General features: G+C 32.0%; 106 protein-coding genes and 1 tRNA gene (1 of these 107 running past the window's edge). 24 read left to right on the forward strand and 83 right to left on the reverse strand.

Annotated features, from left to right (window positions below):
- On the reverse strand, positions 1-2,693 hold a 2,693-nt coding region (locus tag WNY78_RS17135; RefSeq protein ID WP_342874448.1), incomplete at its 3' end, for a VWA domain-containing protein.
- 308 nt (positions 2,694-3,001) lie between these two features.
- Here WNY78_RS17135 and WNY78_RS17140 point away from each other — a divergent pair.
- Positions 3,002-3,568, forward strand: a complete 567-nt coding sequence (locus WNY78_RS17140) for a GNAT family protein (RefSeq protein WP_342874449.1) — start codon at positions 3,002-3,004, stop codon at positions 3,566-3,568.
- Here WNY78_RS17140 and WNY78_RS17145 read toward each other — a convergent pair.
- The 9 genes from WNY78_RS17145 to dnaK form a co-directional block, all read right to left on the reverse strand.
- Entirely contained in the window at positions 3,565-3,885 is a 321-nt protein-coding gene (locus WNY78_RS17145) for a YtxH domain-containing protein (RefSeq protein WP_342874450.1), read from the reverse strand. The genes WNY78_RS17140 and WNY78_RS17145 overlap by 4 nt on opposite strands.
- Positions 3,886-3,986: 101 nt before the next feature.
- Positions 3,987-5,258 (reverse strand): hypothetical protein, encoded by a 1,272-nt coding sequence (locus WNY78_RS17150; RefSeq protein WP_342874451.1) that lies wholly within the window; start codon positions 5,256-5,258, stop codon positions 3,987-3,989.
- Positions 5,259-5,337: 79 nt separating this feature from the next.
- Positions 5,338-5,778 carry a hypothetical protein gene (locus WNY78_RS17155; protein ID WP_342874452.1) on the reverse strand — a complete coding sequence of 147 codons (441 nt, stop codon included), beginning with the start codon at positions 5,776-5,778 and terminating at the stop codon, positions 5,338-5,340.
- Entirely contained in the window at positions 5,778-6,725 is a 948-nt protein-coding gene (locus tag WNY78_RS17160; protein ID WP_342874453.1) for a nitronate monooxygenase, read from the reverse strand. The genes WNY78_RS17155 and WNY78_RS17160 overlap by 1 nt, the downstream gene beginning before the upstream one ends.
- A gap of 56 nt (positions 6,726-6,781) precedes the next feature.
- Positions 6,782-8,011 (reverse strand): class I SAM-dependent rRNA methyltransferase, encoded by a 1,230-nt coding sequence (locus tag WNY78_RS17165; RefSeq protein WP_342874454.1) that lies wholly within the window; start codon positions 8,009-8,011, stop codon positions 6,782-6,784.
- Between the two features lie 98 nt (positions 8,012-8,109).
- A complete protein-coding gene (locus WNY78_RS17170; RefSeq protein ID WP_342874455.1) occupies positions 8,110-8,631 on the reverse strand; it encodes a lipocalin family protein in 522 nt (173 codons plus the stop codon).
- Positions 8,632-8,920: 289 nt separating this feature from the next.
- Positions 8,921-9,352 (reverse strand): hypothetical protein, encoded by a 432-nt coding sequence (locus tag WNY78_RS17175; RefSeq protein ID WP_342874456.1) that lies wholly within the window; start codon positions 9,350-9,352, stop codon positions 8,921-8,923.
- 28 nt (positions 9,353-9,380) lie between these two features.
- Positions 9,381-10,835, reverse strand: coding sequence for a hypothetical protein (locus tag WNY78_RS17180; RefSeq protein ID WP_342874457.1), 1,455 nt, complete (start codon positions 10,833-10,835; stop codon positions 9,381-9,383).
- A gap of 169 nt (positions 10,836-11,004) precedes the next feature.
- Positions 11,005-12,909: a molecular chaperone DnaK gene (gene dnaK / locus WNY78_RS17185; RefSeq protein WP_342874458.1), complete on the reverse strand. Its 1,905-nt coding sequence runs from the start codon at positions 12,907-12,909 to the stop codon at positions 11,005-11,007.
- Between the two features lie 193 nt (positions 12,910-13,102).
- Between dnaK and WNY78_RS17190 the strand changes: the two genes are divergently transcribed.
- Together WNY78_RS17190 and WNY78_RS17195 are read left to right on the forward strand one after the other, a co-directional pair.
- The gene (locus WNY78_RS17190) at positions 13,103-13,597 is read left to right on the forward strand and encodes a dihydrolipoamide dehydrogenase (RefSeq protein WP_342874459.1); all 495 of its coding nucleotides are present in this window, start codon (positions 13,103-13,105) and stop codon (positions 13,595-13,597) included.
- Between the two features lie 118 nt (positions 13,598-13,715).
- Positions 13,716-15,140, forward strand: a complete 1,425-nt coding sequence (locus tag WNY78_RS17195) for an L-serine ammonia-lyase (RefSeq protein ID WP_342874460.1) — start codon at positions 13,716-13,718, stop codon at positions 15,138-15,140.
- Positions 15,141-15,171: 31 nt separating this feature from the next.
- Here WNY78_RS17195 and WNY78_RS17200 read toward each other — a convergent pair whose 3' ends face one another.
- Positions 15,172-15,630, reverse strand: coding sequence for a nuclear transport factor 2 family protein (locus WNY78_RS17200; RefSeq protein ID WP_342874461.1), 459 nt, complete (start codon positions 15,628-15,630; stop codon positions 15,172-15,174).
- A 105-nt stretch (positions 15,631-15,735) separates the two neighbouring features.
- Between WNY78_RS17200 and panB the strand changes: the two genes are divergently transcribed.
- Both panB and WNY78_RS17210 read left to right on the forward strand, forming a co-directional pair.
- A complete protein-coding gene (gene panB / locus WNY78_RS17205) occupies positions 15,736-16,554 on the forward strand; it encodes a 3-methyl-2-oxobutanoate hydroxymethyltransferase (RefSeq protein WP_342874462.1) in 819 nt (272 codons plus the stop codon).
- 51 nt (positions 16,555-16,605) lie between these two features.
- Positions 16,606-17,304, forward strand: coding sequence for an RluA family pseudouridine synthase (locus WNY78_RS17210; RefSeq protein ID WP_342874463.1), 699 nt, complete (start codon positions 16,606-16,608; stop codon positions 17,302-17,304).
- Between the two features lie 15 nt (positions 17,305-17,319).
- Here the strand turns inward: WNY78_RS17210 and WNY78_RS17215 are convergent, their stop codons facing one another.
- The 24 genes from WNY78_RS17215 to pabB all read right to left on the reverse strand — a co-directional run bounded on the left by WNY78_RS17215 (position 17,320) and on the right by pabB (position 48,026).
- Positions 17,320-18,138, reverse strand: a complete 819-nt coding sequence (locus WNY78_RS17215) for a sensor histidine kinase (protein WP_342874464.1) — start codon at positions 18,136-18,138, stop codon at positions 17,320-17,322.
- 673 nt (positions 18,139-18,811) lie between these two features.
- A complete protein-coding gene (locus WNY78_RS17220) occupies positions 18,812-19,333 on the reverse strand; it encodes a hypothetical protein (protein WP_342874465.1) in 522 nt (173 codons plus the stop codon).
- An 88-nt stretch (positions 19,334-19,421) separates the two neighbouring features.
- Positions 19,422-20,273, reverse strand: coding sequence for a biotin-dependent carboxyltransferase family protein (locus tag WNY78_RS17225; protein ID WP_342874466.1), 852 nt, complete (start codon positions 20,271-20,273; stop codon positions 19,422-19,424).
- On the reverse strand, positions 20,266-20,997 hold the full coding sequence (gene pxpB / locus WNY78_RS17230; RefSeq protein ID WP_342874467.1) for a 5-oxoprolinase subunit PxpB: 732 nt from the start codon (positions 20,995-20,997) through the stop codon (positions 20,266-20,268). The genes WNY78_RS17225 and pxpB overlap by 8 nt, the downstream gene beginning before the upstream one ends.
- Before the next feature lie 7 nt (positions 20,998-21,004).
- Positions 21,005-21,739 carry a 5-oxoprolinase subunit PxpA gene (gene pxpA, locus WNY78_RS17235; protein WP_342874468.1) on the reverse strand — a complete coding sequence of 245 codons (735 nt, stop codon included), beginning with the start codon at positions 21,737-21,739 and terminating at the stop codon, positions 21,005-21,007.
- A gap of 9 nt (positions 21,740-21,748) precedes the next feature.
- On the reverse strand, positions 21,749-22,960 hold the full coding sequence (locus WNY78_RS17240) for an Nramp family divalent metal transporter (protein WP_342874469.1): 1,212 nt from the start codon (positions 22,958-22,960) through the stop codon (positions 21,749-21,751).
- Positions 22,953-24,071, reverse strand: a complete 1,119-nt coding sequence (locus WNY78_RS17245; protein WP_342874470.1) for a DUF2891 domain-containing protein — start codon at positions 24,069-24,071, stop codon at positions 22,953-22,955. The genes WNY78_RS17240 and WNY78_RS17245 overlap by 8 nt, the downstream gene beginning before the upstream one ends.
- Positions 24,072-24,112: 41 nt before the next feature.
- The gene (locus WNY78_RS17250; protein WP_342874471.1) at positions 24,113-25,651 is read right to left on the reverse strand and encodes a YifB family Mg chelatase-like AAA ATPase; all 1,539 of its coding nucleotides are present in this window, start codon (positions 25,649-25,651) and stop codon (positions 24,113-24,115) included.
- A 79-nt stretch (positions 25,652-25,730) separates the two neighbouring features.
- Positions 25,731-26,885 (reverse strand): hypothetical protein, encoded by a 1,155-nt coding sequence (locus WNY78_RS17255; protein WP_342874472.1) that lies wholly within the window; start codon positions 26,883-26,885, stop codon positions 25,731-25,733.
- A 5-nt stretch (positions 26,886-26,890) separates the two neighbouring features.
- The gene (locus WNY78_RS17260) at positions 26,891-27,292 is read right to left on the reverse strand and encodes a hypothetical protein (RefSeq protein ID WP_342874473.1); all 402 of its coding nucleotides are present in this window, start codon (positions 27,290-27,292) and stop codon (positions 26,891-26,893) included.
- 26 nt (positions 27,293-27,318) lie between these two features.
- A complete protein-coding gene (locus WNY78_RS17265) occupies positions 27,319-28,143 on the reverse strand; it encodes a hypothetical protein (RefSeq protein WP_342874474.1) in 825 nt (274 codons plus the stop codon).
- A 12-nt stretch (positions 28,144-28,155) separates the two neighbouring features.
- Positions 28,156-30,747, reverse strand: a complete 2,592-nt coding sequence (locus tag WNY78_RS17270) for a hypothetical protein (protein ID WP_342874475.1) — start codon at positions 30,745-30,747, stop codon at positions 28,156-28,158.
- 244 nt (positions 30,748-30,991) lie between these two features.
- Positions 30,992-31,981, reverse strand: a complete 990-nt coding sequence (locus WNY78_RS17275; RefSeq protein WP_342874476.1) for an aldose epimerase family protein — start codon at positions 31,979-31,981, stop codon at positions 30,992-30,994.
- On the reverse strand, positions 31,968-32,975 hold the full coding sequence (locus WNY78_RS17280) for an alpha/beta fold hydrolase (protein ID WP_342874477.1): 1,008 nt from the start codon (positions 32,973-32,975) through the stop codon (positions 31,968-31,970). The genes WNY78_RS17275 and WNY78_RS17280 overlap by 14 nt, the downstream gene beginning before the upstream one ends.
- Before the next feature lie 157 nt (positions 32,976-33,132).
- On the reverse strand, positions 33,133-34,779 hold the full coding sequence (ade, locus tag WNY78_RS17285; protein WP_342874478.1) for an adenine deaminase: 1,647 nt from the start codon (positions 34,777-34,779) through the stop codon (positions 33,133-33,135).
- 82 nt (positions 34,780-34,861) lie between these two features.
- On the reverse strand, positions 34,862-36,193 hold the full coding sequence (gene tilS / locus WNY78_RS17290) for a tRNA lysidine(34) synthetase TilS (protein ID WP_342874479.1): 1,332 nt from the start codon (positions 36,191-36,193) through the stop codon (positions 34,862-34,864).
- Positions 36,194-36,245: 52 nt separating this feature from the next.
- Positions 36,246-37,580, reverse strand: coding sequence for an NAD-dependent dihydropyrimidine dehydrogenase subunit PreA (gene preA / locus WNY78_RS17295; RefSeq protein ID WP_342874480.1), 1,335 nt, complete (start codon positions 37,578-37,580; stop codon positions 36,246-36,248).
- A gap of 88 nt (positions 37,581-37,668) precedes the next feature.
- On the reverse strand, positions 37,669-38,991 hold the full coding sequence (locus WNY78_RS17300; RefSeq protein ID WP_342874481.1) for an FAD-dependent oxidoreductase: 1,323 nt from the start codon (positions 38,989-38,991) through the stop codon (positions 37,669-37,671).
- A gap of 120 nt (positions 38,992-39,111) precedes the next feature.
- Positions 39,112-39,978, reverse strand: a complete 867-nt coding sequence (locus tag WNY78_RS17305; protein WP_342874482.1) for a nitrilase-related carbon-nitrogen hydrolase — start codon at positions 39,976-39,978, stop codon at positions 39,112-39,114.
- 143 nt (positions 39,979-40,121) lie between these two features.
- The gene (gene hydA / locus WNY78_RS17310; RefSeq protein WP_342874483.1) at positions 40,122-41,504 is read right to left on the reverse strand and encodes a dihydropyrimidinase; all 1,383 of its coding nucleotides are present in this window, start codon (positions 41,502-41,504) and stop codon (positions 40,122-40,124) included.
- Positions 41,505-41,568: 64 nt separating this feature from the next.
- On the reverse strand, positions 41,569-43,266 hold the full coding sequence (locus tag WNY78_RS17315) for an NCS1 family nucleobase:cation symporter-1 (protein ID WP_342874484.1): 1,698 nt from the start codon (positions 43,264-43,266) through the stop codon (positions 41,569-41,571).
- A gap of 89 nt (positions 43,267-43,355) precedes the next feature.
- Positions 43,356-44,690 (reverse strand): aminotransferase class III-fold pyridoxal phosphate-dependent enzyme, encoded by a 1,335-nt coding sequence (locus WNY78_RS17320; protein ID WP_342874485.1) that lies wholly within the window; start codon positions 44,688-44,690, stop codon positions 43,356-43,358.
- A gap of 193 nt (positions 44,691-44,883) precedes the next feature.
- The gene (locus WNY78_RS17325; protein ID WP_342874486.1) at positions 44,884-46,353 is read right to left on the reverse strand and encodes a CoA-acylating methylmalonate-semialdehyde dehydrogenase; all 1,470 of its coding nucleotides are present in this window, start codon (positions 46,351-46,353) and stop codon (positions 44,884-44,886) included.
- Between the two features lie 377 nt (positions 46,354-46,730).
- On the reverse strand, positions 46,731-48,026 hold the full coding sequence (gene pabB / locus WNY78_RS17330) for an aminodeoxychorismate synthase component I (protein WP_342874487.1): 1,296 nt from the start codon (positions 48,024-48,026) through the stop codon (positions 46,731-46,733).
- An 87-nt stretch (positions 48,027-48,113) separates the two neighbouring features.
- On the opposite strand from pabB, the gene WNY78_RS17335 reads away from it, so the two are divergent.
- On the forward strand, positions 48,114-49,475 hold the full coding sequence (locus WNY78_RS17335; protein WP_342874488.1) for a DEAD/DEAH box helicase: 1,362 nt from the start codon (positions 48,114-48,116) through the stop codon (positions 49,473-49,475).
- Positions 49,476-49,787: 312 nt separating this feature from the next.
- Complete coding sequence (locus WNY78_RS17340; RefSeq protein WP_342874489.1) at positions 49,788-50,540, forward strand: S1/P1 nuclease; 753 nt, start codon at positions 49,788-49,790, stop codon at positions 50,538-50,540.
- Positions 50,541-50,666: 126 nt separating this feature from the next.
- Here the strand turns inward: WNY78_RS17340 and WNY78_RS17345 are convergent, their stop codons facing one another.
- The 6 genes from WNY78_RS17345 to WNY78_RS17370 all read right to left on the reverse strand — a co-directional run bounded on the left by WNY78_RS17345 (position 50,667) and on the right by WNY78_RS17370 (position 55,486).
- The gene (locus tag WNY78_RS17345) at positions 50,667-51,494 is read right to left on the reverse strand and encodes a hypothetical protein (RefSeq protein ID WP_342874490.1); all 828 of its coding nucleotides are present in this window, start codon (positions 51,492-51,494) and stop codon (positions 50,667-50,669) included.
- A 26-nt stretch (positions 51,495-51,520) separates the two neighbouring features.
- Positions 51,521-51,697 (reverse strand): hypothetical protein, encoded by a 177-nt coding sequence (locus WNY78_RS17350; RefSeq protein ID WP_342874491.1) that lies wholly within the window; start codon positions 51,695-51,697, stop codon positions 51,521-51,523.
- Complete coding sequence (locus WNY78_RS17355; protein ID WP_342874492.1) at positions 51,697-52,248, reverse strand: RNA polymerase sigma factor; 552 nt, start codon at positions 52,246-52,248, stop codon at positions 51,697-51,699. Before WNY78_RS17355 ends, WNY78_RS17350 begins: the two co-directional genes overlap by 1 nt.
- Before the next feature lie 196 nt (positions 52,249-52,444).
- Positions 52,445-53,698 carry an alpha/beta hydrolase-fold protein gene (locus tag WNY78_RS17360; RefSeq protein WP_342874493.1) on the reverse strand — a complete coding sequence of 418 codons (1,254 nt, stop codon included), beginning with the start codon at positions 53,696-53,698 and terminating at the stop codon, positions 52,445-52,447.
- Positions 53,699-53,716: 18 nt separating this feature from the next.
- A complete protein-coding gene (locus tag WNY78_RS17365; RefSeq protein ID WP_342874494.1) occupies positions 53,717-54,139 on the reverse strand; it encodes a MotA/TolQ/ExbB proton channel family protein in 423 nt (140 codons plus the stop codon).
- A gap of 15 nt (positions 54,140-54,154) precedes the next feature.
- Positions 54,155-55,486: a serine hydrolase domain-containing protein gene (locus WNY78_RS17370; RefSeq protein WP_342874495.1), complete on the reverse strand. Its 1,332-nt coding sequence runs from the start codon at positions 55,484-55,486 to the stop codon at positions 54,155-54,157.
- Between the two features lie 190 nt (positions 55,487-55,676).
- Between WNY78_RS17370 and WNY78_RS17375 the strand changes: the two genes are divergently transcribed.
- The 3 genes from WNY78_RS17375 (at position 55,677) to WNY78_RS17385 (ending at position 58,108) form a co-directional block, all read left to right on the forward strand.
- Positions 55,677-56,738: a histidine kinase gene (locus WNY78_RS17375; protein ID WP_342874496.1), complete on the forward strand. Its 1,062-nt coding sequence runs from the start codon at positions 55,677-55,679 to the stop codon at positions 56,736-56,738.
- Positions 56,731-57,447 (forward strand): LytTR family DNA-binding domain-containing protein, encoded by a 717-nt coding sequence (locus WNY78_RS17380; protein ID WP_342874497.1) that lies wholly within the window; start codon positions 56,731-56,733, stop codon positions 57,445-57,447. Before WNY78_RS17375 ends, WNY78_RS17380 begins: the two co-directional genes overlap by 8 nt.
- A 70-nt stretch (positions 57,448-57,517) precedes the next feature.
- Positions 57,518-58,108, forward strand: a complete 591-nt coding sequence (locus WNY78_RS17385; protein WP_342874498.1) for a hypothetical protein — start codon at positions 57,518-57,520, stop codon at positions 58,106-58,108.
- Positions 58,109-58,112: 4 nt separating this feature from the next.
- Here WNY78_RS17385 and WNY78_RS17390 read toward each other — a convergent pair whose 3' ends face one another.
- The 11 genes from WNY78_RS17390 to WNY78_RS17440 form a co-directional block, all read right to left on the reverse strand.
- Positions 58,113-58,886 (reverse strand): DUF6090 family protein, encoded by a 774-nt coding sequence (locus tag WNY78_RS17390; protein ID WP_342874499.1) that lies wholly within the window; start codon positions 58,884-58,886, stop codon positions 58,113-58,115.
- Positions 58,883-59,632 carry a hypothetical protein gene (locus WNY78_RS17395; RefSeq protein WP_342874500.1) on the reverse strand — a complete coding sequence of 250 codons (750 nt, stop codon included), beginning with the start codon at positions 59,630-59,632 and terminating at the stop codon, positions 58,883-58,885. The genes WNY78_RS17390 and WNY78_RS17395 overlap by 4 nt, the downstream gene beginning before the upstream one ends.
- Positions 59,629-60,324, reverse strand: a complete 696-nt coding sequence (locus WNY78_RS17400; RefSeq protein WP_342874501.1) for a DUF6090 family protein — start codon at positions 60,322-60,324, stop codon at positions 59,629-59,631. Before WNY78_RS17400 ends, WNY78_RS17395 begins: the two co-directional genes overlap by 4 nt.
- Before the next feature lie 32 nt (positions 60,325-60,356).
- Positions 60,357-61,043 (reverse strand): DUF6090 family protein, encoded by a 687-nt coding sequence (locus WNY78_RS17405; protein ID WP_342874502.1) that lies wholly within the window; start codon positions 61,041-61,043, stop codon positions 60,357-60,359.
- A 38-nt stretch (positions 61,044-61,081) separates the two neighbouring features.
- Entirely contained in the window at positions 61,082-61,783 is a 702-nt protein-coding gene (locus tag WNY78_RS17410) for a DUF6090 family protein (RefSeq protein ID WP_342874503.1), read from the reverse strand.
- 35 nt (positions 61,784-61,818) lie between these two features.
- On the reverse strand, positions 61,819-62,508 hold the full coding sequence (locus WNY78_RS17415; RefSeq protein WP_342874504.1) for a DUF6090 family protein: 690 nt from the start codon (positions 62,506-62,508) through the stop codon (positions 61,819-61,821).
- A gap of 148 nt (positions 62,509-62,656) precedes the next feature.
- Positions 62,657-63,460, reverse strand: coding sequence for a DUF6090 family protein (locus WNY78_RS17420; RefSeq protein ID WP_342874505.1), 804 nt, complete (start codon positions 63,458-63,460; stop codon positions 62,657-62,659).
- Between the two features lie 201 nt (positions 63,461-63,661).
- Complete coding sequence (gene lpdA / locus WNY78_RS17425; protein ID WP_342874506.1) at positions 63,662-65,059, reverse strand: dihydrolipoyl dehydrogenase; 1,398 nt, start codon at positions 65,057-65,059, stop codon at positions 63,662-63,664.
- A 226-nt stretch (positions 65,060-65,285) separates the two neighbouring features.
- Positions 65,286-66,056: a LuxR C-terminal-related transcriptional regulator gene (locus WNY78_RS17430; protein WP_342874507.1), complete on the reverse strand. Its 771-nt coding sequence runs from the start codon at positions 66,054-66,056 to the stop codon at positions 65,286-65,288.
- A gap of 47 nt (positions 66,057-66,103) precedes the next feature.
- Positions 66,104-66,409 carry a CPBP family intramembrane glutamic endopeptidase gene (locus WNY78_RS17435; protein WP_342874508.1) on the reverse strand — a complete coding sequence of 102 codons (306 nt, stop codon included), beginning with the start codon at positions 66,407-66,409 and terminating at the stop codon, positions 66,104-66,106.
- A gap of 340 nt (positions 66,410-66,749) precedes the next feature.
- Positions 66,750-67,211, reverse strand: a complete 462-nt coding sequence (locus tag WNY78_RS17440) for an Lrp/AsnC family transcriptional regulator (protein WP_342874549.1) — start codon at positions 67,209-67,211, stop codon at positions 66,750-66,752.
- Between the two features lie 126 nt (positions 67,212-67,337).
- Here WNY78_RS17440 and WNY78_RS17445 point away from each other — a divergent pair, with 126 nt between their 5' ends.
- Positions 67,338-68,423 (forward strand): NAD(P)/FAD-dependent oxidoreductase, encoded by a 1,086-nt coding sequence (locus WNY78_RS17445; protein ID WP_342874509.1) that lies wholly within the window; start codon positions 67,338-67,340, stop codon positions 68,421-68,423.
- Positions 68,424-68,471: 48 nt separating this feature from the next.
- Here the strand turns inward: WNY78_RS17445 and WNY78_RS17450 are convergent, their stop codons facing one another.
- Positions 68,472-69,017, reverse strand: a complete 546-nt coding sequence (locus WNY78_RS17450; RefSeq protein ID WP_342874550.1) for an NUMOD4 domain-containing protein — start codon at positions 69,015-69,017, stop codon at positions 68,472-68,474.
- A 332-nt stretch (positions 69,018-69,349) separates the two neighbouring features.
- On the opposite strand from WNY78_RS17450, the gene WNY78_RS17455 reads away from it, so the two are divergent.
- Positions 69,350-70,570, forward strand: coding sequence for an aminotransferase class I/II-fold pyridoxal phosphate-dependent enzyme (locus WNY78_RS17455; protein ID WP_342874510.1), 1,221 nt, complete (start codon positions 69,350-69,352; stop codon positions 70,568-70,570).
- A gap of 92 nt (positions 70,571-70,662) precedes the next feature.
- On the opposite strand, the gene WNY78_RS17460 is transcribed toward WNY78_RS17455, so the two are convergent.
- Positions 70,663-71,049, reverse strand: a complete 387-nt coding sequence (locus WNY78_RS17460; RefSeq protein ID WP_342874511.1) for a hypothetical protein — start codon at positions 71,047-71,049, stop codon at positions 70,663-70,665.
- Positions 71,050-71,479: 430 nt separating this feature from the next.
- Here WNY78_RS17460 and WNY78_RS17465 point away from each other — a divergent pair, with 430 nt between their 5' ends.
- The 6 genes from WNY78_RS17465 (at position 71,480) to WNY78_RS17490 (ending at position 76,582) form a co-directional block, all read left to right on the forward strand.
- A complete protein-coding gene (locus WNY78_RS17465) occupies positions 71,480-73,147 on the forward strand; it encodes a Na+/H+ antiporter NhaC family protein (RefSeq protein WP_342874512.1) in 1,668 nt (555 codons plus the stop codon).
- Positions 73,148-73,356: 209 nt separating this feature from the next.
- Positions 73,357-74,001, forward strand: coding sequence for a peroxiredoxin (locus WNY78_RS17470; RefSeq protein WP_342874513.1), 645 nt, complete (start codon positions 73,357-73,359; stop codon positions 73,999-74,001).
- A gap of 7 nt (positions 74,002-74,008) precedes the next feature.
- The gene (locus WNY78_RS17475; protein ID WP_342874514.1) at positions 74,009-74,317 is read left to right on the forward strand and encodes a thioredoxin family protein; all 309 of its coding nucleotides are present in this window, start codon (positions 74,009-74,011) and stop codon (positions 74,315-74,317) included.
- A 143-nt stretch (positions 74,318-74,460) separates the two neighbouring features.
- Positions 74,461-74,718, forward strand: a complete 258-nt coding sequence (locus WNY78_RS17480) for a hypothetical protein (protein ID WP_342874515.1) — start codon at positions 74,461-74,463, stop codon at positions 74,716-74,718.
- Positions 74,719-74,854: 136 nt separating this feature from the next.
- Positions 74,855-75,406: an STM3941 family protein gene (locus WNY78_RS17485; RefSeq protein ID WP_342874516.1), complete on the forward strand. Its 552-nt coding sequence runs from the start codon at positions 74,855-74,857 to the stop codon at positions 75,404-75,406.
- Positions 75,407-75,508: 102 nt separating this feature from the next.
- Positions 75,509-76,582, forward strand: coding sequence for a two-component regulator propeller domain-containing protein (locus WNY78_RS17490; protein ID WP_342874517.1), 1,074 nt, complete (start codon positions 75,509-75,511; stop codon positions 76,580-76,582).
- A 122-nt stretch (positions 76,583-76,704) separates the two neighbouring features.
- Here WNY78_RS17490 and WNY78_RS17495 read toward each other — a convergent pair whose 3' ends face one another.
- From WNY78_RS17495 to WNY78_RS17515, 5 genes are all read right to left on the reverse strand, one after another.
- A complete protein-coding gene (locus tag WNY78_RS17495; protein ID WP_342874518.1) occupies positions 76,705-77,772 on the reverse strand; it encodes a methyltransferase in 1,068 nt (355 codons plus the stop codon).
- A gap of 155 nt (positions 77,773-77,927) precedes the next feature.
- Entirely contained in the window at positions 77,928-79,244 is a 1,317-nt protein-coding gene (gene murA / locus WNY78_RS17500; RefSeq protein ID WP_342874519.1) for a UDP-N-acetylglucosamine 1-carboxyvinyltransferase, read from the reverse strand.
- 9 nt (positions 79,245-79,253) lie between these two features.
- Positions 79,254-79,910 (reverse strand): DUF4290 domain-containing protein, encoded by a 657-nt coding sequence (locus WNY78_RS17505; protein ID WP_342874520.1) that lies wholly within the window; start codon positions 79,908-79,910, stop codon positions 79,254-79,256.
- A gap of 247 nt (positions 79,911-80,157) precedes the next feature.
- Positions 80,158-80,451, reverse strand: coding sequence for a DUF493 domain-containing protein (locus tag WNY78_RS17510; RefSeq protein WP_342874521.1), 294 nt, complete (start codon positions 80,449-80,451; stop codon positions 80,158-80,160).
- A gap of 247 nt (positions 80,452-80,698) precedes the next feature.
- Positions 80,699-82,846: a S46 family peptidase gene (locus WNY78_RS17515; RefSeq protein ID WP_342874522.1), complete on the reverse strand. Its 2,148-nt coding sequence runs from the start codon at positions 82,844-82,846 to the stop codon at positions 80,699-80,701.
- A gap of 220 nt (positions 82,847-83,066) precedes the next feature.
- Between WNY78_RS17515 and WNY78_RS17520 the strand changes: the two genes are divergently transcribed.
- From WNY78_RS17520 to WNY78_RS17540, 5 genes are all read left to right on the forward strand, one after another.
- Positions 83,067-83,606 (forward strand): ATP-binding protein, encoded by a 540-nt coding sequence (locus WNY78_RS17520; RefSeq protein WP_342874523.1) that lies wholly within the window; start codon positions 83,067-83,069, stop codon positions 83,604-83,606.
- Positions 83,607-85,511 carry a RecQ family ATP-dependent DNA helicase gene (locus WNY78_RS17525; protein ID WP_342874524.1) on the forward strand — a complete coding sequence of 635 codons (1,905 nt, stop codon included), beginning with the start codon at positions 83,607-83,609 and terminating at the stop codon, positions 85,509-85,511.
- The gene (gene fmt / locus WNY78_RS17530; protein ID WP_342874525.1) at positions 85,508-86,458 is read left to right on the forward strand and encodes a methionyl-tRNA formyltransferase; all 951 of its coding nucleotides are present in this window, start codon (positions 85,508-85,510) and stop codon (positions 86,456-86,458) included. Before WNY78_RS17525 ends, fmt begins: the two co-directional genes overlap by 4 nt.
- 195 nt (positions 86,459-86,653) lie before the next feature.
- Entirely contained in the window at positions 86,654-86,926 is a 273-nt protein-coding gene (locus WNY78_RS17535) for an HU family DNA-binding protein (RefSeq protein ID WP_040281014.1), read from the forward strand.
- 129 nt (positions 86,927-87,055) lie between these two features.
- Positions 87,056-87,616, forward strand: a complete 561-nt coding sequence (locus WNY78_RS17540; RefSeq protein WP_342874551.1) for a YqgE/AlgH family protein — start codon at positions 87,056-87,058, stop codon at positions 87,614-87,616.
- Positions 87,617-87,619: 3 nt separating this feature from the next.
- On the opposite strand, the gene WNY78_RS17545 is transcribed toward WNY78_RS17540, so the two are convergent.
- Both WNY78_RS17545 and WNY78_RS17550 read right to left on the reverse strand, forming a co-directional pair.
- Positions 87,620-88,465: an aminotransferase class IV gene (locus tag WNY78_RS17545; RefSeq protein ID WP_342874526.1), complete on the reverse strand. Its 846-nt coding sequence runs from the start codon at positions 88,463-88,465 to the stop codon at positions 87,620-87,622.
- 57 nt (positions 88,466-88,522) lie between these two features.
- On the reverse strand, positions 88,523-88,915 hold the full coding sequence (locus WNY78_RS17550) for an START-like domain-containing protein (protein WP_342874527.1): 393 nt from the start codon (positions 88,913-88,915) through the stop codon (positions 88,523-88,525).
- 180 nt (positions 88,916-89,095) lie between these two features.
- Here WNY78_RS17550 and WNY78_RS17555 point away from each other — a divergent pair.
- A tRNA-Met gene (locus tag WNY78_RS17555) sits at positions 89,096-89,169 on the forward strand.
- Positions 89,170-89,572: 403 nt separating this feature from the next.
- Here the strand turns inward: WNY78_RS17555 and WNY78_RS17560 are convergent.
- From WNY78_RS17560 to WNY78_RS17665, 22 genes are all read right to left on the reverse strand, one after another.
- Complete coding sequence (locus WNY78_RS17560; protein ID WP_342874528.1) at positions 89,573-89,932, reverse strand: hypothetical protein; 360 nt, start codon at positions 89,930-89,932, stop codon at positions 89,573-89,575.
- A gap of 32 nt (positions 89,933-89,964) precedes the next feature.
- A complete protein-coding gene (locus WNY78_RS17565) occupies positions 89,965-92,835 on the reverse strand; it encodes a type I restriction endonuclease subunit R (RefSeq protein WP_342874529.1) in 2,871 nt (956 codons plus the stop codon).
- Entirely contained in the window at positions 92,832-94,142 is a 1,311-nt protein-coding gene (locus WNY78_RS17570; protein WP_342874530.1) for a PD-(D/E)XK nuclease family protein, read from the reverse strand. The genes WNY78_RS17565 and WNY78_RS17570 overlap by 4 nt, the downstream gene beginning before the upstream one ends.
- Positions 94,139-95,230 carry a DUF4268 domain-containing protein gene (locus WNY78_RS17575; protein WP_342874531.1) on the reverse strand — a complete coding sequence of 364 codons (1,092 nt, stop codon included), beginning with the start codon at positions 95,228-95,230 and terminating at the stop codon, positions 94,139-94,141. Before WNY78_RS17575 ends, WNY78_RS17570 begins: the two co-directional genes overlap by 4 nt.
- A 2-nt stretch (positions 95,231-95,232) precedes the next feature.
- The gene (locus WNY78_RS17580; protein ID WP_342874532.1) at positions 95,233-96,459 is read right to left on the reverse strand and encodes a pentapeptide repeat-containing protein; all 1,227 of its coding nucleotides are present in this window, start codon (positions 96,457-96,459) and stop codon (positions 95,233-95,235) included.
- Positions 96,460-96,462: 3 nt separating this feature from the next.
- A complete protein-coding gene (locus WNY78_RS17585) occupies positions 96,463-97,716 on the reverse strand; it encodes a restriction endonuclease subunit S (protein WP_342874533.1) in 1,254 nt (417 codons plus the stop codon).
- Between the two features lie 73 nt (positions 97,717-97,789).
- Positions 97,790-99,475 (reverse strand): type I restriction-modification system subunit M, encoded by a 1,686-nt coding sequence (locus WNY78_RS17590; RefSeq protein ID WP_342874534.1) that lies wholly within the window; start codon positions 99,473-99,475, stop codon positions 97,790-97,792.
- Positions 99,476-99,755: 280 nt separating this feature from the next.
- Entirely contained in the window at positions 99,756-100,121 is a 366-nt protein-coding gene (locus tag WNY78_RS17595; RefSeq protein ID WP_342874535.1) for a DCC1-like thiol-disulfide oxidoreductase family protein, read from the reverse strand.
- A 15-nt stretch (positions 100,122-100,136) separates the two neighbouring features.
- Positions 100,137-102,494: an outer membrane beta-barrel family protein gene (locus WNY78_RS17600; protein WP_342874536.1), complete on the reverse strand. Its 2,358-nt coding sequence runs from the start codon at positions 102,492-102,494 to the stop codon at positions 100,137-100,139.
- Positions 102,495-102,496: 2 nt separating this feature from the next.
- Positions 102,497-104,002 (reverse strand): S41 family peptidase, encoded by a 1,506-nt coding sequence (locus WNY78_RS17605; protein WP_342874537.1) that lies wholly within the window; start codon positions 104,000-104,002, stop codon positions 102,497-102,499.
- Positions 104,003-104,878, reverse strand: a complete 876-nt coding sequence (locus WNY78_RS17610) for a hypothetical protein (protein WP_342874538.1) — start codon at positions 104,876-104,878, stop codon at positions 104,003-104,005.
- A 15-nt stretch (positions 104,879-104,893) separates the two neighbouring features.
- Positions 104,894-105,451, reverse strand: a complete 558-nt coding sequence (locus WNY78_RS17615) for a hypothetical protein (RefSeq protein WP_342874539.1) — start codon at positions 105,449-105,451, stop codon at positions 104,894-104,896.
- 64 nt (positions 105,452-105,515) lie between these two features.
- On the reverse strand, positions 105,516-105,725 hold the full coding sequence (locus WNY78_RS17620) for a hypothetical protein (protein WP_342874540.1): 210 nt from the start codon (positions 105,723-105,725) through the stop codon (positions 105,516-105,518).
- A gap of 389 nt (positions 105,726-106,114) precedes the next feature.
- Complete coding sequence (locus WNY78_RS17625; RefSeq protein ID WP_342874541.1) at positions 106,115-106,798, reverse strand: DNA-binding response regulator; 684 nt, start codon at positions 106,796-106,798, stop codon at positions 106,115-106,117.
- Between the two features lie 11 nt (positions 106,799-106,809).
- Positions 106,810-108,708: a tetratricopeptide repeat protein gene (locus WNY78_RS17630; RefSeq protein WP_342874542.1), complete on the reverse strand. Its 1,899-nt coding sequence runs from the start codon at positions 108,706-108,708 to the stop codon at positions 106,810-106,812.
- 205 nt (positions 108,709-108,913) lie between these two features.
- Positions 108,914-109,072 (reverse strand): hypothetical protein, encoded by a 159-nt coding sequence (locus WNY78_RS17635; protein ID WP_342874543.1) that lies wholly within the window; start codon positions 109,070-109,072, stop codon positions 108,914-108,916.
- A 214-nt stretch (positions 109,073-109,286) separates the two neighbouring features.
- The gene (locus WNY78_RS17640; RefSeq protein ID WP_342874544.1) at positions 109,287-110,009 is read right to left on the reverse strand and encodes a LytTR family DNA-binding domain-containing protein; all 723 of its coding nucleotides are present in this window, start codon (positions 110,007-110,009) and stop codon (positions 109,287-109,289) included.
- Between the two features lie 304 nt (positions 110,010-110,313).
- Positions 110,314-110,502: a hypothetical protein gene (locus tag WNY78_RS17645; RefSeq protein WP_342874552.1), complete on the reverse strand. Its 189-nt coding sequence runs from the start codon at positions 110,500-110,502 to the stop codon at positions 110,314-110,316.
- Positions 110,503-110,784: 282 nt separating this feature from the next.
- Positions 110,785-111,546 (reverse strand): NYN domain-containing protein, encoded by a 762-nt coding sequence (locus WNY78_RS17650; protein WP_342874545.1) that lies wholly within the window; start codon positions 111,544-111,546, stop codon positions 110,785-110,787.
- Positions 111,547-111,905: 359 nt separating this feature from the next.
- Positions 111,906-112,730, reverse strand: a complete 825-nt coding sequence (locus WNY78_RS17655; RefSeq protein ID WP_342874546.1) for a T9SS type A sorting domain-containing protein — start codon at positions 112,728-112,730, stop codon at positions 111,906-111,908.
- Between the two features lie 335 nt (positions 112,731-113,065).
- Positions 113,066-114,070, reverse strand: a complete 1,005-nt coding sequence (locus WNY78_RS17660) for a PorP/SprF family type IX secretion system membrane protein (protein WP_342874547.1) — start codon at positions 114,068-114,070, stop codon at positions 113,066-113,068.
- A gap of 5 nt (positions 114,071-114,075) precedes the next feature.
- A protein-coding gene (locus tag WNY78_RS17665; protein WP_342874548.1) for a PKD domain-containing protein crosses the window boundary here: on the reverse strand, positions 114,076-115,343 show its end. Its footprint extends 4,603 nt past the window's final position; only the last 1,268 of its 5,871 coding nucleotides appear in the window; the start codon falls outside the window, past its right edge — the gene reads right to left on this strand; it ends in the stop codon at positions 114,076-114,078.

Raw genomic sequence — 115,343 nt, forward strand, 5'->3', positions numbered from 1 at the left:
GCAAATGTATAGGTATATACGTCTGCTAGTGGTCCGCTCCATGTTCCGCCTTCATTTGGAGTGCCTAATAAAGCATCAAATAAGTCTTCATTAGTTGGAACTACATCTGCACAAACTGTTAACGTTCCGTCATTTCCAGCATCTGGCGCTTCGTCTTCAGTAATTGTCAATGTTGCTGTATAAGGACAACCATTTGAATCAGTTAAATTTAATACCACTGGTGAATCTACTATTGTATAGCTTAATCCATCTACTAACCATAGATGTGAATCGCCTTCACAAACCGTAACATTGTTTACAATGTCTTCAGTTACTTCATAAGCTGTAACTGTCAATACGGTAGTATAAGGACAACCATTGGCATCTGTTTTTGGAATATTATGTGTTCCTACTGCATACTGAATACCTTCAAATTCATATGTGTTTCCAACACAAACTTCACCTGAAGCTGCATCATCTGGTGTCACATCATATGCTGAAACCGTTAATACTGTTTTATATGGACAACCATTAACATCTGTTCTTGGGATGTCATAAGATCCTACTTCATATTCTAAACCTTCATATGTAAATTTATTTCCAACACAAACTTCTCCTGAAGCTACATCATCTGGTGTCACATCATATGCTGATACTGTTAATACTGTTTTATATGGACAACCATTAACATCTGTTCTTGGAATGTCATGTGATCCTATTTCATACTGAACACCTTCGTATTCGTAAGTATTTCCAACGCAAACCTCTCCTGAAGCTGCATCATCTGGTGTGACATCATATGCTGATACCGTTAATACTGTTTTATATGGACAACCATTAACATCTGTTCTTGGAATATTATGTGATCCTATTTCATACTGAACACCTTCATATTCGTAAGTATTTCCAACGCAAACCTCTCCTGAAGCTGCATCATCTGGTGTTACATCATATGCTGATACCGTTAATACTGTTTTATATGGACAACCATTAACATCTGTTCTTGGAATATCATGTGATCCTATTTCATACTGAATACCTTCATATTCATATGTGTTTCCAACACAAACTTCACCTGAAGCTGCATCATCTGGTGTCACATCATATGCTGAAACCGTTAATACTGTTTTATATGGACAACCATTAACATCTGTTCTTGGGATGTCATAAGATCCTACTTCATATTCTAAACCTTCATATGTAAATTTATTTCCAACGCAAACCTCTCCTGAAGCTACATCATCTGGTGTGACATCATATGCTGATACCGTTAATACTGTTTTATATGGGCAACCATTAACATCTGTTCTTGGAATATCATGTGATCCTATTTCATACTGAACACCTTCATATTCGTAAGTATTTCCAACACAAGCCTCTCCTGAAGCTGCATCATCTGGTGTGACAGGAAATTCACTAATAACTAATACTGTTTCTTCTGCACATTCATTTTGATTTGGTGTAAAAGTAAATACACCATTATCTTCCGCCCAAATTCCATCAACACCATTATTAGATGTTGTTGGTAGTGTTAAAATATCTACTATATCACCTGCACAAATTTCTACTGTATCAAATGTTGGAATTGTTTCTGGAGTCCCAATCACTTCCGCAGGAAAAGTTCCTGTATTAAAACAACTTGGGTTACCAGTATCTAATATTGTTACACCATAATTTCCTGGTGCTAAATTGCTAATTGTAAATGAAAGGTTTGGTGTTGTGAAATTTGGAAAACCAGCTCCTGAAACATCAAATGGACCAACAGCTCCTGGGTTTATAGTTACAGATATTGTACCATTAGAATCTGTTGCACATATGGTAGATCCATCAACTTCAGCAGGTATAGGACAAATACTATTAGCTAAACTTGCAAAGCAATGCGCTAGTGTAGAAAAGTTTGGATCCACATAATAATCTGCTGTTGCAATAGTTTGTGTAGGTCCATATTGATCAGTATCTGAAATATCATTCATTAGAGAAGCATCAACATCACCAACACCTAAAATAAACATATGAGATCCTTTAGCTTTTAGGATGTTTGCCATTTGCACAGCATTATATATTTCTGCTTCTTGTGTAGTAGATCCATCATCACAAAAAGAATAATCATTTCCTGGTACTGTACCTGTAGCATCTGGTGAATATGTAGTTGGAACACCATCGGTAAACATCAGGACTAAATCGGCTGTTGGTAATGAATTAGCTCTCACTAAAGCTGCTTGCCAATTTGTTCCTCCTAAATTTCCTTGATCAGGATCATATGTTTGTCCGTTATAGGTAATTCCGTTAAAATAATTAGACATACCAGCAGTAACACTAGCAACTGGAGTATAAGAATTAACAACAAAAGTAGCACGTGAGCCAAATTCAATTATAGCTACTCTTACAGGTGTACATTCTAATTCTTGTAGAAATGTTTCTACACCTAATTGGACATCACCTTCTGCATTTTCATTACCAATTGAATTAGATTCGTCAATAATAAGTATGACATCAATTGGCTGATCACAACTAACCGTCAAATCTGGATTAGCAGTTACAGTGTAGTTTGGACAATTATCACAATCTCTGCCAGAAATATCCTCGCAAAACGTTTGTGCAGATGTCATAAAAAAACTAAAGCTCAATATTGCAAACAATAATGATCTCTTACTCAACAACATATTGTTAAGGCAACAATACATGAAATGTGAAATAATAGCAATGATTTTCATAGTGTTTTGGTTTATAAGTTAAACCATGACATTATAGAAAAGTCATATGTAGACTTGGTTGATATACGCTATTAATCAACCTGAAATTAAAATGCTATTATTTTTACTAGCTTCTAACAGTCTAGAAACCAGCTATAGGGAGTGATGTAAATATATATGTATTTAAATTAATGGATATAATTAATTCGTTGAAATACATAAAAGTTATGTGCAATGACATTCACTATAAAAATCATTCTATTTTAAAATACTTATTAAATAAAAAATTATGAATATTTTTGGGGAACCATTCATTTTAAACTCATTAGATGTTAAAATTAGAAAACGAATATGTACTTTTATCTCTATTAAATCTTGAAAATTATACTCATTTAATTGCTATTTCTAAAGAGAAAAATTTAATCTACTACTCTCCTAGCACGATTTCTACTTCGGAAACATTAAAAGATTACGTAAAGGTCGCTATTGCTGGATATGTAGATAAAACGACAATACCATTTATTATTTATAATAAAGTAAAACAACAGTATGCTGGAAGTACGCGTTTTGGATTAATTAATTGGAAAAATAAAGTCCTACATATAGGTTGGACTTGGATTGGTCATGAGTTTCAAGGTACTGGACTGAATAAACAGATGAAGTTTTTAATGCTTCAATATGCATTTGAAACTTTAGAATTTGAAAAAGTAGAATTCCGTATTGATGAACGTAATCAAAAATCTAGAAAAGCAGTCGAAAAATTGGGAGCAACATTAGAAGGCATCCTAAGAAAAGACACAGTAATGAACGATGGGTTTAGACGCTCTACATGTTGCTATGGTATTCTTAAAGAAGAATGGCCAACTATTAAGTTGACCATTTTTAAAGATTATTAACTTGTTTTTTGTAATGTTTTATTTTTTTCTTTTAAAATAGCTAATTGCTTCTCTAAAAACGTAATTGCTTGTTCTGTTTTATAACTTGTTTTTGAAGCAATATCTTTAATTTCTTTTTTGAGTGATTCTTTCCCAGAAGACGCTGCTTTAGTTAAATCATCTTTAACTTCTGTTAAATCACTAGACAATTGATTCTTAATGTCTTTACCTTCTTTTTTTAGCTTATCTCTTGTAGCACTTCCTTTTTCTGGAGCTAATAATACTCCAGCTGCTGCTCCTATTAATACTCCTAATATTACAGTTCCTTTATTTATCATAACTTTTTTCTTTTTTAATTAAACGTGTTTATTTGTAGGTCGCAAAACTTACTTATTTGTTACAAACAAACACTATACCAATTAGTTATAAGTTTGATATATTAATCACATATAAAACAGTTAATCAAATTAATGGGTAATTTAAAACCTTCAGACCCTTTTAAATCTTCAGTTACAATACCTTGCCTATCTATTTCAGCTTTAAATTTTAGAGCGTATTCCAAAAGGTCGTCTCTTCTACTTTTAATTTTATTGGTAATCTCTATACCGTTTAATGCGGAAATCTCAACTGGCCAAACTTTTAGTGATGCATCAATGACGTCGTTAGTTAACAATCTTTGAATTGCTTTAGCTTCCGAAGAAAAAAGAGTTTCAGGAGTATTGATCAAGAAATAACGATCAAATGGATACACAAGACCTTCAATAAAATCGATGTCGTCTTCAAAAGGTCGCAATTCGGGAACAACATTCTCATTGGTTAAAAAGGAAGGAATAACTCCATCAGTATTAAAAAACGCATTGTCGCGATCTCCAGCAATAGGTATTGCCACATAATTAGTATCAGTTTTTTGAAGTGCAAAACCCCATTGTTTGGTATGCCTATCCCAATCACCAATTAAAAAATCAAATAGTCTTGCTCTTATGAGTGCTTTTTTATCAACTGTTAAACTGTCTTTTAGTGTTAATTTGAGTTTTTGTAAATCTTCAGTATCTACTAATTGCTGAATATCTTTGTATCTAGTCCAATTAACATCGCCTTCTGTTTCATACTCTAAAAGGAATAAACGGTTTCCGAATTTATTATTATAGCTTTCTAATTTTTCTTGCTTGGGAAGAAAATATAATTTTGGATTTGTATGTAATACACCAACTGCTTCAGATAATCGAGCTGCTAAAAGCGCACCATAAGGATGTTGTGCAGAAATTCCATCTACAACTATATTTTCTAAACCTAGTGTTTTAGCAAGTTCTGGAATAAGTGGTTCTGGGTCTTTATTGACACTTCTAAGTGTGTATTCAATTCCATTTTCAGCAATTAATTTCAAAGAGTGGGTTTGCTTTCCTCCTCCTTCTTTTATTATAGTCACACCTCCAAATAGCGTATCTAAAAATAAAACAGGAACTTGAACTGGTGTTGCCCATTCATCTCGATATTGAGAACCTTGAATGAATTCTTTCACAAAATTTGGTTCATAAAGTTCACTTGCTGCTACTAACACAGAATCATAATCACGAAAATTTACAGTTTCTAAATCAGTAAAATTTAAAACTCTGCTGCGTTCAAATGTTTTATCTGTGCTCGATAAAGACCAGTATATTAAAGCTATGAGAATTAATAGGAAAGCGAATATGATGTATAAAAAACGTTTCATTTAAAGCAAATAATATTCTTTAAATTTATGTTTTTATAGAATTATTTGTGAGCGTTATCACGATTTAAATTAACCGAGTTCAATTTCCAAATAGATCATCTGGATTTCCACCATGAAAATTATATTCAAATTCAACAACTTCTCCTGAGTCTAATGTATCACTACCTATAAGATAATATGAATTATCTACGTGAATGCTATAATATGATTTTGCAGAATGAAACATCACAGTATCTCCAGGGAAATAATGTTTTACAGATTTTACTTCATCTTCATTAAAATGAGAATATTCATTAGTAACTAAAGCATAATGACTAAATCGCAAATTAGTATCATACCATCTAATCGTCGTTGTATCTTTAATAATGTGTGGTGTGTTCAAAAAAGAGACATAAGGCTTTTTAGTAGAAATGTCTTTTCTAGACTCATACACAAGCATCCAAAAAAATAATCCAATAACAATAACACCAATACCTACAATGGATAGTATTGCTATTAAGATTTTTTTAGATTTTTGCATTAGTTCACTAAGTTCTCTACAATATCTTTAACTGGTAGAATCTCTTTAGTATGTTCAATACTTGGTCCTGCAACCCAAACTGTTTTGTAAGTTGCTTTTTTAGCTGCATTTTCTGTAGCTTTCATACCTATAGAAAATCGTACCATTTTCACCCACTTTTTAAGACTTTTATTTTTGTTGAGTACGTTTTCCAACCATGTAGCTTTTGTTCCTATTTTTTGAACATATGGTGTGTTTATGACTGTACAAGGTGTACCAGAAATACGCTCTGTCATTATAATATCTTTTTCGCCATAATCAACACAAGCTTGTTTATATTCGTCGGTCACTCCTGCTTCTATTGATGCAATAAACGGACTCCCAACACTAACACCTTCTGCACCATAACTTAACATTTTATCAATGTCTGATTTACATCCAACACCTCCTGCAGAAATCACTGGTATAGTTAACGCTTTACTTAATTGAGTCGTCAATTCTTGTGGTGATAATTTCCCTCGGTGACCACCAGCTTCATTGTTTACTGCAATCGCAGCATCTGCTCCTAATTGCTCAACTTTTTGTGCAAAACGTAAATCTGTTACATCACAAAACACCTTAATCCCAACAGCATGTGCTTGATTAATCGTTTCCTCTGGACTTCCTAGAGATGTAATAATAAAATCGCATCCTTCTTCGCAAATAACTTCTAATTGACCTTTATATTTAATATTAGATTTATTCACGATTAAGTTAAATCCAAAAGAGCCACCTTCAACTTTATTAGCTTTTAATTCACGTAAAGCAACTCTTAATTCATCAAGTGTTCTATAATTAAGTGCTGGTATACAACCTGCAATTCCTCCTTTCATTGCTTCTGTCACCATAGCAACATTAGACACTAAAAACATTGGTGCTTGTATGATTGGATATTTTATATTGAGAAGTTGTGTGAGCTTGGTTTGCATACGTAATAAATTAAGTTAGACAAATATAATAAATATTATGCACGCATAACAGTTTACTAATCTTGAAATCTATAATAACCACATTTTAAATAAGCACCTTCTGGAAAACCAATAGGATGATCAATATCATGTTGTGTTTTTTGTACTACGGAAAACGAACGTTTTGTAGCTATCAACGTCTGTTCATTAATATCATAGAATGCTGTAGAGGTCACTCTAGATGAGCAAGATGCTAATACCAACAAGCCTTCTCTAGCTGTTAATTGTTCTCCTAGTCTTGCTAATTGTGCGTATTTTTTTTTGGCGAGTAAAATTTCAGATTGTTGTTTTGCAAAACTTGGCGGATCAATAACAACCACATCAAATTTCTTTTTTTCTGAAATGAGCTGCTCCAAAATTTTAAAGGCATCACCAGCTAAAGTAAAGTGCTTTCCTGGATAATCATTCAATTTACCATTTTGAACTGCAATTTCTAAGGCTTGTGAACTAATATCTAAACTAGTCACTTCTTTAGCTCCATTCGCTAAGGCGTGTACTGAAAATCCGCCAGCATAAGAAAATACATCCAAAACGGTTTTGTTGTTACTCAACAATCCTACTTGTCTTCTATTCTCTCTATGATCTAAAAAGTATCCTGTTTTATGTCCTTTAATCACATTGGCTGAAAAGTTCACGCCATGTTCTACAAATTCTACAACCTCGTTTTCTAAAGTTCCATAAACTACTTCTCCATCTTTAAGTTGATGTGAGTTTGATTGTTGCAAACCACGACTCAACCGTATGACAATGGTTTTACAACCTGAAGTTTTTACTAAACTTTCTAATATAGTTTTGAGATATGGTAACCAGATTTCAGAATATAGCTTTACGACTAAAACAGAATCATAAACATCTGCAATTAGTGATGGAAACTTGTCATTCTCACCAAAAATGAGTCGGTAGCTTGTCGTGTCTGTTTTTAATAATGGAAGACGTTTTTGGTATGCATTTTCAATTTTCCGAAGAAAAAAAGCGTCATCAATTTTTACAGCTTTGCTTTCGCTATAAATCATTTTGATACGAATTGGAGAATCTGCATCGTATAATCCTATGCCAATCATTCCGTTTTTTCGCTTTCCGAAGATAATAGCCAAATCACCTGATTTTGCATCATCATTAATTTTCACAATGCTTTCTGAAAATACCCAAGGATGCCCTTGTTGCACATAATTCTCACCTTTTGCAGTAAGTTTTATGGCAAGACGTTTAGGTTGAAATGTGCTTTCTATGGATTTGGAAAATGTCATGAATACAAATTAACGGGTTTTATATATAATATTGGCTTTATGTATAAAAAAACGCAACCATTTCTGATTGCGTTTATATATTTAAGAAGTATTTCTAATTACATTCTTGTGTAAGTCGTAATAACATTTATGTTAGAAGTTACAGATACACCTTCTTGAGCAATTACATCAGATTGTACAATACCTAACTTTAATGATGTTTCAGTAAGTTCTAAAATAGTGGCAACAGATGTTTCACCATCATTAACAACAGTTAATTCGTTACCGGTTCTTGACCAAGTACCATTACTTAAGAATTCTAAATTTTCAACATTATCTACTTGTGTTTGTCCTAGTGATGTCGTTGTTAATTCTATACTGTAAGAACCATCTGAAATAACTTCATTTGGATTTTCAGTAAAGGTTAATGTATAATCTACATCGTACGCTTCTCCTACAAATGTAGCATCAAAAGATTGTCCTTGAACAGTTGTTGATGAACTACCTGTATAATCAACATCTTGTCCAATCCATGTTCCTAAGAGGTCTCCTGAAGTGGTTGTAGGAGAACTATCGTCATCACCAGAACAAGCTGTTAATACTAAAGCTAATGCAATAAATAAAAAATTTAATTTTTTCATAATTTGTTTGAGTTTGTTTACGCAAATCTAAAAATTTAATTGACAATTGAAGTCGTTTAATTCGCAATTCAATCATTATTAGGTATTCTGCATAATTTTAGAGTTATAATAACAATAACTCAAAAAAAAACGCAACCATTTCTGATTGCGTTTATATATTTAAGAAGTATTTCTAATTACATTCTTGTGTAAGTCGTAATAACATTTATGTTAGAAGTTACAGATACACCTTCTTGAGCAATTACATCAGATTGTACAATACCTAACTTTAATGATGTTTCAGTAAGTTCTAAAATAGTGGCAACAGATGTTCACCATCATTAACAACAGTTAATTCGTTACCGGTTCTTGACCAAGTACCATTACTTAAAAATTCTAAATTTTCAACATTATCTACTTGTGTTTGTCCTAGTGATGTCGTTGTTAATTCTATACTGTAAGAACCATCTGACAAAACTTCATTTGGATTTTCAGTAAAGGTTAATGTATAATCTACATCGTACGCTTCTCCTACAAATGTAGCATCAAAAGATTGTCCTTGTACAGTTTTTGATGAATTACCTGTATAATCAACATCTTGTCCAATCCATGTTCCTAAGAGGTCTCCTGAAGTGTTTGTAGGAGAACTATCATCATCACCAGAACAAGCTGTTAATACTAAAGCTAATGCAATAAATAAAAAATTTAATTTTTTATGATTTGTTTGAGTTTGTTTGCGCAAATCAAAAATTTAATTGGCAATTCATTTATTAATTACAATTTCCAGCTTCAAAAAAAGCTATGCTAGTATTGGTCCCATTACCTTGAGCAACGAAACTGCTAAAATTTGTAGAATTATTTAATACCCAATTATTTAATCCACAATAGTCATTTAAACTAGTATTATACTGAGCATAAAAACTTCCCTGAGTTCCAACGAAATTAGCTAAAGCTGTAAAACCATCTAAACGTTCTAATTGTGTATTAATTTCTAATCTTAACGCGTCAATAGATGTTAGATTAGGAAAACTCACCTCAACCATAGGATTAGAGATTAATGTCAAACTTTGTACGCTGTTCAAATTTTGCAATTCTATATCTACTAATGAGGCGTTATTAGTAATCTCCAAACTTTCATTAATTGTAGACAAGTTGCTTAACCCATTTAAATTTGTTAATTGACTATTATAGGTAAGTATTATATTATTAAGTGAGTTTACATTATTTAAGTTATCAATATTTGATAATAGAGGGTTTTCAGTAATTTCTATATCATTGGTAACGTTAAGTAATGGATTTAATCCTTCTAAATTTAATAAATGATCATTATCTATTAATTGAATGTCTTCAATACTAATAATTGACTCTAAGCCCTCCAAATTCACTAATGAAGAATTCATACTGATAGTCAAAATCTCTAAACTATTTACATTACTTGAAAAACCAGTTAATGATAGTAAACTTGGATTATATCTAACGACCAATCCTTGTAGGTCTATAAGTCCACTTAAACCCGTTAAACTCAATAACTGAGTGTTATATTGTACTTCAAAAGTTTGTAATGCTGTTACATTAGAGAGACCATTGAGGTTCGTTAATTGAGATCCTCCAATATAGAGAGAACCAGCATTTGTTAAATTATTTAAAGCAGAAATATCTGTGAGTGGTATATTGATTAAATTAAAATTTTCTTGAACAGTTGACAAATTGCTCAAACCATCAAGGTTATCTAACATTTCATTATTTAGAAGTACTATCCTTACTAGTTGAGTGGCTCCATTTAACCCAATCAAACTTTCTAATTTATTATTATCATTAATCCTAATAGTATTAAAATTTGAGATATTACTTAATGCATTTATAGCTGTTAATTTATCATTATATTCTATTAGTAAATCTTCAACACTTGATGAAATATTTTCTAATCCATTTAGTGATACAACATTAGTATATCTAATGCTAAGATTACCATCAATGGTTTCTAGAGAACTAAGCGCAGATAAATTGGTAATAGGATTTAAGTCAACATCTTCACCATTTATTATCACATCTCCTGTTACGTTTGTATAATTTTCTTGACCAAACAGATCTACTTCAAGTTGATTTGTTAACACCAAATCATAATTAAAAATATGCTCTGGATAGTTCTGTTCTCCTGAGGCAGTATCATCACTACTACAAGATGACATCAAAAAAACAAGGCAGGCAAAATAACATAATCGCATATTAAATATTTTAAGAATAACAATTTATAACTAAATTTTGAGTTTTTAACCAAAAAAAGACGCAACCATTTCTGATTGCGTATTTTCAAATGTTAAATAATTATATTTGTGAGATGCTGAAACAACACTTCGACTACGCTCAGTGTAACGGTTCAGCATGACGTTATTGTTATTTCACTTCTTCGAAGTCTACGTCTTCTACATCACTTCCTTCTGCTTCACCATTTTGGCTTGCATCTGGTCCTGGTGCTTCTGCTCCACCTTGAGCATCTGCTTGTGCTTTGTACATTTCTTCACTAGCTACTTTCCAAGCTTCATTGATTTTCTCTAAAGCTGGTGTAATAACTTCGATATCTTTAGTTTCATAAGCTTTCTTCAACTCTTCAAGTGCTTCTTCAATTGGTTTTTTCTTATCATCTGATAATTTTTCACCAAATTCTTTCAACTGATTTTCAGTTTGGAAGATCATAGCATCTGCTTCATTCAATTTCTTAGCGTTTTCTACTGCTTTAGCATCTGCATCTGCATTAGCTTCTGCATCTTGCTTCATTTTAGCAATTTCGTCTTCTGTTAATCCAGAAGATGCTTCAATACGAATATCTTGAGTTTTATTTGTTGCTTTATCTGTTGCAGATACTTTAATGATACCATTGGCATCAATATCAAACGTCACTTCAATTTGAGGTGTTCCTCTTTGTGCTGGTGGAATACCATCTAAATGGAAACGACCAATCGTTTTATTATCTGCTGCCATTGAGCGCTCTCCTTGTAAAACATGGATTTCTACCGATGGCTGATTATCTGCTGCTGTTGAGAATACTTGTGATTTCTTAGTAGGAATCGTTGTATTTGCTTCAATCAACTTCGTCATTACATTACCCATAGTTTCAATACCTAGAGATAAAGGTGTAACGTCTAATAACAATACATCTTTTACGTCTCCTGATAAAACTCCACCTTGAATTCCTGCTCCTAACGATACTACTTCATCAGGATTGACTCCTTTGCTTGGCGCTTTTCCGAAGAACTTCTCTACTTCAGCTTGTACAACTGGAATACGAGTAGATCCTCCTACTAAAATAACTTCGTCAATATCGCTTTTAGATAAACCTGCTGCTTTTAAAGCAGATGCACATGGCTCAATCGTACGTTTTACTAAATCGTCAATTAACTGCTCAAATTTAGAACGTGTTAATGTACGTACCAAGTGTTTTGGTCCTGACGCTGTAGCTGTAACGTATGGTAAGTTGATTTCTGTTTGTTCAGAAGATGATAATTCTATCTTCGCTTTTTCAGACGCTTCTTTTAAACGTTGTAAAGCCATTGGGTCTTTACGTAAATCAATTCCTTCTTCTCCATTAAACTCATCTGCTAACCAGTTGATAATTTTTTGATCAACATCATCACCACCTAAGTGTGTATCACCATCTGTAGATAGTACTTCAAATACACCATCTCCTAATTCTAGGATAGATACATCATGTGTTCCTCCACCAAAATCGAAAACAACGATTTTTTGGTCTACACCCTTTTTGTCCATTCCATAAGCTAAAGCTGCTGCTGTAGGTTCGTTGATAATTCTACGAACTTTTAAACCTGCAATTTCACCTGCTTCTTTTGTTGCTTGACGTTGAGAATCATTAAAATAAGCTGGTACAGTAATTACTGCTTCACTTACAGATGTTCCTAAATAGTCTTCAGCAGTTTTCTTCATTTTTTGAAGAATCATAGCTGATAATTCTTGAGGTGTATACAAACGACCATCAATATCAACTCTTGGTGTATCGTTATCACCTTTTACCACTTTATATGGTACACGTTCTGCTTCTTTTTTAGATTCAGAATATTTGTTACCCATAAAACGTTTAATAGAATAAACAGTTTTTGTTGGGTTTGTAACTGCTTGTCTTTTAGCTGGATCTCCAACTTTAATTTCTCCACCTTCTACGAAGGCAATTACTGATGGTGTTGTTCTTTTGCCTTCTGCATTAGGGATAACTACTGGCTCGTTACCTTCCATTACAGAAACGCAAGAGTTGGTAGTTCCTAAATCGATTCCAATAATCTTACTCATAATTATATTTGTTTTAAAGTATTTCCTTTTTACTTCGGAAATGTTATGTTCATTTTTATTTACATTTTCTATATGGCAATCATTATGCCATGACAAAATATATGACATGATGTCAGAAATTTATTTTGAACATTATATTCAATTGTAAGCATTTTGGTATATCATTTGATACATTTAAAAAAAACTTAAAGACATGAAACGTATATTTTATTTAATTCCGGTATTTGCTTTATTATTAACAGCTTGTGAGGGACCTCAAGGACCTCCAGGATTTGATGGCCAAAATGGTGTCAATTTTGTAGGACAATCTTTTGAACGCACCATTAATTTCACGGCTACAAACAATTATCAAGTATCCTTTGAAATACCTCTTACTATTGAATTATTGGATACAGATATGATATTAGTCTATAGACTTGTGGGTCAATCTGGTGGATTTGATATTTGGAGACTATTACCTGAAACTGTTTACACCGAAAACGGTGGAGAGTTCAAATATAACTTTGAACATAATTTTGATTTTGTTACCCTTTATATTGAAGGACCCTCAACTTTTGATTTCAACACGCTCTTAGATGGTGATCGACTAGATCAAACATTTAGAACTGTAATTTTACCAGTAGACTTTGTAAATAGCATTGATCTTGATATTACTAATTTTACAGAAGTCATGAAACATGTACAATAATCTTTATAATTAAATTCTAGAAAGCCTGAATTGAATTTCAGGCTTTTTTTATTTCAATAAATTTGAAACTTTCAAGGTAGTAATTGATATATTTGACATACTTAAAACGGTTTTATAAATGGAGTGTATTTCTGTATTTGACATGCTCAAGATTGGTGTTGGCCCATCAAGTTCTCATACATTGGGACCTTGGAGAGCTGCAGAACGTTGGATTAAAGAGCTTAAAGAAACTAAAAAGTTTGACAAGGTTGAAAAGATTACTGTTGACCTTTATGGGTCCTTATCTTTAACAGGAAAAGGTCATGCCACAGACTATGCTGTTATACTTGGTTTAAGTGGAGCTGATCCTGAATATATCCCAGTAGAATCTATTGATATTATTGTTGCCTCTGTAAAAAACACTAATACTCTTTTATTTAATAACGAAAGACCCATTGAATTTGATATTAAAACAGATATTGTTTTTAATAGAAAATTTCTACCATTTCATTCTAACGGAATGATCTTTACAGCACTTATTAATGGTAGACGATACAAATCAACCTACTACTCTATTGGTGGTGGATTTGTAGTACAAGAAGAACGAAAGTTATCAAAGAAAAATAAAATCATATTCTATTGTACGTTTCCTTATCCTATTGAAAATGGCGTCCAATTATTAAAATTTTGTGAGCAATTAAAATTATCCATTTCTGGAGTAGTTTTAGAAAATGAAAAATCCATACGTTCTATTGAAACTATAGATTCTGAAATGCAACGTATTTGGGATACCATGTTAGAATGTATGTATGTTGGCTGCCATACCGAAGGAAATCTTCCTGGCGGATTAAATGTAAGACGTCGTGCTTATGACATGCACCAAAAACTAAAAGGAGAAGTTCCCTATACAAATCCTGTAGAATGGCTCTATGCTATTAGAGGTACTGAAGTTAAGTTTAGACAAATCTTAAAATGGGTCAGCTGCTTTGCACTGGCTGTCAATGAAGTTAATGCGTCACTTGGACGTGTTGTCACTGCACCAACTAATGGCAGTGCTGGAGTAATTCCTGCCGTATTGATGTATTATTTAGTTATAGAAAATCACGATGCTAATTTTGAAGATATTAAACGCTTTTTGTTAGTTGCAGGAGAAATTGGCAGTCTTTTCAAAAAAGGAGCGACCATTAGTGCTGCAATGGGTGGTTGTCAGGCTGAAATTGGTGTATCATCTGCCATGGCAGCAGGTGCGCTTTGCGAACTCTCTGGAGGAACTCCAGAACAAGTTTTAGTTGCTGCAGAAATAGCAATGGAACATCATTTAGGTATGACTTGTGATCCCATTGGTGGATTGGTTCAAATTCCTTGTATAGAACGTAATGCAATGGGAGCAATTAAAGCAATCAATGCTTGCGAACTCGCTTTAGATATAGATCCTAAAAATGTAAAAGTCCCTTTTGATAAAGTAGTGCAAACCATGTGGGAAACTGCAAAAGACATGAATACAAAATACAAAGAAACCAGTGAAGGTGGTTTAGCTGTTGGTGTGCATATGAGTGATTGCTAAATTTTCTCGCAAAGGCGCAAAGACGCGAAGCTTACTCTTCCATACACTCTCGTCGTCGTGTATCTATTATGTAGATTATTTTCCATTGCCCATCATCTTTGAAAAGTTGAAAAGAATTCACTCCACAATGACTAAAATTTCTGTCGAAATAAAATTTATAAGGCGTCCAAGCGTGTGCCATATCGCCATCTACCTGAATTTTATAGCTAAGAATCTCTTCTTTAAATGTTTTTTCCTTCGGAATTGAAACTATAGAATTTAGAAACTTTTTAAATTCTGAAGTACTTAAAACACTATTTCCTTCTTTGTCTTTACCGATGGATTGCATTTTAATCTCTGGATGAACCGTCTTTAAAATTAGCGTACTGTCTTGTTTATGAAAGGCTTCAAAAAAATGCTCAATGGTTGCTTTAACGTTATCAGTTTCCGAAGTTTGCGAATAAGAGCATATAGAAGTACATATTAGAATACAAAAGATGACATTTTTCATAGTTTTAAAATTTCCGTAGAAATATAAAATTAATTGTTTTTGAGCTTCAGAATAAATATAATTTAAGAAATCTCTGTATTTTTACGAATAACTAAAAAACACCACATGTCAGTAGCAAAAAAAGAATATAAAAGAATTACAGTAAAGACCTTAGTAGATATGAAATCTAAAGGTGAGAAAATATCTATGCTTACCGCTTATGATTATACTATGGCGAAAATTGTTGATGGTGCTGGTGTTGATGTGATTTTAGTTGGAGATTCTGCAAGTAATGTGATGGCTGGTCATGAAACGACATTGCCAATTACTTTGGATCAAATGATTTATCATGCATCATCTGTAGTGAGAGCCATTGATCGCGCTTTAGTTGTAGTTGATTTACCGTTTGGAAGTTACCAAAGTGATCCTAAAGAAGCGTTGCGCTCTGCAATAAGAATTATGAAAGAGTCTGGAGGTCATGCAGTGAAAATGGAAGGTGGAAAAGAAGTTAAAGAGTCTATAAAACGTATTTTAAATGCTGGAATTCCTGTTATGGGACATTTAGGATTAACGCCTCAATCTATCTATAAATTTGGAACATATACAGTTCGAGCTAAAGAAGAGCAAGAAGCTCAACAACTCAAAGAGGACGCTCTAATGCTCGAAAAAGCGGGTTGTTTTGGGATTGTTTTAGAAAAAATTCCTGCAAAACTGGCAGAAGAGGTTGCTAAAAGTGTTTCTATTCCTGTAATTGGAATTGGTGCTGGAGGTGGTGTTGACGGACAAGTATTGGTTCTTCACGATATGATTGGGATGACACATGAGTTTAATCCGCGTTTTTTACGTCGCTATATGAATTTATATGAAGAAATGACCCAAGCAATTGGTCAATATGTTGATGATGTGAAGGCTGAGGATTTTCCAAATGACTCAGAACAGTACTAGTATTCAGTTTTCAGTCGCAGTTTTCAGACCACTCAAACATTGAATAAATCCATGTCTAAAATCCTTTCTAACAAATCTAATCTTCAAGTTATTTACGAAGACAATCACATCATTATCGTTAACAAACGATCTGGTGATATTGTACAAGGTGATAAAACTGGCGACAAACCGCTTAGCGATGTTGTTAAGGAATACATTAAAGACAAATACAACAAGCCAGGAAACGTCTATTTAGGCGTTGTACATCGATTGGATAGACCAACGACTGGAATAGTCATGTTTGCAAAAACAAGTAAGGCACTACCAAGACTTAATAAGTTATTTGCTGAAAAGAAAGCCAATAAAACCTATTGGGCAATTGTTAAAAATGCTCCAGAAAACCCTGAGGACACTTTAATCAATTGGTTAAAAAAGAATCCTAAAAACAATAAGTCAAGTGCATTTCCGAAGGAAATAAAAGAAAGTAAAAAAGCAATTTTGCATTATAAAACTTTAAAAGCTTTAGATAATTTTTATCTCTTAGAAATTGAATTAGAAACCGGTAGACATCATCAAATTAGAGCGCAATTATCAAACATAGGATCACCAATTAAAGGTGATTTAAAGTACGGATTTGATAGAAGTAACAAAGATGCAAGTATCAGTTTACATGCTAGGCGATTGCAGTTCATTCATCCTGTATCTAAAGAAACTATTGATGTTTTAGCAGCTCTACCAAATGATCCTATTTGGAAGGCTTGCGAGAATTAATGAAGGTAAGTGATTTTACGTGAAAGGATACGTAAGCGTTAATGTTACACCTTTATTAATTTGTGATTCTAGATTAAAATGAGTTTCAATAAGCTCTGCTCTACTCTTCATGTTAATGAGTCCTGACCCTTTTTCTGCGGAAGCTACGTCAAAACCAATTCCATCATCTGATGCTTTGATAATCAACTGATTTTCTTGGTAATCTAAAATAACTTTGATTTCATTTGCTTCGGAATATTTAACCGAATTTGAAAAGAACTCCTGTAAGATTCTGAAAATTATTATTTCATGCTTTTTATCGTTGAGCTCCCTTTTATTGCCAAGTAGTTCTAATTCGGCAGCAGAGAAATCCATTCGTTTTAAGCGCTCAATTTCATTTTTTATGGAGGCTTCAAGTCCAATATTAGATAATACATCACTGTTTAAAGATTTTGAAAGTGCGCGCACTTCTTTTAAACTATCTTTTACAATTTGAGTGGTTTCTTCTACATTACTTTTTATGTTTTCTGGAACCTTAGAACCTAATGCATTAAGTTGCATATTAGCATAAGCGAGCAACTGACCTACATTGTCGTGAAGTTCTCGACCTACATGTTTTAGAGTTTGCTCTTGGATTTCGGTTTGAGATCTAGAAATTTCTTCGTCAAAAGCTTGTTGTTGTTTGATTTGATCTAAAAGAAATTTGTTTTTTCGTTTTTGGAAAGTTGTAAAAAAAAGGATAGCCATAACCGATAGCATTAAAACCGCAATAATCACGTAAGCTATTAAAGCAATTTGTTCTTCGTTTACTGCTTGCTCCTCTTGAGAGAATATAAAAAACCAAACGTATAACATGAATAAGTAAAAATATTAATAAACAATAAAGCAATTGATCTAAATTCTACATAATTAGAGTTTATATCATAAAAATAAGAACTAAATATAAATAATGGTATAGCACATAAATACCAAATTAATAAAGCAATACTAATATAAAAAGATGGTAATCTATAATAATCTAGCAGCTCTTCACTACGCATTAGCTCAATAAAATAAAGCACGACATAAACACTAATCACAAAACCTCCTAAAATGTAATTATAAGGTAATGATTTAACAAAAAAAGCTTCTGAAAACGTAAAAAACACAAATGCAAAGATTACATAGGTAACGAAAATAAACATTATAATGCTTTTAAAGAAAATATTAGTCATCAAGTTTGAATAGAACAAACCTATTAAACCTATAGCTAAAAATGCATATATATTATAAAGCCAAATATTATAACAAAATACGCTATTTTTTATATTTATAAACCAACTTACATCATAATTATTTAAAAGTAAATACGTATAGCTTCCAATGATTTCTACAAAAACTGTAAGCCACAAATAATAAACAAATATTCTTAAAACACTATCTTTGTTTTTTGAAAGATAATAGCTGCCTGTTATGGCAGCTATTATTTCAAATATGTATGTTAAGTAATTTTCAAAATTGGTTAATATATCTATCACATTAATTATATCTATTGAGGATAATTAGCACCTGGAGGATCACCTTGTCCTCCATGATCAAATCCAGGACCTCCAGGAATATCTGGACTTCCATCTCCTTTTTGAAGTGCTAAGTTAAGCATATTTCCTTCAGATGTCATAGGTGTACCTGTTGGCACAAATAATAAAGTGGTATAACCTGGTGTATTGCCTACAGCTGGATGAGCTCCAAGATATAATCTTACACCATCCATATTATATTTTAAATCGTTAACTTGTTTCTCAGCAATGGTTAAATAATTACGTAAATCTTCTAAAGAATACCATGATGATCTATTATCACCTCCAGGTATACCTCTAAAAATTGTATTACTAATGGTGTCATACCTTGGATTGTATGCTTGCGTTAAAGCTGTAATCTCTGCTGGGCTAATAACCCCTTTTGGTGTTGGTGTCTCTGTCATATTATCTGTAGTTTGATTGTTTACACAGTAAAAATACATGGCTAAAGCGCCAAGAATAAACCCTAAAATAATTAGTACTATTTTTTTCATAATGTATTTGTTTTGAATTAATTGCGATAGCAATGTATATAAAATCTTAATACAAAACTATTTTTTATGTTAAAATCATTCTTTTTTCCTACCAATACAGACATTTAAACGAAATTTTATTACCAATAAACTGTTGACCGAGATTATTTATAGATTTTTCAGTGAGTTGTAATACTCTAGGATATCCTCCTGTGGTTTGGCAGTCTCGCATTAAAACAATCAGTTTCCCAGAAGGTGTTAACTGTACAGTTCCAGGTAAAACCAATGATGTAATACCATCTTTTAATTCGTTTTCTATAATGTCATCAAATTGATAAGCCATCCTATTGCTATCTTTAGAAATTGTAAACTTAGTATGTAATAATTTATGTTGTGTATTATTATCCAGTTTATCAAATTCTGGCCCTATAAAAACCTCTAACTGTTGGGTTTCAAAATGGGTTTTATCAATTTTAACAGCTGAATATGAATTGCTAACATTATTACTAATCTTAGAAATTGACAACATATCACCTTTAAATAACTTATAATCTGCTGTTACACCTTTATACATACTCCGACTTCCCATTTGTATTTCAGTTTGAAAACCACCTAAAACAGCTAAATATGATCGACAACCGTATTTACATGTTCCAAATTTGAGTATATCACCTTTTAAAACTTGATATACAGTATTGGTTTTAAGAGCTCTTTCATTTAAAACAACACTCATATCTGCACCAGCAATACAAATCACAGTGTCTTGATTAAACTTTAAATGCGGACCAACAACAACACTTTCTAGTACTGCAGCATAATTAGAGTTACCTAAAATAGAATTAGCTAAAGTTGCCGAATATCTATCCATAACTCCTGAGATTGGCACACCAAACTCTTGCCAACCCATTCTACCATTATCTTGAATTGTATCGTACAAACCTGTTTTTAAAATCTCAATCATCAATCACATCGCTTTCTAAATTATAGCTTCCTTGTTTCATTTGAAAAACGACATCGTCATATTCTAATTTTGAAATAGGTACAAACTGTATTTTATCTCCAGCTTTTGCAAAACAAGGTTCTTTTTTATGAGGAAGAAATAAGTCTATTGGAGAATTACCAATAATATTCCAACCTCCTGGACTTGCGTTTGGGTAAATTCCTGTTTGCTCACCTCCAATTGCAACTGCTCCTTTTTTGACATCAAGTCTCGGACTTTTTTTCCTCGGAAAATGGAGGTGTTCATCCAATCCTCCTAAGTATAAAAAACCAGGTAAAAATCCTATAAAAAAAACAGTATAAATAGGCTTAGAATGTCGTTGGATAATTTCAGGAATTGATAGCTGTTTTGCTTCGGAAATTTCTATTAAATCCAACCCAAATTCCTCATCATAACACACAGGTATTTTAAAAAGCTTGGTTGTCATTTTTTTTACTATATTACGCTCTAAATAATGTGCTTTTAATGTTAATATTTCATCATTGACATTATCAATAGTGATACCATAAATAATTAACAACGAATTATATGCACTATTTATTTGAAGTATTAGTTTACCATTGAAACTCAAAAGCGAATTTTTAAACAACAACACATCTTTAAGAATATATTCATCAATTTCCTGAGGCCATTCTACCAAAATAGAACGTTCTGAAAAGCGTCGATATGTCAATTCAAAACCCATAAATACATCAAGATATTTCTATATTATTTTCAATTAATTTTTGCTTTAAAAAAGTCAAATTTTCCTCTACATTTTCACCATCACCATGCACACAAATTGTATCTACTTTTAACGCTACCTCTACTCCATTTCTAGTCGTTACATTTCCGCAAGAAATCATATTAAAAACATGTTTAAACATGTCATCTTTATCATGAATTAATGCTCCTGAATCAGTTCTTGAGACTAAAGTTAGATCACCATTATAATTTCTATCTGCAAAAGCCTCAAACATCACTTTCACTCCATTGTCTTGCGCTATTTCAGAAACTACAGAACCAAAAGACGCATACAAGACGAGGTTTTTATCAATATCCTTTACAACTTCAACAACAATTCTCGCTACTTCATTATCTACAGAAGCTAGATTGTACAGTGCACCATGTGGCTTCACATGATGGAGTTTTAAATTTTTCGACTCTACAACAGACTTTAAACTTTCAATTTGAGATTTCAAAATACCATACAAATCACTTGAAGACATTTTCACGTTTACCCTTCCAAAATTCTCTCTATCTAGAAACGAAGGATGTGCACCAATTTTAACTTGATGCAATTTTGCGAGCTCAATAGCATAGTTAATCGTTGGCAAATCTCCAGCATGTCCACCACAAGCAATATTACATGATGAAATTAATGGCATGAGTTGCGCCTCATTATTAAACCCTTCTCCTAAATCACAATTGATATCTATAGATTTCATTTATTTATTTTACAACAATTCAAACACTTTTAAAATACTCTTAACACCCAAAAACAGCGCTATTCCGAAGATAATAAATCCGAAAACATTTTGAATCACAGAGTTTTTATACTTCCCAAGAATTGACGATTTATTCATTACCCAAAGCAAAAATCCAGCAATTAAAGGCAACAACAACCCATTAGCTACTTGAGCAAACTTGATAATTTCGATAGATTTAAAACCAATTGAAGAAAACAGAACACCCAATCCTAAAATTAACATCCACACTAATCTAAAGTTCAAAGACCTCATATTAGAACTCCAACCCAAACAACCTGTTGCCACATAAGCCGCAGCTAAAGGCGCTGTTATAGCACTTGTTATTCCTGCCGCAAACAACCCTATAGATAAAAAATATTTAGAGTACACTCCAAACAATGGTTCTAATCCTTTTGCTAAATCTACAGCATTATTTACCTGACCATCTTTAATTGCTGCTGCCGAAATAATGATACACATAGACACAATACCTCCTAGAATTACAGCAATAATGGTATCTTTTCTAGCATATTTTAAATCTGAAGTATTTTTCCATTTCTCTTTCACCAATGACGCATGCAAAAACAAATTATATGGCACAACCGTTGTTCCTACCAATGCAATGACTGTTAATATATTATCATTTGAAAAATCTGGTGTAAACAAACCTTTTAAAATTTGCGAAAGATTAGGCTTTGTTAAAATTGCAGTTATTAAAAACGCCAAACTCATCATAACCACCAATGTTATTAGAGCTTTTTCTAAAACTCTATAATTACCAATAAAAAGCAATACAAAGGCAACAACACCAATTACAATACTCCACAAAGCACCATATCCATTAGCACTCCCAGTTAATGCTTCCAGCCCCAAAACTCCTCCACTAATGTTGCCAGCCTCATAAGCAGCGTTTCCAATTACTATTGCTGATAGAATCAAAATCACTGTTAAAACTTTAAAAAACGGATTAGAAATTTCAGTTCTAATGACTTCAGATAATCCTTTTTGAGACACAATACCTAATCGAGCAGACATTTCCTGCAATACTATTGTCGCAACCACAGACAACAACATAGCCCAAAGCAATGTAAACCCATGTGTTACACCAGCAATAGTACAAACCGTAACAGTTCCTGGCCCAATAAACGCAGCAGCAACCAAAGGTCCTGGACCAATATTTTTAAACCAGTTTTTAATCACGATCAACAGTATTTAAAGCATAAATTGCAAAACTACCTAACCAGTGACCACCTTCATAACTATCTCCAACAATACTTGGTAGCGAATAATTAATATGCTGATTTGCGATATTTTTAAGATGTTTATATTCTGGCAAATCTTTTGCAATTTCATTTAAACTCCACGCTCGAGAGAAGTTAAAACCATCTAGATGCACGAGCTTCCCATCGGTTCTATCACTTACTTTTCCTGTTTCTAATGTAAAATTTTCATCTTTTAACTGCGGAAGAAAATCGTTGAGCCACGCTTTAAACTCATCTGTTGACAATACACGCTTCATCAACGCAGCTTCTTCAAAACAAGGCGACAGAAAATCAAAACCACTTGGCTCCCAACTCAAAGGACAGCCAGCATCTGCCATATAAAAATCTTTAGCACGTTGCTCTATTAACGATTGTAATTGCTCATTTCCTAGCGTTTTTGCATAATCATAAGCAAAGGACAACCCAAAAGCTGTGTTAGCATGCTCTCCTACTCGGATTGGGTAGTTTAACTTCGGAATAAAATCAATGTATTTTTCAACAATTAAATCGGTTAACGGCTGTAAATTTGACTCTAACTCTTTAGAAATAGGATCATTCCACTTGTGCAGCTCTTCGGTTAGTTTCAATAACCAAGCCCAACCGTAAGTGCGCTCGTATGTTGCGTTATACTTTCCGAAGAAATAATCAACCTCAGCTTTTATATTTTTCTGAGACAGGTTTTCCAGCAACATCCTTTTAATCACTTCTGCATTTTCTAAATCCGGATACTGCCTCAACAAGCTTACCAAACTCCAATGTCCATGAACTGCAGAATGCCAATCAAAGCAACCATAAAACGCAGGATGCAGATCTTGAGGAGACTTCAAATCATCAGCATCACCAATGGTCTGATTAAGCTTATTTGGGTACTCTGTTTGAATACAATGAATTGGCAATTGTACTAACCTATTTGCTTCTTCTATATTGATAGTAGGTATTTTAACCCGCTCTACTTCAACTTTTTCTTTAGTATTTGTTTTTTTCTTTTCTTCGGATGTGTTGCAACTCAAAACGAGTAACACAAAGCATAATATATAATAGTTTTTCATATTATAAATTTAAGGTTTTAAATTATAATATTTGTGAAAATTCAACCCAACCAACCCTCTCGATCCATACTTCTATATTGTATAGCTTCGGAAATGTGAGAACCATTGATAGATTCTGCTGCTTCAAGATCTGCGATTGTACGAGACACCTTTAAAATCCGGTCATAAGCTCTAGCAGATAAATTTAAACGTTCCATGGCTGTTTTTAATAGTTGCATGGACGCATCATCTAATTTACAGTGCTTTCGCAAGTATTTAGTATTCATCTGAGCATTATAATGTACTTTCTCAGAGTCTACAAAACGTATGGTTTGTATTTCTCTAGCTGCTGTCACACGTTTTCTTATCTCTACAGAAGTTTCCCCTTTTCGTTCATCAGCCAATTTATCAAAAGGCACAGGAGTTACTTCTATATGAATATCTATACGATCTAATAATGGTCCAGAGACTTTACTCAAATACCGTTGCATTTCCGCAGGAGAAGAAGTTACAGGAGCATTTGGGTCATTAAAATAACCACCTGGACTTGGATTCATACTTGCGACCAACATAAATGATGATGGATAGGTCACCGTAAATTTTGCTCTAGAAATCGTGACTTCGCGATCCTCTAACGGTTGACGCATCACTTCTAGAACTTCTCGTTTAAATTCTGGAAGTTCATCCAAAAACAAAACACCATTGTGAGATAATGAGATTTCTCCTGGTTGCGGATAACTACCACCTCCAACTAAGGCAACATTTGAAATGGTATGATGCGGACTCCTAAAAGGCCTTTGAGCCATTAATCCAGTATGTTCTTTAACGCGACCAACAACCGAATGTATTTTAGTCGTCTCTAAAGCTTCATGCAGTGTCATTGGTGGCAAAATACTTGGTAATCTTTTAGCAAGCATCGTTTTTCCTGCACCTGGAGGACCAATCAAAATAATATTATGTCCACCAGCTGCTGCTATTTCCATGCAACGCTTGATACTCTCTTGCCCTTTTACGTCACTAAAATCAAACTCTGGGAAATCTAAATTTTTATAAAATTCTTCTCTTGTATTAATGATGGTCTGCTCCAACGATTCTCCAACATCAAAAAATTTAATGACTTGAGAAATATTATCAACTCCAAAAACTTCCAATCCGTCAACTATAGCAGCTTCTTTAGCGTTTTGCTTCGGAAGGATAAATCCTTTAAACCCTTCTTCCTTAGCTTTTACTGCAATGGGAAGCGCACCTCTTATAGGTTGCAAATTTCCGTCGAGAGATAATTCGCCCATAATAAGATATTTATCGATATCATCACCTTGAATTTGATTTGTTGCGACAAGAATACCAATAGCTAAAGTGAGATCATATGAAGACCCTTCTTTACGTAAATCGGCAGGCGACATATTGATAATAATCTTTTTACCTGGAATTTTATAACCATTATTTTGAAGTGCGGCTGCAATACGAAAATTACTTTCCTTAATTGCATTATCTGGAAGACCTACAAGATGGTAACCGATACCTGAATCAACGTTGACCTCAACTGTAATAGTTGTAGCCTCAACGCCAAAAACAGCGCTTCCAAAAACTTTTCTGAGCATTTATAGAATATTTCTCTAAATATAGAAAATATTCTATGATTAATTATTTCATTTCTATAAAAATTAATACAACACACATTTAATCAACACCCAAAACTACATTTGGTTGAAAATCAATTCCCCATTGTATCCCAAAAAGCGCTATGGTTTCTCCATCACTTTTGAAGTTTTTACCAAAACCTCCATTTAATGTAAATGCATTATTGATTTTATACCTGATAGAACCCATAGAACGCTCTTCATTGTCATTATTAATATCTCTTGTGATATACTCGTAACCAAAAGACAGGTTATTTAATTCAAATTCTAGTTTCGCACCATAATCCAAAGCTTCTTCTATTCTAAATTCCCCAGATTCTGGATTTATGTTAAGTCCATCACGAAGATACCTAAACACACCATAAAAATGAATATGACCATTATCTCCAATGGTTGGTGTATAAAATGCTAAATCTCCAGAAGCCCAAACACCTAATCTGCCAAAAGCATCATCTAAATCCTGACTTTTATCTCCCATAAAATGACTATAAGCTACAGCAACGTCTAGAGCAAACAAAGGCTTCCGGTTGAGCGTATTTTCAAAATCATTTACAATGGTTTTATACGTATCGAGATTGGTAATGGCTTTATTTTTTTCCGAAGCACTTAAACTTGGGTTTGCAAAAATCATAATCACTTCTTGGCTAGACATAAATTGTTCATAAGCTGAGTATTGTGACACAATTGCACTACGTTGCTCATTAGTTTTAAAAGAGAGCAATCGAGTTCTCGCTCCAACAGACACATAGCTTTGGGGATTTTCAAACACATTAAAATTACCATTCATTAGTGCCAAAGAAATTGATGCACGTTTCCAAGCATCTCCAAAAACGTTATAACATGTATAATCTTCTGGACTAGAATTAGCAGTTCTTACTGCCTTGTTTTTTTTAAGGTTATTATACTTAAAAAAATTCATATTTTCTCGCTTGACATACCAATATGGCTGAAACTCTACAGCGTAGTTATTGTTTGACAATCCATTGGAACTATCACCAGAAAACGCACTTATAGTTTGTATAGAAAATGCTTGAATATTTTCTGGCACCATAATATTTGAAGGCGTTAAATCCATCAAAATAAAGGCTGGAGAACTTGGAGGTGCTAAATTTTCTAATGCTGCAACAGGATTAGTATCCGTTTGAGCAAAAACAGTTGATGTTAGCAACAATATTAGAATTTTAAGATGTTTCATAGCGATTACGTTAACTTCAATTCACTTTCTAAAATACAGGTTTGACCTTCGTAAAAGGCACTAACTTTAAAGTTTACATCTAATGGATCTTCATCTCCTCCATTAATACTAACTTTATAAGAATCTTCAATTTGCTTGATGGCTAAGTTGAACGTATCAACATTGGGAAACGGATTAAAAAATCGACAAAAAGTCATCACTCTTAACACTTTTGATTGCACTATGTTACCACCATCTAATTGTTTCCAACCTGTTTTTTGTGTTGGATCAAATGGAGGAATAGTCGCATAAGGCGCTTGATCAGTTACAGTATGATACAAAAACGCGTAGCTCATTGGAATCGCTTCTGTAGCAATCGCAACTTTTAATTTTATAGGTTTATTAGTTCCTACTTGATATGAATCCATATAACTGATTTTTAATTTTTAAAACATTAAGATGCTAAAACATGGTCAATAACTGAATCTAAATCATGATGATGTGTAATCCCATTTAACCAAGTAGATGTCTCATCGTTATCAACAAAACTATTGAGCGCTTCTCTAACATCATGTTTGTTTGCTGCTGGAAGTTGATCAATAACCGTCTCTAAATTTTCTAATAATTGTAAAGGCGTAATGTTTTCTTCGGAAAGTTTAAAAGCCACCTTACCTGTGATATCTAAGAATTTTAAGTAATTCGCTTTCGTGGTTATAGGTGTGTTTATGTTAAGTCTATCAAACACATCTTTAGTATGACCTCTGGTTTGTGGACCTGAGAGACCATCAATAATTACAGGTTTTCCATAGATATGTTTTAAAACCATCTGAAGGTATAAAGTTTCCGATTTAGATGCTTCATTATAATCTACAGGCACACTCGTATCCACATGCCAATGATCTTGATGATTTGGATAGTTGTAGTTGAGAACGATTCCGAAGTGCTTCCGAAGAAAAGATTCTACACCTAAATACAGTTCTTTTTGATGAATAAAATTTTTGGTGACTAGCGTTTCGTTTGTCCAAAAAATAGCATCCAAATCAAAAGCAGTACCATGACCATGCTGTCCTGGTTTATTTACAAATATCCCAGCAGTTGTTACCACCTCAGGTATCCCTAAAGGACAGCTTGAAAACACCTCATCAAAAGCATTTTTTAATACTTCTAAAAAATTTGAATCTATAGAAAATTGACGTTGCTCTCCACGTGTACCATAAGGATGATTGACGAGTCTTGCATAATGCAACGGTATATTATTAATTGCGTTTATTGATTTCATATTATCTTGATTTTATTGGTTTAACAATGATTTGATTTGTTTAATTTGATCGGTAATTAGCGTACTCTGTATCACTCGATCATAATATTTTATGGTGCTTTCACTCAAATGTCTTGCCAATGTTGGTTCATAAGTTTCCCACTCAAAACCATTATCATTTATTTCTTTTTTTACTTTAGCATTTTCACGTTTTAGAAATTCGTGAAGTTTATCAATCTGGTCTTTATTTATGAGTTCACCACCAAGAAAACTTTGAACTTCATCATATTGTATTTGAAATGGCAAATAAATGGGCACATAATCAATTAATGGATTTTTACTTTGATCTCGCATGAAGGCACTTAGATAGTTTGGAATTTTATCTAAATTGAATCCGGTTTTTAAATCTGCTACAAAATTATCCTGCTCTATTTCATCAATTTTCAAATGTGTTATGTCATTTTCATCTTTAAACTTTTGAACTAAATACCAGATATAATTATTTCTACCGTTAATAATTTCAACGAAAACTTTCTTTGTTTTATTTAATGTGGAATCTTTTAGCAAATAATTATGTAAATCTAACGAGCTTAAAAGTCCGCTATTGTCTAGTGCTCCAGCATCTATATAATGACCATAGCCTTTTATCTTTGCAGCAGGACTAAGCGCAGGAAATCTATTAGTAGAAGAAATGGCTTCATAGTAAGCGATAGAATAATCATTTCGTAATTGTGATAAATTATCAGAATTATAAAATATGGTAGAATCTTGTGGATATTTCACCGAATAGAATACACCTCGTCGTCCATTAGTTTTGGCAGTATTGACAATTAATGAAGGAAAATAGCCTTTTTTATTATCAAATATTTTTGTTTTCCAATACGAATTAAAAGATAATGAGTCTAAGATCATTGCTGATTTACCTTCTAGTATATTACGATAAGTAACCATAGAATAATATGACCTGTCTTTATATTTACCAATCTTATTCAAAGGATACATTTTTCTAACCATGTCAAACCCGAAAGCCAATGCTAAATCTTTAGACGCAAAGTTCTCTCTTGCAACATGATCTATTTTTAATCCAATGGTCGCAAAATCATTTGTATGTTCTCCTCCTAATACTGAGTATAACGATACTCCCATCATTCCTCCTGATGCTCCTGAAAATGATACCGTTTGATCAAGAAACACGCCTTCCGTTTTCTTCTGAACTTCATTTAAGACTTTCATAGTCCAAATATTAGCTTTCAAACCTCCTCCATGAGCAGCTACAAAAAACAAGGGTTTATCTGTTCTATTTCTCAGATGATCTTTAAAGACATCCATTTCAAGAACACTATCGTTCTTATCTGTTTCATAAGACTGTAGTTCATGAACTTGAGTTTCCGAAGCAAAACTCAAAACACCAAGTATAATTATGACAAAAGTTGCAATAGACGCTATAAGTCTACGTCTATTTGAAAATAAATTCTGCTCATCTAATGGTACAAGATTGTGTCTGTTTTCTTGCAACACACCAGAACTGTATAAATAATTTTTTTCGGTAACATAAGGATTGTTGTCTAAGTCTTTTTTTTGAGTTTTAAAAATCGTCAACATAAAAAAGTATTTCACTAAACAAGCAATAGAATAATAGGCTACAAACACAAACGATAGCAGTATGACCATAGCGTTGGACAGCTTCCATTTATTATAAACAGCAAAATTACTATAGGTCAAAAAGAGAATCACAACTAAGAAAAACACAAAATAATACCTAAGATAACCCACACTACTACTCAAAAAATAATAGCGTTTAAAATTGACGGTTTTAGCATACACACGAAAGACTCTAAACATAATATAGAGTACTGCTAACAAAAATGTAAATATCTGGAGCAACCAATACCCATAGAGACTAAATTTTAGAGTGCTTACTAATACAATTCCTAGTATTATAACTAAACCGATACAGACAAAGAGTGTATTTACACCTCTTGTGACAAATTTCTTTTTTTGAGCTTTAACCACAGTAATAGCTTCATCACTTTTCACTTCTAACAATTTATCTTGGTACACATCAAATTTATCAAGCAGTATGATTAAAATGAGTGCAGGAATAGCACAGAGAACAAGCGTAACCAATCGTATCATTGTAACATCAAGGCCACTAAAGTATAATTTTGAATAAAAGGTTTGAAAGATGTAATAATGCCAAATAATAAAAATTACTAAGCCTAAACAATGCCTAAAAAATTTAGCTTTATAATCTTGCTTATAGTTTGGGTCTATTTTAGAAAAAATAAAAATTGCGTAACCAAACCATTTATAGGCATACCATTTATGATCATCTCGACTATCATTTATATTCTCGGCATAATAAATATATCTTGGATAATGTGAAAGTATAGACGCAAATACAGAAATAACAACAAAACAAAAAAGCAGAGATGTTTTATCACTCTCTATCATGTCTACTAAAAGTGTATTAGCTTGCTCTAAGGCTTGTACCATTAGCAAAATAAGGGTAAGAAACAAAAGACTTAAATAAGAAGACTTAACAAATTTACCAAAAGAGGTAATTAGATTATTAACAAAGTTGAGTAATCGAAGAATTGGTGTCCCTATTTTTTTGAATAACATAAATACAATTTAAAATTAGTAAACTTAATGTTGACTACTATCAAATTAATAACCTATAGGGCGATTATTAAAATCTAAATTACAAAAAAATATTGATTTTAATTTTAATAATCTGAAAAAGAGCAAAATAAACAACGAAATTGTTTTAAAAATGTTCTTCGGAAATATAAAACCTTGACTACTTTGTCTTTTCTAAACTTGGGTAAGCTGAGAGACCAAACATGAATCTTAATCTTGGAGATTATTAGCTAATTAATTTAAACCTAAAGTTCGTTCTATTCTCATACACCTCACCAGGTTGTAACAATGACGACGGAAAATTAATATGATTAGGAGCATCTGGATAATTCTGAGCTTCAAAGCATATAGCTGGAAAATCACCATAAGTCAAACCCTCTTTAAAAGAGACGTTATCAAAGTTTTTAGGCGTAAATACTACAAATGTTGGTTGATTGGTATCCACTATCATTTTAATTCCTGTGTCATCGGAAATGAGCCTTGCACAAGATACATCAGATGTTAAAATAAAGGTGTCGTCAAAACCTCTAAAATCATGTCTAGCAATAGTTTCTAATTCGTTTCTATCGACTCTAGTTTTTGAAGAATTCAATATCTCACCTGAAGGAATTGTCGTTTCAAAATCGACTTCTAGATAGCGATCACTTTTAATTTGCAGCTTATGATTGCATATGGTTCCATTTCCGTTGAGATTAAAATAAGAATGATTGGTTAAATTAACATGTGTTGGCGCATCAGTTTCTGCGCTGTAAGTGATGATAAGCTCGTTGCTTTCTAATAATTGATAGCTGACAGACACTTGTAAATTTCCAGGATGACCTTCTTCAAGGTGTTTGCTCAGGTATGTTAATTTTATCGTTGGGTTTTTGGTGCGATCTACACTTTCAATATTCCAGTATTGTTTATCAAAACCGTTAAAACCACCATGTAAATGCTCGCCTTTATGTTGAGAAAGTGCATAAAATATTCCATCAATTTTATATCCGCTTCCCGAAATTCGTCCAGCATATCTACCATTTGAGCTTCCCAAACATCTGTTTTGATTAAGATAGTCGTCTTTGAGATAATCTAAAGGTGATGATAAGCCTACTACAACATCAGTAAACTGCCCTTGTTTATTAGGCACTTTTAAACTTAGAATGGTTGCTCCAAAGTTGGAGACGTGGAGTTCCATTCCATTTGCATTAGAAATAATTGCGGTTTTAAGCGATGACATTTAGTTCATTGGTATCAAATTGCCTAACAAATTCTATGGCTCTTTTCTCGTTGTAATATACATCTCCTTTTTGAATAAATCCAACATGACCTCCAAAATCTGGCATTTCTAAAAACAGGTTTTCATTCTGTTTAGCTTCTTTTACAGGATAACATTCTGCAGATAAAAAAGAATCATTTAATGCGTTCATAACTAATGTTGGCACTTTGATATTTGGTAAGAATTGTAGACTGCTACTTTTTGTATAATAGTCATTTGCGTCTTTAAAACCATGCGCTACAGAGGTGTAAAATTCATCAAATTCTCTTAAAGTTTTTATTTCATTTAAGTCTTTATCTTTTAGAATACCAGGGAATTGTATTTTTTTAACTTTTAATTTATCCAGCAAATGTTTTCTAAATCTAATCGCGAATGCTTTATTCTTAAGTTTATGCAATTCGGTAGCAGAACCATTAAGATGAACAGGTACAGAAATGGAGATGGCTGCTTTTATTTGCTTAGGAATTATTCTGTCTTCGCCTAAATATTTGAGTGTAACATTTCCGCCTAAACTAATGCCTTTGATATAAATTTTTGAATATTTTTTTTCCTGAATACAATGGTTGACAACATCATCTAAATCATCTGTTGCTCCAGAATGATAACTGTGATAAAACCGATTTCCCTCACCACTACAACCTCTAAAATTCACACAAACTGCATCAATTCCGTTTTGATTAAACACTTTTGCGGTTCCTGTAACGTATGGTCGTTGTGCATGACCTTCTAATCCATGAAGGAGAATAATAACCGAATCTGATTTTTTGCTTGTGTTGAGCTCAGCCGAAGTATCAGCATAACTCCAATCTAAATCTAGAAAATCGGCATCACGAGTTTCAATCCGCTCGCGAGATTGTTCTAGTGTCACTTTTCTTATTAATCCAGAATATATGGTAGATACGAATCCGTTTCTAAATTGAAAAGCAGGTTTAAAAGTTGATTTTAGGATTGGCATTATTTACTGTGAAGTTGTTTGTTGTTTAGTTGTGTTTACTCGGTTGTGATTTTCTTGCAAAGGCGCAAATTCGCAAAGTGTTATGGGATTACTCTCATTTATTTACTCTTTTCTCTTTACTCTTTACTCTTTACTCTTTACTCTTTACTCTTTACTCTTATGGTATTATTAGGTCTGTAAATTTAAAATCTTTACCATTAAATAACCCTTTATCACTCAATTTTAACGATGGAATCACCAACAAAGCCATAAATGACAACGTCATGTAAGGTGCATTTAAAGAACTTCCCAATTGTTTTGCCATCTTATCAAGCTCTGCGTAGGCTTTACCAATGGTTTCACCATCCTGATCACTCATAATTCCTGCAACTGGCAATGGAACGATTTTATTAAGATCCTGATCTTCATCAGGATGAACTGCACAAATGCCACCTTTATTTTCAATAATGAGATTAACCGCTTTGCAAATCATCTCATCACTCACTCCTACAGCTATTATATTATGAGAATCATGACCTACGGAAGATGCAATTGCTCCTTTTTTAAGTCCGAAATTTTTAATAAAAGCCATTGCTGGTTGATCGTTATTATAACGGTTAACGACTGTCATTTTTAGAATATCGTTTTCAGTATTTGAAACAAAGTTTCCGTTTTCTATCGTTGCTTCCTCAATTAATTCATTTGTGACCAATTGACCTTCTAAAGCTTCAATAACGCGTATTTTTTTTGCTTCTGCTTTTTCTGAAACAACTTTAAAATCGGATACTTCCTTTTTTGACGTATTAAAATTATTTAAATTTTTGAAAGCAATAGTTTGAAGTTTAGAATTTCCGTGATCACTAACCAACTCACCATTTATATAGGTTTGAAGGACTTTGAAAGCTTTCAAATCTTCAACAATAATGCAATCAGCTTCATCACCTTCCTGCAATAATCCAACGTCTAAATTATAATGCTCAACAGGATTTATACAAGCTGCTTGCAACACTTTAAAGACATCAATCCCTTTAGCTACTGCTCTTGCACATAACTTATTAATATGATCGATAATCAAATCATCTGGATGCTTATCATCACTACAAAACATCATATTTTCAAAATGCTCTGGCAATAAATCAATTAAAGCTTCAAAATTCTTAGCAGCACTCCCTTCTCTAATGAGAATTTTCATGCCTTTTTGAAGTTTCTCTAAACCTTCCTCATAAGTAAAACACTCGTGATCTGTAGAAATTCCAGCATTGATATATTTTGTAATATCATCTCCAACAACACCTGGAGCATGACCATCAATAGGTTTATTATAGTGTTTTGCCCATTCTATTTTTTTGAGCACCTCTTCGTCATCAAATAAAACGCCTGGATAATTCATCATTTCGGCCAAATATTTGATATCTGGATTTGCCATGAGTTGTTTAATCCCATCAGAATCTATAACAGCTCCAGCAGACTCAAAACTCGTTGCAGGAACGCAAGAAGGTGCTCCAAAATTGAATTTAAAAGGTGTTTGTTTTCCGTTTTCTATCATGAAGTTGACACCTTCAATCCCTAAAACATTGGCAATTTCATGAGGATCTGATACGGTTGCAACTGTACCATTATTGACTGCTATTCTCGCAAACTCTGTTGGCACCAACATAGAGCTTTCAATGTGAATGTGTGCATCTACAAAACCTGGAAGAATGTAATGATTGACATCATGTTCTTTCGCTTCTATACTCTTAATTTTCCCTTCGGAAATTGTAATTATACCTTTGAAGATGCGTTTGTTTTTTATGTCGACTATTTGTCCTTTAAGTATGTTCATTTATAATTATTAATTAGATTCTTCAATCGTACCTCCTTCTGAATGACAATGCTCATGTCATTTAGAGTGCAAAGAAGAATCTCTAATTTAATTCAATCTTTAAAATATTGGTTGTCTTGTCTGTAATTTTAAATCGTTCATCTGCTCTACGATTGAGAACCCAAACAACTTTTTCTTCGGAAATGAGCAACCAGACATTTTCTTTGTCTATTAAAGACATTTTCTCATCTTTAAAATACTTGCTGAGTTTCTTTTTCCCTCTCATTCCCAATGGATAAAAAACATCGCCTTCTTTCCATTTCCTAATTTCTAAAGGGAATTTTAATTGGTCTCTATCTACAAAAATGACGTTTGTTCTTTTTCCGAAAATAGCATCTGCCTCGTCGAAGAATAAGATTCCTGCAGGTGTTTTTATTTTTTTATCAGTTGCTTTTATTTTAAGAGATTCTTCGCTTCGCTCTGAATGACATTCGTCTCCAGCATTCAAATCTGTTAAAATAAGATGTTCTCTATCTTTTACTAACCTATATTCATTTGAAAACACTTGTTTTCCAGATTGTGCATCTAGTAAATTAACGATATCGTCCCATTGTGTAAAACCGTAAGAATGGAAAATTCCATAAAGATAAGCTCTTGGATTCTTAACGTTTTTGAATTCAGAAATTTTAAACTTCAATTGTTGTCCGTCAAACGGTTCAATTGCTTTTTCTGATAAAACAATTAAACTTTCAGCTACAATATCTGCAGTATCATTAAGATTATCCAAAGTAGTTTTGAAATTTTGAAGCACATTTGGATTGGTTTCTTTCAAAACCGGAATCACGTGATGACGTAACTTATTCCGAAGATATTTATCTGATGCGTTGCTACTATCTTCTCGCCATTTTAATGTATTTGATTTAGCATAGCCTACTAATTCTTCTCTAGAAAATGGTAACAAAGGTCTCACGATATTATCATTAATTTCAGGAATCCCAGTTAATCCGCTCAATCCTGTTCCTCTGGTAAGATTGATTAAAAAAGTTTCAAGATTATCATCTGCATGATGTGCAGTTAAAATATAATCGAAGTTTAAACTTTCAGCTACATCAAAAAACCAATTGTAACGTAATTCTCTAGCTGCTACTTGCGTAGACAATTTGTGCTGTTTAGCGAATTCTTCCGTAGAAAAACTTTCAATAAACACTTCTAATTCTAGGTTCTCTGCTAATTCTAGAACAAATTCTTCGTCTCCATCACTTTCGTTTCCTCTTAAATTAAAATTACAATGTGCCAAAGACATATTGAGATTTAATTGATGACATAAATGTGTTAATACCACACTATCTAATCCACCAGAAACGGCGATTAAGAGTTTGCTTTCTTTTAAAAATGACAGGTTTTTAGCGATATGATTACTGAAGATGTCTTGCACAAATCAAAGATAAATCTTTAAAGTGAATTTCACTTTAGTTCTTATGCTAATATTATTTTCTGTGCTTTAAAGCATCTTCTGGTGTTGGAACAAAGTGTCCTTTACCTCCTGCTCTATCATCATCAAAAGTAGTAGGAATATCATCGTTTACTGTTCGTTCGTGCCATGTTAAACTTTCTGTTCCGTCATCACGTTTAACCATAGTGATACAGTCTTCTACTGGGCAAACTAAAGAGCACAAATTACAACCAACACAATTTTCCTCAATAATACTCGGTATTCTATTTGTTAAATCAATTGGCAATGCAATTGCTTGATGAGCACCATCATCACAAGAAATATAACACAAATCACAGCCAATACATTTATCTGGATTAATTTCTGCAACAACTTTATGTTTTAAGTTTAAATGTTTCCAATCAGTCACATTTGGTAAGGCTTTACCTGCAAAATCATAAATTGTTGTATAGTTTTTTTCTTCCATGAATTGACGCAAGCCAGCTTCCATCTCTCTAACAATTCCGAAACCATAATGCATGACAGCAGTACACACTTGAACCGAAGTTGCACCAAGCAATATAAATTCAACAACATCACGCCACGTTTCAATACCTCCAATACCAGATAATGGTACTTTGCCAATTTCGGGATGTTGTGCCAAATCTTTAAGCATATGCATTGCTATTGGTTTTACTGCAGGACCACAATAACCTCCATTTGTTCCTTTGCCATCGACAATTGGATAAGGCGCATAAGAATCTAAGTCAATACCAACAATACTTTTGATGGTATTAATTAATGAAATAGAATCCGTTCCACCTTGAACTGCAGCTAAACCTGGATCTGTAATATGAGAAATATTAGGTGATAGCTTTGTGATTACCGGAATATTAGCAGCTTCTTTAACCCATTCAACAATAGTCTTTAACACTTCTGGTTCTTGCCCTACAGCAGAACCCATACCTCGTTCACACATCCCATGAGGACAGCCAAAATTTAGTTCAATACCATCTGCTCCAGCGTTTTCAACATCTTTAATGATTTGTTCCCATTCTGATCTACTTTCCACCATTAGAGATGCGATAACTGCATGATCTGGAAAATATTTTTTGACCTCTTCTATTTCTCGAAGGTTATCAGCCAAAGGCCGATCTGTAATCAATTCTATATTATTGAAACCCATCATTCTGGTATTTCTATAATTTACAGAGCCATATCGACTTGAAACATTAACCACAGGAACTCCAAGGGTTTTCCAGACCGCTCCTCCCCAACCAGCATCAAAAGCCTTCATTATTTGATATCCTGAATTTGTTGGTGGTGCTGATGCTAACCAAAATGGGTTTGGTGCTTTTATACCTCCGAAATTTATTGATAAGTCGATCATGTTTTTGTGTTATGAGTTTATAATAGGTCTCGACTGCGCTCGACTAGACAATATTTTGTCTCCTCGAGCGCAGTCGAGAGGTTAATTTTTATTTATTCAACCAGTTATGAATTCCTTGTGCTGCCATTTTACCATCATAAGCTGCATTTACAACTTCTGCTCCTCCATTTACAGCATCACCTCCTGCAAAATATTTTGGGTTGGACGTTTGAAATTCATGGTTGACTTTAATTCTTGTTTTAGCATCTATATCTAAGTCATCTATCATGTTATACAAATCACCTTGCTTTGCTTGACCTGTTGCTTTAATCACCATATCACAACGCACAACAAATGTATTATTCATATTGGTTTTTAATTTACCATCAACCATTTCAGTTTTAGCAAATTTGACACCTTCCACTTTACCATTTCCAGTAATAGCAATTGGAGTTACATTGAATAAACTATCGACTCCAGCACTGATGGCCAAATCATATTCAAATGGATATGCTCCCATTCTTTCTTTTGAGTTCCTATAAGCCAGAACCGTTTTACGAGCTCCCATTCTTGCAACTTCAGAAGCTGCATCCATAGCTGTATTTCCTCCTCCTAGTACGACAACCTTAGCTGGTACCTTGACTTTATGATGTTTCATTTTCAGCTCTTCAATAAACTCAACAGCACCAATAACACCTTTTTTATCTTCACCATCTAAACCAAGATATCTAGTTGCTCCTAAACCAACACCTACAAAGATGGCATCATATTTTTTTTCCAGAGCCTCTAATTCCTCTTTTGAATTGATTGCAGTATTATATTTAATATTAAAACCAAGTTGCTTCTGGAGGTATTCCACTTCTTTCAACACTTCTTCATTTGTGATTTTGTAAGGCGCTATTCCGTAGACCGTTAAACCTGAAGGTTTTCCTTTCGCTTCATAAATATCAACGTTATAACCTAAAGTTCTAGCTTCACAGGCACAAGCTATTCCTGCTGGACCAGCTCCAATGATTGCAATCTTTCTACCGTTGGGTTCACCAACTTTGAAAATCACTTTTTCAGCATCAATGGTTTTGTTGGTTGCATAATTCTGAAGTCTTCCTATTTGAATTGGTGGCACATCTTGATGATTATAAACACATGCTCCTTCACACAACACACCAGTTGGACAAACGACACCACAAGCATTTCCTAACCAATTAGAATCAAAAATAGTTTTGGATGCTCCTGTTATATTATCCGTATGAATCTGTTTAATAAACAAAGGAATATCAATACTCGTTGGACATGCCTGAATACAAGGTGCATCATAACAGAACAGACAACGAGACGCTTCGTAAAAGGCTTCCGTATCATTCATCAAAGGTTTTTTCTGCTTGAAATTCTTATCGAATTCAGCTTTTGAATTTGGTCTTTTATATTCTGCCATAGTTTAATAATATGTATTCGATTGACTAATATATCTAAGTGTCTAATTTTAATATGCTGTCTCCTCGAGCGCAGTCGAGAGGTTTTTAATAGGTCTCGACTGCGCTCGACCTGACAGTAATTACAAATCTGTTAATCTACCATACGTTTCTGGTCTTCTATCTCTATAAAATTGCCAAGTAGAACGCACTTCTTCAATTAAATCTAAATCAAATTCAGCGACTAATAACTCATCATCATCACGAGAGGCTTCAGCGAAAATTTGTCCGCGAGGATCTACAAAGTATGATTGTCCGTAGAACTTCCCTAGATTCCAAGGTTTCTCTTCACCTACACGATTGATACAACCCATAAAATAACCATTTGCTGCTGCATGTGCTGGTTGCTCTAATTTCCATAGATACTCACTTAATCCAGCAACAGTTGCAGACGGATTATAAACAATCTCTGCTCCATTTAAACCTAAGCATCGTGCTCCATCAGGAAAATGCCTATCATAACAAATGTAGACGCCAACTTTTGCATATTTAGTTTGAAACACTGGATAACCCAAATTTCCTGGTTTAAAGAAGAATTTCTCCCAAAACCCAGTTGTATGTGGAATATGATTTTTTCTGTACTTTCCTAAATAGGTTCCATCAGCATCAATGACTGCAGCAGTATTGTACAACACACCAGGAGATTCCTTTTCATAAATTGGAACGATAATCACCATATTATGCTTCTTCGCAAGTACTTGCATTTTTTCAGTGGTTGGTCCAGGAACTGACTCAGCAGACTCGTACCATTTTTTATCTTGTCCAGGACAGAAATATGGTGTATTGAATATTTCTTGTAAACACAATATTTGAACACCTTGTCGTCCTGCTTCTTCAATGTATGGAATATGCTTATCATACATCGCATCCATAATTTCTTTAATTGTTCCCTCTCCTTCTGTCATTGGAAGACTCATTTGTATCAATCCTGATTTTACTTTTCTTGGCATAGTTGTTTGTTTTAAATAGGTCTCGACTGCACTCGACCTGACATTTGTTTATTATGATGTCATTCAGAGCAAAGCGAATAATCTCTGTAATTATGAGATTCCTCATCGTTCGTTCCTCTCTCAGTCGGAATGACAAATTAAATTTATATCACTGTTTTTGACGTTTGTCCACGAGGAATAAATTGTCCACTTCCTGCAGATAATTTACATTCTTCATTTTCAATAGCCACTTTTCCTCTTAAAATGACCGTTTCTGTTTTTCCTGTTATGTTCATTCCTTCATATCCTGAATAATCACAATTCATATGATGTGTTTCTACGGAAATTGTATGTTTTTTATTAGGATCGAAAATCACAATATCCGCATCGCTTCCTATCGCTATAGTTCCTTTTCTAGGATACATTCCAAAGATTTTTGCAGCGTTAGTCGAACTTACTTCTACATATTTTGTTAATGAGATTTTTCCTTTCTTTACACCTTCAGAATACAACAACTCCATACGATGCTCAATTGCTGGATGCCCATTTGGAATTTTAGAAAAATCATCTTTTCCCATTTTCTTTTGTTCCCACATAAACGGACAATGATCTGTTCCAACCACTTGAATCAAGCCTTGATTAATTCCAGACCATAAAGCGACCTGATCTTTCTTTTCTCTAAGAGGCGGACTCATCACCCATTTTGCGCCTTCAAAATCATTTTCATAAAGAGACGCATCCAATACCAAATACTGAGTACAAGTTTCTACAAAGACTTTTTGATTACGTTGCGTTGCTTTTCGGACAGCATTTAAAGCGCCTTCACAAGTCATATGCACAATATATCCAGGACAACCTGTATAGTTTAGCATGTCTGCAAAACGTGCTGATGCTTCCGCTTCAGTAACTTCTGGTTGTGACAAATAATGATATAATGGTGCTGTGTTTCCTAATGCTTTATTTTTAGCGATTAAAGAATCAATCATATCTCCATTAGTAGCATGAACAGTAACTAAACCTCCATGTTCCTTAACTACTTTCATTAACTGAACCATTTGCCCATCATCAATCATCAAAGCACCTTTATAAGCCATAAACGTTTTAAAAGACGAAACACCTTCCTCTTCAATCATTTGAACCACTTCTTTAGCAACCTCATCATTAAAATCGGTTACAGCCATATGATACGAATAATCACCAATCGCTTTTTGAGATTTCTCTTGCCAAGTTTTTAATGCGTTATGAAGCGTATCGCCTTGAGTTTGTAGAATGAAATCAATCACCATCGTTGTTCCACCATGCAAAGCAGCTCGTGTTCCCGTTTCATAGTCATCACTAGAATAGGTTCCCATAAACGGCATATCGAGATGTACGTGAGGATCAATTCCTCCTGGAAACACTAACTTATCAGTGGCATCAATAATTTTATCAGCCTGATAATTTAAGTTTTTTCCGATAGCTACAATTTTTTCGCCTTCAGTATATACATCAGCAATATAACTTTCAGAAGCCGTTACAACACGACCATTTTTAATTAGTATAGACATTTTTAAATATAAGTGGTTACTGAATAATTAACTCAATTAAGTAATTACTCAATGTTGGTTTATTTTAATTTAGTTTCACTTTGGTTTTCTTCATTAATACATAATACAACACAAAAGATACGGTAAATCCTGAAAACCAAGAAATTGCATAGAGCGAACTCATAGCAGGAATCCATTTTCCTCCAATGGCAATAAATGCTCCAATGAACAATGCGATTATTGCAGCTTTATTAATACCACTTCCACCGAAAGCATAAATTCCATTCTCTTTATATAAATCAGCAAGCTGAATTTCTTTCTTTCTTATCAAATAATAGTCACAAACTAAAATTGCCAAAACAGGTCCTAAAACCGCACTAACATCAATTAATAAACCTTGAATTTCATTTAATAACAACCATGGACATATTAATATTCCTATAACTCCAGCAATAAAACCTCCACTTCTAAAACTTATCTTTTTAGGAAATAAATTTGAAAACGCATTCGCCGGAGCTATCACATTGGCCGCAATATTAGTACTCAGAGTTGCGATGATCATAAAAATTTGAGCAATGACAACCACCCAAACACTATCAAACTTTGCAAGAAGCGCAATTGGATCCCAAGGTGCATCATCAGCAATTAGGATATCATCAAAATTTATAATGGCTGCACAGGTTACAAAAATGCCAACAAAAGAGTACAGCATCATAGTTCCAGGCAATCCTATAAATTGACCTTGCACTTGTGCTTTTTGAGATGATGAATACCTCGTAATATCTGCAATACTCAAAGACATCGTTGCCCAAAATCCGAGCATTGCAGTGAGCCAGATTAGATACTTCCAAATTTTATCTCCAAATGAACTTTCACCTACTCTAGTGGTTACATCAACAATTGAAGATGTTGACTTCGTATTTCTCAACTGAATCTGATATACATCAGTTTCGTTTAAGTTTCCTATTGAAACATCTTTTCCAGACAAGGTATTCCACCCTAACTCATTTCCGTTAAGAAAAAGTTGATACTCTTTAGCTTTAGGAACACCTTCTTTATCTTTAATAGGATTGATATGAATAAAGTTCTTTTTAACAGCTTCATCGTTATGATACATTTCGGCAACTGGAACTTCTAATTGATTTCCTTGTTCTAAAACAATTCCGAATCCTCCAGCATTACTATAACCCCAACCTATCAGGATCAAGCCCATAACAATCAATATTGGCGCGGAAAACTCTTCAAGCCATTTAATACTTTCTGTTCCTTTCCAAATGAAATACATGTTAAGAATCCAAAATATTCCGAAGCATACAAATTGTCCGATAGACAAGCCTATTGCTGGATCATTACCTGAAACAGCGATAAAAATAGAATACAAAGCCATTCCACCTAACCACGTATTAACTCCAAACCAGCCACAAGCCACCAACCCTCTAATAACTGAAGGCAAATGAATTCCTTTGATGCCAAATGATGATCTTCCAATAACAGGAAAAGGCACACCATATTTCACACCAGCATGACCATTGAGCACCATAGGAATGGTGATGATTAAATTCGCAAGTCCAATTATAATTAAAGCTTCATACCAATTTAATCCTGATTTAATCATGTATGAAGCCAAGAGATACGTAGGTATACACACTGCCATTCCAACCCAAATAGCAGCCAAATGCCATTTCGTCCAAGTTCTTTGACTTGATGGTACAGGCGCTAAATCATCACTATATAATGGTGAATTAGAAACGTCTTCATGTAATTCTACAATATCTTTATTCAAATTAATTTTATGTGCTTTTAATATTTTATAATTTCGTTTTATATAATGAGATTCCTCGTCGTTCGTTCCTCACTTTGTCGGAATGACAATTAATTACAATATTCGTCAGCTATAGTAATAGCTTGAGAGATGATTTGTAAACCTTCATCGACTTCTTCTTTAGATACATTTAAAGGAGGCGCAATAAAAATCCAATTCCATCGTACAAACGTGAACATACCAAGTTCTCTAATTTTCGCAGCCATTCTGTTAGTTGCCTCCATTTCATTAGGCTTCGCGTTCCATGGTGTTGTTGGTTCTTTGGTATTTCTATTTTTAACGAGCTCAATACAACCTAATAATCCTGTGTTTCTAAAATCGCCAATAGATGGATGTTTTGCTTTTAATTTTTCAACTTCGGCTTCGATATATAAACCCATTTCAGCTGCACGCTCAACCAGATTTTCTTCTTCAATAATTTTAATATTTTCTAATGCAGCAGCACATAAAGTTGGATGCGCAGAATACGTCAACCCAATAACCATAGGATGCTCATTAAAATGCTCCGCTATTTTATCTGTAACCACAACACCTCCAAGTGGCAAATAACCAGAAGTCAAGCCTTTAGCTAAACACATAAAATCTGGTGTTACATCATGATGATCAATACCAAACATTTTTCCTGTACGACCAAAACCACTCATGACCTCATCATCAATCATCATAATTCCGTACTTATCACAAAGTTCTCTAACTCGTTTCAAGTACATTGGAGGATATTTCAAACATCCTGACGAACCAGATTCCCCTTCAAATAAAATGGCAGCAATACTATCTGGATTTTCAAATTGAACAATACGTTCTAAATGTGCTAAAGCACGTTCGCCACATTGTTCTATAGAATTAGAATTCCAAGGACAACGATAGGCATAAGGATTTTCAACATGAACCACATTTGGCATCGCTTGACTATCGACTGGAAACCGTCTAGGATCTCCTCCTGCAGTCATTGCTCCATAAGTGGCGCCATGATACGCTCTATAATGTGTAATGATTTTATGTCGACCAGTGTACATTCGAGCCAATTTGATCGCATTTTCAATGGCTTCAGCTCCACCTAGTGTAAAGAATGTTTTTGTTAAGTTTCCAGGTGTTATTTCAGCAATCTTTTTCCCAAGTTTACCTCTAACATCTGTTGCCATTCCTGGATAGACATAACTCACTTCTTTCATCTGATTAGCAACAGCTTCCGTAATTCGCTGGTTACCATGACCTATATTAACATTCATCAATTGTGATGAAAAATCTAAATACTTTTTTCCATCTCTATCATAAATATAAGACCCTTTAGCATGTGATGCATTTATAGGATTTAGTCCACCTTGTTTTGCCCAAGAAAATAAAGTGTAGTCTAGATTATCTTTGACTATTTGTTGATTATTCATTTAGTTAATTTGAAAGATCCTTCGACTTACTTTGTAAGCTACTTTTAATGAAAATATATTTCATTTCAGTAATGCCCAGGATGATATTAAATATTCTATTGTTTTTTATGAGATCCCAAACATTATTTTCATTCTTCAAATAATTTCGGGATAAGCGACTATTACGGTTTTGTATACAAAACCATGTATCTGCTTAACTCATCCAATTGGTTTGTGCTTCAGGATTCCACTTGGTTGTGGTCTTTTTATTTTGCGTCCAGAACTCAATAGAACTACGTCCTGTAATATCACCAACACCAAATTTTGATTCATTCCAACCACCAAAAGAAAAAGGTTCACGAGGTACAGGAACTCCAATATTAACACCAATCATTCCAGCACTAGCACGATCCATAACCTGCTTTGCCAATCCACCACTCTGAGTAAATACAGCAGCAGCATTTCCATAGTTAGAACCGTTTTCTATTGCAATAGCTTCATCTAAATCTTTCGCGCGAATAATTGAAATTACTGGTCCGAAAATCTCTTCTCTAGCCACTGACATATCTATCGTGACATAATCTATAATTGTTGGTCCAACATAATAGCCACCTTCTTTTCCAGGAACCGTTGTATGCCTTCCATCCAATAAGATTTTAGCGCCATTTTTTTCAGCTTCATCAATATAACCTTCAATACGTTTTTTTGATTCTGCAGTAATAACAGAACCTAAATTATCTCCAGGAATAATCGCTTTCGCTTCTTCAACCATACGATCAATAATATGCTGTACATTATCTACACCAACCATAACTGAAGCTGCCATGCAACGCTGACCAGCACAACCAGCCATTGATGCAACAACATTTGATGCTGTCATTTCTAAATTTGCATCAGGCAAGACGATTAAATGATTTTTAGCGCCTCCTAAAGCAACGCATCGTTTTAAATTAGACGTTGCTCTCTTATAAACAATTTTTGCAACTTTAGTAGAACCGACAAATGAAACCGCTTCAATATTTGGATGATCACAAATTGCTTCAACGACTTCTTTTCCTCCATTTACGATATTAAACACACCATCCGGAAGTCCAGCCTCTTTAAGTAATTCTGCCATTCGAACTGTACTCATAGGCACTAATTCTGAAGGTTTCATCACCATAGTATTTCCTAACACCAAAGCATTTGGCAAGGTCCAATGTGGTACCATATTTGGAAAATTGAAAGGTGTAATAGACGCAACAACACCAAGTGGTTTACGCTCAATTCTACATTCTACGCCTTTACTTACTTCTTGTACTTCATTAACCACTATTTGTGGCATTGAGACTGCAAACTCACACAATTCCATACTTTTTTCAACCTCAGCTTTTGCTTCACCATAGGTTTTTCCATTTTCGAGTTGCACTAGTTTTGTCAACTCATCCATATTTTGCTCTAAAAGACTACGATATCTAAAGAAGATTTGAACACGCTCTTTAAGGGTCATTCCTGACCATTCAGGAAATGCTTTTTTTGCCGCTTGTACAGCTGCATCTACATCTCGAGTTGTAGATAATGGAATTGAAGAAATTTTTGAACCATCTAACGGACTTAAAACATCCATTGAATTTTGACCATTTCTCTCAAATTTACCATTGATATAATTTTTTACTTCGGAAAGTGTTTCACTTACATTCGACATCAGCTTATCAGATTAATTTTAATTAATATTTGAACAAAAAAGAAGAATGCTATAAAAACCATATATTAGAACTGACGGTTTTTAATCACACTCTAATCAAATATATGAAATATATATTAAAACACTGATTATATTAAGAAGTCTATAATTTTTTAAAAATAACACTGAATAATTCCTAATTTATAATACTTGCTATCTTAAGAAAAAAACGATATGATTTAAATAGAATCAGAGTTAGAAACTTTATTATTTTAGGTTCTCATGCAATCCCGAAAGCTTTCAGGAGCAAAGTCGCAAAGCTGTACGCATTTACACTTATTAAAGCATAAAAAAAATAATTAGACATTTACGTCTCTGTAATTTTATGAGGCATTACATCAGTTTTCCAAAACTTCACGCATCGCCTTAGCTTTAACCAAACACTCCTCATATTCTTTTAGAGGCTCGCTTTTAGCAGTAATGGCTCCACCTACAGAATACGACACATACTTATTAGTTTCATTATATAAAATACTTCGTATCACGACATTAAAATCAAAATCATCATCTGGTGAGAAATAACCAACTGCACCTGAGTAGAGTCCGCGTTTTGTTTCCTCCAAAGCCTCAATAATTTTCATTGCCGAAATTTTTGGAGCACCAGTCATGCTACCCATTGGAAATGTCGTTTTGATTATATCTACAGGATGTGTTGACGCATTTACTTGAGATGTTACTGTAGATATCATTTGATGCACTTGATCAAACGTATAGACTTTGCAAAGCTCTTCTACTGTCACACTCCCTTTAGTGGCTGTTTTAGAAAGGTCGTTTCTCACTAAATCTACAATCATAACATTTTCACTACGTTCTTTTATATCTTCGGAAAGGTGCTTAATCAAAGCCTCATCTTCTTGTTTATTTGTAGAGCGTTTTGCAGTTCCTTTTATAGGTTGCGATGTGATTTTTAAACCTTCCTTTTTGATGTAACGCTCAGGTGAAGCAGATAGTAGGTATTTATCATAAACTCTCATAAACGTTGCAAAAGGTGGCTTTGAAATTGCATTTAGTTTTTTATAAGTTTCTATAGGATTGATTGTGGTATCCTCTGCATAAAATTCCTGACAAAAATTAGCTTCATAAATATCGCCTCGATGAATATGAGACAACATCGTATTGAGTTTGTTGAAGTATTCGTCTTTGTGGATTCTTAATTTTATTTTGATGTTGTTTTCTTGCTTCTCGACTACGCACGAAGTGACAGTTGATTTTATTTTTTTCAAATCATTATCTAACTCTTCTTCAACAAAGTTGAGATAATGCGTTTCCAGCACATTTCCGCGGAGAAAAAAAAGCTTTTTAGGTTGAAAGAAAAAGAGATCTGAAAACCCTAATTCATCATGGTTATTAGAAGTTAGTCGTTCTACATCATTTTTGAGATCATAAGTTAAGTATCCAAAAATCCAATCGTTGGTTGATGATTGATATTCTTTAAGTTGGTTGAACGCATCAAAATAATCGGTTTGAAAAATTGTAAATGCCTCAACTGCTAAAACAGCATCATAAGACGTGTGCTTTTGAGCATAGTCATTACTATCTAACCATACAACTTCATCAAATTGCTGACTCCAATTAAGGAGCTGCTTTTTGAAAGTTTCGGGATTGGAAATATGATGTGTTTTAACGTGTCTCAATCGTGCTAAGTTATGAAAAACAAATTTCCGAATTAATGTGGTGACTGACAAGTATAATATTCCGAAGTAAAAAATTATCTTTGCACCATGGAACAACAAACCACTTTTACCGATTTAAATTTAAATACACCTTTATATAATGCTTTAGGTGATTTAGGTTTTGAGTACCCAACACCTATACAAGCACAAGCATTTAATATTGTGTCGTCTGGAAAAGACGTGGTTGGTATTGCTCAAACTGGTACAGGTAAGACATTTGCCTACATGTTACCTATTTTACGTCACTTAAAATTTTCTACTCAAGAAAATCCAAGAATTTTAATTTTGGTACCTACGAGAGAATTAGTTGTGCAAGTTGTTGATGAAATAGAAAAGTTAGCTGCTTACATTAACATAAGAGTGTTAGGTGTTTATGGTGGAACCAATATCAACACACAAAAACAAGCGATTGCAGAAGGTCAAGATATTATTGTTGCCACTCCTGGTCGTCTTTTTGATTTGGCTGTGAGTCGTGTTTTACAATTAAAATCTATTCAGAAATTGGTTATTGATGAAGTTGATGTGATGCTAGATTTAGGTTTTAGACATCAATTGCTCAACATTTTTGATATTTTACCTCCTCGTCGACAAAACATTATGTTTTCGGCAACGATGACACAAGATGTTGATGATTTAATTGTAGATTTTTTCAAGAAGCCAGAGAAAGTAACCATTGCGGTTTCTGGAACACCTTTAGATAATATTGAGCAAGAGCGCTATGATGCAGCTAATTTTTACACCAAAGTAAATCTATTAGAACATTTGCTTCATAATACACAAACGTATAATAAAGTCCTCATTTTTGTGGCTTATAAACGTATGGCAGATTTGCTATTTGAACAATTAGAAGAATTATTCCCAGAGCAATCCTGTGTGATTCACTCTAATAAAACTCAAAATTACAGATTGCGAAGTATTGAGCAATTTAGAGCTGGTGAAAATAGAATTTTAATTGCTACAGATGTCATGGCTCGTGGATTGGATATTGAGAATATTAGTCAGGTGATCAATTTTGACACACCTAAATATTCTGAAAATTATATGCATAGAATTGGTAGAACTGGTCGTGCAGAAAAACCAGGTCATGCGATTACTTTTTCAACAAAAGATGAACAAGAATCTATAGAAAACATTGAAGCTTACATGGATATGAAAATCAAATTACTTGATTTTCCTGAAGATGTAAAAGTTTCTAAAGAGCTTATTGAAGAAGAACGACCTCAAATACGAGAACATAATAATCCAATCAAGAAAAGAGATTTAGATGCTCCTGGACCTGCTTTTCATGAAAAGAAAGACAAGAACAAAAAGGAAAACCTTGGAGGTTCTTACAAATTTAAAATTGCAGCAAAATATAAGAAGCCTAAAACAAGAGGTGATAAGAATTATAATAAGCGGAATAAGAAATGAGTTTGCAGTTCCATTGTTGTGGGTAAAAAACAGTTCTCAGTCGCAGTCACAGCTTGCAGTAGCACTTTTGTGGGTAAAAAATAGCTCTCAGTCGCAGTCGCAGTTTGCAGTTGTGCTGTTGTGGGTAAAAAATAGCTCTCAGTCGCAGTCGCAGTTTGCAGTTGCGCTGTTGTGGGTAAAAAATAGCTCTCAGTCGCAGTCGCAGTTTGCAGTAGCACTGTTGTGGGTGAAAAAGTGTTCAGTGTTCATAAACAAAACAATAAATCTCTCAATTAAATTATAATGAAATATTCTTTTTTAATCCTGTTTTTCATGGTTTTCAATTTCAGTTTAAATGCTGAAACTCCTCCTCCTGTTTGGGGACAAACTGGACATCGGGTGGTTGGTGCTATTGCTGACAATTATTTAAAAGGTAGCACAAAACGCCAACTTAAAAAATTATTAAATCATGAGTCTTTAGCTTTTGTATCTACGTTTGCAGATGAAATTAAAGCAGATTCTCTATATAAAGAATTTAGTTCATGGCATTATCTCAATATGCCTTTGGATGGGACTTACGAAACGTCTGATAAAAATCCTGATGGTGATTTGGTTACTGGTATTGCTTTTTGCAAAGACAAGATTACTAGCGATAACTCAACAGAGGATGATAAAGCCTTTTATTTAAGGCTTCTTATTCATCTTATTGGTGATTTACACCAACCTATGCATTTAGGGTTATTGGAAGATCGTGGTGGAAATGATTTTGATGTACAATGGAATTATAAGGACTCAAATTTACATAGAGTTTGGGATTCTCAAATGATTGAATCCTACGGAATGAGTTTTTCTGAATTAACAGATAACGCAGCATTTTTAACCAAAGCAGAACTAAAAGCTATAGAAAAGGGAACTGTATTAGATTGGATTGCAGAAACTCATGTGTTGACGAATCAAGTATATGCTTCGGCAGAAAAAGGAGAAAATTTACGTAGTCGATATTCTTACAAATATTTCAATATTGCAAGAGCACAAATGCAAAAAGCTGGAATTAGATTGGCTGTTGTGTTAAATGAGATCTTATAGAAGTAACGGTTATTGAGTTGTATTATTTCCGCAGGAAAATCCCTTATCAAAATAATGACAAGGGATTATAGAAAACCTCGAATGAACCAGATTACTATAATTAATAATCTATAACCAAAATTATTTCTAGTCCACTACTTTGATATGGTTTTCTACTATATCCTTTACTGGTATGATGACTTTTCCTTCTTCGCTTTTTAATACAACAGAGATATTATTAATAGAATCAATTTCATATACTTTACCTTCAAACTCTATTTTCTTTCCTACTTCAAAAGTTTTTCTCGTATAAAAAGTCTTTAATAAATCTCCAACAACTTCTTTTGCACCTAATCCAAAAGCCAAAGAGAAGGCTAATAAAAAAGCAGCTAAAATCATTGTTAAGTTACTTGTAATAATTTCTGTATTTATACCAGCTTGGTTTAAAGCCGTTATAGAAATAAATGTAAGCAATAGGAAGAATACTAATTGACTTAGCATTTTCCCTCCAGAAAGATCCATAGAATCAAATAAAGATTGTAAGCCTTTTTTAACGAAATTAGCAAAGAGCAGACCTATCATAAAAATTACTAGAGCGACAAGTAACTTAGGCAAGTAACTTAAAAATTCACCAATTTTTTCTGATAACATGTCAAGTCCTAAAACATCTGAGATTATGATAACAATCATGATGTAAATAATCAACTTAACAAATTTTGTTACAATTTTAATCGTATCAAAATTGATTTGCTTCCCTTCTACTATCTCAATTTCATTTATTTTGTCGTCTAATTTATTAACTTTTGCAAGTTTGAGTGCTTTTTTGATAATTCTAGTTACAATTTTTGCAACTAGCCAACCTAAAACAAGTATAACAATCGCTATGGCTACATTTGTGGCCATGCTTATTACTTCTGGCCACATACTAGATAGTGAACCCATTGCAGCATCTTTATAATCTGTTAGTTTATCCATGATTTATTATTAATTTTTAATAGCTATTATTTATTCCCTCTTTTACTCATTACTGTCTCAATAACATCACCTAAGTTGTACGAAAACAACTCTGCCAACTCCATGATGAGCTTAGCAATAGCGATATCGTTCATAACTTTAGACTTCAGTTCTGGTGGAACTGACTTCAATGGCTGATCTATGTCTTTAAAAGGATTGTCCATTAGTTAAGGTTATTATATACAGTTAACAATTTATCTTTAGCGCGTTTAATTCTCATTTTCACTGCGCTTTCTCCAACACCTAAAACACTTTCAATTTCCTTAATAGTAAGGTTGTCATGGTATTTTAGTAATAGTATCATCTTTTCATCTGGTGATACAAGTTCTAATGCATTTTTGAGTTTATCAACTCGCATATCTGTAAAATCTGATGAGTCATCAACATCTTCAGATATATTCTCAATATCTGCATAATCTACAGATTGTTTTTCAAATTTTTTAGCGGTATTTCTAGTCACATAATTGACACAATGATTATAGGTAAATGCATATAACCATGTAGAAAATTTAGAGTTCCCTTTAAAACTAGCCAACTTAACAAAAAGCTTCAAAAATATATCTTGAGTTAAGTCTTTAGCCTCATCTCCATCTTTAGCAAACCCATAACATTTATTGTATACCAGAGTCGCAAAACGGTCATACAATACTTCAAAAAGCATGGTATCGTTTGTTTTAACAATAGCACTTACCAGATCTTCATCTGATAATTTCATAATGTCTTTAGAGGGTTGCAATTATTTTAATTTGATTTAATAGTTAGTATTAAGACACTCCTATTATAGCCAAGTCACATCTATTTTGACTTATCTGATAAAATTATGAAATTAATAACTTGAATTCACTAAAAAGTTGATATAAAAAAAAGCGAACTTTTAAAAGTTCGCTTTTTATAACATAATTATTTAGAAATTACTTTTTTAAGGCATCTAACTTTTCTTTATAAAATACATTATTACTAATTTCATATGCTTTAGTCAAATATTCTATTGCTTTTAAATTATTTTTTTGAGACACACAATAATCAGCCATAGCATCATAAGCATTAGCACTTTTAGGATAATACTTAAGAGCCATACTAAAAAATAAATAAGCTTTTTCAGGTTGTTCCATTTGTAAATTCATATACCCATAAGCGTTAAACAGCTCTTCTACCATTGGTGGTGATTTATAACCAAAATTGTTCGTGTATATTGACTCTTGAGCATTCAACAATTTATGCAACTCTTCTAGAGAAGTATTTGGATTATTATATTTTTGTGGATTTTTAAATTGAAACCATTCAAACAAAAACACCAGTCCGTCTCTTATCGCTGGCAAAGGAACTGTTCCATGTAAATCTTCTGGATAGACTTTCCACTTAAACTTTAAATTATTCTGCTTTTGCATTGAAGCATATTGAGAAAATTCAACTATTGTACGCGCGAATAAGCTAAACTCAGTAGTATCTTCCATAAGATTATCTATAGTTACAGAAGCATCTTGCATATGTAATTGCTCTGCCGCAAGTGCAACAAACAAGCCTTTGTTTTCAAAATCTTTGGTCTTTAATACTTCTTTTGCTTGAATTAACAATTTTTGATTATCCCATTCTATACTAGGATCGATAGCAATATAATTAGTAAAAAGATGTGAATGATTTACCAAAGTATTAATCGTAAATAAACCAGCATAAGAGTGACCAATTAATGTACGATAACTAGATGATTGATAGGTTTTATCAATATAGGGGATTAAATCGGTTTCAATAAATGCTGTAAACTGTTCAGCACCTCCAGACTCTGTTTGCATGTTACTTCCACGACGTGATTCAATTTTTGAAATCGTCAAATCACGTGTTCTATTAGTTCTATTTGATATGCCAACTAAAATCATTTGTGGCAAGTAATGTCCCCAATAATTATCATAAACAACCTCTAAATTTGATTGCAAATAAAAACCATCTAACATATAAACTATTGGATATTTAGCTTTGCTTTCTGGATTATAATTTTCAGGAAGTTTTACCCAAAAATGTTGATATGCATCTAAAGTTTTTGAATATATACTATCTCTAATCTCTCTATTTAATTGCTGAACTTCTTCCTGATTAGATTGAGCACAAAATATCATGCTATAAAAAATAGCTAGTAAAAATAGTAACGATTTAATTATTTTTTTCATCATCTAAATACTCTTAATAGATTATTCGGAAATATCTTTTGCTGGCAACACAAGCCTCAAAACAAGAATTCCTAATCTAGCTATTACAAAAGAAAAAAGTCCGAAAGTTGCCGTAAGCAAAGACACTTTGAGTCCACCAGCAAAAATAGCAGGATCAGGATTACCCATTTCTTCCACAGAATCAAAAGCAGTAATTAATCCTAATACAGAACCTAAAAAACCCATGACGAGTCCTAATAAACTAGAATCAATAGCTAGACTCAACATTTTTTTCGCACTAGATATTGATGATTTCTTTTTCATGAAACCTGTAATAATAAAAGCGATTGATGCTAATAAACATAGTAGAATAAGTGTCATAAAAATTGGTCCACCTTCCCTTAATAGATTAGCTGAGATAGATTGGGCAAATAACCCTTTACATGCAATTGTAAGTGTGTTCATAGTTATCAAATTTAGTTATAGTTTTTTAAATAATAATGGTTCTTTATCTGGTTGAGAAAATCTAACCAATCCTGTTTCTGGATAAAAATCTAGCACAATTCCTAAAGTATCAAAAGTAAATTGGTGTTGTTTAGTTGGCGTTAATTCTTTAAGACTACTTTGTTCTGGAGCTCCAATTAGTATATTTCCTTTTGCCTTAAAAATGAGTTTATATGGCACTTCATCACAAGCATATTCTCCAACATATAGTTTTACTTGCTCATCTGTAAGTTCTATTTTTTCAAAATTGGTAAGTGTGATTGGTTTATTGTGGCTTGCTGCAAATGCAGATAACATTATTCGCATTTTACTAAAATCTAAACCATTAGCAGTTAAAGCTATTGTTGTTTTCGTTTTGGGCACATAAACCAACATAGATTGAAAACCGTCTATTCCTCCTTCACTACCATATAAATCTATCCCATTCGTATTGGCATAAAAAATCCCGTGACAAACTTCTTGATCATATGTTTTTTTCATGGCTTCAAGACTTGAGGCAGATATTAATTTACCATCAAAAAGCGCATTCATAAAGGATGTTAAGTCTCGTGATGTAGATACTATTGCTCCTGCTCCACCTGGATTTGACATATCTGTTTCTGGAGTTATGCTCCAAACTTCATTTTCTTTAGCATAAGAGTAACTCTCGTTTTTATTACTACCTATCTTTTTTCCGTAATAGGTATTTTCTAGATTGATCTTTTTTGTAATTCTACTTTCTAAAGATTGCGCATAGATACTGCTATCTAAAATTTCAATGATGTAACCTAGTAATATATAGTTAGTGTTACTATAAGCTGTTTGTTCTCCTGGATTAAAATCTAGTTCATATTTGAATATTCTTGGCAACATCATTTTCTTACTTGAGAACTTTAACATCCATTCACCAAAATTTGGATCATTAGTTATGTTAAACAAACCACTACTATGATTTAAAAGGTTTGCTATTTTGATGTTATCTGCTTGCGGAATTGTTGGATAAAATTTAGATAAAGGTGTTTCTAAAGTAATTTTACCTTCCTCAATTAACTGAAAAATCATGACAGCAGTAAATGTTTTCGTTATAGAACCAATTCTAAACCTTGTGTCATTAGAGTTTTTTAATTGTGTTGCTATGTCTGAAAAACCAATAGCTTTACTGAAAACGTCTTTACCGTCTTTACTAATGGTCATTGTACCCATAAGTTTTTCATTCTTTTCTAGACTATTGAAAAACTCATCTAATTGAGTAAAGTCGGTTTGTTGTGCAAAACTTTGACTCGAAATAACTAAAATGATGAGTAATAGCTTTTTAATTAATGATATCATTATCTGTTGTTTTTTGATTGTGAATTCAAATCTATAAACAACTTCGACAGTCTTGAAACTTTTGCGACCAATGACCATTTTAATTATGGTTTTAGCAACAATGTCAAAACCCTTGCTAAATTGGTAGTTCGTCTTATTTTAAATTTAATAAGAATAAAAATATAGTATTATTGTATTGATAATTTCATTTATGTTTACGAAACAATTTATTTTAAAAAAAATAGGATACGCGCTTTTGCATCTGCTTTTTTGGATTGGTGTGCTGTTTTTCTTTACTTATTTTTTTGGCGTCAATAATGCAAATTATCAAGACACACTTTCATTTTCAATATTCTTGATGCCTATAACTATTGCAACGACTTATGTTTCTATTTATAAATTAATACCTGATTATCTCATTACAAAAAAGTATTGGCGATTTGCGCTTTATAGTTTGTATACAGTTATAGTTTCGTTGTATTTATTAATGGTTTCTATCTTTTTTAGCTTGATTTATATTTCAAATTTTGAATATGCAGATATGAATCCTGCAACTAAGAATATCATTTTTATTAGTACAGCAGTCTATTTAGTTGTAATTATAGTGAGTGGTTATAAGTTACTAAAACTCAACTTAGATCAAATGTCTAAAACAAAAGCTCTAGAGACCAAAATATTGGATGCACAACTAAAACTTAAAGAGCAAGAACTCAATTATTTAAAACTGCAAATTCATCCGCATTTTTTATTTAACACACTAAATACCATGTATGGTTTAGCTCTAAAAAAAGCTGAGCAAACTCCAGACATGATTTTAAAATTGTCTAATTTATTAGATTACTTACTGTATCAGACTGAAAAACCTATCGTGCCAATTTCCGAAGAAATTGAACATATTAAAGATTATATTGCTTTAGAAAAAATGCGATTTAACGATACACTTAATGTCACAATGACGATAAAACTAGAATCTGAAAACAAGACTATTGCTCCTATGCTCTTGCTTCCGTTTATTGAAAACAGTTTTAAGCATGGTAGTATTAGAAATGGAATTTTAGATATTGACATTGAATTAACAGCAGGTTTGGATACGGTTCATTTCCGAATAAAAAATTCAAATTCATCAAACACGACGTCTCAACAGGGTATTGGATTAGACAATATTAAAAAGCGACTCGAGTTATTGTACCCAAATAAACATGACTTAACAATACATGATAATGGTGATACTTTTGAGGTAGATTTGAATTTAAAAACGTTTAGCAATGATTAAGACTCACATTATTTCTTGTTTGATTGTTGATGATGAATCTATCGCTAGAGAAATCATTGCTACACACTTGTCAAAAATTAAAAACATCAATGTGGTTGCGAGTTGTAGTAACGCTTTGGAGGCATTTAATCATATAAGTAATCAACAAATAGATTTGGTGTTTTTAGATATAAATATGCCAGAAATCTCAGGTATTTCATTTGCAAAATCTATAAATAGTGACATTAAAGTTATTTTCACAACGGCTTATAGAGACTATGCTGTAGAGGGTTTTGAACTCAAAGCTGTTGATTATTTATTGAAACCTATTTCGTTTGAGCGATTACAAAAAGCATTGCATACGTATTTTGATATCTACGGAAATGTAACAAACTCCAACACTTCAACTCATGACATTTCAGAATTTATGTTTGTAAGATCAGATCGTAAAATGATTAAAATAGATTACAGTTCTATCTTTTATATTGAAAGTTATAGTGACTATTTGAAAATACATTTAGAAGACCAGACCATCGTTACAAGAGAAACTATAAGTGCCATTGAAGCCAAATTACCAAAACATTTGTTTTTGCGCATTCATCGCTCTTATATAATTTCTATACAGCATATTAAATCTTTTACAAACGAGCATATTAGCATAAACAAACAAGCCTTACCTATTAGCAGATCTTATAAAAAAGATGTTTTAAAACAACTTGAAAAATTTTAAGTTTATTCAATAAAAACGTAAATTAGACGTTGCCTTATTAATCATTGCTACTTAAAGTCTGCTTATTATAATGAAAGAATCCCTACATAATACTATCCCTAATTTAAAGCCGTTTAACTATTCGCTTCATTATGAAACGTTATTTATAGATAAAGCTTGGGTTTTGGTGAATGGTATTTCTAAAAAAAAATCTACCTACACGTTTAAAGCAGATAATATTCTAGAAATCTCTAGAAAAGACCATTCTATAGAAACGTCATGGACTATCAATATTCAAAATATTTTTTCTATTGAGACAGAAGATGGTCTCATAACCGTAAAAGTTTATTTTAAAGATGATGATGTTTTGGTTCTAAACCATCAAAACAAAGAAGAGTTTGCACTTTTTATTAATACAACAAATTATACCGAAGATTTAAATACTGTTGAAGATGTTCAGAAATTTTTAAAAGAAAAATACAAGCAAAAAGTCACTAACCTCATTTACGATCATGAGTTTTACTACATAGAAAAATCTAAAGAGTTTGGACCATTCACGGTTGAAGAACTTTCTAAAAAAGTTACTAGTGAAGAAATTAGTGTGTATTGTTTTGTGAGAGATGTTAACGAGTATGATTACAGTAATCGCTTACGAATTTATGATTTGATTAAGGAGTTGTAATCTGTTATTCTTTTAATTCTTTGTCAATTACGTCTATAATTTCTGTAGTTAGTCTTAATAAACCATATTTAATCCATATTTCATCTGATATACTAAAATAATATATTTGATGTAATTTCGAATAGGTCTTAGAGGACTTTACTATAAGCTCTAACTCTTCATTATTTTTTATAAAATCTGGATGCATAACTGTAGGTTTTTGCACGTAGTATTTGTTAGGAACTTCTGGAAAAGCAGAGAGACTAAGATATAACTCTGTAACTTCATCATCTGTATCTACTGTGATTTTATCTAAATTTTCACTTATTTTCTTTCTAGATTTTGTATAATCGATTAGTAGGGATAATTTTTGTTTTAGGCTGTCACTTAACATCTCAAATTTACCAGCAGAAATTGCCTCATCCAGAACCGAGTTTAACATTGATAATGTTATTGGATAAACTATGTTTGAAGCGTAAAGCTTAAGACTATCGCTTGGTAGTTCTATAGCACCTGCAGAATAATTAACGAGCCTATTTAATTGTGCATTGCTTTTGTGCAAGCCAACCAAATGATTCTCTAATGTATTTTTATTAATTAAAAATTCTTGTTTTAAAGCAAACATCAATTTTTGTTTATCTTTTTCTGATTTACGGTTTTCATTCCAGTTATTAATCTGTAAAGCGATTAAAATCCCAATCACCACAAGGATAATTTCGCCAATGGCGTATTTAAAATACTTGGTTGTTTTGCCTGTTTCTATGAGGTTGTATCTTATTTTTCTGAAGAATTTTTTCATTTCCCTTTAGGTTTTGTAGCATCAATTATTTCATCAATAAGCTTATCTGTTTCTTCGCATCGCTCTTTTACTTGTTGATAATGCCAAATACTATTGTCTAAATAATTTTCGAATGTTACCTCCTGAAACACAAGATAATAATCTGGTTTTACTTTAGAAATTCCGGACCAAGGATAATTATTGGTCATATCCATTTGTTTAAAAGATATTTTGGGTAATAAATAAGGTATAAGCTTATCGTTTGCCCAATCATCCAATTTTGTCATACGAGTTTTTCTAATTTCAGATAATGTATTCCATTTATAAAGTAAGTCTGTAATTTTTTCATTTTTCAAAAGATTTAACTTTCCACTTTGCATAATATTTTTAATGGTATTATCGGCAAAAGCCATTTCAGTAGCTCCAAAAGAAATATAAAATATGCTATCTAAATTATGTTTATAGAGTTCTTCTTTAGAAGCTCCAACTAAATTCATTAGAGTTATTTGCGCATTCATCTGATTATTAACTTCAATCAGAAAATATTTCAACACCTTTTTATTTTCTTTAAAATCTGCGTGTAGTTTGGCAGTTACCTCTTTTTCTTCGTTTTGCTCAATGCGATTATTGTTCCAGTTATTGACTTGTAATGCTAAAAGAATACCTATCATTACGAGTATAATTTCGCCAATGGCATATTTAAAGTATTTACTTGTTTTTCCTTCGGAAATGTAACGTTGCCTTATATGTCTAAAAAATTTAATCATTTTATTTCTGGATTAGAAAGTACGATAATTTCATCAAGTGTTTTCTGTACTTGTTGTAATTCTCCACTTGAGTTGACAATTTGATCTAAAAAATCTTGACGTGCTTTTACCAAATATTCAAACTCTAAAGTTTGTAAGGCATCAAAATCATTGCGTGAATCCTTAAAATTGAAATTGAAATCAAAATGCTTAGACATATAAGGGTCGTATTGATCCCAAACATGATTTCTTGAACGTATTTCTTCTTCTTGATAATCTTCAATTAAATCTTCCCATGAAATCAATAAATCGCGCAGCTTCTCATTTTTTATAACCTCAAATGATGATGTATTAGTTAGTGCAGTGATACTAGATTGAGAAGGATTAAAAGTTACACCATCGTAAGTATCCCACAAGAGAACCGCTAATGAATCTAAAACTTCTGGATCTGGTTTTGATGTGATAGGAAATAGTTCTATGACTTTATTACAATAATCTAAACTTAATTTATGCCTATACACAACTGAGTCTAACTGTTTTTTGTTTTTTTTAAATTCTTTATGAATGTTAGTTAAAATAGCTAATTCCTTATTAGCATCTTTACGATTCTCATTCCAGTTATTAATCTGAAGCGCAATAAGAATACCAATAACAACAAGAATAATTTCGCCTATTGCATATTTAAAGTACTTGGATGTTTTATTTTTTTCCATAAGGTCTCGTCTTATATGTCTAAAGATTTTTATCATTTTTTACTACTTTTAATAAGATTTCTAATCTCAGTAATTTTAGAAATTGTTTTCTCCATATAATCCACTTGACCAGCTCTGTTATCTTTAAATAGTTTAAAAAGTATAATTGTAGATGGTTTTTCAAAAAAGCTTTTAGCATCGATAGGTACACAAAAATCCTCCCACTTAAAATCTAAAAATTCTTGTTTTATAATTGGTATCCAATCGGCAACAAAAGAATCTTCTACATCTAGTGTACTCTCATACACTCTGAATAGAAATTCATCATAATATGATATCAACGCTAACTGAAGTTTGTTATCAGTAATATTTTCAATCCCTTTAGATTTTAAAACCTCAAAAGCACTTGACTGAGATTTAAACCGCTGAAAATTTATGATTTTACCCATCATATAATTTAAGCTATCATTATAAACACCTTGATTAACTTGTTTAAGTAAACGGTCTGTTGTTTCTATCGCTAACTTTGCTTTATTAAGTTCAATAGATAATGACGTTGAATCTTGAACTAGATTGTTATCAATAAGTGCAATAATTTCAGATTCAAATACTTTGTTCTTTCTGCTTTCATTCCAGTTATTAATCTGTAGCGCAATTAAAATTCCAATAACTACGAGTATAATTTCACCAATAGCGTATTTAAAGTATTTTCCAGTCTTTCCAGTCTTTCCTGTTTCCATGAGGTTATATCTTATTTTTCGAAAAAATTTAATCATAGTTAATTCAATTTTTCTTCCAATTGTTTTAAAATGTCTTTTGCTTCAGCAATAAATGCTTTTAGTTTTGGAATGTAAATCGTATAATTAAGCATATAGTAATTTGCTACTCTATTTTTATAATCATGATTATTTAGAGTATATTCTAAAAACCCATCTTTATTTCTACCAGTTATATAGTTTGAATACCACTTATAATTATCCTTCCATTCATTAACGTTAATTGCTATATCACTTGCTCTTAGAGTATCGTCAACAGTAATCTCAGTTAATTGTTTTGTGTAAAATTGTGCAATTTTAATGGTTAAACTGTCTTCGCTTGTTTTAGAAGCACTAAAATTATTTAAGAGATTGTAGCCTCGTTTTTCAATGGTTAAATCTGGACCACCTATAATAAGATATTCACATCCATTGCAATTTTCATAATCTTCTTTGGTCATTAAACCATCTAGTATTTTATTGAAAATTGGCTCCAGTTCTTTTTTAGCTTTTAATATAGAATCGATGTCGTCAATATCATTTTTTAAATCTTCAGCAATAATAGCATACGTGTTATTTAATGTTTGCTGTTCTAAGCGCCTATTATTCCAATTATCAATCTGTAAGGCGATAAGAATTCCAATAACTACAAGCACAATTTCACCAATTGCATATTTGAGGTACCTGCTTGTCGGCAAGGCAGGTTTACTTGTTTTGTTTTCCATAACTAGGTTTTGACGTATTCTTCGGAAGAATTTAATCATTTTAAAGTGTCTTGATAGTTTTTTATTTGCTGCAATAATTGACTACATTCAGCAAGTTTTTCATTATAATTATTCAATCGACTATAGGCGCCATTTAAACGAATACTGTTCATAATGTATTTGTCGTTACCTAAAGCTAAAATGTCATCAACACTTGGATTGTAAATGGAGGCAACTTTTTTAGATAACTCATTCACTAAGTTTTTAAAATACTCAAGAAGAAAATCTTCATCCTTTTCAAGATCTTCATAGCTGTTGTACATTTTTACAATAGCACTACGTATCTCATCAGATTGTATAATATTGAGATGAGAACTATTAGTCATTTCTTCATATGTAGATTTTAACGGTGTATAAGCATATATAGGTCGCCATTGTAAATTAAAAAACAAATTAAGAGAATCTGTTTCTTTCCCTTCTCTTAACATATCAAGAAGTGGGTTTTTTGTGTCAGCTTGTCGTTTTAATTTTTGAGAGTTGATGTGTAGTGCCAAGGAGTCCTTTTTAAGTTCTTGGACTAGATTTTTAAGGTAGCGCTTTTCTAAAGCTTTATCTTTTTTATGTTGTTGCCAAGTATTAATCTGCAATGCAATTAAAATACCAATCACTACAAGTATAATTTCACCAATGGCATATTTAAAGTACCTGCCTGCCGGCAAGGCAGGTTTACTTGTTTTGTTTTCCATAAGATATGTTTTACGAATATGTCGGAAGAATTTAATCATTGGTTATACGTCTTTTCTATCTTTCCGCAAGCGGCTATTTCAACCAGATGTCTAGTAGACATCTGATTTTGTTCCTCAAAATTGTATTTCAATAATTTAAAAAGTTTAATCATTTTTTTAATTCTGAAATAATCTGATTTTGTAATTGTATGGCATTTTGTTTCAAACTTTCATTACCAGATTTTTGAATCTTTGCCAAACCATTTCTAAAAGCAACATTATTGATAAGTTGAAGCTTAAATTTTGGATCGTTTAAATTTTGATTTGAAAACTCAGCTAGCTGAGTATCATTAATAGTAGAAAATTGAATAGAAACATATTTTTGAAATTGTTTTTTCATCTGTTCAGAATAACCTGCATTTGCATAGTTTGTAATATTGATAATATTATGTGCAATTAGATTATCAATCAAATTTGTATTATTGTTTAATGTGTTGCTCGCAAACCTTTGTACTATCTGATTAAACTCCATTAGGTTTTTTTTCAACTCCTTATTTCTAATGAGATTGATTTGTCCAGAATTTATCATTTCTAAAAGGGTTGTGTTAGCATTTACAAAAGTCCATCTCACACTCAAATCACTTAATTTTTGATAAATGCTGTCCATATTATGGAATCCTTTTTGGGTTTCGTAATGTGTAATTATGTCTTTGCAGTCTTGTATGATAATCTCTTCAAAATCTATATAAATATTTTGGGATTGAATTTGTACTTCCAAATCCTCTTTTAGGTTTTCTAGGTAGATAATTTCTTGTTGTTTATATTTTCTGTTTTCATTCCAATTATTAATCTGCAATGCAATTAAAATCCCTATAACCACAAGGATAATTTCGCCAATGGCATAGACAAGGTATTTCGAAAACTTGTTTTCGGAGAGTAAGCGTTGCCTAAATCGGCGAAGTAATGTAATCATTTACTTTGGTTGGAAAGCAAATCAAGTTGATGACTGTAGAGATGAGGCTAGTTAACTATTTGTGTTTAAAGATATTAAATTGTTACAGATAATTGTATAAAACAAATAAAAAAAGCGAACCATTTGGTTCGCTTTATATTACACAGAGATTTGCTAATCTAAAACTTCAATCTCATATATTTTATTAATAAAATTAGTGACTTAAATATGTAATGCATTACCATCAACATCTAAAGCTGCTTCTTTAATAGCTTCTGCAAATGTTGGATGTGCATGTGACATACGAGAAATATCTTCTGCAGATGCTCTGTATTCCATAGCAACAACTGCTTCAGCAATTAAATCTGCTGCACGAGCTCCAATCATATGAACGCCTAAAATTTCGTCTGTTTTTGCATCGGCTAGGATTTTTACAAATCCGTCGTTATCCATACTCGCTCTACTTCTCCCTAAAGCTCGCATTGGGAATTGACCTGTTTTATAATCAACACCAGCTTCTTTTAGTTCTTCTTCAGTTTTACCAACTGCAGCAACTTCTGGCCATGTGTAAACAACACCAGGAATTAAATTATAATCAATATGTGGTTTTTGTCCAGCTAAAGTTTCAGCAACCAAAACACCTTCTTCAGAGGCTTTATGTGCTAACATCGCACCTTTTACAACATCACCAACAGCATAAATATTTTTAGCACTTGTTTGTAAATGAGCATTGGTTTCAATTTGTCCTCTATCTGTTAACTTCACTCCTGCAGCTTCAAGATTAAGTCCGTCTGTGAATGGTTTACGACCAACAGCAATTAAACAATAATCACCTTTAAACTCAACAGTTTCTCCTTTTTTGTTTTCGGCTTTAACGATAACCTCATCACCTTTACGCTCAACAGATGTAACTTTGTGAGACACATTCATCTTAAATTTAGCCTTCTTAAATACTTTGTTTAATTCTTTAGATAAGCTAGAATCCATACCAGCAATGATACGATCCATGAATTCTACAACAGTGACTTCAGATCCTAGACGCTTATAAACTTGTCCAAGTTCTAAACCAATAACTCCTCCTCCAATCACAATCAAATGCTTAGGGATTTCTTTGAGTTTTAAAGCTTCAGTAGATGTAATAATTCGTTCTTTATCTAATTTTATAAACGGTAAGTTTGATGGTTTAGATCCAGTAGCAATAATGGTATGTTTTGCTTCAATTTCAGTTGTCTCATTTCCGTCGATAGAAATATGCGTAGCATCTTTAAAACTTCCTAATCCTTGGTAAACATCAATCTTATTTTTCTTCATTAAAAAATCAATTCCGCTTGTCGTTTGATCCACAACCGACTGCTTACGAGCTATCATTTTTTCTAGATTAACTTTAATTTCACCAGGAATTTCAATCCCATGTTCTTCAAAATGCTTTATTGCATCTTCGTAGTGATGAGACGAATCTAAAAGTGCTTTACTTGGGATACAGCCTACGTTTAAGCAAGTACCACCAAGTGTAGAATATTTTTCGATGATTGCGGTTGTCATTCCTAATTGTGAGCAACGAATTGCTGCTACATATCCACCAGGTCCAGAACCTATTACTGCTACATCATATGATTTCATAAACTATATTTTTATCGAATTTAAATACATAAACAAAAGTACAATTTTGATTAATGAATTACTATTATTTTTAAAATTTAAGACCTTAAAAATAAAAAAGCCCATTCTTATTAGATTTAAAAATCTAGGTAGAATGAGCATATTTATCCCTATTGAATTAATAACAGTTCAAAATTCGATATTTTTAATAGTCATTACAATACTCAATTTGAGTATTTCTAAGGTTTTATAAAAAATGTTGATTCATTTTCATCATCCCAATAAGTTCTCCTGTAGAAGAAATATTGAATTTTTTGAGGATATTTCTCCTGTGAGTATCAACAGTATGCGGACTAATATTTAATTTTTCTGAAATGAGCTTACTTGAATAATCTAGTAATAATAACCTAATGACGTCTCGCTCTCTATTACTCACAACATCACTCAATAATTTTTGAGAAAAATTATTAAAATAGATAGTCTCATATTCGTTTTGCTCATTAAGTAATTTGGCAGAAGCATTGAGTTCCATTTTAATATTAGGATGCATAACAGTGTAATGTGCTAAACCTATAATAGGTTTCCCGTCAGAATCAAAAGCTAAAGGTGTTGTATTTTGAATGATATTAACATAAACATCATCTGCATTTTTAAATCTAAAATTCCAAGTGTAATTTGCACGTTTTCTTTTGTCTTCAGGAATCTCACCAAGAGTAAATTCCATAAGTTCATTTAATGCAGTTAACCATCCTTTTATATCATCTGGATGGATTCTACGCCAAAAATAACGCATACCATTAGTTTTTAACTCAACAGGATCTATACCTAAGCAGGCTTTAAAATTTTTACTGATAAATTCAAATTTTAAATCTTGTGTATTCGTTATACAAAAAAACGTAGAACTATAAGGCAAAAACTTATCTAACTCAATGATTTTCTTAATATGTTCTTGTAAAGAAGGCTTATCGTAAGATTGAAAAATTGTTTTATATAAGTCCTTGATTTGATTGTACTTCATTATAACAGTAATGCAATTTAGAGCGGTATAAATTTAATAGTTTTTTTTTAACTTGGAAAACCTAGCATCTCACCCATTCCTACCGTAAATAACCAACTACCATAAATAGCATGTTCTATAGATACCAAAAGCGTTGACTTTGTCTTTTTAAATGTTAGTGCAAAGAGGAGTCCTCCAATGAATGTTAGAATCATAACAAGCCCATTTTTGAAAAACAAATGCGCTAAAGAAAATAAAGTTGCATTGATTAATATGAAAAGCGTTTGGCTTTTGAATAACATCTGATAACGCTGAAAAAAGAAGGTTCTATAAATTAGTTCTTGAGGATATACCGAAAAAAAAACTGTACCCAAAAAGGATTCCTAACCACAAAAATGGTTTATTTAAAACAACCACATAAAGGTTTGATTTATCTACAAACCACATATACAATATTGTGAGCAAAGCAATGATTACTAATTGAATACACGTACGTTTAAAAAATGACTTCCAATTGAGATGTGGCGTAATTTTAAATTTATTTTTTTCAATACGCAATAGCACAAACAGAACATAGAAAAAGCCAAAAATACCTACAACCATTTTAATCCAAATAGGAAATGCAATGGCAAAACTCACAGGTACGATTATGAAAATAAGAAATAATTCGGAAAGTTTATAAATGGTAGATTGCATCCTTTAAAGATAAACGATTTATTCTACGTTAATCGCAGTTGTATGTTTTACTTCACTAATCATAAAAGCACTATGAGTACTTCCAATATGGCTAATTTTGGTTAATTTTTTAACCATAAACTCTCTAAACTCATCCATATCTGCTACAATCACTTTAAGCAAATAATCATAATCTCCACTAATATGATAACATTCTAAAACCTCATCCAATTGAGTGACTTCCTTTTCAAATTTAACCACAAAGTCTTGAGTATGCTGCAATAATTTAATACTACAAAATGTCACGAATGACCTATCAACCTGCTTTTTATCAACTAAGGCAACATAACCTGATATTATGTGAGCACGCTCTAATTTTTTGATACGTTCATAAACCGCAGTAACCGATAAATTTAATTTACCAGAGAGTTCTTTATTAGTTTGCTTACTGTCTATTTGAAGTAAATGCAGCAATTTTTTATCAATGGCATCCAGTTGCATCATAAGTTTTAAAATTACAAGTAATAAGTAAGACAAATATAATTGTAAATTCATTATTAATAGTTTTATTTTCTAATAAAACCCTTAACATTTGTATAATAATCTAAATAGGTTGAGATTTGCAACATGACGGACTTTATAATTATTGGAGCTGGACAAGCTGGATTATCAATGGCTTACCATCTTACTCAATTAAAAAAAGATTTTTTGATCTTGGATGCCAACAGTGAAACTGGAGCGCCATGGTTAAAGCGTTGGGATTCTTTAAAATTATTTACTCCTACTGAATTTAATCATTTGCCTGGATTAAATTTTCCTAGTAAAAAAGGATACTATCCAGATAAATATGAAGTTGCTGCGTATTTAAAATCTTATGTGGCAAAATTTAAAATACCAATTACCTTCAATCAAAAAATCACAGGATTAAAAAAGGAAGATGATCACATTATATTAAAAAGCGAAACAGATACTTTTAAAGCAAAAAATGTAATTGTTGCTACTGGTCCGTTTCATAAACCGTTTACACCTTCCTGTCATACTAAAATTTCCGAAGAAATAATTCAAATACATAGTGAGTATTATAAAAACCCAGAACAACTACAAAAAGGAGATACTTTAGTGGTTGGTGCAGGAGATTCTGGTGTTCAAATTCTTAATGAAATTTCAAATACAGATCGTAATGTCTATTTTTCTGGAGACACTAACATTACATCAATCCCTCAAGAAATCTTAGGAAAAACATTATGGTGGTGGTTTAAAACAATTGGTTTTTTATCTGTTAGTAAATTTTCATACATCGGAAAAAAACTAAGTAAAGGCGGACAACCAATTATTGGTACAGATGTAAAATCCTTATTAAAAAAACAAAATGTTATTTGTGTTGGCAGAACTTTAGATGCCAATGATACGAAACTACATTTTGAAGAAGGAGATTACAATAACATAAAAAATATTGTTTGGGCAACAGGTTTTAAACCCAATTTTGAATGGATAGAAGGTGTCACTCTTAACGATTATAAATACCCAAAAAACTACAGAGGTGTTAGTGAAGTTGAAGGACTTTACTTTTTAGGGCTTCCGTGGCTATTCACTAGAGGTTCTGCAACTTTAGGTGGTGTTAAAAAAGATGCTAAATTTTTAAGTAATTACATTGAAAAATTAGATATAAAACCTGCATATACTAAAATGATTTTGAATAAAAAGTTTGCTTAATAACAACAAACTAACGATGCATTTTACAACATAGTGCTCAACATTATTTTATTCTGTCACAGAACTCCAGTTTTCTCCTGTTTTTATTCTATGAATTTGCATATCTGAGACTCCAAATCGTTTTGCAATCATTTTAATTCTAGTTCTATTATTTTTTAATTGGCGTTTGATAATTTTGACTTTTGCTTCGTTTAATTTGCCAATATTTTTACTTCTTTTTTTTACAATGTCTTCCCAATTTGGATTGTTAAATTGATGAAGCTCTTTTTCTCTTTTGGTAGCCCACTTTAGATTTTCAAGTCGATTATCTGTTTTGTCATAGTTTAGATGAATAACACAAACTCCATTTCCTTTTTCTAGAAAATGTTCTGCTACAAGTTTATGAACGTATCTACTTGTTTGTTTCCCATTCTCTTTTTGTTTTAGAGGTAAATTTTGATATCCATTTATAAAGTACTTTTTCACCAGAAATTTTTCGTCTGTTTTGCAGTTTATAATTCTTCCATAATTTGATATTTTAAATTTCTCATTTTCGGAAATCTTTTCATCAAATTTAACCTCTTTCCATTCTTCCTTCCAATAATTTCTAATAATCATTTTTTTCTAATCTTGACTAATAATAAAATTTGTAATTAGTTCAATTATACTTAACAAATTTAATTATTTTCGTTAATACTCATGCATTAGCCATTGCCGTTAATTAGGCTCTCATATCTTTATCACTGGTTTACAAAAGATTAACGTTTGTTTTTGAAAGATTTTCAGTTAAGCACCCCAAAACCCTATAATCAAAGCAATAACAACTAAAAAAATTAAAGAATACAGTTTTATATTCTAATCTAGAACCTAAGTATTGTTATTTAATCTAAATAATACCATATTTGATGACATATAATTAAACTAGTTTATAATTTAATGACATAGACATGGCATTTAAACCAGCAAATAGCATACAAGATTTACAATACTTTGGAGAATTTGGAGGTGTTAATCCTTCAATTTCAGATTCGTCAACTTATACATTCCTTTCAGCAAAAACAATGTTTAATACGTTTGAAGGTAATGCAGATGGTTGCTATCTATACTCTCGTCACTCTACACCTTCAAATTTATATTTAGGTGAAGCATTGGCAGCAATGGAAGGTACAGAAACTGCAAACGTTTCTGCATCTGGAATGGGAGCAATTACTCCTGTCATAATGCAACTTTGTGGTGCAGGAGATCATATAGTCTCTAGTAGAACAATTTATGGTGGTACATATGCTTTTTTAAAAAACTTCACACCTCGTTTTAATGTTGAAACCTCATTCGTGGATATTACAAAACTAGATGTTGTTGAAGCTGCAATTACAAAAAACACAAAAGTATTATACTGTGAGTCTGTTAGTAATCCGTTATTAGAAGTTGCAGATATTAAAGGTCTTGCTGAGATAGCAAAGCGTCATAATTTAAAGCTAATAGTCGATAATACGTTTTCGCCTTTATCAATTTCTCCTGCAAAATTAGGTGCAGATGTCGTCATTCATAGTTTAACAAAATTTATCAACGGTTCTAGTGATACTGTAGGTGGTGTGGTTTGTGGTACTCAAGAGTTTATTAACGATTTAAGAAACGTAAATGATGGTGCCTCAATGCTCTTAGGATCTACAATGGATAGCTTACGTTCTGCTTCGGTTTTAAAAAATCTTAGAACATTGCATATTAGAATGCAACAACACAGTTTAAATGGATTATACTTAGCTGAAAAATTTGAAAACGACGGACTAAAAACCGTCTATCCAGGATTACCATCTCATCCTTCACATGAGTTATTTAAATCTATGATGAATGAAAAATATGGCTTTGGAGGCATGCTTACCATAGATTATGGAAGTCTAGAAAAAGCCAATGAACTTATGGAACTCATGCAAGAGAAAAACTTAGGGTATTTGGCTGTAAGTCTAGGTTTTTATAAAACTTTATTCTCTGCACCTGGAAGTTCTACCTCTTCGGAAATCCCTGAAGACGAACAAAAAGAAATGGGATTGAGTGATGGTCTAATTCGTTTCTCAATTGGTTTGGATGCAGATATTGAACGCACTTACCTCATGATGCGTGAGTGTATGGAAAGTCTTAATATATTAGAAAAAGAAGCGGTTATAGCTTAAATATTTAAAACTTCATTATCCTGCAAGGTTTCTCAAACCTTGCAGGTAACGTTGAAGTCTATCAACATTTTAATCGGGTATTTTATTTAGATCTAGGTTTTATAAAAAGCTATTTTTCTAGTCAGCTCAATCGTATTTTGCTGGACTTCAATTTTTATAGCATTACAGTCATCAATGAATTTTAATTTTGATTTATTCTTATCATAACGCAACTCCAACTCAGTTAAAAATTTAAGTGTTTCTAAATTCTTTTTGAGCTTCCATTGAAAGTGCTCTAAATTAGAATCTTGTTCATTTTCATCCTTTTTGTTTTTTGCTAATGATGATGAAATTATTATAGGAGACATTACCTGTATGTCTTTTACTGCAGATTTAGCAACCATTACAAAATCTAGCTTCCTCAAAGTAAAATCACGAATCATATTGATATAGTAAACAATAATAGACGAGTAAGAAAGAGAAGGCGAAATAGTTAACATATTGACAATTAATTGATTAATACTACTATTTGGACACCCAAACGAAGAAAAGTCACAGAAATTCGATATAAAGCAGATTTTCGTGTTTATTGGACATGAAAATCCGACGAAGTATACTAACCATCAATTAGTTGCAAGTAACAAATCAGTTGTTTTTAGAAATTATCTACCTTTAAGCCGTTTCCAAAGTGCATTCATGGGAAACTTAAAATTATAATTCTGGAGCAAAAGGTTTCATATTGGGACGATTATTTGATTTATATAATTTCAAGTTGAAAACAGCTTCTCCACAAACAGCTCCTAAAACAATTTTAGTTAATGAATCCATCTATATTTCTAGAATTGAAATGCAAAAGTAAGGACGTATTACGATTTGCAGAATAGACTACAAAATCGTAACATTACAAGACAAAACCAACATTAAAATCATATGAGCGACGACAATAACATTTCAGAATTTAAAGCTAAAGATCAAAATATTGTTGATAATAAGGAACTTAATATTTTTGAAGCCATGATTCCTGTTGTCATATTAATGGGTTTATTAGCTTATAATATCTTTTTTGTTGAAGATCAGGAGTGGCTTGGTGGTTATACAAATCAGCTTATATTATTGATTGGTGCTTTTGTCGCTATGATTGGCGGATTTATGAATAAAGTATCTCCAATAGTCATGATAAAAGAGGTTTGGGAAAATCTAAAAAGTGTATTTGTTCCTATTATGATTTTATTCTTGGTTGGCGCATTGGCTGGAACATGGCTCATAAGTGGTGTTATTCCTGCAATGGTCTATTACGGATTGCAAGTACTGAGTCCAGAGATATTTTTACCAGCTTCTGTAATCATTGCAGCAGTAATTTCTATAGCAACAGGAAGTTCTTGGACGACCTCTGCAACTGTTGGTATTGCACTTGTTGGTATTGGCACAGCTTTAGGCATTAATCCTGGTATGATTGCTGGTGCTGTAATTTCCGGAGCGTATTTTGGAGATAAAATGTCACCTCTAAGTGATACCACTAACCTTGCTCCTGCGATGGCAGGAACAGATTTATTTACACATATCAAATACATGGCTTACACAACTATACCAACTGTTTTGGTGACGTTGATTGTCTTCGGAATCATGAGTTTCTCCATTGAATCTAATGGAAGTTCAGACACAACTTTTATATTAGGAACAATAGATAAATATTTTAATATCACTCCTTGGTTATTTATGGTACCTGTAGCTGTAATTGGATTAATTTTATTTAAAACGAAGCCATTAATCGCTTTAGGTTCAGGAGTTCTTTTAGCCATTGTTTTTGCTTTTATTTTTCAACCAAAATTAATCAAGACAATAGCAGATTCATCTACCCAAACTGTTGTGAATTCTATTCTAACAGATACTAATATTGAAATTTCAGATAAACAATATTTAGCAGCTTTATCTGAAAGTGATTTAGTCAAAATAAATAATGATGAAAAATTAAAAAATTTATTCAGTGATGATGATTTGAAAGGTGTATTTACAAAAGAAACTTTAACAAAATTCTTTTCATCTGATTATGAAGATAAAAATGTTGTTGAGAATAAAGTTGATAACTTAGATAAGTTAATTACTATTAAGAGATTAAAAAAGCTCTTTAGTGCTGGAGGAATGAATGGCATGTTATGGACCATATATCTTATCATATGTGCTATGATTTTTGGAGGTGTTATGGATGGTATTGGTGCATTATCTAGAATCACAAAGGCTTTACTTTCTATTGCGTCTTCAGTCTTTGGTCTCTTTGCTGCTACAGTTGCGAGTTGTTTAGGATTAAACGTTATTGCTTCAGATCAATATCTAGCCATAGTTATTCCTGGTAAGATGTTTAAGCAAGCTTATGAAGATAAAGGTCTTGCTCCAGAAAACTTATCTAGAACACTAGAAGACGCTGGTACTGTGACGTCTGTATTAATTCCTTGGAACACCTGTGGAGCTTATCAATCTGGTGTGTTAGGTGTTGGAGTTGGAGAGTATTTTATGTATGCTATTTTTAATTGGCTTAGTCCGTTTACCACTTTAATATTTGCTGCTTTGAATATTAAAATCAGACAATTAAAAAAGAAGTAAAATTAAGTTTTCATTGATTTTGATTGATAATTGCATAGTTGACAATTATCAGACTGCTATATTGCCAAATTAACAACATTCAACCCGCTTTTCTGAAGCTATACCTTCATACTATTACTTCATAGTTTCTTATAATTAATTCCTATTGTTATTAGCTGTTCTAATCTTTAATTTTGTTGAAAATTATAACAACAATTAAAAATATAAATATGGCTTTAGTAGGTAAAAAATTCCCAAATTTAGACGTTAATGCAATGAACGATATGGGTGACACTTTCAAACTCAATGTTCTTGAAGAAGCAAAAAACAACAATAAAAAAGTAGTATTATTTTGGTACCCAAAAGATTTCACTTTTGTATGTCCAACTGAATTACATGCGTTCCAAGCTGCACAAGAAGAATTTGCAAAAAGAAACACGATTGTAATTGGAGCATCTTGTGATACTGCCGAAGTTCACTTTGCATGGTTAAGTACTGCAAAAGATAATGGCGGAATTGAAGGTGTAACTTACCCTATTCTTGCAGACTCAAATAGAAATTTAGCATCTGCACTTGATATTTTAGATATTTCCGAAGGTAATTTTAATGAAGAAACTGGATTATACACAGTAGAAGGTGACAATGTAACGTACAGAGCAACGTACATTATTGACGAAGAAGGAACAATCCAACACGAGAGCGTTAACAATATGCCATTAGGTAGAAACGTCAACGAATATTTAAGAATCATTGATGCTTTAACTCACGTACAAGAAAAAGGAGAAGTTTGTCCTGCAAACTGGGAAGAAGGAAAAGATGCAATGCAAGCAAATGCTAAAGGTACAGCAGAATACTTGAAAGCACATTTAAACTAAGTTGAGCATGGTAAAGGAATTAGAACAAGATAATTTATCTGAAATAATTTCAGAAAACGATACGGTAATTGTACAGTATTCTGCCACTTGGTGTGGTAACTGTAGAATCATGAAACCAAAGTTTAAAAAGTTAGCTTCGGAAAATGAAAACATCACGTTTATTATGGCTGATGCAGAGAAATTTCCAGAATCTAGAAAATTAGCAACGGTTGATAATTTACCAACATTTGCAACGTTTCAAAATGGAACTTTTGTCAACCAAACACAAACTAACAAGTTTGAGGTTTTGAAGGAATTAGTTTCAGAAGTCGTTTAACAAATGTCAGGTTGAGCATTAACGAGTTTAAAATATATTTTAAACGAAGTTAGCTTATGCAGTAAGTCGAAACCTAAAAGTTTTGCCTAAAATTATAATAATTAAAAAAACAGTTTCTTCCCTTTGGGAAGACGGAAGATGGGATGAAGTTACCAGTAATTAAACATCTCTCTCAATTTATTGAGGAGAACGACGAAGATTATATCATTGAAACGATTGAAACTTTAGAGAATCTAACCGAAGTTTCATCGCTAAAAGATGAAGAACTCGATGTAATTGGAGAACTTATCTCTAATATGTATGGTGCTCTAGAAGTTCAAAAGATGATCAAATCTGGAACACCCAAAAAGGAAGCTTTAAATACGTTCATGCAACGTGTAATGGGTTCTATCGATACTTAGTTAATCGAGAAGAAAAATTAGTATTTAAAAACCACTTTGCGAAAGCAAGGTGGTTTTTCATTTTTAATCTTGAGATTTTATAAATAAGTATCTTTACGTAATATGATTAATAAAAATATATCGAGATATAACACAATTGACCAAACCATCACAAATAACTGAAATTAAGATACCACTAAGCAAAACGAAAATCATTTTACTTATGATTGGATCATTAGCATTTGTTATTGTTTCAGCTTTTGGTATGATTGAACCAGAGAGATTCACTTCTATCCGTTTTCCCAATACAAATTATATTTTTATAATCGGACTTGCTGGAGTTTTATTCTTTGGACTTTGTTTTATTTTTATTGCTAAAAAAGTTTTTAGCCGAAAAGCAGGTTTGACTATAAATGATGACGGAATTATTGACAACTCAAACGCAACAAGTGTTGGACTCATAGAATGGAAAGATATCACTGGAATAAAATCTTGGGGAACAGGTTCAGCAAAAGTGATTGTTGTTCTAACTTCTGAACCAGAAAAATACATTGAACGTTCTAAGAACTTTATTTCAAAAGCTGCAATGAAAGCGAATAATAGAATTTATGGTTCGCCATTGTCTATTATATCAAACTCATTACGTATAAATTTCTCAGAATTAGAAAAACTGATTTTAGAGCAAGTTAATCAACGGATAAAATATTAATGTATTTAAAAGAGAATATGAAATTTCACACTTCTTTGACATAATTTTACATTTGATAATACCATAAGAACATCTTTCGTCTTAAGTTTGAAAAAAATACAAATGAAACATTCCTATTTATTTTCAAGAATCTGTTTATTAGTTTTTATTATCACTTTCATTACTTCTTGTATTGGACAATCTCAATCAAATAAAGAAAATAATACGGTTTTAAATGAGCTACCAAAAACCGTAGAGTCACAAATTGGAGATTATGTGGTTGAAATATTTCAAGACTCTAAGGAAAACTTATGGTTTGGGACATTAGAAAAAGGAGTAGCAAAATTTGATGGAACTAATCTGAAATATCTGACTACAAAAGATGGCTTACCAAGTAACCGTATTACTTGTGTTATTGAAGATAATTCAGGAAACTTATGGTTTGGAACAGGTGCAGGAATATCAAAATATGACGGAAACACATTTACAAACTACTCAGAAAAAGATGGACTTTGTAGCGATATGGTAAGCAATTTATTTATTGATAGCAAAGGAACTTTTTGGATTGGAACTTGGGGTGGAGTTTGTAAGTTTGATGGTAAACAGTTTGAAAAATTCCCAATTCCTTATCCGAAAATAGAAACTATAATAAATCCAGATACAAAAAATTGGATAACGACTATTTCAGAAGATAAAAAAGGACATATTTGGTTTGGAAGAGACGGTTATGGAGCGAGTAAATTTAATGGAAATTCATTTGTTCATCTAACAACAAATGAAGGTTTGAACTCAAATAATGTGCAATCAATTGTGGAGGACAAAAAAGGAAACATTTGGATTGGAACGCGAGTAGCAGAGAAAGACAACAATGATATAGACAAACGAGTTGGTAAAGGAGGATTAAACAAATATGATGGTCAAAAATTCGTACACTTCCCTAAAATAAAAGGGCTAAACGAAAATGATGTTTACTCAATTTACTTAGACAATTCAAACGATTTATGGATGAGTACGATAAGCAACGGAGTTTACAAATACACAAATAATGAATTTGTAAATTATAAAGTTCCAACATCGATAATGGCTTTTTTAAAAGACAAAAAAGGGACTATTTGGTTAGGATGTGCTGGTGGATTATACAAAATTGACAAAAATGGGGAAACAATACATGTGACCACAAATGGGCCTTGGAATTAGATTAACGAAAATCTAGCTACGTTTACAATAAATTACGTAACATGAATGTATTCGGAAACTTGTATGGATTTCTCTTTGACTCATTATCTGACTTTCATTAAGCATTTTTATATCATCAAATTCTAAATATGTGTTAGCACCCAAAGTTCTACCGCTTCTAATGATCGTAAATTGTGTTCTCTTTTTGTTTTAATAGAAGCTGCTTGCACAGATTTTTTATAGCATTTTTCTAATTGAAACCGATGACCTTCAGCTAACTCCTTTTCAATAGGATGCTCGGTTGTTAAATTTGCTATTTGAGCTAAGTTTGAGAAGATGACTATCAATTTCCCTTTAGGTAAGAGTCGTTTTTTTGCTTCAGTAAAAAAATTTGTGAATAAAGTGTTATTATAATAAATAGCATCATCAATACTACCTAATTCATGCGTTTTAGGCAGCCAAGGTGGATTAAATACAATCATTTCAGTTTGTTTTTCCCACTTCCCAAATAGGTTTCCTAAATCCAACTCAATCTTTCTAGAAAGTTTAGTGGTTCCCATAAACTCTTGTAATCCAAAAATTGCATTAGGATTGATATCTGTAGCAAAGACTTTTTGAAAACCATGTTGTATCAATTGCAAAGACAAAACACCACATCCAACACCAACATCTATCACTGTTTTTTTTGGACCTTTATAACGTTTCAACCAATTGTTAAAAAGTACCAAATGCTCAAAACGTGTTGGGAAGTATGTGCCATAATATGGATGTATCTTATTACGTAAAACTGGCATAGAAACTCCATTTTTGTACCATTGCCACGCACTGTTTAATCCTTGTATTTGTGGAAATGTCAAAAAGAAATGATCATTATCTGGATAAAATTTTTCTAACCAGCCAATACTAGGTGATTTCTTGGTACATAGTTTTTGATCTTTAACTTCTAATAAAATTAAATTTGAAAGTTTAAAGTATTCTGTGCGATAATCTTGCTGTTCCTTAAAAGATATGTTAGGTAATTTTAACTTTAGATAGTTATTTAAATCTTGGAGCAAAGCTATACCATCATTGTAAAACTCATTGATGAGAATAGATTCCCCTTGTGTTAGATATTCAATCGTGCTGTCAACATCAGTTCCTTGTGCAAACCTTTTATAAGTCTTATTTCCCGGAATAGGCTCTGGCTTATTTACTTTTATATCAGTAATCATAGGTTTGTTTCCTTTTTTGATAAGGTAGACAATCCTTACTGCCCATTACTGTTATTATGGAGTTATTACTATAAATATCTTATAGCCAAATAAGAGCATAAAAAAACCTCACAAAAGCGAGGTTTTAAATATTTTACATTTCCGTAGAGAAAAACTTAATTCCCTTCTACTCTAGTGATTTTTGCACCAATAGCACGTAAACGTTCGTCTATGTTTTCGTAACCTCTATCAATTTGTTCGATATTATGAATGGTAGATGTTCCTTTTGCAGATAATGCTGCAATTAATAAAGATACACCAGCTCTAATATCTGGAGAGGTCATTGTAGTTCCTTTTAGTGTAGATTTAAAATCGTGACCAATAACAGTTGCTCTATGAGGATCACAAAGAATAATTTTTGCTCCCATATCAATCAATTTATCCACGAAGAATAAACGACTCTCAAACATTTTTTGGTGTACAACAGCACTTCCTCTAGCTTGCGTTAAAACCGTAAGAATAATACTTATTAAATCTGGTGTAAATCCAGGCCAAGGCGCATCAGACACCGTAAGAATAGAACCGTCAATATAGTTTGACACTTCATAACCGTTGGTATGTGCAGGAATATGAATATCATCACCTTGTTTCTCAACAGTGATTCCTATTTTTCTAAATACGTTTGGAATTTGACCTAAATCATCCCAACTCACATTAGTAATCGTTAATTCACTTTTTGTCATTGCAGCGAGACCAATCCAACTTCCAATTTCAATCATATCTGGAAGCATTCTATGGTCTGTGCCACCTAATGTATCAACACCTTCTATAATTAACATATTAGAACCTACGCCATTTATTTTTGCTCCCATGCGATTAAGCATTTTACACAATTGCTGTAAATAGGGTTCGCAAGCTGCGTTATAAATCGTGGTTGTTCCTTCTGCTAAAACTGCTGCCATTACAATATTGGCAGTTCCTGTTACAGAGGCTTCATCGAGAAGCATGTAGGTTCCTTTTAACTTATCGGCTTCAACACCATAAAATAAATCTTCTTTATTGTATCTAAATTTTGCACCTAAATTAATGAATCCTTCAAAGTGCGTATCTAAACGACGACGACCTATTTTATCTCCTCCAGGTTTTGGAATATATCCTTTTCCGAAGCGAGCCAACAATGGTCCAACGATCATGATAGATCCTCTTAATCCTTTTCCGTCTTCTTTAAACTCAGCAGACTCAAGATATTTTAAGTTAATATCATCTGCTTTGAATGTATAAGATCCTTTACCAACGTTTTCAATTTTAACGCCTAACTTTTTAAGAAGAGCGATTAATTTATTGACGTCAATAATATCTGGTATATTATCAATTCTTATTTCTTCGGCAGTCAATAAGACTGCACATAATATTTGTAAAGCTTCGTTTTTTGCGCCTTGAGGTTGTATTTTCCCTTTGAGTTGGTGACCTCCTTCAATTATAAATGTTGCCATGAAGAGTGATTAATAGCGTTTTCTGTTTCGGTTAGAATTATTCTTTTTGTGATGCGATTTTTTACTGCTAGAATTACTGTTAGAGTATTTCTTTTTGTTGCGCATCAACGTTGTAGCATCTGTGAGGTCTTCATCACTTCCTTTTAGGTTGATTTTACCTTCAGACAATTCAAATAAATGATTATAAATCACATCATCTTCTACTGTGTCTTTATTCCAATTAAGGAAACACTTTTTCATGTGATTTGCAATAGTATATGTCAATGCTTCTTTTAATTCGCCATCTTCCCAAGTATTTGCCACATCGATCATGGTTTTTATATTGTTTCCGTAGAAACGATATTTAGGGAAATTTTGAGGATATTTTAAAGGCTCTGGCCTTTCATTCAACTCTTCTTTTGTAGTGGTTGGATAAGGAGAGTCGGCATCTAATTCAAAATCTGAGATTATAAAAAGTTGATCCCAAAGTTTATGCTGAAAATCTGGCACATCACGCAAATGAGGTTGCATATTTCCCATCACATTAATAATGGATTTTGCTACTTTATTACGTTCTTCTTTTGTTGGTAATGCTTTAGCGTAATTAACCATTTTTTGAAGATGTCTTCCATACTCAGGAATAATCAAATGTTCACGCTCTGTGTTGTATTCTATGTCGTCTATCAAAATATAAGTTTGTGTAGTATTTGTGTGTCATGCATGAAGTAATTCTGCATGTGCTTGCAAAATACAAAAAAATAGTTATCTCGTGTTCTTTTTACAAAAGTGATTTAAACTTTTAAACGAAAATTAATGATTTTTTGATCATTTGAAGACTTTTTAAAGTTTCATAGCATCGCTACGGATTTAAAAAAAGACAAAGAATGGACGAAAAAGCACTATTTATTAATAAATAGAAAATGCTTAAATCTCTTTAGAGAGAAATAACACCTTCTACTTGTTCTGCAACTTCTTTGTACTTAATAATAACTGCGTCTGGATCTTTCATTTGCAAATTCACAGAAACACTTGTGTATGTCCCTTTGCCAGATTCTCTAGTCGTAATTACAGCACCCAAATTATCAAATAAATCTTCTATTTTCTTGATTTTAGATGCTTCAGATGGCACTATAAACTTATAGAGATACTCTGAAGGCCAACTTGCTGTTTCAGTTAATTGCACTCTTAATTTAATATAAAATTCTTCTGTTTTTTTCTCTGTACTCATAGCTTTTTTTTTCTTCGGAAGTAAAGATACATTTCCTTTTTTATTTTACATTCTACTTCTAACAGCTTTTTGTAACTTTTCACTTCGGAAATGTGATCCCACTTACCCTTTAAACTTTTAAATTAACTATAGCAAAAACTGAACCATTTTGGTATTGGCATTCAAAAAATTAACATAAAAAAGCGACCTGAATTTCAGATCGCTTTTTATGAATTTTAATAGTTCCGTAGTAAATATAAATTAACTTTTAGTTCTCAATAATAGTCAACTCATCTACAATATGCTTAGCGTTTGAGTATTTATCAATAAGCCACAATACATATCTAATATCTACATTAATAGTACGTTGTAAGTCTTTATCAAAAATCACATCTCCTGCCATAGCTTCTATGTTTCCATCAAAAGCTAAACCGATAAGTTCTCCTTTACCGTTTACCACTGGCGAACCAGAGTTTCCTCCAGTAATATCATTATCTGTTAAGAAATTAACTGGCAATTGTCCACGTTCGTTAGCGTAACGACCATAATCTTTCTTTTCATAGATGTCTAGCATGCTTTGATCTAAATCAAACTCAGGATCTTTTGGCTTGTACTTTTTGATCATTCCTTGAAACGTGGTATAGTTATTTTCGTTAGCATCGTTTCTTTTATCTGCTGGTAAAGCTCTCACTTTTCCGTAAGATAAACGTAATGTAGAATTAGCATCTGGATATTTAATATCGCTTAATCCAGACTCACGTAATCCTTGAACTAATAATCTATAAGATTTTTCAAAATCGTTTTCTGGTTGCTCTAAACTTTCTGGACTCTCTCTATACTTATCTAATAACTGTGTAGATAATTGTAATAGTGGATCACTATCTAAAATTGCTTGATCTGGATATTGTAAATATGCTTCTACACCTTCTTGAGAGGTAAACATACTCAACTCAAAAATAGCTTTAGTATATGCAGTAAAATCGTTGTTATTACTCTGTCCAACTGTTGCAACTAACTCAGGCAACGGATAATTAGATTTTGATGCTAATAAACCCAATTGTTTAGCAAATACTTCTTCTTCTAGAGGTAAATAAAAGTCTTTATAAGAATCTGCTATAACAGCTTGTAATCTTGGCAACATATTTTTACGTTCTGCCTCATTTGCTCCTGTATATTGTTTTAATGCAGACCCAAGTCTATAAGGCAAAACAGAAAATTTACTTGCACGCAACATCCCTAATAAATAGTTTCTTTGCTTTACTTTTTCGTTTGTTAAGCTATAATAACTATTGATGTTTTCAATCACATTTCCGTAGGCATCTTTATTCGCTTTTTTCTTTGCCCATTTCTGAAATTTATCTTCAGTCTTAGTCTTTTTTTCTACCGTTTTATGCTGTGTTAATGCTGTTATCATACCAGCTCTATTTTTCCAATAGTTTGCAATTCCTGCATATGCAGATGCGTACATTAACCTTACTTCGTCACTTTCATCCATGTATTTTTTCATGACATCCATGCTTAATCTTGAGCCTTCAACCCAAGCAGGATATGCATATTTTACATTTTGCTCCACACCTTGAGCTGGCATCCAACGATTTGTTCTCCCAGGATATCCCAAAATCATAGCAAAGTCGTTTTCTTTAACACCATTTATATTAACTGGTAAATGATATTTTGCTTTTAAAGGCACGTTATTAGTTGAATATTCTGCTGGTTGACCATTTTCATCTGCATAGACTCTAAACAATGAAAAATCTCCAGTATGTCTTGGCCATTCCCAATTGTCTGTGTCTCCACCATATTTACCAACATTTTCTGGAGGTGTTCCTACCAAACGAACATCGGTATAATCTTCATAAACAAAGTAGTAATATTCATTTCCTTGATAAAACGGACGCACAGAAACAGTGTATTTTCCACCTTCATTATTTTCTTGTTCAATTTTAGCAATTTCCTTGTTGATTATTGCTTCACGTTCTTTCTCGCTCATATCATTATTTACGAGCGATAAAATACGTTTAGACACGTCATCCATTCTCACAAAAAAGCGAACATATAAGCTTTCTGGCTTCATTTCGTCTTCTCTAGAAGCTGCCCAATAACCATTTTTTAAGTGATTTTGTTCTGCTGTAGACAACTCTGCAATGGCACTATAACCACAGTGATGGTTTGTCAACACTAAACCGCTATCAGACACAATACTAGCAGTACAACCACCATTAAATTGCACAATAGCATCTTTTAAACTTTGATTATTTATACTGTAAATTTCTTCGGGTGTTAACTGTAAACCCATGGCTTGCATATCGCGATGATTTAAGCGCTCAATGTGCATTAAAAACCACATACCTTCATTAGCCATTGCTGATGACAATGTGAAAATAAAAGCAAAAATTGTAAGGATTAATCTCTTCATATTATATTGTTTTTTTAGAGCTATAAAAGTAAGACTTTTTATATTCTTTTTATGACTTCGGAAATGTTAAAACTAGAATAATTGTAAGTTATAATTTGTTTAGCAAACTCTAAATAGATGAACAATTAAGAAACGAAATCACCCTATTCTATTTTTAAAAACCTTATTATTTCCCACTTACAAAGGTATTCGTTAATTTTACAGCCTAAACATTGCCAAATTGAACACACAAAAAATTGTTATTACTGGTGGACCAGGAACAGGAAAATCATCTATTATAAACGAATTAATTTCTAGAGACTTTACATGTTTTGAGGAAGTCTCAAGACAAGTGACGCTAGACGCTAGAAAAAATGGCGTGGAACAACTCTTTTTAACTGAACCATTACTTTTTAGTGAATTGCTTTTAAAAGCAAGAACACAACAATATGAAGCTACAAAAACTAGTGATAAAAACATCGTATTTATTGATAGAGGCTTGCCAGATGTTTTAGCATATATGGATTATGTAAAAAGCGATTACCCTCAACATTTTACAGACACTTGTAAAGCGCATGTTTATGACAAAGTGTTTGTTTTAGCACCTTGGCAAGAGATCTTTGTGAGTGATAGTGAACGTTATGAAAATTTTGATCAAGCCGTAGAAATACATCATTCACTATTAGACACTTACAAACGTTTTGGGTACAACTTAATTGATGTGCCTTTTGATAGTATTTCTAGCAGAGCAGATTTTATTTTAGACCATTTTAATCTATAGATGGCTCATCCCATAAACATATTAGAACAGTACTGGAATCACACATCTTTTAGGCCTTATCAAGAAGACATAATCAATTCGGTTTTAGAGAATAATGACACCTTTGCGTTGCTGCCAACAGGTGGTGGGAAATCTATATGTTTTCAAATTCCTGCGCTCATAAAAGATGGGATTTGCATAGTCGTTTCGCCTTTGGTTGCCTTAATGAAAGATCAGGTTAATAGCCTCAAAGAAAAAGGGATCAAAGCCATGGCGATTACTAGTGGAATTAAATATAGTGAGCTAGACACACTTCTTGATAATTGTATCTACGGAAATTATAAGTTTTTATACCTCTCGCCAGAACGATTACAACAAGACATCGTCAAGCAACGTATTGAGCAAATGAACGTTAATCTCATCGCAGTTGATGAAGCGCATTGCATTAGTCAATGGGGAAATGATTTTAGACCAGCGTATAAAAACATTACCATTTTAAGACAACTCCAACCTCATGTTAATGTCATTGCTCTTACTGCAACAGCAAAGCCAGAGGTTATAGAAGAAACTATAAAAGAACTAGATTTCATTGCTCCTAAAATCTTTAAAGCCTCTTTTACAAGACCAAATATCTCTTACCAAGTGTTGCATAGTGAAGATAAAATCTATGACTTAGAGCAACAGTTAATAAAACATAAAGGCTCATCTATAATATATGTACGAAGTCGTAAGATGAGTATCGAAATTCATAATATATTAGAGAAGAAAGGTTTTAGTTCTACTTTTTTTCATGGTGGCATTCCAACAAAGGATAAAACTGAACGTCTCTATCAATGGATGAATAACCAAAAAGAGATTATGGTAGCCACAACTGCTTTTGGTATGGGAATTGATAAACCAGATGTAAAAACTGTTATACATATTAATTTACCCGAAAGTCTAGAGAGCTACTACCAAGAAGCTGGTCGTGCTGGACGAAACAATGAAAATGCTTATGCTGTTTTGCTCACTAACAAATCTGATGAGCAGGCTTTAAAAAATCAGTTTATTAAAAGTTTACCAACTATTGAAGAACTGAAATTGGTCTATAGAAAATTATGCAACTTTTTTCAGATTTCATATGGAGAAGGCGAACAAACAACACATCAGTTTAGTTTTAGTGATTTTTGCAATGCGTATCAATTTAAAAGTTCAAAAACATTTAATGCGCTTCAATTGTTAGATCGAAATAGTGTTATTAAATTATCTCAACAATTTAATTACAAAACGAAGCTTCAGTTTATTGTGAGTAATAACAGTATGTTTTCTTATTTGGAAACGCATTCACAATATAATATAGTGGTTAAAACTATATTGAGAACCTATGGTGGGATTTTTGAACATCAGCTAGCGATTAACTTAACCTTGATAGCAGATAAATCTTCTGTTCCAGAAAAACAAATCATCGCTATTTTACATCAGCTACATAAAGATGGTATTGTAGATTTCTTGTTTTCAAATACAGATTCTGAAGTATTATTTCTTCAACCAAGAGAAGATGATAAAACAATTAATAGAATAGCGAATGTTGTAGAACACCAACAGCAATTGAAACGTAAACAAATTGATGCTGTATTACAATACATTGACAACGATGATATCTGTAGAAACAGACAATTACTACATTATTTTGGTGAGATATCATATACAAATTGTGGGATTTGCTCAGTGTGTGTGAATGGTAAAATTTCCGAAGAAAAAAGAGATATTAAAACAGTGACAACCCAAGTCATTTTGGCCTTAGAAAAACACCCAATGAGTTCTAGACAATTGGTAGAACAATTACCGTTTGAAAAAGAGGTAATTATTGAGACATTACAAACACTTATTGAGCATAACGCTATAGAATTGACGGTTGGTAACAGCTATAAAATAAAAAAGACATGAGAGATCCTTTGAAAATTATATTTATGGGCACACCAGATTTTGCGGTTGCCACTTTAAAAACATTAGTTGATAGTGATTATGATGTGGTTGGTGTGATTACTGCTCCTGATAAACCTGCAGGTCGCGGACGAAAATTAAACGAATCTGCTGTAAAAAAATATGCTGTGGCAGAAGGCTTAACTATTTTACAACCAACAAATCTTAAACATCCAGATTTTATAAAAGAGTTAGCAGCTTTAGGCGCAAATCTTCAAATTATTGTCGCTTTTAGAATGCTACCAGAAGTGGTTTGGAACATGCCCAAATACGGGACTTTTAATTTACACGCGTCTCTCCTACCTAATTATAGAGGTGCAGCTCCAATTCATTGGGCAATTATAAATGGTGAAAAAGTAACAGGAGTAACCACGTTTTTTATTGATGAAAAGATTGATACAGGAGCTATCATTTTACAAGAAGCCATTGCAGTTTCAGATACTGAAACGGTTGGAACGCTTCATGACAAATTAATGCATCTAGGAAGTGCGTTAGTTATAAAGACTGTAGATTTAATACAAAAAGGTGACATTAAAACGACTATACAGCCAAAAACAGAAGATTTAAGAACAGCTTACAAGCTTAATAAAGACAATTGTAAAATTGACTGGACTTTAGATTTAGACACCATATATAATAAGATAAGAGGTTTAAATCCGTTTCCTGCAGCTTGGTGTTATTTGGAAAACGGTGAAGAGCAACTCAGCATCAAAATTTTTGGTATAGAAAAAGAAGTTATAGATCATCAACTAGATGCTGGAACATTAGACATTTCTAAACATGAGTTAAAAGTTGCTGTTAGAGGTGGTTATATAACAATTAAAGAAATTCAGCTTCCTGGAAAGCGAAAAATGGATGTAAAATCATTACTTAATGGTTATGATTTTAACAAAAATGCTAAAATGCTCTAAAACCCTTATAGACATTGATATAATGAAAAATCCGATGAAATGCATTCCTTTATTAACAAATAGTCTAAGTTATCAACAAATAACCGCATTTCCCTTGCTATTACTTGCGTACATGGATTTTACGTATAATTTTGTGTACGGATTAACATTTAAGTTTAACCCAACTATTTTTTTAACAATTTAAAATATAATTTTATGAACAAAACAGATTTAATCAACGGAATGGCTGAAAACGCTGGAATTACAAAAGCAGCAGCTAAAAAAGCATTAGATTCATTATTAGTTGATATCGAAGGATCTTTACAAAAAGGTAACAGAGTTTCTTTAGTAGGATTTGGTTCTTGGTCAGTTTCTAGAAGATCTGCAAGAGAAGGAAGAAACCCTCAAACAGGAAAAACGATTCAGATCAAAGCGAAAAACGTAGTAAAGTTTAAAGCTGGTTCTGATTTAAGTGGTGCTGTAAACTAGTATTTCTTAAAATAGATTATAAAAAGCTCACTTTTAAGTGGGCTTTTTTGTTTTACAACACTACATAATAGCACATTTTGTAGGTTATTAACAAAATATGTTTTAGATTTAGTATAGAAATCATATATGATGATTACATCCAAGCCCAAAAAAGGACATCTTTTAATTGCCGAACCTTCTATTATAGGCGACATATCATTTAATAGGTCTGTTATTTTATTGGCCGATTATAATGAAGAAGGCTCTATTGGTTTTATTTTAAATAAACCTTTAGACTACACACTTAATGACTTAATTCCAGAAACAGAAGCCAACTTCAAAGTTCATAATGGTGGTCCTGTAGAACAAGACAACTTATACTTTATTCATCAAGTACCAGAACTCATTCCTGATAGTATAGAAATTTCTAATGGTGTATTTTGGGGAGGAGACTTTGAAATTGTTTTACAATTACTAAAAAACAAAAGCCTAAAAAACTCAGATATTCGATTTTTTCTTGGCTATTCTGGTTGGGAACCAAAACAACTGGACAATGAATTAGAATCCAACGCATGGATTGTTTCAGAAAATGTTGATAAAAATGAGCTTATCGAGAAATGCTGTGGCACGTTTTGGAGAGAAAAAATGTTAGAACTTGGAGGCGATTATTCGCTTTGGTCTAATGCTCCTGAGAATCCTAGCTATAATTAAAGGTTAACTCAACCTCAACTTCGTATTTAAACGTTTCAATATATCTTCGGAAATTTTAGTATTAAATTCCTTTTTGCGATATTTTAAAATCGGCTGAATCCCAACAATTACATTCGTTATAAATAATTCATCTGCTTTTTGAAGCTCAAAAGGTGAGATAGATGCTTCTTCAATTGTATAATCTCCAGAATTAGCAATCACTTCAATAATTTGTTTTCTCATGATACCATTAAGGCAACCATCTGCAATAGGAGGTGTTTTTATCTGCTCACCAGACACTAGAAATATATTTCCGTTTAGGGCTTCAACGACATTTTTATTGGTATTTAATAAAAGGCAGTTTGCAAATAAGTTCTCTTCTGCATAAATACTACCCAATACATTTATCGCTTTATTATTGGTTTTTAATGTGGATAATAAACCTGGAGCAACAAAATAATCTTTGTATAAGTCTACTAAGTACTGCTCTGTTTTTGGAATGGTATAAAAATCATTATCTGATTTTTCAACACTAATAGAGTAGTTGATATCTTTTGTCTTCGGAAGGTACTTTCCAGCTTCACCTCTATCAACATTTAATCGAACTCTGGCTGTTGATTTTGCCATTCCGTTGACATTAATCGTTTTTAAGATGTCTTGTTCAAGAAATTCCATGGTGAAGTTCATTGGAATTTCCATTCGCATGATTCGCATAGAAGACATCAATCTGAAATAATGATCTTCCCAAAATAATATTTTACCGTGAACTACTTTTAGGGTTTCAAATAAAGCATCACCATATTTATAACCTCTATTTTCCGAAGAAATAAAAGGTGTGTTTTCAATCAGTTCACCATTAAGATTTATCATAAAAAAAGTCTCGATTTTTAGTCGAGACAAATATAAAATTTATAAAAGATAATGCTTCTAAGCAGAACCTAAAACTTGCTTCAAACTTGAAATTTGATTAGCCCAAAGCATTTTTGCCTCTTCAATTTCATCATCCTCTGCATAATCGGTTACAATTATAGAGACGTCTTTAGTAATTTCATCGACTTGTATTTTTATTTCAAAATAGGTAGATGAACCATCTTCGTCGTCAGTCATCCATCTAAATTTAATACGTTCTCCGCTTTTTTTGCTTAATAGTTTTGCTGTTTCTTCACTACCATCCCAAATAAATGTAAAAAACTCTCCTCGAGAATTTACATTATCTGCAAACCATTCAGACAAGCCTGAAGGTGTTGATATATATTGATATAAAAGTTGAGGCGATGCATGTATTACGAACTCCATCTCAATTTTAACTTTGTCTTCCATAGGTATAATATTATGTTGTCAATATATACATTAATTGTTGAGTTTTATACAAAATACGAAAAAAAATATTTTGCGCATTTAATGTTTGCACACAATAATATTGTTTTTATATTTGCACTCTCAAAATGGCGAGGTAGCTCTCCCGATAACGATCGGGAGGTTAGAGCGCAGATAAATAATGGCGAGGTAGCTCAGTTGGTTAGAGCGTTGGATTCATAACCCAGAGGTCACGAGTTCAAATCTCGTTCTCGCTACAGCAGAGAAACCCAGAACTAATGTTCTGGGTTTTTTTATGCGTTGCGCTGAAGCTAGCTTCAAAGCGCATAAGCATAAAAAAATCCAACAACAAAACGTAGTTTTGTGGGTTTCTCTATTGTATAGCTCTCCTAGCGAAGATTCACCAAAGGTAAATCAAAGCTCATTTCAAAGCGATATAGCATAAAACAGGCTATTGAAATGCGTTAGTATTAAAGACTTTCACTTTTATACAGCTCTCCTAGCGAAGATTCACCAAAGGTAAATCAAAGCTCGTTTTAAAAGGAAATAGTAAAAAAAGGTATTGAATTGCGCTAACATTAAAGACTTTCACTTTTATACAGTTTTCCCAGCTAAGCGAATTAAGAACAGATTACTATAACATTATGCTGACGCTAAACATTAATTAACAAACTCTTGTTGTGTACCAATCCTGAAACAACACTCAGTGCCTAAAAACAACGGATTACCATGTTTCTCAGACCAAAACCCTTCTAAAACACCATTGGTCATACATTTATATACAACGACGCCTTTATAAACAATGGCATCATCTCCTCTATAATTAAAATTAATGACCAATATATTATCTTTAAAAAAGCCAGTACCTAATTGTTCTTGGTTATTGTTGATTAACCATTTGGCAATTATTCTATTGTTCTCGTCTAGTGTTAATTCTAAAGTACCTTTGTAGATTGCTTGGTCTGAATCTTGATTGCTTCCTGTGATGTTGTAGGTTCCTGGGAGTTGGGTTAGTGTCATTTTGGGTATGTATTTTAATAAACTGACTTCATTTATGCTGTCATCCCTTCAACAAATACTTGAACAAACTCCTTCATTTTATCAAGAATACGTTCTCCTATTTCTCTTGCTTTTAAAATACTTGGTCTATTGTCTAGACATTTAAAAACCTCATCTCGTAAAGGTTCTCGACCAGAATAGGTATAACTTTCTATTAAAGCTTGAAATTGTTTTTGGTCTAATTGTTCTTCATCACACATTTTAGATAATGCTAATACTTTTTCTTCGTGCCAAAATCGTTCAAACTCATCTTGTATAGCATCCACATCATTAATATGTGGTAAGTTTTCTTCAATAAATTTCTCTATCAATTCACGTTTACTACGTAATTGTATATCTCCAGACAACATATCTATAATTGCCTTTTTCTGTGCTTTTGCATCGGCTGATTTAGAATGTTTTAGTTTGGCTAATAGCTGTAAAATGTAAGCTACATTTATTTGGTCACGATGGATTAACTCTAATTCAAAATCGATATCATCAAGAATAGACGTTTTATGCTTCTCTCTATCGTTTTTAACCTTATCATGTAAATCTAAATACTTGCTTTTGTAATCTTCAAAAGTTTGCTCGTCAATACCCAAATCTTCCCAATCAAAATCTGTGTAAGATTCTAATACATTTTTAGCACGCAATAAACGTCTAAAAGCTTCTATAAACAGTAACTCTTCGGTTTCACTTGGCAATGTATCTACACTCTGAAACGTTGGCACAATCTCTAATAGATTTTTTAAAGCGTCATCAAACTTTTCTGCAATGGTTTCGTAAGGTGGTAAAATAATATCTTCTATCGCATCTTTATTTGAAAACAACGTTATTGCTTCGTCTGTAGCTTTTTTAAGGTTTCTAAAACACAAAATGTTTCCTTGTGATTTCTGCTCACCTAAAATTCTATTCGTTCTAGAATAGGCTTGTATTAAACCATGATACTTTAAATTTTTATCAACATAAAGTGTGTTTACTTTTTTAGCATCAAAACCTGTTAGCATCATGTTTACTACAATCACAATATCTAATCTATCTTTATCTTGAAAGGTTGTTTTTTCACGTTCTTTTAAACGCTTACTTATGTCTTTAAAATAGTTTTCAAACTGCTGACTATCTTTAGTTGAAAAACTAGTATTATACATTTTGTTATAATCCGAAATATAAGCATCTAACTTTTCTCTTGTATGACTTGTTTTATAAGCTAAATTTGGTTCTGCTGCTTGTGGCAATTGGTCTCCTGGAATATAATCCTGTGCATCTTCGTCATCCTCATTAGTTCCGTAAGAAAAAATGGTTGCAATACGTAAATCGTGTTCTCCTGCTTCTTTTTTACGTTTGAAGATATCGTAATACTTAATTAGGGTATCAATATTACTCACTGCAAACAAAGCCGAATAGTCTTTATTAAAGGTTTTCTGATTGTGATACGCAATCATATAATCTGCAATCTTTTCTAAACGTTTTTCGTCAGCAAAAACCTCAGCAGTATTAATATCTTCAACTTCTATGTCTATTAACGTATTTCCTTTTTGTTTGTATTTACCAACATACTCAATCCCGAAACGTAATACGTTTTGATCTTTAATAGCATCTGTAATCACATATTTGTGCATACAACTACCAAACAAATCTTTTGTGGTACGTTTTCCTAAATGATTTTTTGAAGCATTATCCTTAAAAATTGGAGTTCCAGTAAAACCAAAAAGCTGACTGTTTTTAAAATATTTGGTTATCTCTTTATGTGTATCTCCAAACTGACTTCTATGACACTCATCAAAAATAAAGACTACTTTTTTATCTTGTAAATGGGTTAGGCTTTTCTCATAATTAGCTTTAGAAATCGCATTGTTTAATTTTTGTATTGTGGTTAACACCAATTTAGAATTGTCTTTTAACTGCCTTACCAAAGATTGTGTATTGTCTGTAACGTCTACACTGTCTTTTTTAAAGCTATTAAACTCCAACATGGTTTGGTAGTCTAAATCCTTTCTGTCTACTACAAACACCACTTTATGTACATTTGGCAAGTTCATAATAATCTGACTTGCTTTAAAAGACGTCAACGTTTTACCAGAACCTGTAGTGTGCCAGATATAACCGTTATCGTTACTTGTAGCGACTTGATTTACTAACTTCTCTGTTGCATAAAACTGATATGGACGTAAGACCATTAGTATTTTATGCGTTTCGTTATGCACCACATATTGCGCAATCATTTTACCCAAATGGTTTGGCTTTAAAAATGAATTGGCAAACTCGGTTAAATCGGTAATATTTTTATTGTTTACATCTGCCCAAAAGAAGGTTTGCTTTACAGACTGCAACTTATTATTGGCTAAATATTTAGTGTTTACACCATTACTAATAACAAACAATTGTACATACTGAAATAAACCATGATTAGACCAAAATGAATGACGTTGATAACGATTAATCTGGTTAAAGGCTTCTTTAATTTCTAAACCACGACGTTTTAATTCTATTTGTACTAATGGCAAACCGTTTACTAACAACGTAACATCATAGCGGTTTTTGTAGGTGCCTTCTTGAGTGATTTGATTGGTGACTTGAAATAAATTGCTTGTCCAATACTCATTATTAAAAAAGCGTACATAAAAACTATCGCCATTGTCTCTAGTAATATTAAATCGATCACGTAGCGTTTTAGCTTTTTCAAATACATTGCCTTTTGCTAAATGGTTTAAAATAGTATCAAACTCTTTAGTAGAAAACACCGTTTTATTAAACCCTTCTAATTGTGCTTTTAAATTAGACACTAAAGCATTGCCATCTGGTATTTTTACCAATTGGTAATCTAAACCAACGAGTTGCTGGATAAGGTTGTATTCTAGGATGGCTTCAGGTTGTTTGGTCATATTTTTTTATCCTTAACAATATCAACATTTTTTAAAATATAGATGTTAGTTTTTTCTATAAATTCAACTATTTGATTAAAGACTTCATCAACTAAGTTTTTATATAAACTAGATTCTTGATTATATAATGCTTTAAGGAGCTTAACAGAATTTAAATGCAAGTTATTACCTTTAGCTGTTTTAAGCCAATGCACATGTTGCCATACATCATTGAGTATTGTAGGGTTTTCAATAGCCTCACATTTTGCCTTATCGTGTCCATATAGTCCAACAAACATTCTACCACTGTCATGACCGTTGCTTCTCCCACTAAAAGGCTCAACACAATAACTAAAAGGAATATCTTTTCGGTCTTTGAAATGAATCCAAATCTTTGAATAAACATGATAAATTGATAAATCACTTTTTACACTATATATCTTTGAGCCAAGATAATCTTGCAATCTTAAAACTAGGTCTTCTCTAAATCCCTCACGTATATCATTAACGACACTTGGATAATTATCAGCAATAAACTTAGACTCTTCTAAATTATTTACTATAGTATCTTTTAATGCTTTTTGCTCCTGTTTATTCAAAATATGTGTTAGCTTTTTTATTAATAAAATATATTGATTTATTGATTCTCGAAGTCCTGTGAAATTTGGAACCTCTTTAAGGCATAACTCTAACCAATCAATAATATCATCTCTGTAACTAATATTATAAAAATCTTTATCAGCTTCTAAATTTAGACTACTGTATTCTGTAGGATTATCTCCTTTAAGTGTTAAATAGTACACTGTATTCCTATGTGTTTCGTGATTACAATAACGCTGAATTTGTGCCTCTTGATCATCTGCATGAATTTTATTTTCTATACTTATAATATTTTCGTTCTTATCTTTTAAATAAATATCTATTCGTCCACCAGTAGCTTTACTTGGGTCTTCATCTGGCTTATTATGTAAGTCGATAGATCCAACACTATGTTCTACTTTGACAAATGCTTTGCTTGTATTAAATTTTCTTTCATCTTCAGGTTCAAACTTATCATTATGTTTAATAGAGTTAAGAAACAACTTCAAAAACACATCATCCATCAAATGAGAACCTTTCGGGTTTAGAAGTTCAGCTAAAAAAGCTGAGTGTGTATTATTTTCTCTTGTTTCAATTTTTAAAACTGAAAATAGATTGAAGTGTTCACCTTTAGCAATTGTTAGTTCATTATTATGTTTTATGATAGTACCTGTCTTAGTTAAAACAGATTTCAAGTCTTTTATATCTATTTTTTCATTATTACTTTCAACCATTACTTTTTCACTCATTTCCTTCTTATTAATTCCATAAACACCGTTCTAAATTTAATGGTCTTATCTGCTAACCATTCTATAGCTTCATCCCAATTATCTCTATCATTAAGTTGAAACTGCCTGTACAATGCAATCGTTTGATCTTTATTATCTGGATTTGGATTCCATACTAATTGAGTACCAATAATGCTTTCAACCTTTTCCTTGTGCTCCTCAAAATACGGTAACCATTCTTCTACATTCTTACCTGAAATGTAAACCCTTATCCCTAATTCATTTTTACTAACATTAAATATATTTGAAAGATGAACACCAGACTTACCCAAAGCCACATCATACCAATATTGTGGTCTTGGTGTTTGTAATTTTTGTATGTCGTCATGTTGTAATAAATGGTCTTTAAATTTCTTCCAAAACTCTAGTTGCGTTTTTTTAGTCTCAGATAACCCTTTTCCTTTTTCTAAATCTTCGCGTTTCTTTTCTTGCGCATCAATCATAAACTCTTCCGTTTCTGGAAGCGGAATGATTTGTTCTATTTGAAGAAATATATTTTCATTTTCGGTAAAAGGTGTTGCTCTAAAACACTGCAATTTTATGTCGTGATCTAGTAACCATAATACAGTAGAAGTCACTTCTTTGCGATAATGATTAGCTACAAAAATAATGCGTTGGTCTCCAGAGTTTAAGTACAATTCTTCATCTTGTTGTTCTAAAAAAACTCTTACAGAACCTTCTGCAATCTCATCTGTTTGGTTTTTACTTAAATAATCTTGAAACAAATTTAAAATTTGCGTAGTGGTTAATGTAGAACAATAAGATGCATACTTTAAAGCTTGCCAAGTGACATCTCTACCAGAATCATCTAACTTGTTTTCAATGATAACAAGGTTTCCTTCTTTGTCTAAAGCCAATAAATCTAAACGCTCATTGGTATCATTAAAGCCACTAAACTCCTTTTGAATAATAAGTAAGTCTTCTCCTAAAACTTCTGGGTTTTTGGCTATCCATTCTTGCAAATGGTCACGCTCTCTAAAACCCAAATCCTTAAATAAGCGTTCTTCAAGTTTTTCTATGTCGTTTGATATGGTGTTTATTTTGTACATAATTATCTATATTTTCTAAAAGCTTGTATAAATTGAAAAATACCATATCCAACAAAAGTTCTTCCAAAAAAATCAAAAAGGTAAAAGCAACTTGTGAGTTTAACTTCTTCTCCCATATAATCAAATTTATGAGTTGGAATTAAATATTGTATAAAATAACCTAAGCCTTTATCAAACTCCCATTCTAAAGGATTGAGTGAAAACTCAAAAGAATCTGTAGCAATTAGAGAAAAATAAAAAAACAACCAACCAAAACCAATTATAAAAGCAAATGCTTTACCATATGAAATCCCATAACTGTTAGAGATTTTGTTCAATTTTAAGTTAATTCTATCCAAAAAATTTGATACATTGTATTTAAGTTTCGCAAATGATTTTTTGAAACTATCCTCTTTTTTATACTCTATATATTTCTGTTTTAATTCTTTTCTAAAAGTCTCTTTTTCTAAATATTTATATTGTAATGATTGTGCAATACTTTTTTTCGATTCAAATTCTGCCTTCAATATCCTATATGTTTCTCTCTGGTTTTTAATTGGAATAACACCTTTTTCTGATACAGCTTTTTCGTATATATCTTCATAAATTTCATCAAACGTTTTCTCTTTACTGCTCTTAAGTTCTTCTCTAGCAGATATCGTTACATCAAAAGCTTCATAAGCTCTAAGCCTAAAATTAAACACACTCAAATCACCAGAAATGATTGCTAACGATAAATCAAAGCCTGCTTCTGCCTTTGTACCTCTCAGAATTAACAATTTATCTATTAAGGCATATGTAAACAAAACACTTTTATTAAAGGTTACTGCAGATAAGACTACAATATCCATAAAGTCTGTTTTGTAAAAAATAGTCTCTTTTTCAAACCTACAACGCCAAAGATCTAAAAGTGCATTAAAAGTGGTATTTCTAAAGTTTACATAGCCTTTAAAATGGCAATTTCTAAATCTCACTTTCCCTTGCATTACAGCATCTTTTGCTATAACATCTTTTTCAAAAATACAGTCCACAAAAGTTAATACACAGTGCTTATTTTCATCGCTTACTATCTTGACATCTTCATTGAAAGTACAATTTTCAAATGTAGTTGATAATGCAACGCTTCCCTGTTGTTTATATTTAAAAGGCGCACTAAATTCTTTAGTAAACATAGTGTCTAGATATGGGTTATCTTTTTTGTAGCCATCTATAAGTATCCCAAAATTATTATTAGTATGCGCTCTCTCCATATCTTAAACAAACATCGACTGCAACAAGCCTTTTTTAAACGCCTGCGTTTTGGTTAATTGCGTTTGTACCGCTTCTATTTTTAAATCTATGGCGCTTAAATAAGTGGCTATTTTTTGTTGTTCTTTTAGGGATGGAAGTTCTAATTTTAAAGTTTTTAATTGACTACTATAAAGATGAACAACCGAAATTCCTTGAGACAACCTTGCAATATCAAATTTCTTTTTATTGTTTAAATAATAAGAAAGAAATACTCCATCAATTTTTGTTCTAATTATATTTAAATCTCCACCAAGAGCAACTCCACTTTTTAAAACACATGATGCAGTTGCTATATCTATTTGTGTTTCTCCTGAAGCAGGAATTATGACATCATTACTTTCACTTAAAACTAAATCTTCAGCTCTGAGATTTGTTTTAGATTTAATATTTGAAATTAACTCAGCATACTCTGTATACAACTCTCCATATCTAATACATTCTAAAGTTCCATTTTCTACTATATCTGCTTTAGAAATATTTCTTCCTTTAAGGAAAGTAGCAACCTCTCCCAAACGCTTCTCTTCCCAATCCGCAAAATCACTACCATCATCAGCTTTAAAGCGCAATTGTTGGCTAAACAGTTGTTGCATCACGCCTTTTTTGTATTTCTCTAAAGCTTCTTTTTTGGTGGTTAGTTGCTGTAGTTTGGTATCTACTTCTGTTAGAAAATTGGCTATTTTTTGTTGTTCTGGGAGGTTGGGAAGATTGATTTTTAATCTGTAAAAGTCACCATGATTTAAATCAGGAATTGTTGAAGTTCCTGCTAATTTCATAATTGTGTGCTGCGTTTTATAATCAGTTAAAAAATAATATAAAAACCATTTATCACAATCTGAATCAAATTTTATCTTAAAAAAATTATTGTGGAAAGCTCCTTTGACTCCTGTAACAACTTGACCTGTATTTCCAGTTCTTGTCATTAAAATATCATCTTCATTACACAATACTGATTCAGTTGGGTTCTTTATAAAATATTTTTTTGTTGAACCTGCTCTTAAAAATTCATTTGTAATATAAAAATGTAATCCTTCTGCTTCTTCCATAAACCTTTCTGCAATAGCAATTTGCAAACCTTGATTTATTTTAGTGAAATCTTTTAGTTTCCTCTCTTCCCATTCCCCTTCAAATTCTTTAAAGCGTAGTTTGGGTACACGTGGTTGAGACTTCTCGGCTGCGCTCGAAGTGACAGTGATATTATGTTTTGTTGTTTTGTTCATTTAGTTTTGTTGCTTCTTTTAAACATTTAGTTAATCATGAGATCCTGAATCAAGTTCAGGATGACAAAAATTGTCAAAAAGGAGTATCAATGTTTAACTGTTTGCAAAAGTCGGCAATAGTAGCATCTGTTTTTGCTATGGCTGCATCTAATGCTTTTAAGTCTTTGGCTACTGTGGTTAAGTCTATAGGTTCTTCTTCTTCAAACGTATCTACATAACGTGGTATGTTTAGGTTGTAGTCATTTTCTTTAACTTCGGCTATAGTAGCAACGTATGAATATTTATCTATGTTAGCTTGAGATTCTTCGCTATGGTCTGAATGACAGTATGCTCTGTATGTGTTTACAATAGTTTCAATATGTTCGTCTTGTAATACGTTTTGTGTTTTTACTTTCTCGTAATGTTGGCTTGCGTCTATGAATAGGATGCTTTCGTTACGTTTAGGATGAGATTCTGAAACGAGTTCAGAATGACGTAGGTTAAGTTTTGGTTGCCCTTCGACTGAGCTCAGGGTGACATCTTCTTTTCTATTTTTTTTGAGTACTAAAATACAAGTTGGTATGCTTGTACCATAAAATATGTTTGCTGGTAAACCTATTACTGCGTCTAAGTAGTTTTTATCTTCTATTAGAAACTTACGTATGTGTCCTTCGGCTGCTCCTCTAAATAAAACACCATGTGGTAATACACAAGCCATGGTTCCATTATCATCTAATTGGTGTACCATGTGTTGCACAAAAGCAAAATCAGCTTTAGATTTTGGTGCTAGTTTACCATAAGCAGAAAATCGATCGTCGCTCATAAATAATGGGCTTGCGCTCCAATTTGCAGAAAATGGTGGATTAGCAACTATGGCTTCAAAACGTTTGTCTATATGGTTTGGGCTTGGGTTTACTAAGGTGTCTTCGTTATAAATATCAAAACGTTTGTAATGTACGTCGTGCATAATCATGTTCATTCTGCACAAGTTATAGGTGGTTGGGTTACTTTCTTGTCCAAAAAATTCACCTACGTCGCCTACTTCTTTCGCTACACGTAATAGTAAGGATCCAGATCCACAGGTTGGATCGTACACGCTTTTTAATTTAGTTTTACCTGTAGTTACTAATTGCGCTAGTATTTTAGAGACTTGTTGTGGTGTATAAAACTCACCTGCTTTTTTTCCTGCTCCAGAAGCAAATTGCCCAATTAAATACTCGTAAGCATCACCAAGAATGTCGCTATCTGAGTTTTCTAAATCGAAATCGATACCTTCTAAATGGGTGATTACTTTTACTATCAGTTCGTTTTTAGCGTCTTCTGTTTTACCTAATTTAGAACTTGTTAAATCTAGGTCTTCAAACAGGTTACCAAAATCGTCTTCGCTTTCGCTTCCCATTGTACTTTGCTCTATGTTGGTGAGCACGTTTGCTAAATCGCCAAGAATAAAGTTGTTTTTGTTACCTGAGTTACCACGTTTAGCCAACTCGCTAAACAGTTCTGATGGTTTCAAAAAATAACCTAATTTGTCTAAAGCTTCAAATTTAATAGCTTCTAGCAAAGCTTCAGCTTCTGGATGTGCTTCTATAGTATCGTAATCTAAACCGTCTGGTTTTAAAATCACGTTAGCGTAGAGTTCCATTTTCCGACTTAAATATTTGTAAAAAATAAAGCCTAATATATAATCTCTAAAATCGTCTGCATCCATATTACCACGAAGGTCGTTGGCAATATTCCACAGCGTTTGTTTTAGTACTTGTTGTTTTTGGTCTTCTGACATTAATGTTGTTAGTTTATTTTATGGAAACAGGTTGAATACCCAATAACAAGATTTTTTTGTTGTTGGATTTACTAATTAAAAGGGAGACTTTAAAGATAGAAAAAGCACTCAGGTTTCAAAAGGAAAGTTTAAGTATTTTAAGAGTAGGATTTAGTACATTAATTTACTAGCATTCATTATTGAAAATGAATGTAATAATTCTTCTAAAATACATTTAGATTTTAGAAAGGATTTGAGTTAAATGCATCGACTTTAGTTTGCACAGTACTCACAAAATGATTTAATTTATTTCGCAATGTTCATCACAATGCATTGGAATGATTTTTCTTTTCAAAGCTAACTCGTTATATAAAAATTCTCCAAGTCTAGTTATTTTCAGCAAAAACAATACAGGAACAAACAACCAAAATAACGGAATTCGTTTAAAGATTTCATAGATAGATTTATATCCATAATTCCAAGATTTATCATCTACTGTTGATGCCATTTTTTTTTCTGCTTCTTTTAAGTTAATTCCCTCAGAATGATTATTGTCTCTTAGCTCTTTAAAAATTACTACATTTAATAGGTCATTTTTCTTAATGAATTTCATAAACCTAGTACAGTTAGGACACCAGTTATCATAATAAACTTTTAATGTATTCATTTCTTAAATTATATATTATTGCAGTATTCCTTTTTCTCTAATGTCTTTATCTGTTTTTCTAAATCTGCTTTTAACATTGAAACGCCAAAACAAACTTAACAATACCCTTCTCTGATTAGGTTTTATGACAGCTCTATATTCAAAATTAGACCCATCTATAGTTTGAATAATTTGGGATGAATTAAATGGGTCTAAAACCGATAAAACTAAATTTCCTTTATTTTTAAATACTCGTCTACTTAAACCAAACTTGAAGTATTGATTAGAGTTTTGAAATGTTTGAAAATTGATTTTATTTTTTGGAGTGTAAAACCAACTTAGCTCAATTTTATATGCTTTAAGTCTTACGATATTTATTAAAGACGTATTGAGTCTATAAAAATCATTATTCCCTACTTCTACGCCTGATATATTGCCATATCTCCCATTTAATTTTACAATTGTATTTAACCATCTGGGAGCATTTAAACTATATGAAAAGTCTATTCCGAATGTTGTTGATTTTCCAATATTTTCTGGTTTGCTAACGGTGATATCATTTTCTGCATCATAAATTGAAACATTTTGAATAATATCTGTTATAAAATTGGTGTAAAATGTTGTGCTCATGGAAGCGTTTTCAAATTCATTAAACAATTCTAATTCTATTGTATGTGTTGATTGAGGCTCAAGATTTGGATTACCTATATTTATTCTTTGCAAATCTACACTTGTATTAAAACTGTTGAGATACGTTAATCGTGGTTGTCTTAAAAGGCTATAGTAATTTAAACTAATAGCATTATTATCTCCATACTCGTATTCTAAATTTATTTGTGGTAGCAAATTGAAGAAACTTTTACTTGAAGTCACGTTAGTAGTCTCATCGTTTAATTTACGCTTTGTATGTACTAGTCTTGCTCCAATATTGTAATAGAAATTTTTATATTCATTAGAATAGTCACTGTAAATAGTATTATCTGTTTGAGTGAAGTTTATATTATTTTCAGCAGATATATTATTTAAATCATTAAAGAAAGTCTGCTTTTCATCTAGGGTACTCAAATCAAATCGATAGCCTACGGAAATATCCCCTTTATTGAGAGTCCAATCATAACGGGTTTTAAACTCAATTTCATTAGATCTTAATTCATCGGAAGAGTCTGTATTAAAATCATTATTTGATATTGATGTTTCCGAAAATGACTCTAAATTTTTTCTCGATTCATATTCGTACTCTAATTCAATCTTTAATTGTTCTTTTTCAGAATTAAATTGTTGTTCATATTCTGTTTCAGTTGCTATAGAAAATACATCATTTTCGGTAAAATTAAATTGATTTGTTTGATCTAAACTTTCAGAAGATATATTTCTAATACCATTTGTTGTGAATGAATTATTTGAATCAAATACCGAAACGTTACCTGCTAATTCAGTATTCTTATTTGGTAAGTATTCATATTGCACTTCTCCAAATTGATTTGTTGAAGAGGTATTATTATCGTTAGATTCTATCTCAACGTTTTCAGCATCATCATTAAATGTTCTTAAAGTCTCTTCTCTAGAGCTCGATATATTATGCTCTCTTTTAATTCCATATAACCCATAACCATTTATTTTTTCTTTGTTTAATGCTAAATGAAGACCGCCTTTAGCCGTTGAAGGCACACCAAAAGCAACGTTTACACCTCCTATAATTCCTTTACGCTTACGATCTGTAATTATATTAATAATTGGTTCCGTTTCACCTTCTTTTACTGATGGACGAGTTGTAACTTCAATTCTTTTAATCATATCACTAGGCAACATCTGAAGAGCTTCAGATTTTGTGAGATTTGAATCTCTTCCATTAATTCTTATAATTGGCTCTTTTCCTCTTATTTGGACTGTCCCATCAATATCAACAGAAACTGAAGGCAGATAACTTAGCAAGTTGGACATAGAACCTGCTACATCTTTAAGTTTATTACCTATGTGATAAATCTTTTTATTATTCTTATTTTCAATTCTAAAATCCTTAGATACTATAACCACTTCATCTAATTCATTAACTTTTAAAGGTTCGATTAATACATCTTTTAAATCTAAAGTATTGTTATTAAATTTTGAATAGTCTATAGTCATCAATTTTACTTCGTAATCATTATGTCCAATAGAAATGTTATAATTTCCTTTCTCAAAAGAAATTTTAAAATTTCCATCGGTATCAGATTTAGCAGTATGAATCACTATGTTTTTTTTCAAGTCAATGATATATATATTTGCATCCTCAATTACCGTAGTATTATTCGCATCAAGCACCTTACCAATTATTTCATATTTTTTTTCTTGCGCGAGCATCATTGTTGTGCACAACAAAAATAATAGTGATAAGTGAATTGTTTTATTATTCATATTTAATTATGATTTTTGAATATTTTAGCAAGTAAGACATCTAGTTGATGATCTTCGAGTCCTAAAATTTGATCTTCTGACCTAGTAATTTCTAAATCGGGCTCTGTACCGACACCATCGAATAATTTGCCACTGTTTTGGAATGACAGCATATGTGAAAATTTCAATTCTAAACCGTTCATTTCATAAGATCGAGATAATCCGCTAGAACCATCAGTATTTACGCCTACTAAAACAATTTTACCTAAACCTTTAAAAGATGAAGCAAATACGCTTGCTGCACTAAATGTTTTTTCATTTACAAGAATATAGACAGGTTTGTCATAGAAATAATAGTTATTGAAAAGTTGATTGTTTTCCAGTACCATATAGTATAAATCACTATAATTATGATATTTAGATTTGTCTTTTAATTCTGAAGGTGTTTTTTGTAAGATTGATGCTTGAATGTTTTCATTAAAATGATTTAATTTATAAAGACTACGTCTATTTAAACTTTTTTCAATGTCATTCGTTAGTTTTGACTTATATCGAGCATAATTTGCTATATGATATTCATTAGGCTTAATGAAATAATTAGAAAAGAAATTAATTAAGTCTCTTTTACCACCAGAGTTATTTCTAATGTCAATTATTAGTCCGTTAGAATTTTTGATATTATTCATATAAATTTCTAACCATTTAAAGAACATTTTATCATCATTGCTATCGAACATTTCTGGAATTTTTAAATATTCAATACCATTAGCATAAGACTCTCCAAGAACATTATATGACTCAATATTTTTTTCATTCAGAAAAAGAGGCTTGTATCTCTCTCTCCATTTAGTTTTATCTGTTACAAGATTAACATAGACTAAAGTATCTTTAGTTTTATCTTTATTTGAAAATTTAAGCCTTACACTATCGTTAACTTTATAACCTTTACCAATTTTATAAAATTCATTCATTTTCTCTACTCCAAGAGACATTCTAGATTGATAAGGAGCATATTTATTAAGGATATCATTTCTATAGATAAAATCTTTAATACTCTCTCCTTCAATATCCATTAAAAAAGGATATTGTTCTAGATAATTTGAATACTTAAGTTTTGGAAGTTGTTTTAGCGCTATTACTTGGTCTTTTTGCCATGGAGCCAGAGCAAAAGGTAAATAATACTTTTCTTGTGCTAATTTCTGATCTAAAATTTTAACTGAAGCATGTCTATCACCTAATTCTGATATTATATGCTTGATATGAGCTAACAATTCATCTTCATGAATTACTCCTTTACGATGTATTACTTTCTTTATTGAGTCTATTTTACTTTTTACACGATTAGCATTAATATCATAATATGGAGAGTTTTCAGAAAGCAGAACTGAAACGGTATTTATTAGAGTTAATTCATCTAAAGCACCATCATTAATTTTACTATTTTTTTGACATGAAAATATATTTAAAAACGTAATAAAAATAACAATGACGAAAAGAACAATTAATAAGTTGTTTATCCTATTTTTCATTTACAAGGAATTATTTAAATAGAAAATAATTTGTTGCCAAGGAACTTTAATGAACTGAATTAAAATAAAAGTGATGATGTAGTATTTGCGCATTTCCTTTGAACTTTGAGCTATTCCTAAAATCAGTAAAATGGAACTAAAACCTATAACTGGAAAAATAAAATATGTTCCAATACAAAATATTAATAGAAGTATATCTTTAGCATTACTTTTCTTTTTAGAAAAAAGAAAAAAAGCAGCTACAAGACCTTCAAATACAAGTCCAAAAAGTTGAAATGCATATAAAATACGACCCATAAATGGTGTTGATGTAAGACTAACAAAACTATGATCTCGAGGTATAAGTTTTAGAATTGATATTGAATTTGTGTTGTTTGCAAGGACCTCATAAGGTGTATCGATTATAAAATGCGTTACAAGCATGAATCGGGAATCAAATAAAAAACGTCCATGAAGAAAACCAGGTGATCCAAAACCATTTATTATTTTTTGAGTAACCGCAAAGAGCATCACAAGACCTATCAATATTTTAGAATTGGATTTTAGATAATACAGGTCTTTATCTGTCCATAAATAAAAAGTAATAAGCAGTACCCAATATACAAATAGTACTTTATGATTGTCGATAATGTAGAACTGCAAACTATTAAAAAATAACAGTAACAACGATATAAGAAGCCAAAGAATTTTATTTTTACTGAAGCTACCAAATGCAAGCATTAATGCACAAATAATTCTCATAAAAATATCCAAACCCCATCCTGTACTTCCATCAAGAACCAACAATACGAGTGAAAATTTAAAAATAACTTCCTCAGAAAAAGATTCAAAATCTCTATTGTTTTTTTCTAAAACTGTAAGTAAGGAATATGCCATGATATTTTATAAAATTTAAAAATTTACTTCAATCTCATTTAAGAATTTCTTTTTAATGATATAGTTGTCTTCGAAAAAATCTGTTTCATAGACCATAATTTTTACTCGCTCTATTTTTATAGCTTCCTCTGCTAATGCAGTGTCATCATTTTCATAATATTTTGGCTCATAAGCTAATTCATAAAATTTCTTATTATCATACATATGTTTTAAGGTACGTTCATCAATATTTGATGGAAATTCTATAGTTGTGGGCTTTAAATGAGAATGTATTATCTGCATTCCTAGTTTGCGTAGATTTTCTTTCTTGGGATAATTTTTGGTCGAGGTTAAAAAGGCATTTGAAATTGGAACATTGAATTTACTACCGACTACTTTAATTAAAACTGAATCACCGTTCTTTTGATAACCTACAGCAGTAATATTAGTAGCTTTATTTGTAGAAAACATACCGAACCCTCCTCCTTTCCATGGCGTGAGAGTGTCAAATTGAGAATTATATAATTGAATGAGACCTACTACAACAAGAATGTAGCATATTAAATAATTGTCGATATTTTTTAGAATTTTCATATATTAAAAAAGTAAACTGTAAATCCCTATAAAATTTACAGTTTACTATTTATGGATTAGTAGCTTATCGAATATCCGCAGGCTCATTATATTCGCCTATTGATTCAAGTGCCTCAAGTCCTTCTTCTCTCTTTTCATTCGCTTCATCATTTAATGTTTGTGAAGACGTTACTGTTGCTACATCAGCAACTTTCTGTGTTTCCATTCCTGTTAGTCCTACAGAGCCTATTAAAGCTAATGCAAACAATCCGTAAATAAATAGTTGTTTTTTCATAATTAAATAATTTTAAAAATACCTACTTTCAGTCTTTATAGTCGCTGTTTCGGTTATTCCGACTTTGTAATTGTATAATTGGTTTCAAACATTAAATTTGTTGATATTAATTACATAATACACACTCATAAAATATTTTACAATTTTCTAATCTTAGTGAATATTTGAATTGATAACACATATTTTATCAAACTCAAGTAGAAGATTAGTTTCATTTATCCATACAATATTTTATCGCAAAAATAAATTCTTAATATATTCAAATACAGCTACTTAAACACAAATATTACAATGCTAAATTAGGTTTTAAATTGTAAGTTTATTGATTATTACGCATAAAAAAAGTAAGGATGTTCCTTACTTTTTTCTTTGAAGTTTATATGAGAATTTTAGATAAATCCTTTTTCTTTTGCTACAAAAAGCAGCTCTTTATCTTCCACAGTATGAATATTAAAGATATGTTTAAGGTGTCTTTTTCTCTTTTCTATACCTGCTATAGATAATGGAATAATATTTGGTAAGTCTTTCATTCTTGTACCAATAGACAATTCATATAAAATTCTTCTATCTATATCATCTAGAATAAAATCATTAGCCACCTGTTTTCTTAGAAGTTTTACTATAGTTTTACTGTAATATGGAGGATCATTTAATATAGTATCAATAGTTGTTAAGAGTTCTTCTGGAGTAACATCATTTTTAACTAAAAATCCATCAGGATTTAGATTTTTAAAAATACTATGAATACGGTAATTATCATTTAATGTAGTTGATACTATGACTTTTGAATCTGGTAATAAAATGTTAATCTTTAATCCTAAGTCTTCACCAGAAAGTATTTTGCCATCTTTTGATGGAGGAAGTCTAATATCCAAAAAAATCATATCATAAGACTGACCTTTACTAGCACTATTCTTAATTTTAAAATAAGCAATATCACAATCTTCTGCTATTTCTATTGAAAAGAGTACACCTTCATTTTTATTGCTATAAAAATTTAGCGCTGTCCTATATGCAGCTGTAATTAATGGATGATCATCTATAATAAGAATTGAATATTGTTTCTGTTCCATTTGATTCAAATTTATTTAGGAATTCTTATAGTAATCACTGTTCCTATTTTAGGTGTTGATTGGATATTAAAATCTCCTTTTAATTTCTCTACTCTAGATTTCATGTTCTTTATTCCTATACCCTTCTTCTTTTGTTTTATATTAAACCCTATACCATCATCTTTCACTAAAAATTCGAGGCTATTATCAACAATTTTAAAACTAACCTGCACTTTTTTAGCCGATGAATATTTAATAATATTTAGAAGAGCCTCTTGAGCAATTCTATAAAGATTTACTTTAACTATCTCATTTATTTTATACCAATTAATATTTTCATCAAAATCTAATTGTGTCTCAAAATTGCCGATTTTTGATTTGTTCCTCACTAATTGATCAACTATAGATATGAAGTTTATTTGTGAGCTATCAAAATTATCACTTATTTTATGTGACACTTCTCTTATGTCTTTTTCTATAATTTGTAGTTCTTCCAAAAATAGTTCATATTGTTTTTTAATGTCTTTATTTTCACTAATATTTAAAAAACCTAGCCCTAATCTTGTACCAAATAACTTACCAAGAATACCATCGTGTAGTTCTTCAGCAATTCTATTACGCTCCTTTACTTTTTCTTTTTCCAGTTTTTCCTGCTGCTTTAGCGTTAGTAAATATATTTGCTCATTAGCCTTTTGTTGATTATATTCTAATAATACTTTTTCAGTTTTTGATTTTTGATTTTTGATGGAGTACAATAAACCAGCTATTAAAATCACTCCAATACTTACAAGAATTATTATTATTTTCTGTTGAGATAATCGTTTATTTTCCTCAATATACTCATCAGTTTCATAAGCAATTCTCGTAAACTTATTATGTGTTTTACGCTCCTCAATTTGCAAACTATCACTAAATTGAATGTGCCTATTAAAATAAATAGAAGAATTTTTAACTTCTAACTTGGCTAACAATAATAAAGACTCTAGATAATCTCTACTATTTTTAATTTCTTTAGCTAGATAATTTGCTTCTTTAGCATTACTAATTGCGCTTATAGTATCGTTTAAAAAATTGTAATAATGTGCTAAGTGAATTTTACTAATTATAACACCTGACTTATTATCTATACTATCTCTAATTTTTAAAGCTTTATTAAAAATTGAAATAACATTTGTAGTGTCCTTCATTAAGAGCTTACAATATGCCTTGTTGTCTAATACTCTTGCATAATGATCAACGTTAGTGAATTTTAAATCATCGTTATTTAAGACTTTGTCATAATATTTTAAGGCTTTCGTATATTCCTCTTTTTTTAAATAAGTATTACCAATATTATTTAAAGTCGCCTCATAAAATCTTGAGTTATTATTTATTTTATTATAATACTGAAGAGCTTTATTATAATAAAATATCGCTCTATCATACTCATATATATCGTTTTGCAATTGACCTAAATGATCGTAGCAAGCATATAACGATTTGTAATTATTTAATTTTTCAAATTTTGAAATTGCTTTAAATGTTAAAACTTCACTTCCAGAATAATCTTTGAATCGACCTTTAATAAAAGCCATGCCATGTTGTGTTTTGGCTGATCCATATAAATAACCGACTTTTTCAAAATAGTTATAAGCTATATTAAAATGATAATATGCAGAGTCATAAGTCTCTTTCTTATTATAAAAACTTGCAAAATTCCAATGCAAATCACCTAAAGCAAAAGTATCTTTTACATCTCTTGCTATTTCAAAAGCTTCTTTATTTCTTTTTTTAAATAGTGATGTATCACCTAATTTAAAGTATTGATAAGCAATATCACTTAGACTTCTAATCCCAAATGTGTCAACTGTAGATTTTTTTATCTCTTGATATGATTTTATCAAGAATTTCTTACGATTTTCTATGTTTTCTGATTTCTTTTTGGATGACATAATCCAAAAAGAAATACTATCTGACCTTGTCGTTAAAAAATTTGATTCCTTAACTTGAATCTTTTTACATGAATATAAAATGCTAATAAATAGTATCAACATTAAAAATATTCTATATTTATAAAGAATTCTCAATAAAGGAGTTTATTACAAAGCTAAAAAAAAGCCTCTAATATCATCATTAAAGGCTTACTTGTTTTATACATTAATCTTTACTACCATCATCTACAGTCTCATTTTCATCTCCAGTGGCCTGAACGTTGTCAATTAAGTTTAAGTTATCATCATCGAGTTCTTGTGGTGTACAAGAAGAAATTGAAATAAAAATTATTAATACAATAAATAAAAATTTTAAGATTCTCATAATACAAAATTTTAAGATTTAACAATAGTTTTCTGTGCTGTTTTTACAGCAATACATTTTTAAAAATTGTGCACAATTGTTACGCTGTTGGTTTTTAACGTAGGAATATTCAGTAGTAAAAATAGATGAACATTTATCTGTTTGATGTCTTAAATGTATAGAATTAGTAAAACCTATGTATCTAATAGTGAAATACTCTTTTACAATGGTGAAGTTAATTTAATGTAATCATCGTATTCTTAGATAGTGAGCTATTAATCAAATCAATATTAGCAATGAATGTCTTAGTAAAGGGTATCTTAAACTCATTGTTAACTATGCACATAGATTTTCCATAATTAATTCTTGTTATTCGATCTCTATTAATAATGAAACTCTTATGGATTCTCAAAAAACTTTGAGGTAATATGTTCTCAAAAGTCTTTAGCGTTTTATAAGCACCAATAACTCTACCATCCTGCATATAAAAATCTGTTGTATTATTATCTGCCTTTAAATATAATATGTCTTGCAAATTTAAATATTGATAATCCTTATAAGATTTCAAACAAATAGTTTTATTTATAGTATTAGGGTGATTTTTTTTATAACGTAAAAAACTTTTCCTTATAGAAAGTTCAGACAAGGGTTTCAATAGAAAATTTGAAAACTCATATTGATAAGCTTTAAACGCTTTATCTTTTGAAGAAGCTAGAGCTACAAAAGAAGATTTATCTTCTATATATTTGGATATGTCATATAGAAACTCCAAAATATTGATCGTTTGTGACTCTATATTAATAAAAATTATTTGAGGTACATTCTTTAAGATTATATTCAAAGCATTTTCCTGATCTTCTTTTATAGAATTGAATGTGATTTCCATAAAATCAAGACCTACAGTTCTTATCTTTTGAACCGTATCATTATCATTATCAATTATTAAACAACTTATCAAATTATTTTTAAAGCAAGTTAATTACAAAATTAATATCATAAGTACGGTCATGGATTACAATAAATAAGGACGAAACTTACTTTTTTTTGTATCACGCACAATAGAAATAGATTTTTAAATACGAAAGAATTCATACTTGACTAAAGGTGACAATAAACCTAAAAAATTATATTATGTACATATTGAAATTACCAACAAAAAGTGAACACGATTAAGAATACAAAATCTTCAAACAACTAAAAATAAGTGTTTTAAAAATTATAGGAATTGGGTTTTTGAAATGCGCTAGCATTAAAGACTTTCGCTATTGTACAGCTAGCATGCGAAGATGCACTTCTACAGTATCGCAATCTATACCATCTGGCTTTAAAATTTTGTTGACGTAGAGTTCCATTTTTCGACTTAAATATTTGTAAAAAATAAAGCCAAGTCTATAATCTCTAAAATCATCTGTATCCAGATTACCACAAAGGTCGTTGTCAGTATTCCACAGCGTTTGTTTTAGTAATTGTTGATTTAATCTTCAGACATCAATGTTATTCGTTTACTTTATGGAGACAAATTAAATACCCAATAACAAGATATTTTTGTTGTTGGATTTACCAATTAATAGGAAACTTTAAAAATAGATAAAGTACTCAGGTTTCAATAGGAAAGTTTAGGTATTTTAAGAATCTAATAATTCGAATCAAATACCATTTTTAAAGTAAACATAGTAAGTGGTTTAAGCTTATATTTCACAGATAAAAACACAAAGCTAAACAACTACCTCAACTCACTTCTTTTTACTTTTAGGCTTATCTTCTTTAATCTTTACATAAATGAGTTTCATGCGACCTCTTGCGTCTTCACGTCGTTCTATTTCAAAAACAGGAATAGAATTAATTAAAGGTGTTAATTTTTGAAACCCATAATTTCTAGAATCAAAATTAGGTTGTTTCTTTTGGAGCAAGCTTCCTACATCACCTAAAAATGCCCAACCATCATCATCTGCAACATCATCTATTGTAGTTGCTATAAATTGAATTTCCTTTTGGGTAATCTTATCATAATTATTCTTAGATGTTGATGATTTTTCAGAGGTTGTTGATGTTGTTTCTTCAATTTGTTTTTTAAGAATCTCGATATAAATAAATTTATCACAAGCTACTATAAATGGATTAGGTGTTTTCTTTTCGCCAATACCATACACTTTCATTCCTGCCTCACGTAAACGTGTTGCTAAACGTGTAAAATCACTATCACTAGACACTAAACAAAATCCATCTACTTTTTCAGAATATAAAATATCCATGGCATCAATAATCATGGCAGAATCTGTTGCATTTTTTCCTGTAGTATACCCATATTGCTGAATTGGTGTAATGGCATTTTCTAACAATAAACTTTTCCATTTGTTCAGGTTTGGTTTGGTCCAATCGCCATAAATACGCTTAATGGTTGGATTACCATATTTAGCAATTTCTTCCATCATTTCTTTTACGTAAGCTGATGGTATGTTATCACCATCAATAAGTACTGCTAGTTTTATGTCCATTTTTGTTGATTAGGTGTTAGAGTATTGTATTAAAAACATTGGTTTAATGTAGAAAGAAGCTGTCTGAAAAGAGTCATTCTGAATGAATATGAAGCATCCAGAAATAAGATTCTTCGCTATCGCTCTGAATGACAAAATAACTTTTCAGAAAACCTCTTACTAAATTTAAGCTTTTATTTACGATTTGCTTTTTTAGCCAATTTTGCAGCTTTCTTTTCTTTAGGTGATAATGCTGCCTCTTTTTTTACATTTTTCTTTGAATCTTGTGATTTTGCCATGATTTTTTCTATTAAGATTTTACTATTAATTTATCGTTAAATGTAGTGAAAAATAGGACTCTTAAATTTTAATATAACTTTCTATTGCTTTATAATTCTGAAATTATGCTGACCTTCTTCGGAAATTAATTTCACAATATACGCTCCAACTGAAAGTGTTGATAGATCTATTTGCAAATTAGCCGATGCTGTTTTTTGAGCGTACACTTCTTGCCCTAAAAGGTTATAAATTTTAATAGCACTAAGTACAGATTTGTAGTCCACATGCAACACATCATTAGTAGGTATTGGATACACAGATAAAGCAGCAATCTCAAAATCGTTTACACTTAACACTGGTCCTACATCAATTGTAAAATCTAATGCTTGTCCATAACCTGCGAAAGGTCCAAAACCAAAAGGTAAAAACTCTAATGCACATGGATTCACCACTGCTGGAGAGTCTGGGTCTTGATATATTTTGGTAAGTCTAATACGCGTCGTTCCTAAAACAGCATCAAGAGGCACAGTAATATCTAGAGTTACAGACATACCATCGCTTCCTGTAGATCCTGTAATGGTTCCAACTGCATAGACTTCGCCAGCATCATCTAAAATGTCGTTTTGGTTCCAATCTATAAATGCTACAATATCATTGTCAAAAACATTTCCATTCATATCGTAAGTATTCCCAGACACTTCAATCGTATAGGTTTCATCTTGATTTACTGCTGCAACTGTAGTTGTTTGATCTACTAAAACAGATGAAAAGTCTGTATTGGCAAACGTGATTCCTGCAAAATTAACAGTGGTAATTTCTTCAACAGTAACGTCACCTGCATCTGCAATATCACAATACGGAAATGGAAATTCTTGTGCTTGTACACCAAAAGATATTAGTGCAATAGCGAGAGTAATTTTTTTCATAAATTTTTGAGTTTTGATTGAAAACTAAAGTTATGAAATAAAACGTGAAGATTATTGATATCTTGGTTTTTAACAGTATTGATTTCAACTTTTAATAGGACTCATTTTTCATACAACTTTGAAAGTTATATTAACGTGTCACATTTCCGAAGTAATACCAACTCCTCATCAAAATGACCGCAATAAAACGTTCTTTTTTCCTTTCTATTTCAACTTAAAATGAAACCGTAACTAAGGCTATACTTTATTTTTCTGTTTTCCTATAAAAAAAATAATTGTTTTCTTTTACAGTAATTTCAAAGCAGAATTGGTATAGAAAAAAACATAAGAGTGAATTAACGCTTACGCTGCCTATTTCGTTTACAATATTTACACTCAGAAAGAAAGGTTAACGAAAACTCATAAACGCCTCCTGTATTTCCAATTTTTGAAACATTATGATCGTAGGAAACACCAAATCTAAAATCGGAATATTCAAATCCTAAAAACCCATTTACGGAAGTAACAAGATGCCTATTGGCTGTATTTTTCGCAGGATTCGTAGCAGCAGTCACACCAACCAAAAATTGATCAAATTGAAATAATGGTCCTAAATCTAAACGATCAAACTGTCCTTGCCTCATATAATTTGCAGTGATTAACACTTTAGAATCATCATTTAAAAACGGAAAACGATAGGTGCCATGAAGTGACAACAACATATCTAATTTAGAATTTTCGCCTTCTACAAATGAAATATCTGGTCTGTTAATATGTTTTGCTGAAGCACCAAACCAATACGAAATATCATTGTTATTTTCTATGCGCTCAAATACAACACCTGTAGAAAAATCCATGAAAAAGAAATTGCGCGTATTATTACCTAAAGGATCTACAGAAACCGGATTAATAACACCAGTATTTATATTAATTTGATCACCTAATGTGAGGTTTCTAAATCGGTTGTTTTTATTACCAACACCTACCTCTATTCCTGGTCTAAAATACCAATCATTTGAAATTCTGAAACGTTGCGCATAATTCACATTAAACTGAAAAAAATTGTAATTATTAAACGATTCTCTTTGCCAATGTGCATTAATCCCAACACCAAAAGCCGTACGATTACCTTCAAAAGATTGATTGGCAAACGCATATTGAGTATTGATATTTAAATCTAATCCTGGCCATTGCATTCTACTCAGCATGCCAGCATATACTCTACCGTTATCTTCAAAACCTGTAAATCCAGGATTTAAAGTAATTGGCATATTGTTAGATTGCGTGAAAATTGGATCTTGAGCGTAACCACTAAAACTAGCAAGAATTATGACGGTTGTTATGATTTGTTTTAAATTCATCCTCCTTATTTAATCGTTACAAAAACACCATCTTTTTCTATCGCATCATCATAAAATGTTTTAGCAGAAAATGTATAATAATAATTTCCGTTTTCGGCTAATTCATCATTTATGGTTCCGTTCCAACCTATGAGACTTTCAGGATCTTCTTCATAAAACACAAGACTTCCCCAAGTATCATACACCCGAAATTCTAAATCACTTAAGCCTATATATTTCGGAACAAAGAAATCATTAAGACTGTCTTCATTTGGTGTAAACGCATCTGGAAACATAAGCTTATAACCTTCTTCTATTATAAGCGTTACAACGTGTTCATAGACACAACCAAAAGGATAGGTTACCGTTTGGGTTACCACATAATTACCAACAGCTGTGTAAGTATGAATTGGATTTTCTTCTGCGGAAAATGTCCCGTCTCCAAAATTCCATAGGATACTCTCAAAATTGCCTGTTGACGTATTTGTAAACTGAATAGGATCATGAATGGAATAAATCCCATAATTAGTAAATCCTATAGAAGAGACTTCAAAATCTGGATCTCCAAACACAGGGATTTCAACATTAAAACTGTAACTCGTTTGACATCCCAAACTGTCTTCTACATCTAAAATGATTAACCCGTTTTGTGTTGTAGTCATTTGTTCGTTATTGATACCACTTACGGTTCCACTAGACCACGTGAATGTAAAAGGAGGCACACCTCCAGAAGCTTGTGCTATAAAGGTTTGAAATATGGTTTGGGCATCACAATCTACTTCAGATTGAATATCAACACTCACTGCAAGTGGTTCAAAGCGTTCTATCGTCCAACTTCCTGTGGTTTCACAACCATTAGCATCTGTGACCTGAGCTGTGTAACTATTTGGCGGACTATTTTCTAAATCTTCTGTCGTTTCGCCATTAGACCAAACCACATCAAAAGGAGGTGTTCCGCCTTCTATCAATAAATTTATGGCTCCACTATTAGTATCATCACAATCTAAAGCGTTAGTGACATTTGCAGAGACTAGCAAAGGCGAAATATCAAATATGGTAAAACTCTCTTGAATAACACAAGGTGCAGCATCTGTAATGGTCACTGTATACGTTCCTGGTGCTAAATTATTACGTTCGGTTCCTGCGGTTGCATCGTCATTCCAAACAAGATTTATTGGAGCAATACCTCCAACAAAATTCAGCATAATGCTGGCATCATTTTCTCCAGAGCATGACATTTGAGTGACGACTGGATCTATTAAAAACACTGCTGGTTCTTCTATAATTATCGGGA

Source organism: Psychroserpens sp. AS72, from assembly GCF_038900375.1.
Taxonomy (GTDB): Bacteria; Bacteroidota; Bacteroidia; order Flavobacteriales; family Flavobacteriaceae; genus Psychroserpens.

Bases quoted from the DNA above. Each gene is read 5' to 3' on its own strand.
- WNY78_RS17265 (WP_342874474.1), bottom strand. From the start codon at position 28,143: ATGAAATCAATAAACGCAATTAATAATATACCGTTGCATTATGCAAGA.
- lpdA (WP_342874506.1), bottom strand. From the start codon at position 65,059: ATGAAATCATATGATGTAGCAGTAATAGGTTCTGGACCTGGTGGATAT.
- WNY78_RS17170 (WP_342874455.1), bottom strand. From the start codon at position 8,631: ATGAAAAAATTAAATTTTTTATTTATTGCATTAGCTTTAGTATTAACA.
- WNY78_RS17610 (WP_342874538.1), bottom strand. From the start codon at position 104,878: ATGGCATATTCCTTACTTACAGTTTTAGAAAAAAACAATAGAGATTTT.
- WNY78_RS17215 (WP_342874464.1), bottom strand. From the start codon at position 18,138: ATGTTATACGTTTGGTTTTTTATATTCTCTCAAGAGGAGCAAGCAGTA.
- WNY78_RS17655 (WP_342874546.1), bottom strand. From the start codon at position 112,730: ATGAAAAAAATTACTCTCGCTATTGCACTAATATCTTTTGGTGTACAA.
- WNY78_RS17225 (WP_342874466.1), bottom strand. From the start codon at position 20,273: ATGATTGAGATTTTAAAAACAGGTTTGTACGATACAATTCAAGATAAT.
- murA (WP_342874519.1), bottom strand. From the start codon at position 79,244: ATGGCAACATTTATAATTGAAGGAGGTCACCAACTCAAAGGGAAAATA.
- WNY78_RS17405 (WP_342874502.1), bottom strand. From the start codon at position 61,043: ATGGAAACAGGAAAGACTGGAAAGACTGGAAAATACTTTAAATACGCT.
- fmt (WP_342874525.1), top strand. From the start codon at position 85,508: ATGAGAGATCCTTTGAAAATTATATTTATGGGCACACCAGATTTTGCG.
- panB (WP_342874462.1), top strand. From the start codon at position 15,736: ATGTCAGTAGCAAAAAAAGAATATAAAAGAATTACAGTAAAGACCTTA.
- pxpB (WP_342874467.1), bottom strand. From the start codon at position 20,997: ATGGGTTTTGAATTGACATATCGACGCTTTTCAGAACGTTCTATTTTG.
- WNY78_RS17160 (WP_342874453.1), bottom strand. From the start codon at position 6,725: ATGCAAACCAAGCTCACACAACTTCTCAATATAAAATATCCAATCATA.
- WNY78_RS17140 (WP_342874449.1), top strand. From the start codon at position 3,002: ATGTTAAAATTAGAAAACGAATATGTACTTTTATCTCTATTAAATCTT.
- WNY78_RS17335 (WP_342874488.1), top strand. From the start codon at position 48,114: ATGGAACAACAAACCACTTTTACCGATTTAAATTTAAATACACCTTTA.
- WNY78_RS17375 (WP_342874496.1), top strand. From the start codon at position 55,677: ATGTTTACGAAACAATTTATTTTAAAAAAAATAGGATACGCGCTTTTG.
- WNY78_RS17305 (WP_342874482.1), bottom strand. From the start codon at position 39,978: ATGCCAAGAAAAGTAAAATCAGGATTGATACAAATGAGTCTTCCAATG.
- WNY78_RS17545 (WP_342874526.1), bottom strand. From the start codon at position 88,465: ATGATAAATCTTAATGGTGAACTGATTGAAAACACACCTTTTATTTCT.
- WNY78_RS17480 (WP_342874515.1), top strand. From the start codon at position 74,461: ATGAAGTTACCAGTAATTAAACATCTCTCTCAATTTATTGAGGAGAAC.
- WNY78_RS17475 (WP_342874514.1), top strand. From the start codon at position 74,009: ATGGTAAAGGAATTAGAACAAGATAATTTATCTGAAATAATTTCAGAA.
- WNY78_RS17565 (WP_342874529.1), bottom strand. From the start codon at position 92,835: ATGACCAAACAACCTGAAGCCATCCTAGAATACAACCTTATCCAGCAA.
- WNY78_RS17280 (WP_342874477.1), bottom strand. From the start codon at position 32,975: ATGCCAATCCTAAAATCAACTTTTAAACCTGCTTTTCAATTTAGAAAC.
- WNY78_RS17395 (WP_342874500.1), bottom strand. From the start codon at position 59,632: ATGATTAAATTTTTTAGACATATAAGGCAACGTTACATTTCCGAAGGA.
- WNY78_RS17495 (WP_342874518.1), bottom strand. From the start codon at position 77,772: ATGATTACTGATATAAAAGTAAATAAGCCAGAGCCTATTCCGGGAAAT.
- WNY78_RS17250 (WP_342874471.1), bottom strand. From the start codon at position 25,651: ATGCTCAGAAAAGTTTTTGGAAGCGCTGTTTTTGGCGTTGAGGCTACA.
- WNY78_RS17630 (WP_342874542.1), bottom strand. From the start codon at position 108,708: ATGTCATCCAAAAAGAAATCAGAAAACATAGAAAATCGTAAGAAATTC.
- WNY78_RS17615 (WP_342874539.1), bottom strand. From the start codon at position 105,451: ATGAAAATTCTAAAAAATATCGACAATTATTTAATATGCTACATTCTT.
- WNY78_RS17360 (WP_342874493.1), bottom strand. From the start codon at position 53,698: ATGATGAAAAAAATAATTAAATCGTTACTATTTTTACTAGCTATTTTT.
- WNY78_RS17560 (WP_342874528.1), bottom strand. From the start codon at position 89,932: ATGACACTAACCCAACTCCCAGGAACCTACAACATCACAGGAAGCAAT.
- WNY78_RS17585 (WP_342874533.1), bottom strand. From the start codon at position 97,716: ATGAACAAAACAACAAAACATAATATCACTGTCACTTCGAGCGCAGCC.
- WNY78_RS17180 (WP_342874457.1), bottom strand. From the start codon at position 10,835: ATGCGATTATGTTATTTTGCCTGCCTTGTTTTTTTGATGTCATCTTGT.
- WNY78_RS17155 (WP_342874452.1), bottom strand. From the start codon at position 5,778: ATGCAAAAATCTAAAAAAATCTTAATAGCAATACTATCCATTGTAGGT.
- WNY78_RS17595 (WP_342874535.1), bottom strand. From the start codon at position 100,121: ATGAATACATTAAAAGTTTATTATGATAACTGGTGTCCTAACTGTACT.
- WNY78_RS17570 (WP_342874530.1), bottom strand. From the start codon at position 94,142: ATGAGTGAAAAAGTAATGGTTGAAAGTAATAATGAAAAAATAGATATA.
- WNY78_RS17445 (WP_342874509.1), top strand. From the start codon at position 67,338: ATGACGGACTTTATAATTATTGGAGCTGGACAAGCTGGATTATCAATG.
- WNY78_RS17350 (WP_342874491.1), bottom strand. From the start codon at position 51,697: ATGGACAATCCTTTTAAAGACATAGATCAGCCATTGAAGTCAGTTCCA.
- WNY78_RS17370 (WP_342874495.1), bottom strand. From the start codon at position 55,486: ATGATATCATTAATTAAAAAGCTATTACTCATCATTTTAGTTATTTCG.
- WNY78_RS17300 (WP_342874481.1), bottom strand. From the start codon at position 38,991: ATGGCAGAATATAAAAGACCAAATTCAAAAGCTGAATTCGATAAGAAT.
- WNY78_RS17410 (WP_342874503.1), bottom strand. From the start codon at position 61,783: ATGGAAAACAAAACAAGTAAACCTGCCTTGCCGACAAGCAGGTACCTC.
- WNY78_RS17325 (WP_342874486.1), bottom strand. From the start codon at position 46,353: ATGTCGAATGTAAGTGAAACACTTTCCGAAGTAAAAAATTATATCAAT.
- WNY78_RS17625 (WP_342874541.1), bottom strand. From the start codon at position 106,798: ATGGAACAGAAACAATATTCAATTCTTATTATAGATGATCATCCATTA.
- WNY78_RS17650 (WP_342874545.1), bottom strand. From the start codon at position 111,546: ATGGACATAAAACTAGCAGTACTTATTGATGGTGATAACATACCATCA.
- WNY78_RS17200 (WP_342874461.1), bottom strand. From the start codon at position 15,630: ATGAAAAATGTCATCTTTTGTATTCTAATATGTACTTCTATATGCTCT.
- WNY78_RS17550 (WP_342874527.1), bottom strand. From the start codon at position 88,915: ATGGAAGACAAAGTTAAAATTGAGATGGAGTTCGTAATACATGCATCG.
- WNY78_RS17575 (WP_342874531.1), bottom strand. From the start codon at position 95,230: ATGTACAAAATAAACACCATATCAAACGACATAGAAAAACTTGAAGAA.
- WNY78_RS17150 (WP_342874451.1), bottom strand. From the start codon at position 5,258: ATGAAACGTTTTTTATACATCATATTCGCTTTCCTATTAATTCTCATA.
- WNY78_RS17210 (WP_342874463.1), top strand. From the start codon at position 16,606: ATGTCTAAAATCCTTTCTAACAAATCTAATCTTCAAGTTATTTACGAA.
- WNY78_RS17660 (WP_342874547.1), bottom strand. From the start codon at position 114,070: ATGAATTTAAAACAAATCATAACAACCGTCATAATTCTTGCTAGTTTT.
- WNY78_RS17340 (WP_342874489.1), top strand. From the start codon at position 49,788: ATGGTTTTCAATTTCAGTTTAAATGCTGAAACTCCTCCTCCTGTTTGG.
- hydA (WP_342874483.1), bottom strand. From the start codon at position 41,504: ATGTCTATACTAATTAAAAATGGTCGTGTTGTAACGGCTTCTGAAAGT.
- WNY78_RS17490 (WP_342874517.1), top strand. From the start codon at position 75,509: ATGAAACATTCCTATTTATTTTCAAGAATCTGTTTATTAGTTTTTATT.
- WNY78_RS17620 (WP_342874540.1), bottom strand. From the start codon at position 105,725: ATGAAAAAACAACTATTTATTTACGGATTGTTTGCATTAGCTTTAATA.
- WNY78_RS17190 (WP_342874459.1), top strand. From the start codon at position 13,103: ATGAAACGTATATTTTATTTAATTCCGGTATTTGCTTTATTATTAACA.
- WNY78_RS17580 (WP_342874532.1), bottom strand. From the start codon at position 96,459: ATGGAGAGAGCGCATACTAATAATAATTTTGGGATACTTATAGATGGC.
- WNY78_RS17390 (WP_342874499.1), bottom strand. From the start codon at position 58,886: ATGAAAAAATTCTTCAGAAAAATAAGATACAACCTCATAGAAACAGGC.
- WNY78_RS17195 (WP_342874460.1), top strand. From the start codon at position 13,716: ATGGAGTGTATTTCTGTATTTGACATGCTCAAGATTGGTGTTGGCCCA.
- WNY78_RS17165 (WP_342874454.1), bottom strand. From the start codon at position 8,011: ATGACATTTTCCAAATCCATAGAAAGCACATTTCAACCTAAACGTCTT.
- ade (WP_342874478.1), bottom strand. From the start codon at position 34,779: ATGAACATACTTAAAGGACAAATAGTCGACATAAAAAACAAACGCATC.
- WNY78_RS17540 (WP_342874551.1), top strand. From the start codon at position 87,056: ATGATTACATCCAAGCCCAAAAAAGGACATCTTTTAATTGCCGAACCT.
- WNY78_RS17535 (WP_040281014.1), top strand. From the start codon at position 86,654: ATGAACAAAACAGATTTAATCAACGGAATGGCTGAAAACGCTGGAATT.
- WNY78_RS17355 (WP_342874492.1), bottom strand. From the start codon at position 52,248: ATGAAATTATCAGATGAAGATCTGGTAAGTGCTATTGTTAAAACAAAC.
- WNY78_RS17255 (WP_342874472.1), bottom strand. From the start codon at position 26,885: ATGAAACATCTTAAAATTCTAATATTGTTGCTAACATCAACTGTTTTT.
- WNY78_RS17525 (WP_342874524.1), top strand. From the start codon at position 83,607: ATGGCTCATCCCATAAACATATTAGAACAGTACTGGAATCACACATCT.
- dnaK (WP_342874458.1), bottom strand. From the start codon at position 12,909: ATGAGTAAGATTATTGGAATCGATTTAGGAACTACCAACTCTTGCGTT.
- WNY78_RS17460 (WP_342874511.1), bottom strand. From the start codon at position 71,049: ATGTTAACTATTTCGCCTTCTCTTTCTTACTCGTCTATTATTGTTTAC.
- WNY78_RS17605 (WP_342874537.1), bottom strand. From the start codon at position 104,002: ATGAAAAATAGGATAAACAACTTATTAATTGTTCTTTTCGTCATTGTT.
- WNY78_RS17275 (WP_342874476.1), bottom strand. From the start codon at position 31,981: ATGTCATCGCTTAAAACCGCAATTATTTCTAATGCAAATGGAATGGAA.
- WNY78_RS17415 (WP_342874504.1), bottom strand. From the start codon at position 62,508: ATGGAAAACAAAACAAGTAAACCTGCCTTGCCGGCAGGCAGGTACTTT.
- WNY78_RS17345 (WP_342874490.1), bottom strand. From the start codon at position 51,494: ATGGATAAACTAACAGATTATAAAGATGCTGCAATGGGTTCACTATCT.
- WNY78_RS17600 (WP_342874536.1), bottom strand. From the start codon at position 102,494: ATGAATAATAAAACAATTCACTTATCACTATTATTTTTGTTGTGCACA.
- WNY78_RS17590 (WP_342874534.1), bottom strand. From the start codon at position 99,475: ATGTCAGAAGACCAAAAACAACAAGTACTAAAACAAACGCTGTGGAAT.
- WNY78_RS17245 (WP_342874470.1), bottom strand. From the start codon at position 24,071: ATGAAAAACTATTATATATTATGCTTTGTGTTACTCGTTTTGAGTTGC.
- WNY78_RS17430 (WP_342874507.1), bottom strand. From the start codon at position 66,056: ATGAAGTACAATCAAATCAAGGACTTATATAAAACAATTTTTCAATCT.
- WNY78_RS17455 (WP_342874510.1), top strand. From the start codon at position 69,350: ATGGCATTTAAACCAGCAAATAGCATACAAGATTTACAATACTTTGGA.
- WNY78_RS17635 (WP_342874543.1), bottom strand. From the start codon at position 109,072: ATGAGAATCTTAAAATTTTTATTTATTGTATTAATAATTTTTATTTCA.
- WNY78_RS17145 (WP_342874450.1), bottom strand. From the start codon at position 3,885: ATGATAAATAAAGGAACTGTAATATTAGGAGTATTAATAGGAGCAGCA.
- WNY78_RS17400 (WP_342874501.1), bottom strand. From the start codon at position 60,324: ATGGAAAAAAATAAAACATCCAAGTACTTTAAATATGCAATAGGCGAA.
- WNY78_RS17380 (WP_342874497.1), top strand. From the start codon at position 56,731: ATGATTAAGACTCACATTATTTCTTGTTTGATTGTTGATGATGAATCT.
- WNY78_RS17385 (WP_342874498.1), top strand. From the start codon at position 57,518: ATGAAAGAATCCCTACATAATACTATCCCTAATTTAAAGCCGTTTAAC.
- WNY78_RS17515 (WP_342874522.1), bottom strand. From the start codon at position 82,846: ATGAAGAGATTAATCCTTACAATTTTTGCTTTTATTTTCACATTGTCA.
- WNY78_RS17465 (WP_342874512.1), top strand. From the start codon at position 71,480: ATGAGCGACGACAATAACATTTCAGAATTTAAAGCTAAAGATCAAAAT.
- WNY78_RS17470 (WP_342874513.1), top strand. From the start codon at position 73,357: ATGGCTTTAGTAGGTAAAAAATTCCCAAATTTAGACGTTAATGCAATG.
- WNY78_RS17510 (WP_342874521.1), bottom strand. From the start codon at position 80,451: ATGAGTACAGAGAAAAAAACAGAAGAATTTTATATTAAATTAAGAGTG.
- pxpA (WP_342874468.1), bottom strand. From the start codon at position 21,739: ATGAAATCTATAGATATCAATTGTGATTTAGGAGAAGGGTTTAATAAT.
- WNY78_RS17420 (WP_342874505.1), bottom strand. From the start codon at position 63,460: ATGATTACATTACTTCGCCGATTTAGGCAACGCTTACTCTCCGAAAAC.
- WNY78_RS17320 (WP_342874485.1), bottom strand. From the start codon at position 44,690: ATGAATAATCAACAAATAGTCAAAGATAATCTAGACTACACTTTATTT.
- WNY78_RS17365 (WP_342874494.1), bottom strand. From the start codon at position 54,139: ATGAACACACTTACAATTGCATGTAAAGGGTTATTTGCCCAATCTATC.
- WNY78_RS17270 (WP_342874475.1), bottom strand. From the start codon at position 30,747: ATGTTATTCAAAAAAATAGGGACACCAATTCTTCGATTACTCAACTTT.
- WNY78_RS17220 (WP_342874465.1), bottom strand. From the start codon at position 19,333: ATGAAAAAAATAGTACTAATTATTTTAGGGTTTATTCTTGGCGCTTTA.
- WNY78_RS17260 (WP_342874473.1), bottom strand. From the start codon at position 27,292: ATGGATTCATATCAAGTAGGAACTAATAAACCTATAAAATTAAAAGTT.
- preA (WP_342874480.1), bottom strand. From the start codon at position 37,580: ATGATCGACTTATCAATAAATTTCGGAGGTATAAAAGCACCAAACCCA.
- WNY78_RS17440 (WP_342874549.1), bottom strand. From the start codon at position 67,211: ATGCAACTGGATGCCATTGATAAAAAATTGCTGCATTTACTTCAAATA.